This is a genomic window from Nocardia sp. JW2, from assembly GCF_051843015.1.
GTDB lineage: Bacteria > Actinomycetota > Actinomycetes > Mycobacteriales > Mycobacteriaceae > Nocardia > Nocardia coubleae.
In genome coordinates this window covers 337,204-450,095 of the sequence record NZ_JBPXLK010000003.1, presented here as the reverse complement: position 1 = coordinate 450,095, position 112,892 = coordinate 337,204, and the positions used below count along the sequence as shown (strand labels likewise).

At 67.7% G+C, this 112,892-nt stretch carries 107 protein-coding genes, 4 tRNA genes and 1 pseudogene (1 of these 112 running past the window's edge); 61 read left to right on the top strand and 51 right to left on the bottom strand.

The annotated features are described in order from the left end of the window. Positions 1-3: 3 nt before the first annotated feature. The gene (locus tag ACSVDM_RS07475; RefSeq protein ID WP_067496952.1) at positions 4-228 is read right to left on the bottom strand and encodes a hypothetical protein; all 225 of its coding nucleotides are present in this window, start codon (positions 226-228) and stop codon (positions 4-6) included. A gap of 199 nt (positions 229-427) precedes the next feature. Next, entirely contained in the window at positions 428-877 is a 450-nt protein-coding gene (locus ACSVDM_RS07470) for a MarR family winged helix-turn-helix transcriptional regulator (RefSeq protein WP_439263725.1), read from the bottom strand. Between the two features lie 69 nt (positions 878-946). Between ACSVDM_RS07470 and ACSVDM_RS07465 the strand changes: the two genes are divergently transcribed. From ACSVDM_RS07465 to ACSVDM_RS07435, 7 genes are all read left to right on the top strand, one after another. Then, positions 947-1,321, top strand: coding sequence for a cupin domain-containing protein (locus ACSVDM_RS07465; protein ID WP_439263724.1), 375 nt, complete (start codon positions 947-949; stop codon positions 1,319-1,321). A 67-nt stretch (positions 1,322-1,388) separates the two neighbouring features. Beyond that, positions 1,389-2,318: a metal ABC transporter substrate-binding protein gene (locus ACSVDM_RS07460; RefSeq protein WP_439263723.1), complete on the top strand. Its 930-nt coding sequence runs from the start codon at positions 1,389-1,391 to the stop codon at positions 2,316-2,318. Next, positions 2,315-3,043 (top strand): metal ABC transporter ATP-binding protein, encoded by a 729-nt coding sequence (locus tag ACSVDM_RS07455; protein WP_067642650.1) that lies wholly within the window; start codon positions 2,315-2,317, stop codon positions 3,041-3,043. The genes ACSVDM_RS07460 and ACSVDM_RS07455 overlap by 4 nt, the downstream gene beginning before the upstream one ends. A gap of 41 nt (positions 3,044-3,084) precedes the next feature. Continuing rightward, entirely contained in the window at positions 3,085-3,912 is an 828-nt protein-coding gene (locus ACSVDM_RS07450; RefSeq protein WP_210740780.1) for a metal ABC transporter permease, read from the top strand. 31 nt (positions 3,913-3,943) lie between these two features. After that, positions 3,944-4,294, top strand: coding sequence for an MmcQ/YjbR family DNA-binding protein (locus tag ACSVDM_RS07445; protein ID WP_067496964.1), 351 nt, complete (start codon positions 3,944-3,946; stop codon positions 4,292-4,294). A 13-nt stretch (positions 4,295-4,307) separates the two neighbouring features. Next, positions 4,308-4,850, top strand: a complete 543-nt coding sequence (locus ACSVDM_RS07440) for a YaeQ family protein (protein WP_067497047.1) — start codon at positions 4,308-4,310, stop codon at positions 4,848-4,850. 40 nt (positions 4,851-4,890) lie between these two features. Beyond that, positions 4,891-5,814 (top strand): alpha/beta hydrolase fold domain-containing protein, encoded by a 924-nt coding sequence (locus tag ACSVDM_RS07435; RefSeq protein WP_439263722.1) that lies wholly within the window; start codon positions 4,891-4,893, stop codon positions 5,812-5,814. On the opposite strand, the gene ACSVDM_RS07430 is transcribed toward ACSVDM_RS07435, so the two are convergent. After that, on the bottom strand, positions 5,805-6,386 hold the full coding sequence (locus ACSVDM_RS07430; protein WP_067642643.1) for a TetR/AcrR family transcriptional regulator: 582 nt from the start codon (positions 6,384-6,386) through the stop codon (positions 5,805-5,807). The genes ACSVDM_RS07435 and ACSVDM_RS07430 overlap by 10 nt on opposite strands. A gap of 93 nt (positions 6,387-6,479) precedes the next feature. Between ACSVDM_RS07430 and ACSVDM_RS07425 the strand changes: the two genes are divergently transcribed. Next, a complete protein-coding gene (locus tag ACSVDM_RS07425; RefSeq protein WP_067497053.1) occupies positions 6,480-7,517 on the top strand; it encodes a beta-ketoacyl-ACP synthase 3 in 1,038 nt (345 codons plus the stop codon). Here ACSVDM_RS07425 and ACSVDM_RS07420 read toward each other — a convergent pair. Continuing rightward, positions 7,514-7,930 (bottom strand): CinA family protein, encoded by a 417-nt coding sequence (locus ACSVDM_RS07420; RefSeq protein ID WP_439263764.1) that lies wholly within the window; start codon positions 7,928-7,930, stop codon positions 7,514-7,516. The genes ACSVDM_RS07425 and ACSVDM_RS07420 overlap by 4 nt on opposite strands. Next, entirely contained in the window at positions 7,927-8,298 is a 372-nt protein-coding gene (locus ACSVDM_RS07415; protein ID WP_157105087.1) for a hypothetical protein, read from the bottom strand. The genes ACSVDM_RS07420 and ACSVDM_RS07415 overlap by 4 nt, the downstream gene beginning before the upstream one ends. A 285-nt stretch (positions 8,299-8,583) precedes the next feature. On the opposite strand from ACSVDM_RS07415, the gene ACSVDM_RS07410 reads away from it, so the two are divergent. Then, a complete protein-coding gene (locus ACSVDM_RS07410) occupies positions 8,584-9,228 on the top strand; it encodes an MspA family porin (RefSeq protein ID WP_439263721.1) in 645 nt (214 codons plus the stop codon). 34 nt (positions 9,229-9,262) lie between these two features. Beyond that, positions 9,263-9,928, top strand: coding sequence for an MspA family porin (locus ACSVDM_RS07405; RefSeq protein ID WP_067496968.1), 666 nt, complete (start codon positions 9,263-9,265; stop codon positions 9,926-9,928). A gap of 196 nt (positions 9,929-10,124) precedes the next feature. Here the strand turns inward: ACSVDM_RS07405 and ACSVDM_RS07400 are convergent, their stop codons facing one another. From ACSVDM_RS07400 to ACSVDM_RS07375, 6 genes are all read right to left on the bottom strand, one after another. Then, positions 10,125-11,507 (bottom strand): ATP-binding protein, encoded by a 1,383-nt coding sequence (locus ACSVDM_RS07400; RefSeq protein ID WP_439263720.1) that lies wholly within the window; start codon positions 11,505-11,507, stop codon positions 10,125-10,127. Further along, positions 11,494-12,195: a response regulator transcription factor gene (locus ACSVDM_RS07395; protein WP_439263719.1), complete on the bottom strand. Its 702-nt coding sequence runs from the start codon at positions 12,193-12,195 to the stop codon at positions 11,494-11,496. Before ACSVDM_RS07395 ends, ACSVDM_RS07400 begins: the two co-directional genes overlap by 14 nt. Next, positions 12,192-12,719: a TerD family protein gene (locus tag ACSVDM_RS07390; RefSeq protein WP_439263718.1), complete on the bottom strand. Its 528-nt coding sequence runs from the start codon at positions 12,717-12,719 to the stop codon at positions 12,192-12,194. The genes ACSVDM_RS07395 and ACSVDM_RS07390 overlap by 4 nt, the downstream gene beginning before the upstream one ends. Before the next feature lie 15 nt (positions 12,720-12,734). Then, positions 12,735-14,024 carry a Na+/H+ antiporter NhaA gene (gene nhaA, locus ACSVDM_RS07385; RefSeq protein WP_439263763.1) on the bottom strand — a complete coding sequence of 430 codons (1,290 nt, stop codon included), beginning with the start codon at positions 14,022-14,024 and terminating at the stop codon, positions 12,735-12,737. A gap of 157 nt (positions 14,025-14,181) precedes the next feature. Further along, a complete protein-coding gene (locus tag ACSVDM_RS07380) occupies positions 14,182-14,763 on the bottom strand; it encodes a TerD family protein (RefSeq protein WP_067496979.1) in 582 nt (193 codons plus the stop codon). Between the two features lie 56 nt (positions 14,764-14,819). Next, on the bottom strand, positions 14,820-16,892 hold the full coding sequence (locus tag ACSVDM_RS07375) for an acyltransferase family protein (protein ID WP_439263717.1): 2,073 nt from the start codon (positions 16,890-16,892) through the stop codon (positions 14,820-14,822). 170 nt (positions 16,893-17,062) lie between these two features. On the opposite strand from ACSVDM_RS07375, the gene ACSVDM_RS07370 reads away from it, so the two are divergent. Continuing rightward, positions 17,063-18,094, top strand: a complete 1,032-nt coding sequence (locus ACSVDM_RS07370; RefSeq protein WP_439263716.1) for a hypothetical protein — start codon at positions 17,063-17,065, stop codon at positions 18,092-18,094. Here the strand turns inward: ACSVDM_RS07370 and ACSVDM_RS07365 are convergent, their stop codons facing one another. Then, complete coding sequence (locus ACSVDM_RS07365; protein WP_439263715.1) at positions 18,095-18,463, bottom strand: MerR family transcriptional regulator; 369 nt, start codon at positions 18,461-18,463, stop codon at positions 18,095-18,097. Position 18,464: 1 nt separating this feature from the next. After that, positions 18,465-19,124: pseudogene (locus ACSVDM_RS07360) on the bottom strand (SulP family inorganic anion transporter); the annotation flags it as partial. 184 nt (positions 19,125-19,308) lie between these two features. Between ACSVDM_RS07360 and ACSVDM_RS07355 the strand changes: the two are divergent. The 4 genes from ACSVDM_RS07355 (at position 19,309) to ACSVDM_RS07340 (ending at position 29,470) form a co-directional block, all read left to right on the top strand. After that, a complete protein-coding gene (locus ACSVDM_RS07355) occupies positions 19,309-20,337 on the top strand; it encodes an Acg family FMN-binding oxidoreductase (RefSeq protein ID WP_439263714.1) in 1,029 nt (342 codons plus the stop codon). Between the two features lie 291 nt (positions 20,338-20,628). After that, positions 20,629-26,085: a carboxyl transferase domain-containing protein gene (locus ACSVDM_RS07350; protein ID WP_439263713.1), complete on the top strand. Its 5,457-nt coding sequence runs from the start codon at positions 20,629-20,631 to the stop codon at positions 26,083-26,085. Between the two features lie 331 nt (positions 26,086-26,416). Then, entirely contained in the window at positions 26,417-27,457 is a 1,041-nt protein-coding gene (locus ACSVDM_RS07345; RefSeq protein WP_225280910.1) for an ATP-grasp domain-containing protein, read from the top strand. 12 nt (positions 27,458-27,469) lie between these two features. Further along, the gene (locus tag ACSVDM_RS07340) at positions 27,470-29,470 is read left to right on the top strand and encodes a hypothetical protein (RefSeq protein WP_439263712.1); all 2,001 of its coding nucleotides are present in this window, start codon (positions 27,470-27,472) and stop codon (positions 29,468-29,470) included. Here ACSVDM_RS07340 and ACSVDM_RS07335 read toward each other — a convergent pair. Continuing rightward, positions 29,467-29,739: a hypothetical protein gene (locus ACSVDM_RS07335; protein WP_181697801.1), complete on the bottom strand. Its 273-nt coding sequence runs from the start codon at positions 29,737-29,739 to the stop codon at positions 29,467-29,469. The genes ACSVDM_RS07340 and ACSVDM_RS07335 overlap by 4 nt on opposite strands. Before the next feature lie 223 nt (positions 29,740-29,962). On the opposite strand from ACSVDM_RS07335, the gene ACSVDM_RS07330 reads away from it, so the two are divergent. Both ACSVDM_RS07330 and ACSVDM_RS07325 read left to right on the top strand, forming a co-directional pair. Continuing rightward, the gene (locus ACSVDM_RS07330; protein ID WP_439263711.1) at positions 29,963-30,352 is read left to right on the top strand and encodes a hypothetical protein; all 390 of its coding nucleotides are present in this window, start codon (positions 29,963-29,965) and stop codon (positions 30,350-30,352) included. Further along, positions 30,349-30,816 carry a hypothetical protein gene (locus ACSVDM_RS07325; RefSeq protein ID WP_439263710.1) on the top strand — a complete coding sequence of 156 codons (468 nt, stop codon included), beginning with the start codon at positions 30,349-30,351 and terminating at the stop codon, positions 30,814-30,816. Before ACSVDM_RS07330 ends, ACSVDM_RS07325 begins: the two co-directional genes overlap by 4 nt. A 3-nt stretch (positions 30,817-30,819) precedes the next feature. On the opposite strand, the gene ACSVDM_RS07320 is transcribed toward ACSVDM_RS07325, so the two are convergent. Continuing rightward, positions 30,820-31,215: a RidA family protein gene (locus ACSVDM_RS07320; protein ID WP_439263709.1), complete on the bottom strand. Its 396-nt coding sequence runs from the start codon at positions 31,213-31,215 to the stop codon at positions 30,820-30,822. A 70-nt stretch (positions 31,216-31,285) separates the two neighbouring features. Continuing rightward, positions 31,286-31,924: a PadR family transcriptional regulator gene (locus tag ACSVDM_RS07315; RefSeq protein WP_067642600.1), complete on the bottom strand. Its 639-nt coding sequence runs from the start codon at positions 31,922-31,924 to the stop codon at positions 31,286-31,288. Between the two features lie 142 nt (positions 31,925-32,066). Between ACSVDM_RS07315 and ACSVDM_RS07310 the strand changes: the two genes are divergently transcribed. Both ACSVDM_RS07310 and ACSVDM_RS07305 read left to right on the top strand, forming a co-directional pair. After that, on the top strand, positions 32,067-32,999 hold the full coding sequence (locus tag ACSVDM_RS07310) for an ATP-binding cassette domain-containing protein (protein WP_439263708.1): 933 nt from the start codon (positions 32,067-32,069) through the stop codon (positions 32,997-32,999). Then, complete coding sequence (locus ACSVDM_RS07305; RefSeq protein WP_439263707.1) at positions 32,996-33,805, top strand: ABC transporter permease; 810 nt, start codon at positions 32,996-32,998, stop codon at positions 33,803-33,805. The genes ACSVDM_RS07310 and ACSVDM_RS07305 overlap by 4 nt, the downstream gene beginning before the upstream one ends. Before the next feature lies 1 nt (position 33,806). On the opposite strand, the gene glmS is transcribed toward ACSVDM_RS07305, so the two are convergent. Together glmS and ACSVDM_RS07295 are read right to left on the bottom strand one after the other, a co-directional pair. Continuing rightward, positions 33,807-35,639, bottom strand: a complete 1,833-nt coding sequence (gene glmS / locus ACSVDM_RS07300) for a glutamine--fructose-6-phosphate transaminase (isomerizing) (protein ID WP_439263706.1) — start codon at positions 35,637-35,639, stop codon at positions 33,807-33,809. Between the two features lie 10 nt (positions 35,640-35,649). Further along, positions 35,650-35,919: a hypothetical protein gene (locus tag ACSVDM_RS07295; RefSeq protein ID WP_225280923.1), complete on the bottom strand. Its 270-nt coding sequence runs from the start codon at positions 35,917-35,919 to the stop codon at positions 35,650-35,652. Positions 35,920-36,025: 106 nt separating this feature from the next. On the opposite strand from ACSVDM_RS07295, the gene ACSVDM_RS07290 reads away from it, so the two are divergent. Both ACSVDM_RS07290 and ACSVDM_RS07285 read left to right on the top strand, forming a co-directional pair. Next, positions 36,026-36,205, top strand: a complete 180-nt coding sequence (locus ACSVDM_RS07290; RefSeq protein WP_067497001.1) for a hypothetical protein — start codon at positions 36,026-36,028, stop codon at positions 36,203-36,205. 101 nt (positions 36,206-36,306) lie between these two features. Continuing rightward, on the top strand, positions 36,307-36,900 hold the full coding sequence (locus ACSVDM_RS07285; RefSeq protein ID WP_439263705.1) for a hypothetical protein: 594 nt from the start codon (positions 36,307-36,309) through the stop codon (positions 36,898-36,900). On the opposite strand, the gene ACSVDM_RS07280 is transcribed toward ACSVDM_RS07285, so the two are convergent. The 8 genes from ACSVDM_RS07280 to ACSVDM_RS07245 form a co-directional block, all read right to left on the bottom strand. After that, positions 36,901-38,499 carry a carboxylesterase/lipase family protein gene (locus ACSVDM_RS07280; RefSeq protein ID WP_439263704.1) on the bottom strand — a complete coding sequence of 533 codons (1,599 nt, stop codon included), beginning with the start codon at positions 38,497-38,499 and terminating at the stop codon, positions 36,901-36,903. A gap of 78 nt (positions 38,500-38,577) precedes the next feature. Further along, positions 38,578-39,009, bottom strand: coding sequence for a MarR family winged helix-turn-helix transcriptional regulator (locus ACSVDM_RS07275; RefSeq protein WP_439263703.1), 432 nt, complete (start codon positions 39,007-39,009; stop codon positions 38,578-38,580). Positions 39,010-39,101: 92 nt separating this feature from the next. Beyond that, positions 39,102-40,151, bottom strand: coding sequence for a Gfo/Idh/MocA family protein (locus ACSVDM_RS07270; RefSeq protein ID WP_439263702.1), 1,050 nt, complete (start codon positions 40,149-40,151; stop codon positions 39,102-39,104). Between the two features lie 71 nt (positions 40,152-40,222). Continuing rightward, the gene (locus tag ACSVDM_RS07265; RefSeq protein WP_439263701.1) at positions 40,223-40,636 is read right to left on the bottom strand and encodes a hypothetical protein; all 414 of its coding nucleotides are present in this window, start codon (positions 40,634-40,636) and stop codon (positions 40,223-40,225) included. A 40-nt stretch (positions 40,637-40,676) separates the two neighbouring features. After that, positions 40,677-41,087, bottom strand: a complete 411-nt coding sequence (locus tag ACSVDM_RS07260; protein WP_439263700.1) for an arsenate reductase ArsC — start codon at positions 41,085-41,087, stop codon at positions 40,677-40,679. After that, positions 41,084-42,181, bottom strand: a complete 1,098-nt coding sequence (gene arsB / locus ACSVDM_RS07255) for an ACR3 family arsenite efflux transporter (RefSeq protein WP_439263699.1) — start codon at positions 42,179-42,181, stop codon at positions 41,084-41,086. The genes ACSVDM_RS07260 and arsB overlap by 4 nt, the downstream gene beginning before the upstream one ends. Beyond that, positions 42,178-42,516 (bottom strand): ArsR/SmtB family transcription factor, encoded by a 339-nt coding sequence (locus tag ACSVDM_RS07250; RefSeq protein ID WP_439263762.1) that lies wholly within the window; start codon positions 42,514-42,516, stop codon positions 42,178-42,180. The genes arsB and ACSVDM_RS07250 overlap by 4 nt, the downstream gene beginning before the upstream one ends. A gap of 93 nt (positions 42,517-42,609) precedes the next feature. Continuing rightward, positions 42,610-43,239, bottom strand: a complete 630-nt coding sequence (locus tag ACSVDM_RS07245; protein ID WP_439263698.1) for a winged helix-turn-helix transcriptional regulator — start codon at positions 43,237-43,239, stop codon at positions 42,610-42,612. A 58-nt stretch (positions 43,240-43,297) separates the two neighbouring features. Here ACSVDM_RS07245 and ACSVDM_RS07240 point away from each other — a divergent pair, with 58 nt between their 5' ends. Next, on the top strand, positions 43,298-44,203 hold the full coding sequence (locus tag ACSVDM_RS07240; protein ID WP_439263697.1) for an alpha/beta fold hydrolase: 906 nt from the start codon (positions 43,298-43,300) through the stop codon (positions 44,201-44,203). A 58-nt stretch (positions 44,204-44,261) separates the two neighbouring features. Here ACSVDM_RS07240 and ACSVDM_RS07235 read toward each other — a convergent pair whose 3' ends face one another. Together ACSVDM_RS07235 and ACSVDM_RS07230 are read right to left on the bottom strand one after the other, a co-directional pair. Continuing rightward, the gene (locus ACSVDM_RS07235) at positions 44,262-45,578 is read right to left on the bottom strand and encodes an FtsX-like permease family protein (RefSeq protein ID WP_439263761.1); all 1,317 of its coding nucleotides are present in this window, start codon (positions 45,576-45,578) and stop codon (positions 44,262-44,264) included. Further along, positions 45,575-46,348 carry an ABC transporter ATP-binding protein gene (locus ACSVDM_RS07230; RefSeq protein WP_439263696.1) on the bottom strand — a complete coding sequence of 258 codons (774 nt, stop codon included), beginning with the start codon at positions 46,346-46,348 and terminating at the stop codon, positions 45,575-45,577. Before ACSVDM_RS07230 ends, ACSVDM_RS07235 begins: the two co-directional genes overlap by 4 nt. Before the next feature lie 70 nt (positions 46,349-46,418). On the opposite strand from ACSVDM_RS07230, the gene ACSVDM_RS07225 reads away from it, so the two are divergent. After that, the gene (locus ACSVDM_RS07225; RefSeq protein WP_439263695.1) at positions 46,419-46,979 is read left to right on the top strand and encodes a TetR/AcrR family transcriptional regulator; all 561 of its coding nucleotides are present in this window, start codon (positions 46,419-46,421) and stop codon (positions 46,977-46,979) included. Positions 46,980-47,221: 242 nt separating this feature from the next. Here ACSVDM_RS07225 and ACSVDM_RS07220 read toward each other — a convergent pair whose 3' ends face one another. Together ACSVDM_RS07220 and ACSVDM_RS07215 are read right to left on the bottom strand one after the other, a co-directional pair. Next, positions 47,222-47,620: a hypothetical protein gene (locus ACSVDM_RS07220; RefSeq protein ID WP_439263694.1), complete on the bottom strand. Its 399-nt coding sequence runs from the start codon at positions 47,618-47,620 to the stop codon at positions 47,222-47,224. A gap of 347 nt (positions 47,621-47,967) precedes the next feature. Further along, positions 47,968-49,074 (bottom strand): NADAR family protein, encoded by a 1,107-nt coding sequence (locus tag ACSVDM_RS07215; RefSeq protein ID WP_439263693.1) that lies wholly within the window; start codon positions 49,072-49,074, stop codon positions 47,968-47,970. A gap of 145 nt (positions 49,075-49,219) precedes the next feature. Here ACSVDM_RS07215 and ACSVDM_RS07210 point away from each other — a divergent pair, with 145 nt between their 5' ends. From ACSVDM_RS07210 to ACSVDM_RS07195, 4 genes are all read left to right on the top strand, one after another. Then, positions 49,220-50,212 (top strand): hypothetical protein, encoded by a 993-nt coding sequence (locus ACSVDM_RS07210; protein WP_439263692.1) that lies wholly within the window; start codon positions 49,220-49,222, stop codon positions 50,210-50,212. Positions 50,213-50,225: 13 nt separating this feature from the next. Then, a complete protein-coding gene (locus tag ACSVDM_RS07205) occupies positions 50,226-51,665 on the top strand; it encodes a hypothetical protein (RefSeq protein WP_439263691.1) in 1,440 nt (479 codons plus the stop codon). Positions 51,666-52,071: 406 nt separating this feature from the next. Continuing rightward, on the top strand, positions 52,072-52,695 hold the full coding sequence (locus tag ACSVDM_RS07200) for a hypothetical protein (RefSeq protein ID WP_439263690.1): 624 nt from the start codon (positions 52,072-52,074) through the stop codon (positions 52,693-52,695). A 170-nt stretch (positions 52,696-52,865) separates the two neighbouring features. Further along, positions 52,866-53,441 carry a dihydrofolate reductase family protein gene (locus ACSVDM_RS07195; RefSeq protein ID WP_439263689.1) on the top strand — a complete coding sequence of 192 codons (576 nt, stop codon included), beginning with the start codon at positions 52,866-52,868 and terminating at the stop codon, positions 53,439-53,441. Here ACSVDM_RS07195 and ACSVDM_RS07190 read toward each other — a convergent pair. Continuing rightward, positions 53,423-54,127, bottom strand: coding sequence for a helix-turn-helix domain-containing protein (locus ACSVDM_RS07190; RefSeq protein WP_439263688.1), 705 nt, complete (start codon positions 54,125-54,127; stop codon positions 53,423-53,425). The genes ACSVDM_RS07195 and ACSVDM_RS07190 overlap by 19 nt on opposite strands. 87 nt (positions 54,128-54,214) lie before the next feature. On the opposite strand from ACSVDM_RS07190, the gene ACSVDM_RS07185 reads away from it, so the two are divergent. The 3 genes from ACSVDM_RS07185 (at position 54,215) to ACSVDM_RS07175 (ending at position 56,941) form a co-directional block, all read left to right on the top strand. After that, complete coding sequence (locus ACSVDM_RS07185; RefSeq protein WP_439263687.1) at positions 54,215-54,724, top strand: DUF1990 family protein; 510 nt, start codon at positions 54,215-54,217, stop codon at positions 54,722-54,724. A gap of 385 nt (positions 54,725-55,109) precedes the next feature. After that, on the top strand, positions 55,110-55,694 hold the full coding sequence (locus ACSVDM_RS07180) for a hypothetical protein (protein ID WP_439263686.1): 585 nt from the start codon (positions 55,110-55,112) through the stop codon (positions 55,692-55,694). Between the two features lie 227 nt (positions 55,695-55,921). Continuing rightward, the gene (locus ACSVDM_RS07175; RefSeq protein ID WP_439263685.1) at positions 55,922-56,941 is read left to right on the top strand and encodes a hypothetical protein; all 1,020 of its coding nucleotides are present in this window, start codon (positions 55,922-55,924) and stop codon (positions 56,939-56,941) included. A 59-nt stretch (positions 56,942-57,000) separates the two neighbouring features. Here the strand turns inward: ACSVDM_RS07175 and ACSVDM_RS07170 are convergent. Further along, positions 57,001-57,082: transfer RNA gene (locus ACSVDM_RS07170), tRNA-Leu, on the bottom strand. A gap of 372 nt (positions 57,083-57,454) precedes the next feature. Between ACSVDM_RS07170 and ACSVDM_RS07165 the strand changes: the two genes are divergently transcribed. Both ACSVDM_RS07165 and acpS read left to right on the top strand, forming a co-directional pair. After that, positions 57,455-66,784: a fatty acid synthase subunit beta domain-containing protein gene (locus tag ACSVDM_RS07165; RefSeq protein ID WP_439263684.1), complete on the top strand. Its 9,330-nt coding sequence runs from the start codon at positions 57,455-57,457 to the stop codon at positions 66,782-66,784. Positions 66,785-66,795: 11 nt separating this feature from the next. Then, the gene (gene acpS / locus ACSVDM_RS07160) at positions 66,796-67,233 is read left to right on the top strand and encodes a holo-ACP synthase AcpS (protein ID WP_067486057.1); all 438 of its coding nucleotides are present in this window, start codon (positions 66,796-66,798) and stop codon (positions 67,231-67,233) included. A gap of 30 nt (positions 67,234-67,263) precedes the next feature. Here acpS and ACSVDM_RS07155 read toward each other — a convergent pair whose 3' ends face one another. After that, positions 67,264-67,896 carry a TetR/AcrR family transcriptional regulator gene (locus ACSVDM_RS07155; RefSeq protein ID WP_084457458.1) on the bottom strand — a complete coding sequence of 211 codons (633 nt, stop codon included), beginning with the start codon at positions 67,894-67,896 and terminating at the stop codon, positions 67,264-67,266. Positions 67,897-68,179: 283 nt separating this feature from the next. On the opposite strand from ACSVDM_RS07155, the gene ACSVDM_RS07150 reads away from it, so the two are divergent. Further along, complete coding sequence (locus ACSVDM_RS07150) at positions 68,180-69,385, top strand: hypothetical protein (RefSeq protein ID WP_439263683.1); 1,206 nt, start codon at positions 68,180-68,182, stop codon at positions 69,383-69,385. Between the two features lie 49 nt (positions 69,386-69,434). On the opposite strand, the gene ACSVDM_RS07145 is transcribed toward ACSVDM_RS07150, so the two are convergent. Together ACSVDM_RS07145 and ACSVDM_RS07140 are read right to left on the bottom strand one after the other, a co-directional pair. Next, positions 69,435-70,199 carry an ABC transporter permease gene (locus tag ACSVDM_RS07145; RefSeq protein ID WP_225280950.1) on the bottom strand — a complete coding sequence of 255 codons (765 nt, stop codon included), beginning with the start codon at positions 70,197-70,199 and terminating at the stop codon, positions 69,435-69,437. Further along, the gene (locus ACSVDM_RS07140) at positions 70,196-71,137 is read right to left on the bottom strand and encodes an ATP-binding cassette domain-containing protein (protein ID WP_439263682.1); all 942 of its coding nucleotides are present in this window, start codon (positions 71,135-71,137) and stop codon (positions 70,196-70,198) included. Before ACSVDM_RS07140 ends, ACSVDM_RS07145 begins: the two co-directional genes overlap by 4 nt. Positions 71,138-71,256: 119 nt before the next feature. Here ACSVDM_RS07140 and ACSVDM_RS07135 point away from each other — a divergent pair, with 119 nt between their 5' ends. After that, the gene (locus ACSVDM_RS07135) at positions 71,257-71,988 is read left to right on the top strand and encodes a TetR/AcrR family transcriptional regulator (protein ID WP_439263681.1); all 732 of its coding nucleotides are present in this window, start codon (positions 71,257-71,259) and stop codon (positions 71,986-71,988) included. Here ACSVDM_RS07135 and bcp read toward each other — a convergent pair whose 3' ends face one another. Beyond that, positions 71,989-72,462 carry a thioredoxin-dependent thiol peroxidase gene (gene bcp / locus ACSVDM_RS07130; protein ID WP_439263680.1) on the bottom strand — a complete coding sequence of 158 codons (474 nt, stop codon included), beginning with the start codon at positions 72,460-72,462 and terminating at the stop codon, positions 71,989-71,991. 72 nt (positions 72,463-72,534) lie between these two features. Between bcp and ACSVDM_RS07125 the strand changes: the two genes are divergently transcribed. Next, complete coding sequence (locus ACSVDM_RS07125) at positions 72,535-72,768, top strand: DUF3618 domain-containing protein (protein WP_084458565.1); 234 nt, start codon at positions 72,535-72,537, stop codon at positions 72,766-72,768. A 229-nt stretch (positions 72,769-72,997) separates the two neighbouring features. Here the strand turns inward: ACSVDM_RS07125 and ACSVDM_RS07120 are convergent, their stop codons facing one another. Beyond that, positions 72,998-73,297 (bottom strand): excalibur calcium-binding domain-containing protein, encoded by a 300-nt coding sequence (locus ACSVDM_RS07120; RefSeq protein ID WP_067486070.1) that lies wholly within the window; start codon positions 73,295-73,297, stop codon positions 72,998-73,000. 117 nt (positions 73,298-73,414) lie between these two features. Next, complete coding sequence (locus ACSVDM_RS07115) at positions 73,415-74,386, bottom strand: pirin family protein (protein ID WP_439263760.1); 972 nt, start codon at positions 74,384-74,386, stop codon at positions 73,415-73,417. A gap of 69 nt (positions 74,387-74,455) precedes the next feature. Here ACSVDM_RS07115 and ACSVDM_RS07110 point away from each other — a divergent pair, with 69 nt between their 5' ends. Further along, complete coding sequence (locus ACSVDM_RS07110) at positions 74,456-74,905, top strand: MarR family winged helix-turn-helix transcriptional regulator (protein WP_439263679.1); 450 nt, start codon at positions 74,456-74,458, stop codon at positions 74,903-74,905. On the opposite strand, the gene ACSVDM_RS07105 is transcribed toward ACSVDM_RS07110, so the two are convergent. Next, positions 74,906-76,567 (bottom strand): helicase HerA-like domain-containing protein, encoded by a 1,662-nt coding sequence (locus ACSVDM_RS07105; RefSeq protein ID WP_439263678.1) that lies wholly within the window; start codon positions 76,565-76,567, stop codon positions 74,906-74,908. 172 nt (positions 76,568-76,739) lie between these two features. On the opposite strand from ACSVDM_RS07105, the gene orn reads away from it, so the two are divergent. From orn to ACSVDM_RS07090, 3 genes are all read left to right on the top strand, one after another. Further along, positions 76,740-77,378 carry an oligoribonuclease gene (gene orn, locus ACSVDM_RS07100; RefSeq protein ID WP_439263677.1) on the top strand — a complete coding sequence of 213 codons (639 nt, stop codon included), beginning with the start codon at positions 76,740-76,742 and terminating at the stop codon, positions 77,376-77,378. A 54-nt stretch (positions 77,379-77,432) separates the two neighbouring features. Next, positions 77,433-77,505, top strand: a tRNA-His gene (locus ACSVDM_RS07095). A gap of 155 nt (positions 77,506-77,660) precedes the next feature. Continuing rightward, positions 77,661-78,002 carry a hypothetical protein gene (locus ACSVDM_RS07090; protein ID WP_067486076.1) on the top strand — a complete coding sequence of 114 codons (342 nt, stop codon included), beginning with the start codon at positions 77,661-77,663 and terminating at the stop codon, positions 78,000-78,002. Positions 78,003-78,058: 56 nt separating this feature from the next. On the opposite strand, the gene ACSVDM_RS07085 is transcribed toward ACSVDM_RS07090, so the two are convergent. Then, positions 78,059-79,267 (bottom strand): L,D-transpeptidase, encoded by a 1,209-nt coding sequence (locus tag ACSVDM_RS07085; protein WP_439263676.1) that lies wholly within the window; start codon positions 79,265-79,267, stop codon positions 78,059-78,061. A gap of 252 nt (positions 79,268-79,519) precedes the next feature. Between ACSVDM_RS07085 and ACSVDM_RS07080 the strand changes: the two genes are divergently transcribed. The 3 genes from ACSVDM_RS07080 (at position 79,520) to ACSVDM_RS07070 (ending at position 81,208) form a co-directional block, all read left to right on the top strand. Next, positions 79,520-79,592, top strand: a tRNA-Lys gene (locus tag ACSVDM_RS07080). Positions 79,593-80,154: 562 nt separating this feature from the next. Beyond that, on the top strand, positions 80,155-80,784 hold the full coding sequence (locus tag ACSVDM_RS07075; protein ID WP_067642507.1) for a transglycosylase SLT domain-containing protein: 630 nt from the start codon (positions 80,155-80,157) through the stop codon (positions 80,782-80,784). 79 nt (positions 80,785-80,863) lie between these two features. Beyond that, complete coding sequence (locus tag ACSVDM_RS07070; RefSeq protein ID WP_439263675.1) at positions 80,864-81,208, top strand: hypothetical protein; 345 nt, start codon at positions 80,864-80,866, stop codon at positions 81,206-81,208. A gap of 1 nt (position 81,209) precedes the next feature. On the opposite strand, the gene ACSVDM_RS07065 is transcribed toward ACSVDM_RS07070, so the two are convergent. Then, complete coding sequence (locus ACSVDM_RS07065) at positions 81,210-81,830, bottom strand: LysE/ArgO family amino acid transporter (protein WP_067486088.1); 621 nt, start codon at positions 81,828-81,830, stop codon at positions 81,210-81,212. A gap of 71 nt (positions 81,831-81,901) precedes the next feature. Here ACSVDM_RS07065 and ACSVDM_RS07060 point away from each other — a divergent pair, with 71 nt between their 5' ends. Continuing rightward, complete coding sequence (locus ACSVDM_RS07060; RefSeq protein ID WP_439263674.1) at positions 81,902-82,798, top strand: LysR family transcriptional regulator ArgP; 897 nt, start codon at positions 81,902-81,904, stop codon at positions 82,796-82,798. Between the two features lie 4 nt (positions 82,799-82,802). Here the strand turns inward: ACSVDM_RS07060 and cmrA are convergent, their stop codons facing one another. Next, a complete protein-coding gene (cmrA, locus tag ACSVDM_RS07055; RefSeq protein ID WP_067486092.1) occupies positions 82,803-83,606 on the bottom strand; it encodes a mycolate reductase in 804 nt (267 codons plus the stop codon). Between the two features lie 49 nt (positions 83,607-83,655). Here cmrA and ACSVDM_RS07050 point away from each other — a divergent pair, with 49 nt between their 5' ends. Then, the gene (locus tag ACSVDM_RS07050) at positions 83,656-84,984 is read left to right on the top strand and encodes a purine-cytosine permease family protein (RefSeq protein WP_439263673.1); all 1,329 of its coding nucleotides are present in this window, start codon (positions 83,656-83,658) and stop codon (positions 84,982-84,984) included. A 48-nt stretch (positions 84,985-85,032) separates the two neighbouring features. Next, complete coding sequence (locus tag ACSVDM_RS07045) at positions 85,033-86,199, top strand: phosphotransferase enzyme family protein (RefSeq protein ID WP_439263672.1); 1,167 nt, start codon at positions 85,033-85,035, stop codon at positions 86,197-86,199. A 158-nt stretch (positions 86,200-86,357) separates the two neighbouring features. Here ACSVDM_RS07045 and ACSVDM_RS07040 read toward each other — a convergent pair whose 3' ends face one another. Together ACSVDM_RS07040 and ACSVDM_RS07035 are read right to left on the bottom strand one after the other, a co-directional pair. Then, positions 86,358-88,388 carry an FAD-dependent oxidoreductase gene (locus ACSVDM_RS07040; protein WP_439263671.1) on the bottom strand — a complete coding sequence of 677 codons (2,031 nt, stop codon included), beginning with the start codon at positions 88,386-88,388 and terminating at the stop codon, positions 86,358-86,360. Next, positions 88,385-88,939, bottom strand: a complete 555-nt coding sequence (locus tag ACSVDM_RS07035) for a PadR family transcriptional regulator (RefSeq protein WP_067642467.1) — start codon at positions 88,937-88,939, stop codon at positions 88,385-88,387. Before ACSVDM_RS07035 ends, ACSVDM_RS07040 begins: the two co-directional genes overlap by 4 nt. 113 nt (positions 88,940-89,052) lie before the next feature. Here ACSVDM_RS07035 and ACSVDM_RS07030 point away from each other — a divergent pair, with 113 nt between their 5' ends. Then, positions 89,053-90,393, top strand: a complete 1,341-nt coding sequence (locus ACSVDM_RS07030) for an MFS transporter (RefSeq protein WP_439263670.1) — start codon at positions 89,053-89,055, stop codon at positions 90,391-90,393. A 185-nt stretch (positions 90,394-90,578) separates the two neighbouring features. On the opposite strand, the gene ACSVDM_RS07025 is transcribed toward ACSVDM_RS07030, so the two are convergent. Then, the gene (locus tag ACSVDM_RS07025; RefSeq protein WP_067486103.1) at positions 90,579-91,229 is read right to left on the bottom strand and encodes a TetR family transcriptional regulator; all 651 of its coding nucleotides are present in this window, start codon (positions 91,227-91,229) and stop codon (positions 90,579-90,581) included. 145 nt (positions 91,230-91,374) lie between these two features. Here ACSVDM_RS07025 and ACSVDM_RS07020 point away from each other — a divergent pair, with 145 nt between their 5' ends. The 3 genes from ACSVDM_RS07020 to ACSVDM_RS07010 are packed head-to-tail and all read left to right on the top strand — an operon-like array spanning position 91,375 to position 93,969. Continuing rightward, the gene (locus tag ACSVDM_RS07020; protein WP_439263669.1) at positions 91,375-92,466 is read left to right on the top strand and encodes a ferredoxin reductase; all 1,092 of its coding nucleotides are present in this window, start codon (positions 91,375-91,377) and stop codon (positions 92,464-92,466) included. A gap of 40 nt (positions 92,467-92,506) precedes the next feature. Next, positions 92,507-93,655 (top strand): fatty acid desaturase family protein, encoded by a 1,149-nt coding sequence (locus ACSVDM_RS07015; RefSeq protein ID WP_067642458.1) that lies wholly within the window; start codon positions 92,507-92,509, stop codon positions 93,653-93,655. Next, complete coding sequence (locus ACSVDM_RS07010; RefSeq protein WP_067486107.1) at positions 93,655-93,969, top strand: hypothetical protein; 315 nt, start codon at positions 93,655-93,657, stop codon at positions 93,967-93,969. The genes ACSVDM_RS07015 and ACSVDM_RS07010 overlap by 1 nt, the downstream gene beginning before the upstream one ends. On the opposite strand, the gene ACSVDM_RS07005 is transcribed toward ACSVDM_RS07010, so the two are convergent. Next, the gene (locus tag ACSVDM_RS07005) at positions 93,970-94,455 is read right to left on the bottom strand and encodes a DUF4254 domain-containing protein (protein WP_439263668.1); all 486 of its coding nucleotides are present in this window, start codon (positions 94,453-94,455) and stop codon (positions 93,970-93,972) included. A gap of 334 nt (positions 94,456-94,789) precedes the next feature. Here ACSVDM_RS07005 and ACSVDM_RS07000 point away from each other — a divergent pair, with 334 nt between their 5' ends. Beyond that, the gene (locus ACSVDM_RS07000; RefSeq protein WP_067642455.1) at positions 94,790-95,104 is read left to right on the top strand and encodes a hypothetical protein; all 315 of its coding nucleotides are present in this window, start codon (positions 94,790-94,792) and stop codon (positions 95,102-95,104) included. Between the two features lie 2 nt (positions 95,105-95,106). Here the strand turns inward: ACSVDM_RS07000 and ACSVDM_RS06995 are convergent, their stop codons facing one another. The 4 genes from ACSVDM_RS06995 to ACSVDM_RS06980 all read right to left on the bottom strand — a co-directional run bounded on the left by ACSVDM_RS06995 (position 95,107) and on the right by ACSVDM_RS06980 (position 99,102). Further along, complete coding sequence (locus tag ACSVDM_RS06995) at positions 95,107-96,099, bottom strand: ABC transporter ATP-binding protein (protein ID WP_439263667.1); 993 nt, start codon at positions 96,097-96,099, stop codon at positions 95,107-95,109. 2 nt (positions 96,100-96,101) lie between these two features. Beyond that, on the bottom strand, positions 96,102-96,935 hold the full coding sequence (locus ACSVDM_RS06990) for an ABC transporter permease (protein WP_067486112.1): 834 nt from the start codon (positions 96,933-96,935) through the stop codon (positions 96,102-96,104). After that, positions 96,928-97,716: an ABC transporter permease gene (locus tag ACSVDM_RS06985; protein WP_084457440.1), complete on the bottom strand. Its 789-nt coding sequence runs from the start codon at positions 97,714-97,716 to the stop codon at positions 96,928-96,930. Before ACSVDM_RS06985 ends, ACSVDM_RS06990 begins: the two co-directional genes overlap by 8 nt. Before the next feature lie 309 nt (positions 97,717-98,025). After that, positions 98,026-99,102, bottom strand: a complete 1,077-nt coding sequence (locus ACSVDM_RS06980) for an alpha/beta hydrolase (RefSeq protein ID WP_439263666.1) — start codon at positions 99,100-99,102, stop codon at positions 98,026-98,028. A gap of 205 nt (positions 99,103-99,307) precedes the next feature. Here ACSVDM_RS06980 and ACSVDM_RS06975 point away from each other — a divergent pair, with 205 nt between their 5' ends. From ACSVDM_RS06975 to ACSVDM_RS06950, 6 genes are all read left to right on the top strand, one after another. Further along, a complete protein-coding gene (locus ACSVDM_RS06975) occupies positions 99,308-100,498 on the top strand; it encodes a lipid-transfer protein (protein WP_439263665.1) in 1,191 nt (396 codons plus the stop codon). Positions 100,499-100,528: 30 nt separating this feature from the next. Then, positions 100,529-100,969 carry a type II toxin-antitoxin system Rv0910 family toxin gene (locus tag ACSVDM_RS06970; protein ID WP_067486118.1) on the top strand — a complete coding sequence of 147 codons (441 nt, stop codon included), beginning with the start codon at positions 100,529-100,531 and terminating at the stop codon, positions 100,967-100,969. Then, positions 100,966-101,844 carry a MaoC/PaaZ C-terminal domain-containing protein gene (locus tag ACSVDM_RS06965; protein WP_439263664.1) on the top strand — a complete coding sequence of 293 codons (879 nt, stop codon included), beginning with the start codon at positions 100,966-100,968 and terminating at the stop codon, positions 101,842-101,844. The genes ACSVDM_RS06970 and ACSVDM_RS06965 overlap by 4 nt, the downstream gene beginning before the upstream one ends. A 12-nt stretch (positions 101,845-101,856) precedes the next feature. Beyond that, complete coding sequence (locus ACSVDM_RS06960; RefSeq protein WP_067642445.1) at positions 101,857-102,735, top strand: SDR family oxidoreductase; 879 nt, start codon at positions 101,857-101,859, stop codon at positions 102,733-102,735. Between the two features lie 2 nt (positions 102,736-102,737). Continuing rightward, positions 102,738-104,948 carry an acyl-CoA dehydrogenase gene (locus ACSVDM_RS06955; RefSeq protein WP_439263663.1) on the top strand — a complete coding sequence of 737 codons (2,211 nt, stop codon included), beginning with the start codon at positions 102,738-102,740 and terminating at the stop codon, positions 104,946-104,948. 119 nt (positions 104,949-105,067) lie between these two features. Then, the gene (locus ACSVDM_RS06950; protein ID WP_243749884.1) at positions 105,068-105,778 is read left to right on the top strand and encodes a TetR/AcrR family transcriptional regulator; all 711 of its coding nucleotides are present in this window, start codon (positions 105,068-105,070) and stop codon (positions 105,776-105,778) included. Positions 105,779-106,022: 244 nt separating this feature from the next. On the opposite strand, the gene ACSVDM_RS06945 is transcribed toward ACSVDM_RS06950, so the two are convergent. Then, positions 106,023-106,096: transfer RNA gene (locus tag ACSVDM_RS06945), tRNA-Arg, on the bottom strand. A 134-nt stretch (positions 106,097-106,230) separates the two neighbouring features. Between ACSVDM_RS06945 and ACSVDM_RS06940 the strand changes: the two genes are divergently transcribed. From ACSVDM_RS06940 to ACSVDM_RS06920, 5 genes are all read left to right on the top strand, one after another. Beyond that, entirely contained in the window at positions 106,231-108,312 is a 2,082-nt protein-coding gene (locus ACSVDM_RS06940; protein ID WP_439263662.1) for a cytochrome c oxidase assembly protein, read from the top strand. After that, complete coding sequence (locus ACSVDM_RS06935) at positions 108,309-109,283, top strand: serine/threonine dehydratase (RefSeq protein ID WP_281201990.1); 975 nt, start codon at positions 108,309-108,311, stop codon at positions 109,281-109,283. The genes ACSVDM_RS06940 and ACSVDM_RS06935 overlap by 4 nt, the downstream gene beginning before the upstream one ends. 128 nt (positions 109,284-109,411) lie before the next feature. After that, positions 109,412-109,981 carry a single-stranded DNA-binding protein gene (locus ACSVDM_RS06930; protein WP_439263661.1) on the top strand — a complete coding sequence of 190 codons (570 nt, stop codon included), beginning with the start codon at positions 109,412-109,414 and terminating at the stop codon, positions 109,979-109,981. A gap of 70 nt (positions 109,982-110,051) precedes the next feature. After that, complete coding sequence (gene ettA / locus ACSVDM_RS06925) at positions 110,052-111,728, top strand: energy-dependent translational throttle protein EttA (protein WP_067486138.1); 1,677 nt, start codon at positions 110,052-110,054, stop codon at positions 111,726-111,728. Positions 111,729-111,926: 198 nt separating this feature from the next. Further along, a protein-coding gene (locus ACSVDM_RS06920; RefSeq protein ID WP_439263660.1) for an NAD-glutamate dehydrogenase crosses the window boundary here: on the top strand, positions 111,927-112,892 show its start. The gene runs 3,921 nt beyond the window's last position; the window shows 966 of its 4,887 coding nt (coding positions 1-966); its start codon is at positions 111,927-111,929; its stop codon lies beyond the right edge, outside the window.

The window sequence follows — 112,892 nt, the reverse complement described above, 5'->3', positions numbered from 1 at the left end:
GGCTCAGTTGTGGCGGGTCGCCACGTTGATCGGGCGGAGGCTGCCGGTGGTGCCCGCCTCGAACGCCCAGTGCTCGCCCCGCCAGGTGGGGTGTTCGGTGCGCCAGCGGTCCACCAGCCGCGGGTCTTCGAGGGAGGCGACGACACCGGCGGAACCGGTGTACTGCAGCCGTTCGTACTTGTGGCGGGTGATGGTGTCGACCGAGGTGGCGGTCGCTAGAGCAGACATTCGAACTCCGGGATAGCGGGAACGGTGCGTGACGAGGCACGGCCCGGACCGGCGGCCCGGGGTGCTGCGGTGGCGCGTCACCGCTCGCAGCCGAGTATGCCGCTCGTCGCGATGCCGCGCGCGGGTTTCGAAAATCCTGTTGTTCGGATTAACGGATACCTGACAACAGATCGTTCGTCCGCCGCGAAGGGTTACGCCCTCACCAGCTCGGGCGGACCCGACCAAGGGCGACGACCCGCGCCAATACGTCCCTGACCTGGTCGAGATCACCCGCACCAAGGGTTTCGGACCAGTTTTCGGTGAGTTCGCCCAAGGCCGCGTCGGCGGCGCGAGTGCACGCCCAGCCGCGGTCGGTGAGTGTGACGAGCCGGGCGCGTGCGTCGCGTGGGTGCGGATTGCGTTCGACGTAGCCCTTGGTGACCAGCTCGTCGACCAGTTGACTCGCCGCCTGCTTGGTGACGCCGAGATGCTCGGCGATCTCACCGACGGTCGCCCCGTCGGGTGCCATTCGCACGAAGGCGAAGCCGTGTGTGGGCCGTACATCGGGGAAGCCGGCAGCGGCGACCCCGGCCTGGACCGCGTCGGTCACCTGGGCGGCGGCCGCGAGCAGCAGTAGGGGGAGGTCACCGGCAGGGGGCACGTTCGTCATTCTGGCACTTGACGAGATGGAAAAGCTACTTGACTATATAGACAAGTAACTTGACTAATAGGAGACGCAATGCCGGTAGTCCGTTCCGCCGACGCCCAGGTGCACGACGTGCACAACGCCCGCTTCACCTCGTTGATCCGCCCCGGCACCGGCAGTGCCGACCTGTGCGTCTGGCAGACCGAGGTCGCGCCCGGCACGGCCGGAGTCGCCCACCGGATCCTCGGCGAGGAGGCATTCGTGCTGCTCACGGGTGAAATCGTTCTCACCATCGACGGTGAGTCGGCCACCCTGCGACCCGGTGATGCCGCCGTGGCGCCCGTCGGTTCGCTCATCGCACTCACCGACGAAGCCGGGGCGGGCGCGCGGCTGCTGGTCGCCGTCCGGACCGGCTTCGCCGCGGAGTTGCCGGACGGGTCGACCTTCGTCCCGCCCTGGGCATCATGACCGGTCACCACCGCTGTTTCGGTGGCAGAACTTGAAAGTTCGGTCACCCGAACAATATAATTCCGGGATGAAGGTTGGGTTCCACCGTTCGTCGCGAGTACTCGCGGCGTGCGTGCTGAGTGTCATGGTGTTCGCGCTCACCGCTTGCGGTGGCGTCGGCGCGTCCGACGACGACCGGAAGGTGGTCCTCACCACCTTCACCGTGCTCGCCGATATGGCGCGCAATGTGGCCGGTGAGCATCTACGGGTCGAGTCGATCACCAAGGTGGGCGCTGAGATCCACGGGTACGAGCCGACGCCGGGGGATATCAAGAAGGCCGCCGAGGCCGATCTCGTCCTCGACAACGGCCTCAATCTCGAGGCCTGGTTCGCCCAGTTCGTCGCCGACCTCGAGGTGCCGCATGCCGTGGTGAGCGAGGGCGTGACACCGATGAACATCAGCGAGGACGCCTACGCGGGCAAGCCGAATCCGCACGCGTGGATGTCGCCGGTGAACGCGCAGATCTACGTGGACAACATGGTTCGCGCCTTCACCGACCTCGACCCCGACCACGCCGAGGCCTACCGCGCCAACGGCGAGGCGTACAAGACCCAGCTCGGTGCGGTCCGTGACGAGCTGGTGGCCGCCGTCAGCACGCTGCCCGCCGACCAGAAGGCCCTGGTCACCTGTGAGGGGGCGTTCTCCTACCTGGCCCGCGACGCGGGGCTGACCGAGAAGTACATCTGGCCGGTCAACGCCGAACAGCAGGCCACACCGCAGCAGATCGGGTCGGTGATCGACTTCGTCCGCCAGCGCGGGGTGCCCGCCGTGTTCTGCGAGTCGACGGTGTCGGACGCGCCGATGCAGCGCGTGGTCGAGGCGACCGGTTCGCGCTTCGGCGGCACGCTGTATGTCGACTCGCTGTCGGAGGCGGACGGCCCCGTGCCGACCTACCTCGACCTGATCCGGCACGACGCCGACACCATCGCGGCGGCACTGGCAGGAGCACCGAAATGACCGAGCCTGTTGTCGAAATCCAGGACGTGACAGTTCATTACGGTGATGTGCTCGCCCTCGACAACGTGGAACTCACCTTGAAATCGGGTCGAGTGTGCGGGCTGATCGGGATGAACGGGTCGGGGAAGTCGACACTGTTCAAGACCGTCATGGGGCTGGTGACGCCCGACCGCGGCCGGGTGCTGGTCAACGGTGGCGCACCCGCCGCCGCGCGCAAGGCGGGCGCCCTCGGGTACGTACCCCAATCCGAGGACGTGGATTGGACTTTCCCGCTGTCGGTGCGTGATGTGGTGATGACCGGGCGCTACGGGAAAATGGGTTTCACCCGGCGCGCGAGCAAGGCCGACAAGGCTGCCGTAGAGGAGGCGTTGGCCCGGGTCGAACTCACCGACTTCGCCGACCGGCAGATCGGGCAGCTCTCCGGTGGTCAGAAGAAGCGGACTTTCGTGGCGCGCGGTATCGCGCAGGAGGCGACCATCCTGCTGCTGGACGAACCGTTCGCCGGTGTCGACAAGCGCTCCGAGGCCACCATCACCGCGTTGCTGCGTGAGCTTGCCGCCGGTGGCGCGACGATCCTCGTGTCCACCCACGACCTGCACGCGCTGCCCCGATTGGCCGACGAGGCAGTGCTTTTGAACCGCCGGGTGCTCGAACACGGCGACCCCGACGTGGTGTTGCGGCCCGAGAACCTGGCCAAGGCGTTCGGATTGGACACAGACCAGTGACCCTCGAAGAATTCTTCCTCGACCCGTTGCGCTACGAATTCATGGTCCGGGCGCTGGCGACCACCGTCACCGCGGCCGTGGTGTGCGCGGTGCTGTCGTGCTGGCTGGTGCTGATCGGCTGGTCGTTGATGGGTGACGCGGTGTCGCACGCGGTGCTGCCCGGGGTGGTGCTGGCCTACATCGTCGGCTGGCCGTTCGCGGTGGGTGCGGTGATCTTCGGGTTCCTCGCGGTCGCGTTGATCGGGGTGGTGCGCGATACCAGCCGGGTGAAGGAGGACGCGGCCATCGGGATCGTCTTCACGACGCTGTTCGCGTTCGGGTTGGTGCTGGTGTCGGTGACACCGAGCCAAACCGACCTGAATCACATCGTTTTCGGCAATCTGCTCGGGGTGAGCCGCGAGGAGATGATCCAGATCATGATCCTCGCGGCGATCGTGCTCGTGGCGTTGGTGCTCAAGCGGCGCGACTTCACCCTGTATGCCTTCGACGCCACCCATGCGCACGCCATCGGTCTCAACCCCCGCGTGCTCGGCACCGCGCTGCTCGCGCTGCTCGCGCTCACCTCGGTGGTGGCGTTGCAGGCGGTGGGCGTGGTGCTGGTGGTGGCCATGCTCATCATTCCGGGTGCCACGGCCTACCTGCTCACCGACCGTTTCTCGCGGATGCTGCTGATCGCGCCGACCGTGTCGGTGCTGTGCGCGGTCACCGGTCTGTACATCAGCTACCACCTCGACACCGCCGCGGGCGGGATGGTGGTGGTCACCCAGGGCGTCGCCTTCACCCTGGTCTACCTGTTCGCGCCGCGTCACGGCATCATCGGCCGCCGCATCACCGCGAGCCGGGCCCGTTCGGCCAAGCTCGCCGTCTGAACCTGTCGGTGCGTTTTGAGATGATCGGGTCATGACAGTCACCGGGGACGACGTCCGCACCATCGCCGGGTCCCTGCCCGGCACGGCGGAGGAATTCGCCTGGGGCATGCCGATTTTCAAGGTCTCGGGCCGCCTGTTCCTCACCCTTCCCGAGAACGAGACCTCGATGGCCGTCCGCTGCCCGATCATCGACCGCGACGAACTGGTCCAGGCCGAACCCGCCAAGTTCTGGATCGCCTCCCACGAGGCGAACAACGCCTGGGTCCGCGTCCGCCTCTCAGCCCTCGACGACCACGACGAACTCACCGCCATCATCACCGACTCCTGGACCCAGGCCGCCCCCCGAGCCCTCCTGGAGTCTCATGAGTCCGCTACCAACTAGGGTGGCGGGTCTTATGGGAATCAGCGCTACTGTGCACACTTTTGCTATTCAGCTCGCCGATGTGGACCGGGGGGTTTATGAGGAGTTGGAGTTGCGGGTGGCTCGGCATCCGTCCGAGACGCTCGAGTACATGGTGACGCGGATTCTGGCGTACTGCCTGCAGTACGAGGAGGGGATCGTGTTCAGTGAGGGTGGGATCTCGGCTACCGACGAGCCCGCGGTGCAGGTGCGGGATCTGACGGGGCGGACGACGGCCTGGATCGAGGTGGGGGCGCCCGATTCGGAGCGGATTCATCGGGGGAGCAAGCTGGCGGGGCGGGCGGCGGTGTACACGCATCGGGATCCGGTGAAGGTGCTCGCGCAGTACGCGGGCAAGAAGATTCACAACGCGGCCGCGATTCCGCTCTACAGTTTCGACCGGGCGTTCATCGACGAGGCGGCGCGGCTGGTGGATCGGCGCAATACCGCGAGCCTGTCGATCACCGAGGGCGTGGTGTACCTCGATCTCAACGGCTCCAGCCTGCGGACCGACATCATCGAACAACCGTTGGCCTGAACGGGTAATTTGGCGGGCACCTGTACGAGTGGAGGTTGCGGTGCCCACAGTGATGAGCCGGTTCGTGATTCCGGGGTTCCTGCGAGTAGCGCGCCGCAACCGGAACTACATCGACGCCGAACGCGCCGAGGCCCATATCCGCGAGTTGGCGCTTCGCCCACTGCCCTACGGCCCGCCACGCACCCTGCGGGGAGTCGACATCGCCGTGGTGCGCGATCGTGGCTGGCCCGTCTACACCCTCACCCCGCGCACCGGAAAACCACGCGGCGGCCTGGTGTACGCGCACGGTGGCGGCTGGGTCGGTGAGATCGCGGTGCAGCACTGGCGGCTGGCGGCCATGCTCGCCATCCGCGCACGGCTCACGGTGACGGTGCCGATCTACCCCCTCATTCCGTTCGGCACCGCCGCGGATGTGATTCCCCGCGTAGCCGACCTCGTCCGCACCAGCGCCGACGAACACGGCCCCACCTTCCTCGGCGGTGATTCGGCCGGCGGCCAGATCGCCCTGTCCACCGCTCTGCACCTCCGCGACCTCGGCACCACACTGCCGCGCACCGTCCTCATCTCCCCGGCTCTCGACCTCACCCTCGAGAACCCGGAGATCGACGTCGTGCAGCAGCGCGACCCGTGGCTCGGTCGTGACGGCGGCCTCGTCTACGGCCGCCGGTGGAGCGGCGAGCTGCCGATGAAGGACCCCATGGTGAGCCCCTTGTTCGGCGATCTCACCGGCCTCGGCCCGATCACCCTGTTCACCGGCACCGACGACATCCTCAATCCCGACGCCCGCCTGCTGCGGGACAAGGCCCGCGCGGCCGGTGTCGACCTGGACTACATCGAGAAACCGGGTCTGGTGCACGTGTATCCGCTGACCCCGAGTCCCGAAGGCGCAACGGCCCGCCGCCACATCGTCACCACGCTGTGCGCGGATCTCGATGGCGTACAGGATGTTTCACCTCAACGCTGAGACAGGTGATAGTTGAACAGGATGGTCAGCTGGGTGACCGCCTGATCGAACGGATGCGCCGACTTGAGCGCCCGGCTGTGCACGATGGTGCCCTCGATGGTGGTGAGCAGGAACCCGGCCAGTGACACCGCGGTCGCCCGTTCGATCCCGGCCGCGACGATGCCGTCGGCCAGGCGCGCGGTCCATTCGGCGAAGGCCTGCCCGGCGATCGACTGCACCACCGGATCGCTTTCGTCCAGCGCGGCGGCCATCATGAACGATCCGGCCCGGAACTCGCTCTGTTCGAGCGGCACCCGCCAGAAGGCGAACAGGTCGGTCAGCCACTGCTGCGCCGACGGCGCGGTCTGCAGGGCGTCGGCCACGGCGCTGACGTGCGAGTACACCAGCCGCGACACGATGCGGGCCGCGGTCTGCACCAGTTCGCTCTTGCCGGAGGGAAAATGCTGGTAGAGCGAGTTGCGTGAGGTATTGCTCCGCTTGAGCAGTTCGCTCAACGCCGCCGCGTGCACACCGTGCTCCTGCACGGTCGCGATGGTGTGCTCGATCAGTCGGGCGCGTGGTCCGGCCGGCATCCGACTCTCCTCCCCGAAACGCTTGATTGAACCGATCGGTTCATGTTAGACCTTATGACGGATGAACCGATCGGTTCACATGGAGAGGATGTCATGCCAACCCCCATCGCCACCTCGATTCCGATCACCCACACGGGAATTCTCGGCCTCGGCGTGTACCGGCCGCGCCGCGTCGTGCCCAACTCGGAGATCGTCGAGGCCATCGACTCCTCCGACGAATGGATCAAGACCCGATCCGGCATCGCCGCCAGGCACTGGGCCGAAGACGACGAGACCATCGTGTCGATGAGCACCGCCGCCGCCCGCGACGCCCTCACCGCCGCGGGCATCACCGCCGACCAGGTCGACGCCGTGCTGCTGGCGACCTCGTCGCAGATGGTCCTCGGCCCGTCGGCGGGCGCGGTGGTCGCCACCGAACTCGGCATGCACGACACCGCCGCCTACGACATCTCCGCCGGGTGCGCGGGCTTCTGCTACGCGCTGGCCGATGCCGCCAACCTGGTCCGCTCCGGTCAGGCGCGCCACGTGCTGGTGATCGGTGTGGAACGGCTCTCGGACCTGCTCGACCGCACCGACCGCGGCACGGCGTTCATCTTCGCCGACGGCGCGGGCGCGGTGGTCGTCGGCGCCGCCGAGCAGGAGGGGATCGGCCCGGTGGCGTGGGGCTCGGACGGGTCACGCACCTCGGCGATCAAGCAGGACAAGGACTTCCAGGAGTACTTCGCCGAGGTGGCGGCCGCCGAGGCCAGTGGCGGCACGACGGTGCGGCCCTACATCCGGATGAACGGCACCGAGGTATTCCGCTGGGCCGTCACGTTCCTGGAGCAGGCGTGCCGGGAGGCCTTGAAGCTGGCCGGCGTCACCGCCGCCGACCTGGACGCCTTCGTGCCGCATCAGGCCAATATCCGCATCACCGACGCGCTGGTCCGCACCCTCGACCTGCCCGACACCGTCGCCGTGGCGCGCGACATCGTCGACACCGGTAACACCAGTGCCGCCTCGATTCCGATGGCCATGGAACAGTTGCTGCGCAGCGGCGCCGCCGAACCCGGCCAGACCGCGTTGCTGCTCGGCTTCGGTGCTGGTCTGGCGTACGCGGGCCAGGTGGTGCACCTGCCACCGATCGTCTAGCCGGTGAAGCGCTTCTCGCTCTCGCCCAACATCTCCAGCGCGCACCGCACCGACTGCTCGAGCACCTGCTCGGGTTCGCCGTCGAAATCGCGGTGCACGGCCCAGGAGGTGTCGCGGGTGGCGACAGCGCACCACACCGATCCCGCCGGTTCGCCGTCCTGATCGCCCGGCCCACCGACGCCGGTGGTCGCGGCGGCGATATCGGCGTCGGTCAGTGCCCGCACGCCTTCGGCCATGGCCAGTGCGGCCGTCTCCGACACCACCGGCACGTCGGGCACACCGAGAACGGACTGTTTCACCGTCACGGAGTACGCGACGACCCCGCCGCGGAACCACTGCGCGGAGTCGGGTGCCGCCGCGAGGGCGGCGGCGAGGTTACCGCCGGTGAGGGATTCGGCTACGGCGACTGTCAGCCCGTGACGCTTGGCGAAGTCGCCGACATCTGCTGCGGTGGTGATGATGGCCTCCTCTGACGCGCCTGATCGCTGACTGGAACAGCGTAGGCCGCCCCGTCGCGGATGCCGAACTCGAACCGGCACGGGAACAGCGACGGCAGGCCGGTGGCGCGCAGGTCGTAGTTCGCGGCGAGGGTCTGCATGGCCCAGTTCTGCAAAGAATCCGGCAGTCGCAGGGTGGTGCCGTCGACGCAGGAAACATAGGCGTGGGTCTGTTCACCGTCGACCGGAAGCGGGTTGCGCAATCCGACCGCGCCGATGTCGAGAATTCGTCCGGAGTTGTGGGGAGAAGCGACGCTCGGCAAATCCAACTCGATGTCGTCCATGTGGGAAACCGTAACGCAGCAACTATCCAGGGAACATCGAAATCACGCCCCCTATACCGAACTTCGCAACATTGGCTGAACGCCGCGTTTGTGACGATCGGTCTGCGCCCATCGCAACACCATCGCAAAGAACCGGAAATCTTCTCGTTCCGTGAGCTTCATCGCCGGGTCCTCGACTGGTTCTCACCCCGCCATGGGGCGCGTGAATGCTTCGATCCGGCCCTCGACGCGCCCTGCCAGGTGCCGACGTCGAGGCGATACCGCTCGAACCTGATGAGGGGAAGAATGACAATCAAACGCTTCTACGTGGCCGCGGCCGCCGCGGTCGCACTCGGTGGTTTCGCCGCCGGTTCCGCCGGCGCCGACGCTTTCGTCCCGCTGCCCGACGGCCAGAAGGCAGGCCCGGGCGTGACGATCACCCGCACCGCCGAGCGCGCCACCGTTTCGCCGTCGCTGGCGGCCAACGGCGCGGGCCGCGTCGCCTGGGTCTCGGGCACCGTCACCGCCGATGTCACCGCGACGCCGGAGGGCGAGGTCGGCCCGTTCAACGGTCCGTCGGGCAAAGACGGCTCCAACAACTCCTCCACCCACGGTGCCTCGCAGTTGAACACCGGCTACATCGTCGGTTGCCAGGTGGCCATCGGTGACGACGCCATCTCCGCGGGCGTCTCCGGCGGCATCGACCTGTCCGGTGGCAGCATCGGCGGTTCGGTCGGCCTCGACCTGGGCCCCGGCGAGGTGAAGTTCGTCCAGATCGAGAAGAAGGACATCCTGAAGGCGGGCGTCTACTCGGTCGAGTACCAGGACGTCGAGATCGAGATCCAGGGCTGCGCCGGTTACGCCCAGGCCCGCGCCTACTCGGTCGTGGAGATCATCGGCGACCACTACTCCAAGACCACCCTCTACGGTGCCCCGTTCAGCATCGGCTGAGCGCATCCGACTTCGATCGCAAGGAATGACACACATGATCGACCGTAAGAATTCGGCCCGCATGGCCGGTCTGGTCGGCGCGGCCGCCGTGACCTTCGGCCTGCTGTCCGCCGGTGCCGCCAACGCCGACACCTTCGTTCCGCTGCCCGGCGGCGAGATCGTCAAGACCCTGTCCGACGGCTCGACCGTCACCGTTCGCCTGGTCGGCGAGTCGGCCCTCATCAGCCCGTCGATGGGCTCGACCCCGGTGCACCGCAACGCGTGGGTGTCCGGCTCCGCGCAGGTCGAGGTCTCCGGTAACGCCAAGGGCGGCAAGATCTACCCCGGTTACGTGGTGGGTTGCCAGGTCAACATCGACGGCGGCGGCGTCGAGGGTGGCGTCGAAGGCGAGAGCAGCTGGGACGGCGAGGACGTGAGCGTCGGCGCCGAGTCCGGTGCCGAACTGAGCCTCGGCCCCGGCCAGGCCAAGTCGTTCTACATTCTCGACATCGAGAAGGCCGACGACTACGGCAACGAGGACCACGGCACCAACAACAAGTTCAAGGGCAAGAGCGGCTCGGTGACCTGGGCCGACTCGACCATCGGCCTGAGCGGCTGCGCCGGGTACGCCCAGGCGCGTGCCTTCGTGAAGGTCAAGGTGGAGACCGAGAACGTGAGCTCGGTCGTCACCCTGTGGGGCCAGCCCTTCAGCATCGGCTGATCCTGACAACCCCAGCGGGGCCCGGCGTCCGAGTGGCGCCGGGCCCCGCCGCGTGATGACGAGAAAGTCACCGGTGTCGGTGTCGCGCGACGACTTCGGGAATCGGCCGCGTGCCGTGGCAGCGCGACTTGTCCTCCTCCAGCCCGAGGCCGTGGCGATCACCCGACCCGGTGACCGTGACGAGAATGGATCACTTTCATTGCGGCGGCTCGGACGTTTTCTTTGCGATCACGTGACGATCCAGCGCGGGCAGCGTCAACTCGAAGCGCGCACCACCGCCCGGCCGCTCCGAGCAGCGGATCCGGCCCTGGTGTCCCGCAACGGTTTCGGCGACCAGAGCCAGGCCGATGCCGGTGCCGCCCGTGCGACGCGAGGCGGTGACGAAGCGTTCGAAGATGCGCTCGCGGTCGGCCGCCTCGACACCGGGTCCTTCGTCGTCGACGGTGACGCGCACGTCGTCGCCGTCGCGCTCGACGCGCACAGCGGCCACACCGCCACCGTGGCGTTCGGCGTTGACGAGCAGGTTCAGCAGGGCGCGTTCGAGTTCCATCCGCCGCCCGCGCACCAATCCTCGGTCGGTGGCCGTGAGCACCTCGGCCGCGACGCGACGGCTCGCGAGCAGGTGGGCAAGCAGTTCGGCCAGCGACAGCGGCGCCGGGTCGGAGCGGTGGATGCCCGCCTCGGCACGTGCGAGGGCGAGCATGTCGTCGAGCAGACCGCGCAGGTAGGTGGTCTCCTCCACGAGCAGTCCCAGTGCGGCACGCGGTCTTTCGGACAGTTCGTCGCGATGCCCGGCCAGCACGGTCGCCGTGGTGGTCAGGGTGGTGAGCGGGGTGCGCAACTCGTGACTGAGGTCGGAGACGAGCCTGCGTTCGCGTTCGATGCGCCGCTGCAGGGAGTCGACCATGGCGTTGAAGGCCTCGACGGTCGGCGACAGGTCGACGTCTTCGGGCCGCGACAAGCGCAGGTCGAGGTCGCCCGCGGCGATGCGCGACGCGGTGCCCGCCACCTGGCGCAGGGGGCGCAGCGCGAGGTGCGCGGCCCAGGCGCCGAGCGCGGCGGCCACCGCGACGGCGAGCACCGCGCAGGCGAAGAGGATGGTGCGCAGCATCTTCAGGGTGTCCTCCAGCTCGCGCAGCGGCGCGAATTCCTGGAGGACGGCACCGTTTTCGACGTAGGTCGCGGTGCGCAGATAGGGCTCGCCCGCGATGCGCACACGGGTGGCGGGGGAGGGCACCTCGGCAGCCCGTTCGAGCGTGGCGACGGTGGCCTGGTCGGCGCCGAGCACGCCGGTGCCCGTGGTGGTGTCGAGGAGGGCGATGGTTCCGGCGGGCAGCCGCAACGATTCGAGGGCCTCCTGCCCCGTGGCCAGCGATTCCATCCGCAACCGGAGGATCTCGGCGTGCACTCCTACCGCGCGTTCGACCGTCCGAACCCGTTGGGACTCCATGTAATTGGTGCTGATGGCATACACCGAGCCCGACAGCAGCACCGCGACGAGGCTGGCGCTGAGGACGAACGCCGCTGTTACGCGACCACGCAGGCCGCGTAACCGGGTGGGCAACTCAGGACCCGGCATCGAGGCGATAGCCGAGCCCGCGCACGGTGACGATCAGGCGCGGTTCGGCGGGATCGCGTTCGATCTTGGTGCGCAGGCGGCGGATGTGCACGTCGACGATGCGGTCGTCGCCGAAGAAGCCGCGGTCCCAGATCTTGTCGAGCAGCACCTGCCTGCTCAGCACGAGCCCGTCGTTCTGTGCCAGTTCGCACAGCAACCGGAACTCGGTGAGCGTCAGGTGCACGTCTTCGCCCGCCAGCCGCACCGAACCGCGCTCCGGGCAGAGGATGAGCTGCCGGTCGGCGTCGAGGACGAGTTCGACCACCTCGCGTTCGGTGTTGTTGCGGGTGCGCCTGCCCACGGCCCTGATCCGCGCGGTCAGTTCCTTGACCTCGAAGGGTTTGGTGACGAAGTCGTCGGCGCCCGCTTCCAGGGCGGCGACCACGTCGTGGGTGTCGTCACGGGCGCTGACCACGATGATCGGCACGTCGTGTTCGCGGCGCACCTCGCGGATGCAGGTGAAACCGTCCATGCCGCCGAGCATGAGGTCGACGATCAGGACGTCCGGCACGCCGACGTTGTGTACGTGTTCCAGCGCGTGTTCGGCGCTTTCGGCCTCGGCGACGACATACCCCTCGTCCTCCATCGCCAGCCGCAACGACTCCCGTACCCGGGTGTCGTCCTCCACGATCATCAACTGCGCGCTCATACCGGGCCCAGATATACGGTCAGCTGGGGCAGAGCGACGGTGGGGTGATCGGCGAAGATCGGGTCACCGATCATCGCGAAATCCCAGCCCGCGCCGCTGCGATGCAGTTTGCCGAGGACGAAGCCGGTGTGCGAGGTGGCGCTCGACAGGTCGACGCGCACGAGCTCCGCTCCGGTGACGCTGTCGGCGACGCGGCAGAAGCCGTTGACGACCTGCTCGAAGGTCTGTCCGGTGTAGCAGGTGACGAGGAAGACGATGGCGCTGGTCGCGGCGTCGACGCGGGTGAGGTCGACGGTGATGATCTCGTTGTCGCCGTCACCGTCGCCGGTGACGCTGTCACCGAGATGGCGCAGGGCGCCGTCCCGGGAGGTGAGCTGCTCGTGGAACGCCGCGTCGACGAAGTCGTTGCCCGCGAACGCCAGGGCCGTCACATTGAGGTCGATGTCCTTGCGGGTATTGCCGAAGGGGCCGCTCGGTGGCGCGGGGTCCCAGCCGAGGCCGACGGTCACGTGGGTGAGAGACATGGTGGAGCTCCTGGATCAGGGTGGGGTCTGCTGATAGACGTCCGGGATGCCGTCGCCGTCGGCGTCGACGTGTTCGGCCTCGTCGAGGCGGCGGTAGACGCGGTTGCGGGCGCGCAGCACGATGGTCGCCAGCAGGGCCGCGGCCAGCGTGCCGCACAGCACGCCGATGCGGACGTGGTCGGCGCGGGTGTGGTCGCCCGCGAAGGCCAGTTCGCCGACCAGCAGCGACACCGTGAAACCGATGCCGCCGAGCAGCGCGACACCCGCGACGTCCACCCAGGCCAGGTCGGCGTCGAGTTCGGCGCGGGTGAGTTTGGCGGTGAGGTAGGTGGTCGCGGTGATGCCGACGAGCTTGCCGACGACCAGGCCCGCGATGATGCCGAGCGTCACCCGGTCGGCGAGGGAATCGGTGAACCCGCTGAGACCGCCGATGGTGACACCGGCCGCGAAGAACGCGAACACCGGCACCGCCACCCCGGCCGAGAGCGGGCGGATGGTGTGTTCGAACCGTTCGGCCAGGCCGTGTTCGGTGTCGGTCTCGCCGCGCCCGGCCAGTACCGGAACGGTGAAACCGAGCAGCACGCCCGCCACCGTGGCGTGCACGCCGGAGGAGTGCACCAGCCACCACGTGACCAGGGCCAGCGGCACCAGCAGGAACGGCGAACTGATCCGGCGCTGCACGGCGAGGGCGAACAGGGCGATCGGGATCAGGGCCAGCGCCAGGTAGGGCAGGTGCAGTTCGCTGGTGTAGAAGACGGCGATCACGGTGACGGCGAGCAGGTCGTCGACCACGGCGAGGGTGAGCAGGAAGGTGCGCAGCGCGGTGGGCAGGTGGGTGTTGATCACCGCGAGCACGGCGAGCGCGAACGCGATGTCGGTGGCGGTGGGGATCGCCCAGCCGTCGACCGCGCCGCCCCGGTTGATCGTGAAGTAGATGAGCGCGGGCACGGCCATCCCGCCGACGGCCGCCACCACCGGCAGCGCGGCGCGGCGCGGATCCCGCAGGTCGCCCGCCACGAACTCGCGTTTGAGTTCGAGGCCGACGACGAAGAAGAAGACGGCGAGCAGCCCGTCGGCGGCCCACTGACTCAGCGTCAGGTTCAGGTGCAGCGATTCGGGGCCGATGCGGTAGTCGCGCAGTGCCACATAGGCATCCGCCCATGGCGTGTTGGCCCAGACGAGCGCGACGATCGCCGCGAGGATCAGCAGGACACCGCCGACTGTTTCGCGGCGCAGCACTTCGCTGACGCGACGGGCTTCGGGCCAGCTGCCCCGGGTGAGAACGGTGCGGCGTGCTGCGCGGATCATCCGTGCCGGGAAGAGGTAGGTGCGGACATAGGGGTTCCCGTCTTCGCTCGAACCCCGCTCGACGGAATTCGAGCCGGGCTGCCGACCAGACTTCCCGGCGCACCGAGCCTAACTTTGCCGCACCGACCACACCCCGTGCAAACCGTGCGCGTCGCTAGCCGAGGGCGAAACGCAGCAGCGCCTGCTTGTCGCCCTGCTTGATCTTGCCCTTGCGATCGAGCACCTCGAGCTGCCATACCGGGCCGTTGCGGAAGGCCCGCGCGATGGCGTTGGCGTTCTCGGCGCCGAGCAGCGACGGCCAGATATCGGCCACCGGCTGGCTGTCGGCGCCGGTGGCGTCGTAGATCTTGAACGAGACGTTGTTGGCCTTGTCGAACGAGGAACCCTTCTTGAACGCGGCCGCGACGAACACGATGGCGTCGATCGCGGTCGGCACATTCGCGAAGGTGACGTGCACGGTCTCGTCGTCGCCCGCGGCCGCGCCGGTCTGCTCGTCACCGGTGTGCAGCACCGCGCCGTTGCCGAGCGGGTCGAGCGAATCGAGACCGGCGAAACGCACCGGCTCGCCACCCTGCATCAGGACGGCGACGAGGTCGAGGTCGACGCCGCGCTTGCGGCGCGCGATGCCGAGCAGTCCACCGCTGGAACCGGCCGACGGGTCCCAGCTCACCCCCACGCTCATCTTGGTGATACCGGCGAGATCGGCCGCGCCGTCTTCCTTCTTCAGAGTAATCACAGCTCCGAGGCTACGGACTTCCCGAGTTGGCCGCATGCCCAAGCGATTTCGCTGCCTCACCACCATCCGAGCACGGGGCCGATGGCGCGGCCGAGCGCGTCGGCGAGGGTGCGCGAGTAGGTGGCGGTGAGGTGGTGCTCGTCGTGGTATATCAGCACATTGCCCTCGGCGACGGCGCAGACGGTCGGGCCGCACACGGCGTCGGTGAGGTCGACGGGGAAGACGTGCGGGAAGGGTGCGGCCGCTTCGCGCTGCGGGTCGATCGGGTCGAGTGCGTCGCTGCGGCGCATGCCGCAGCTGATTCGGTCGCCGCCCGAGGCAAGGCAGTCGGTGGCGCGGTAGCGCACGCCGTCGCGGCGCAGCCACGGTGTGTCGCGCAGGGTGAGCACCGCCAGGCCGCGCTCGGACAGGGCCGTCCACACATCGAGGAATTCCCGCGGGGTCTCGTCGCCGCCCGCGTCGCGGGGCCGGGTGCCGACGGTGAACACCCAGTCGGGGCGGTCGGTGCCGAGCCGGTCGATCACCTCGCGTGACCAGTCCCGGCAGTCGGGGATGGGTTCGCCGTTGTAGGTGGCGTCTTCGGCGAGGGTGAGCGGGCACCCCATCTTCAGATACACCTGGATGCGGAAGGAATGCTCCTCGGCCAGTACCTGCAGTGCGGGCAACCAGTGTTCGACGTGGGAGCTGCCCGCCATGGCAATGGTGCGTTCGGCGTCGGGGTCGCCGTAGGTGCAGGTGACGACGGAGCGGGTGTTCCAGTCGGCGATGCAGCCGTCGAGCGTCGGTGGTGGCTGGTCGTTGCGGGCCTCGAAGAGATTGGGCCGCAACGGTTCGGGCGCGACGGGAGTGTTCGCGGTGAGTGCTCGCGCACCGGGGTACCTGGTTGCCTCGACGTCGGTGGTCGCGGCCGGTGGCGCCGCCCGCACGACGGCGAACTCCCAGGCCGACGCGGTCGCCACCACGGCCGCGAGCAGTGCGGCGACGCCCGCGGTGACCAGGCGCCTGCCGGGCCGGCGCGTCTTGGCGCGCAGTGGCTTCTCGATCAGCTGGTTGGTGAGCCAGGCCAGTGCCAGCGACACCGCGATCACGCCGGTGCCACCGAGCAGGTCGACGTCGGTGCTGTCGCGTTCGGTGAGGAAGAAGATGAGAATCGGCCAGTGCCACAGGTACAGCGGGTAGGCGAGTTCGCCGAGCAACCGCATGTGCCGGTGCGCGAGCAGCCGGTTGGGGCCGTCCCATTCGTGGCGTGGCACGTTCGCGACCGACACGATCACCGCCGCGGCGGCGAGCACCGGAAGCAGGGCGGCCGGGCCGGGGAAGCGGTTGGCGGCGTCGCCGATCAGCCAGCCGCACAGCACGACTCCCGCGATGCCGAGGGCGGCCAGCGGCGCCCGGCACCAGCGTGGCAGCACCAGGTACGGTGCGGCGACAGCGAGTGCCGCGCCGATCAGCAGTTCCCAGCCGCGCGCGAAGGTGTCGTAGTAGTTCCAGCCCTGATGGGTCGCGGTGCCCCTGGTCGCGTACACGAATGATGCGGCGGCAGCGGCGATCACGATCACTCCGACAACGGCTCGCGCCTGGCGCAACCGTGCGCACACCGCGACGAGGATCAGCGCGACCAGATAGAACTGGCCCTGCACCGACATCGACCAGAGGTGTTGCAGTGGGCTCACCGACGGGTCGGCGGCCAGGTAGTCGGCCCAGGTGAGCGCCAATTCCCAGTTCTGCGCGAACAGCAGCGAGGCGAGCGTCTGCGCCGCGACCGCCGACCACTGGGTGTAGGGCAGCAGCAGCGTCGAGGCCACCAGAACCCCGGCCAGCACCACCGCCATGGCAGGCAGCAGCCGCCGCGCGGTACGCCGCACCACCGGCCACACCCACCCGCGTGGACCGTGTTCGGCGCGGCGCAGCAGCATCCCGGTGAAGAAGTAACCGGACAGCACCAAAAAGACGTCTACGCCACCCGACACCCGGCCGAACCAGATGTGGAAAACCACGACCAGGCCGATCGCGAGGCCACGCAGACCGTCGAGGTCGGAGCGGTATTGCACTGTGCCGCTGCGTTGTTCGGCCGTCGAGCCCGAACCTGCCGAGGTCTCCGGCGAGAGAACCGAGGGTGACCACGCCATGTCATGTGACTATCACGGCGCCCGCGTGGATGTCACATCGAGGCATCGAAAACCGTGCGCCGCAGCGAAGATGGCGCGACGGGTTTGCCTTCCACCCGAACAGACGCCAAAATTTCGGGAAGGGACGCGGACATCACCGAATCGATGCCGCGCGGGGCTGGGAGAGACCTGTGACACGCGAAGATCCGCCCGCCGGGGGTGCCGACGATCAGGGTTCGTGGTGGATGACACCGCGTGCCGACGGGCAACAGGCCGATGCCGCCCCGCCGACGGTGCGCGCGGATACGCCCGGTTTCGGGCAGCAGCCCCCGATGAGTCAGCCGCAGTGGCCGGTCGGTCAGCAGAGTCAGCCGTGGCAGCAGCCGCCGGTGAGCCAGCCGTGGCAGCAGCCGATGCCGGGTCAGCCCATGCAGGGTCAGCCGATGATGGGGCAGCCGCAGTGGCAGCAGCCGCGGCCGCCGTACGCGCGGTCGGGGTCGTCGTCGACGCCGTGGTTGATCGGCGGTGCGGTGGTCTGCGCGTTCCTCGTGCTCATCGTGGTCGCGGTGGTGATCGGCGGCAACTCCGATTCCGATTCACCCGTCGTCGCCGCGCCGACCACCACGTCCTCGACGGTGCCCTCCACCTACTCCACCACCTCGGCCGCACCGACCTCCAAGCCGTTCGACTGGAACTCCCTCGACAGCGCGTCCACCGACGACACCCCGCTCACCGTGAAAGCCCTGCTGCCGCAAAGCTTCACCGACTCCAAGGGCGTGCTCTACACCCTGCGCGCCAGCGGCGAACACGGGTGCGATCAGCCGGGCAACTCCGACAACGTGTCGTCCGCGATCACGTCCAACGGGTGCACAACCAATATCACCGGCTCCTACATCGACAAGGACGACCACATCCTGGTGTCGGTGAACGTGCTGGTGTTCCCCACGAACTCCGCCGCCCGCTCCGCCTACGACACCCTCGACGGCCAGACGCAGGACTGGGGAATCTGGTGTCCCACAACGGGTCTGGCCAGTGATACCTGCCACGGTGACATCATGTCCGCCACCCGGGTGCAGTGGTCGGCCTACAGCCACCGCTACTTCACCCAGGCCACCGGCATCTACATCGACCTGTCCGACAACAGCAGCCTCGAGGAATGGTGCAAGGCGGGCGCCAACGCGGCGGCCACCACCGTCGGCCCGAAGAACTACTGGCAGAAGTGATCAGCGCGCTCGTCGCTCGGCGAGCAAGGCGGTGAACTCCTCGGCGTAAGCGAGCTGGCGGCGCAGTTTCGCGACGCTGTCCTCGGCTTTGGCGTGCAACGCGGCGAGCAGTTCGCGGGCCGACGGGTCGCTGAGATCGTCGAGGGCGGACAGCAATTCGCCCATCTCGGCCAGGGTGAAGCCGAGCGGCTTCATCCGGCGGATCACCAGCAGCCGGTCGATATCGTCCTCGGTGTAGAGGCGGAACCCGCCCGCGCTGCGTGCCGAGGGCCGCACCAGACCGACCTCGTCGTAGTGCCGGATCGTCTTGACCGACAACTCGGTTCGCTCGGCGACCTGACCGATCTGCAAATGCGCGCGGGCGGGCATCTCAGTGCCCTGCCAGGTGTCCGGAGAGCCTGCCGTGGCGCTGTTCGGAGGCCGCGTCGAGCCCGACGATCTCGACCTTCTTGCCCTTGGACTCGTACTTGGTGGTGATCGCGTCCAAGGTGGCGACCGTCGAGGCGTCCCAGATGTGCGCGTCGGACATGTCGATCACGATATTGCGTGGGTCGTCGACGTAGTCGAATTGGTACACCAGGTCGTTGCTCGAGGCGAAGAACAGTTCGCCGCGCACCTTGTAGACCCGGGTGTCGATGTCGCCGTCGTGGTCGACATCGGCCTCGCCGATCTTCTCGACCTCGGTGAAGTGGGCGACGCGGTGGGCGAAGGCGACCATCGCGGTGAGCACGCCGGCGATCACGCCGTAGGCGAGGTTGTGTGTCGCCACCGTGACGGCGACGGTGATCGGATACACCAGCCACGGCACCCCGAGCAGGTGCGGGATCTGCGCGGTGAAGATGAGGATCGCCAGCGCGTTGACGAACCCGACCATCACACTGCGCGGGATGAACCGCATCAACCGCGCGACCCCGATCACGCTGAGCACGATCTGCAGCACACCGGCGAGGATGACCGTGGCGATCAGGTAGTCCAGTCCGTACTGCCGCATGACGGGCGCGATCACCAGGGCGACCGCGCCGGTCACGGCGAGATAACCGCAGGTGCGAGCTTCGCCACTGCCGCCCGTCCTCGTGATGGGGGAGTAGGCGCAGGATTCGGCGATCGACGGGGGTTCTGGCCGATCCCTGCTCAGGTCACGAACTGGTCAACGGCCCAGATCACATGGAAAGTGCCAGGTCGCGCGCCTAGGGTCGGTTACCGAGCTCGACGAGATGGAGTATTCGCCAAGAGGAAGTCGGGGGCGGACATTGCTTCGCAAGAGACCCAGTACACAGACGTGCCGTGACGCGGTGGAGTTGGCCGTGCGAGCACCGTCGGTGCACAACACCCAACCGTGGCGGTGGCGCATCGGGCACGGCCGCGTCGACCTGTTCGCCGATTTCGGCCGACAGGTCACCGCGACCGATCCCCGCGCCCGTGCGCTCACGGTGAGCTGCGGTGCCGCGCTGCACCATCTGACCGTCGCGTTCGCGATGCTCGGCTGGCACGCGGTCGTCGAACGGCTGCCCGATCCCGCGCGGCCCGATCACCTCGCGCGGGTCGAACTCACCCCGCGCTCGCCGAGCGACCACGACATCCGGTTGGCCGCCGCCATCCATGTGCGCCGCTCCGACCGGCGCCGCTTCCCCGACCTGCCCATCCCGGCGCGCGACCTGCGGACGGTGTCGCGCTGTGCCTCACGGTTCGGCGCCGCGGCCCGCCACGTTCCGGACATGCTGCTGCCCGAGCTGGCCGAACCCATGCGCTCGGCCGCCGCCCGGCACGCCGTCGACGGTGACTACCTCGCGGAACTGAGCGAGTGGAGCGGTTGCCACGGTGAGCTCACGGGAGTGCCCGCCCACAACGCCCCCGCACCCCGCCGCCCCGACGAACTACCGGTGCGGGTCTTCGCCGACGCGCAGCTGTCGGAGTACACCGACGAACCCGACGCCGCGCACTGGCTGGTGGTGTGCACCCCGCGCGACACCCGGCTCTCCCAGCTGCGCGCTGGGGAGGCGACGAGCGCCATCCTGCTCGAAGCCACCCGGCTCGGTCTCGCCACCAGCCTGCAGTCCGAACCCCTCGGCATGCTCGACCTGCGCGACCAGATCCGCACCACGGTCCTGCAGGAATGCGCCTTCCCGCATGTGATGGTCCGCCTCGGCGTCATGCCCCACGCCGCCGCACCCCTGGAATCCACTCCTCGCCGCCTCGTCGACGACGTCATCGAGTACGACGAGACCGTGTTCGCCATGGCCTAGTTCTCCGCCCGGCAGTCCCCGTCAGCGCCGCCGCCCGATCCGGGTGCGCGGCGCTGACGCGCGTTCGGGCTCGAACGAAATCGGCTCGCCATCCGTAATCATCTCTGTCACGCGGCGATATAGGACTGTATCGCCAGACGCGTACTGCCGCTTCGGACAACGATACGTGCGGGTAACCCTGCCTCGCGGTACACATACGTGGCAGAAGAAGGCAGACTGCCAGCAATCGCGAGTTTCGCAACCTCACCCGTCCGGGCCAGGTCCTTGGAGAATTGTGGAAGGAGTCGGCGAGTGTTCAGCCGTATCGCCATCGTGAATAGGGGAGAGGCCGCTATGCGCCTCATCCATGCCGTGCGTGATCTGGCGGCGGCGACAGGACTACCGATCGAAACGGTGGCCCTGCACACCGACGTCGACCGCACCGCGACCTTCGTGCGCGAGGCCGACATCGCCTACGACCTCGGGCCCGCCTCAGCTCGCCCGTACCTCGACCTCAAGGCGCTCGAGAAGGCACTGGTCGCCACCAAGGCCGACGCCGCCTGGGTCGGCTGGGGCTTCGTCGCCGAGGACCCCGCCTTCGCCGAGCTGTGCGAGCACATCGGTGTCACCTTCATCGGCCCGAGCGCCGACGCCATGCGCAAGCTGGGCGACAAGATCGGCGCCAAGCTGATCGCCGAGGAAGTCGGCGTCCCGGTGGCGCCGTGGAGCCGCGGCCCGGTCGACACCATCGATGACGCCATCGAGGCCGCGGGCCGCATCGGCTACCCGCTGATGCTGAAGGCCACGGCCGGTGGTGGTGGGCGCGGTATCCGCGTCATCACCAACGAAGCCGAACTCGTCGACGCCTACGAGCGCACCAAGCAGGAAGCCGCCCGCGCCTTCGGCAGCGGTGTCGTGTTCCTCGAGCGCCTGGTCACCGGTGCCCGCCACGTCGAGGTCCAGGTGATCGCCGACGGTCAGGGCAGCGCGTGGGCGCTCGGTGTGCGCGACTGCTCGGTGCAGCGACGCAACCAGAAGGTCATCGAGGAGTCGGCGTCGCCGGTGCTGAGCGCCGAGCAGACCGCCGACCTGAAGGCCTCGGCCGAGCGGCTCGCGATCGCCGTCGGTTACTGCGGCGCGGCCACCGTCGAATTCCTCTACCACCCCGGCGATCAGCTGTTCGCCTTCCTCGAAGTCAACACCCGACTCCAGGTCGAGCACCCGATCACCGAGATCACCACCGGTTTCGACCTCGTGCACGCCCAAATTCGGGTCGCCTCGGGCATCAAGCTCGAGGGCACCGCACCTGCCGAGCGCGGCCACGCCATCGAGGCCCGCCTCAATGCCGAGGACCCGGACCGTGACTTCGCGCCCGCCCCCGGCCGCATCGTCCGCCTCGACCTGCCCGCGGGCCCCGGCATCCGCGTCGACACCGGTGTGAGCGAAGGCGACACCATCCCCGCCGACTTCGACTCGATGATCGCCAAGATCATCGCCTACGGCCGCGACCGCGACGAGGCACTCGGCCGGTTGCGCCGGGCCATGGCCGAGACCCGCGTCGTCATCGAGGGCGGTGCCACCAACAAGAGCTTCGTACTCGACCTGCTCGACCAGCCCGAGGTGATCGACGCCAGCGCCGACACCGGCTGGATCGACCGCGTGCGCGGCGAGGGCCGCCTGGTCACCCACCGCCACTCCACCGTCGCACTGGCCGTCGCCGCGATCGACGCCTACGAGGAAGACGAACGCGCCGAACAGCACCGGCTGCTGTCCACCGCGTCGGGTGGCCGTCCGCAGGTGCAGCACCAGAGCGGTCGCCCGCTCGACCTGAAACTGCGCGGCGCGAGCTACCGCGTGCGCGTGGCCCGCATCGGTGCGCACCGCTTCCGCGTCGGCATCGAGGCCGGTGCCGACCTGCGCACCGCCGACGTGGACCTCGACCGTTTCGATCGCCACACCGGCCAGATCGTCGTCAACGGCACCCGTTACCGCCTGATCACCGGCACCCACGGCCCCACCCACGTGGTCGATGTCGACGGCATCACCCACCGGATCAGCCGCGACGAGGGCGGCGTGGTCCGTTCGCCCGCGCCCGCGCTGGTCGTCGGCACCCCGCTGGAAGTCGGCGCCGAGGTCGAGGCCGGTGCGCCGGTGCTCGTGCTCGAGTCGATGAAGATGGAAACCGTGCTGCGCGCGCCGTTCCGCGCCCGCCTCAAGGAATGCGCGGTCTCGGTCGGCACCCAGGTGGAGACGGGCGCGCCGCTGCTGCGCCTGGAACCGCTCGCCGACGACGACGCCGAGGAGACCGCCGCCACCGGCACGGTCGTTCTCGACCTGCCCGCCGAGCCGACCCCGCGCAGCCCGCACGAGCGGATGTCGCGTGGCCTGCAGGACCTGCGCAGCCTGCTGCTCGGCTTCGACGTCGACCCGCACGACAACAGTCGCGTACTCGACGACTACGTCATCGCCCGCAAGGAAACCGTCGCCGACAACATCCGCCCGCTCGGCGAGGAACTCGAACTGGTGCAGGTCTTCGCCGACCTCGCCGAACTGAGCCACAACCGCCCGGCCGACGACGACGGCGCCCACAGCCACGTGCACAGCGCCCGCGAGTACTTCCACACCTACCTGCAGAGCCTCGACGTGGAGCGGGCCGGGCTGCCCGAGTCCTACCAGGCCAAGCTGTCGGCCGCGCTCGGCCACTACGGCATCACCGAACTGGACCGCACGCCCGATCTCGAGGCCGCCGTCTTCCGGATCTTCCTGGCCCAGCAGCGGCCCGCCGAGACCGGCGCGGTGATCACCACCCTGCTGCGCGAATGGCTCACCGAGCCCATGCCCGACCAGGTGCTGCGCGAGCCGGTGGGTCTTGCCCTCGAACGGCTCGTCGCCGCCACCCAGGTCCGTTTCCCCGTGGTCGCCGACCTCGCCCGCGGCCTGGTGTACGCCTGGTACGGCCAGCCGCTGCTGCGCCGCAACCGCGCCCGCGTCTACACCAATGTCCGCAGACACCTGAGCTACCTCGACGCCAACCCGCAGGCCTCCGACCGCACCGAGCGGATCGCGGAGATGGTGCGCAGCACCGAACCGCTCGTCCGCCTGCTCGGCCAGCGGCTGCAGCGCGGCAAGCCCGACCACACCGCCATGCTCGAGGTGCTCACCCGCCGCTACTACGGCAACAAGGGCATCACCGGGGTTCGCACCGAGCAGGTCGGTTCGACCACCTTCGTCGTCGCCGAACGCGCCGGGTCGAGCCTCGTCTCGACCGCGGTGAGCTTCGCCGCGCTCGGTACCGCCCTGGACGGGCTGGCCGAGCTGGCCCGCGGCGCGGTATCCATCGACGCCGACATCTACCTCAGCTGGGAGGACCAGCCCGAGGACTTCGACGCCATGGCGGTGGCCCTGCAGGAAGTGCTCGGCACGCACCCGCAGCCGAACCAGGTGCACCGCATCACCGCGACGGTCGCGGGCAGCGGCGGCTCGGTCATGCACCACCACTTCACTTTCCGTCCCTCGGTCACCGGCATGGCCGAGGAGCGGCTGATCCGTGGCCTGCACCCCTACATCGCGCAGCGCATGCAGATGGAGCGGTTGCGCAAGTTCGACCTCACCCGCCTGTCGTCCTCGGACGAAGAGGTGTACCTGTTCCGTGCCGTGGCCAAGGAGAACCCCTCCGACGATCGCCTGATCGCCTTCGCCCAGGTGCGTGACCTGGCGGCGCTGCGTGAGCAGGACGGCAGGCTGGTCGCGCTGCCGACGGCCGAGAGCGCCATCGCCACCTGTGTCGATTCGATCCGCCGGGCCCAGTCGCGGCGCCCGTCGGCCAAGCGGCTCAACACCAACCGCATCGTGATGTACATCTGGCCCCCGATGGATGTCACCCGGGCGGAACTCGAGACCATCGGTGGTCACGTGCTGCCGTCGGCGGCGGGTGTCGGTCTCGAGGAGATCCTGCTGATCGCCCGTCAGCGCGATCCGCAGACCGGCGAGCTGAACAAGATCGTTGTGCGGATCTCCTTCGACGCCACCGGCGGCACCGAGGTGACGGTCGGCGAGCGGACCGACGAAGCCGTCGAACCGCTCGACGAGTACCGCCAGAAGGTGCTGCGCGCGGCGGCCCGCAACACGGTCTACCCCTACGAATTGACCGGGCTGCTCGGCGAATTCACCGAGTACGACCTCGACGAGAACCACGCGCTCGTCCCCGTCGACCGGCCGAAGGGCCACAACAAGGCGGCGCTTGTGGCCGGTGTGGTCACCACGCCGACCCCGCGTCACCCCGAGGGCGTCACCCGGGTGCTGCTGCTCGGTGACCCGACCAAGTCCCTCGGCGCCCTGTCGGAGCCGGAGTGCCGCCGGGTGATCGCCGCGCTGGATCTGGCCGAGCAGATGCGTGTTCCGCTCGAGTGGTACGCGCTGTCCTCGGGCGCGCGGATCTCGATGTCCTCGGGCACCGAGAACATGGACTGGGTCGCGGCCGCACTCAAGCGGATCGTCGAATTCACCCAGGACGGCGGCGAGATCAACATCGTCGTCGCCGGCATCAATGTCGGCGCCCAGCCGTACTGGAACGCCGAGGCCACCATGCTCATGCACACCAAGGGTGTGCTGGTGATGACCCCGGATTCGGCGATGGTGCTCACCGGCAAGCAGTCGCTGGACTTCTCCGGTGGTGTGTCGGCCGAGGACAACTTCGGCATCGGCGGCTACGACCGGGTGATGGGCCCCAACGGTCAGGCGCAGTACTGGGCGCCGAACCTCGGTGCGGCGCGCGATGTCCTGATGTCGCACTACGAGCACACCTACGTCGTCCCCGGTGAGTCGGCACCGCGCCGGGCCACCAGCACCGACCCCGTCGACCGGGACATCTCGAGCTTCCCGCACACGCTGGCCGACAGCACCTTCGCCACCGTCGGCGAGATCTTCTCGGCGGCCGCGAACCCGGATCGCAAGAAGCCCTTCGACATTCGCACGGTGATGCGCGCGCTGGCCGACCAGGACCACCCGGTGCTGGAACGCTGGGCGGGCATGGCCGACGCCGAGACCGCCGTGGTGCAGGACGCGCACCTCGGCGGAATCCCGGTGTGCCTGCTGGGTATCGAGTCGCGCAATGTGCCGCGTCGCGGCCTGGTGCCGACCGACGGTCCCGACACCTACACCGCGGGCACCCTGTTCCCGCGCTCGTCGAAGAAGGCCGCCCGCGCCATCAACGCGGCCAGCGGTAACCGTCCGTTGGTCGTGCTGGCGAACCTGTCGGGCTTCGACGGTTCGCCGGAATCGATGCGCAAGCTGCAACTCGAGTACGGTGCCGAAATCGGCCGCGCCATCGTCAATTTCGACGGCCCCATCGTGTTCTGCGTGATCTCGCGCTACCACGGCGGTGCGTTCGTCGTCTTCTCGAAGGCGCTGAACCCGAACATGACCGTGCTCGCCCTGGAAGGCTCGTTCGCCTCGGTACTCGGTGGCGCACCCGCCGCCGCCGTGGTGTTCGCCGGCGAGGTCAACGCCCGTACCGCCGCCGATCCCCGCATCGGCGAACTGGAGGCGCGCGTGGCCAACGCCTCGGGCACCGACCGGGCGACGCTGGCCGCCGAACTCGACGAACTGCGGTCGTCGGTGCGCGCGGAGAAGCTGGGCGACGTGGCCGCCGAATTCGACCGCGTGCACAACATCCAGCGCGCGGTGGAGGTCGGCTCGGTCGACGCGATCGTCAGCGTCGCCGACCTGCGTCCGCGCATCATCGAAGCGATCGAAACCCGCCTGGGCTAGGCGATTTCGGGGACCGGCCGCCCTGCTCGGGCGGCCGGTCACAGCTTCGTCATGATTCCGCTCGCCCGAACTGGGTAATTCTCGGTTGGCAGCCTGTCGGCTGTCGATCGAGAAGGGATAAGGTTTGTCGATTTCCGCTGACGAATCCCAGAGTCGAAATCCGAACAAAGGTTACATTGCCCTTTTGGGCTGGAGTTTGAACGCCGTAGCGGCTGTCGATCGTTTCGATCGGCGCTACATCGTGGTGGCCCCCGCATGGGCGCAAGATTATTGCACTGAACACAACATTCCCTATATTCCATGGGATTTCGAACGTCTCAACGATCGTTCGATGGAGATCGCGGAAACGCTGAAGGATCTGGGCGTCGACGTCGCCATCCCGATCTTCGAGGAGACCGTCGAATGGGCGGGCGCGATCAATTCCGTGTTGCTCGACAACCCGCGCCTGCTCGGGCAGGCCATGCTGCTGCGCGACAAGTCGCTGATGAAGCGGCGCGCCCAGCTCGGCGGCATCCGGGTCGGCATCTTCGAGGAGGCGCACGACCGCGACGACGTGGCCCGTTTCCTCAAGCGGGTCAACCAGACCCTGCTCAAGCTCGACGGTGACCCCAACGACCCGATCCACCTCAAGGCCTTCGACAAGGCCGGCTGCCTCGGTCACCGCGTGATCCGCACGCCCGACGAGATCGACACCATCCCCGACGACGAGTTCCCGATGCTGATGGAATCGCATCTCGACGGCTGGGAGTTCGCGGTGGAGGCCTGGGTACACAAGGGTCGCATCTGCTTTCTCAACATCTCCGAATACGTCACCCTTGGCTATTCGGTGTTCGTTCCGGCCACTCCTGAACTGGAGAAGTATCGGCCGGAGATCACCCGTCAGGTCGAAAAGCTCATCAAGACCTTCGACATCGAGTTCGGCTTCATCCATCCCGAGTACTTCGTCACCAGCGACGGCGAGATGTATTTCGGCGAGGTCGCCTATCGGCCACCGGGTTTCAAGGTGTTCGAACTGCTCGAACGCACCTACGGTTTCAACGCCTATCACGCGCTGGTGCTGGCCTTCGACCCGAAGACCACCGACGAGGAGATCGACGCCTTCTTCCCGAAGGAAGTCGTCGACGCCACCGGGCACGCCGGATGCTTCGGGGTGTACCCGCGCAGGCGGGTGGTCAGCCAGCTGTCGATTCCACCGGAGACCGAGGATCACGACTATTTCGAGTCCCACGAGCTCACCGAGCCGCTGGCCGAGAAAGTCACCAAGCGAACGGCTTTCGGCAACCATTGGGGCCTGCTCTATTTCTTCGGCGACGACCCGTACACTCTGCGGGATCTGCTGAAGCGACAAGAAGAGCTCGACTTCTACATCTGATCGGATCGGCGATTGAGTCCAAGCGACCAGGCGACGCTCGACAAGCGTCTCGCCACCCTCGACCACGCCACCGGGGCCCTGCACGACACCGGCGAATTCGGCAAGCAGGTGAAGCTGCCCAGAGTGCTCGACGCGCTGCGCCGGGTACTGCTGGTGCCGGGCGGGTGTGCGGCGGTGCGCGAACGAGCGCAGCAACTCGAGGCGGCGGGCCTGTTCCTCGGCACCGATTGGGCGCAGCCGCAGATTCTCATTCCGGCGCTGAGCACCGGTTCGCTGCGCAGTGCCAATGCCGACACCGTTGTGGTGGAGGCGGTGAGCGATCTGCGGTTGCTCGCCGTGGCCAAGGGTGATTACGAGCATCCGCTGATCTCGGCCGCGGCGGCCGGTGAGCATCTGTCGCAGGTGCTCGCGGTGAATCTGTCGCTGCTGTTCTCGCCGCCCACCGAGGCCGAGCGGGAGCAGCAGGGGCGGATGGCCCAGGTGTCGCGCGAACTGCTGCACTACCTGGTGGCCGAGGTCGGGTACGAGAAGGTGCTCGAGAATCTCGTGGACGAGATCTGGCGCATTCTGCGACAGCGGCCCATCCAGGTGGACGCGGTGAAGCGGATGATCACCCAGATCGCGGTGGCCAGAGCCAATCCCGATGTCGATCTCGGCGCAAGTGGACTCGGCGCCGACCGGCTCATCAGCAGCCTCTACGGCACCACCGAGGGGTGCCGGGAGGACCCCGGCGTCGAGATCTACCGCGCCCGCCTCGAATCCATGGACGACAGCGCCCTGCAGTACGAGGCGACGGGTTTCGCGCGTTCCATGCACGACACCGGCCTGGTATCGCCGTATCACGCTGTGCTGCTGCGCTTTCTGCTCGGCAAGGGTGAATATCTGCTCGGCGAGGCGATGGGCTTGTCGAGCACCGGTCGCGACAGCCTGCTCTGCTACCACGAACTCGTCCGCACCCTGATCGAGCAAGCCGTGTTCGTCGAAACAGCGCAGTGTGTCTACGGTTTGGCGTTGCTGCTCGAACGCGGCATCCTCTATCAGCCGCCGGTGGCGCCCGCGCTGTGGCGGCAACTGTCGCTGCGCCTGTCACCGCATTCGCAGCAGCGGTTGACGCAGGTGTTCGGCGTCGTGCCCGACCCGCGCGCGCGGTTGCTCGCCGGGGTGCTGTCGGTGCTCGGTCAGCCGCTCGGCATCGGCCAGGGCGACAACCCCACCTGCCAGTCGGCGCGGGCCCTGTCGATGTGGGCTTACAACGATCCCGACTACCTGCTGCAATCGGTGGTGTGGGCCGCGCGTGACGACGAGATCGTCATGCACTTCGAAGGTCAGCCGCTGTCCTCACGCGAGCACGGCGACGAGGCGAACGCCCTGCTGCACCACGACCTCGACCCGGTATCACTGCTGGTCGTGCCCCATCTGGACCGCATCTACGCCGAGATGGGCCGCCGGTGCGCCGGTCGTGAGGGCGACCCGCATCGCTGGATCAATCCCGAATTCCACGGATGGTGGTCCGGACGGGGTTTCCGCATCAATGTCGATGTCGCCACCGGAAATCTCGTCGACCTCGACGATTTCCAGCGCCACTTCTACGCGAGCTATCACCCCTTCTACAACGGCAATCAGCCCGTGATCCACCCGCAGCCCGCCGGTATCGCGGTCACCGACAGCGCCGCCCGCTTCGTCGGCTGGCACGCGATCACCATCCTGCGCGTGAGCCTCGACCCGCAGGGCAAGATGCGCGTCTACTTCTACAACCCCAACAACGACAGCGGCCAGGACTGGGGTGACGGAGTAGTCGTCGGTACCGCGGGCCACGGCGAACGCTTCGGCGAAGCGTCACTGCCCTTCGAGCAGTTCGCCTCACGGCTCTACATCTTCCATTTCGACCCGCTCGAGCCCGGGGAATCGGCAGCCGTGGACCGCGCGGAATTGGATCGGGTCACCGGCTACATCCGGCGCAGTTGGGGCGCCGACCGGCTACCACCGGAAGACGTTGTGGCCGAACAGGATTAACTGTGCGTCGCGAGGTAGACCAGCGTGGCCACGCCGAGCGCGAGCGCGCCGAGAATACCGCCGGCGATGGTGTCGGCGCGATTGGTCGCGATCCCGCGTTCGATCCGGTCCCACCCGACGAACGCCGCGCCGACCGCGATCACGGCGGCGGGCACCGCGAGAAACTCACTCGCGAACGGGATCACGGAGAATCCGCACGCGAAGATGCCGAGTACCAGCGAGAGCAGTCCCGCACCGTTGCGCGGCGGCGGCACCTGGGGTCCTGGCATTCCCCGAGCGTAGCGGGAGGGGCGTCGGCGGGCACCGCGTTGTCGGCGGTGACGACGTGCATGAGCGCGCGCTCCTCGTCGGCACCGGTGCGTCGCTGACCGGTTGCTGGTGACGGCCTCGGCATCTGTTCTATTTCATTTTCGTCCGGAAGTTACTCGGCGTTATATCGTGCAATTCCCTGTTCGAATGCGCTGATGCTCAGGATGAAATGGGGTTGTCGACATGGTGGTCGGGGCAGAGAAGGATTCGCTGAGGGGAAGCCATCGCGCGGTTCGGGTGCGTGCGCGGCGGCCGTTGCGGGTGACGGAACTGGTCACCGGGGCGATGGTGTTGCTCGCCGCGGGTGGCGCCATGGCAGGACCGGTCGTCGCGGCCGTCCTGGTGTATCGGGCCGGTGGGCCGCAGGTCGGCACCGCCGTCACAGCCTCGGTGGTCGTGGCGGTCCTGGCGGTGGCCGCGACCCTGGTCACCGGAGTGTGGCTGCTCGCCACGGCGTGGAGTCGTCGCACCCCGCGTCTGGCGCCCGAGACGTCGACCGTGCGAATCCCGATGCCCACCGGCCTGCGTCCCCGGCTGGGAATGACCGGTGTCGCCGTGCGAGGTGCGCCATGACGGCGGCCGCGCGGGTCGGCGTCGCAGAGTGCCACCGGTGCCGGTTGTTCGTCGAGGTTCTCGACCACGACCGGTGCGGGACACGGCTCGCCCAGCTTCTCGCTCGGGCCAGGCAGCACTGGACCAGCCACAGCGATCGTGCCGTGTTCGGTCCACGAAACCACTGGGACGGCATCACCCTCGACGATGCCGTCCGGTGTCCGGGCGACCTGGTCGAGGCGGCCGCGGCCGGTTGCGGTTGCGGTGACCAGGCCGAGGACCTGGCCACCGTCCTCATGCTGCTCTCGGGCTGTCCCGTCGTGGTCGAGCCGGTCGCGGGGCAGCCGTGTTTCCTTCTGTCCCTGTACGGCCTGGCCGACGACGATCTCGGTCTCGCCGAAACCCTCGTCCAGGTCTTCGAGCTCGACCATTCCCTGCGCGTCGTCGACCGGACCAGCTGGACCGTTCCGGTCGCCGCCCGCTGACCCTCAGCCGCGCACCGCGAGCGCGTCCACCTCGAACAGCATTCCGGGCAGGGCGAGCGCGGCGACGCCGAGCAGCGTCTGGGTGGGCGGTCGCTCACCCCAGATCTGCGCGATCTTCTCGCCGAGCACGGTCAGCTTGTCGAGGTCGTGCTCGACGATGAACGTGCGCAGCTGAGCGACGTCGCCGTAGTCGAGACCCGCTGAGCGCAGCGCGGTTCCGAGGTTGGCGAAGGCCCGCTCGACCTGTCCGGCGAAGTCGTCGGTGGTGGTGTGGCCCTGTGCGTCCGAGTCGTACTGACCCGCGATCAGCACGAGCTCACCGCTCACCTTCGCGACATGGCTGTAGCCGAATCCGGTGGGATCGTGCAGCTCGGCGGGGTTGCTGATATCCAAAGGCATGGCGTCTCTCCTGGGTGCGCGAATGGTCGGCACAGGGGAGACGACGCACCGCCGGAGAGTGTGACAACCGCTAGCGCGCGTCCGAGGGGTGTGGTCCGGTACCGAACGGGTTGGGCTCGTCGTCGGCGAGAACGCCCACGAAGGGCTCGCCCTCACCGGCGAACACGTACGCGCCGTCGGCGATGCGCTCGATGAGGCCGCGCGTCCACCTCGCTTCGCTGTCGGCCGAGTCGACCCACATGTGCATGATCTCGCCGATGTGCCCGAGCTGCCCCGGTCCCTGCTCCGGGGTGTAGTACTCGGTGACCGAGGTGCGCCACTGCTCGAGCTTGCCGATGCGCTGTTCCAGCAGGGTCACCACCTCGTCACGGGGGAGGTCGACCATGAACCCGATGCCCGCCGAGAGCATGTCCACCTTCTGGTCGTAGGAGGTGAGGGCCTCGCGCAGCAGGGTGAAGTACTCCTCGGTGCCCGCCTCGGTCAGCTCGTACTCGACGCGCGGAGGTCCGCCGACGGTGCTCGGCGCGACTTCGTGGGCGAGCAGGAGTCCCTGCTTGGCCGACTGCTTGAGCGCGTGGTAGATCGACCCGGGTTTGGCGTTGGACCATTCGTGGGCGCCCCAGAACTCCAGGTCGTTGCGCACCTGGTAGCCGTGTGCGCGCCCGTGCTGACGGACCGCGCCGAGAACCAGCAGCCGGATCGCTGACATGGCCGTCTCCCTTCCGTGTGATGGCAACCAAAGGTAGCAGCGGATCAAGTTTGACTACTCGGGCCAGTAATCAAGTTTGACTAATGGAGCACACGCGCGTACGTTGGCCGTTCTAGTCAAGTTTGATTAATGGGAGGGTGAAGTGAGCGACCACGAGATAGTCGTCGAAGGTCTGCGCAAGAAATACGGCGCGAAACAGGCACTCGACGGACTCGACCTGGCTGTGCGCACCGGAACCGTGCACGCCGTGCTCGGCCCGAACGGCGCGGGCAAGACCACCGCCGTACGCATCCTCGCCACGCTGCTTCGTCCCGACGAGGGCCGGGTGGAGGTGGCCGGTCTCGACGTGCGCACCAGGGCCGACGAGGTCCGCGCCCGCATCGGATTGCTCGGCCAGCATGCCGCCGTCGACGAGGAACTCAGCGGCCGCCAGAACCTCGAGATGTTCGGTCGGCTCTACCGGTTGGGGGCACGCGGTGCGAGCGCACGCGCGCAGGAACTGCTGGCCCGTTTCGGGCTGGCCGACACCGGCAAGAAGGCGGTCAAGCAGTACAGCGGCGGTATGCGACGCCGGCTCGACCTGGCCGCCTCGCTCATCTCCGCGCCGCGGGTGCTGTTCCTGGACGAGCCGACGACCGGCCTCGACCCGCGCGGGCGCACCGAGGTGTGGAACTCGGTGCGCTCCCTGGTCGACGGTGGCACCACCGTCCTGCTCACCACCCAGTATCTCGAAGAAGCCGATCAGCTGGCCGACCACATCTCGGTGATCGACCACGGCAGGGTCATCGCCGACGGCACGGCCGACGAATTGAAGGCCGACACCGGCGGCGACCGCATCGACGTGGTGCTGCGCGACCCGGCCAACCTGGCCCGCGCGGCCGCGCTCATCCCCGGCGATCCGGTGATCGATGAGGACCGCCGGATGGTCAGCGCCACCGTCGGCGACCGGATCGTCGCCCTCACCGAAACCGTCCGGGCATTGAGCGACAACGGCATCGAGGCCGAAGACATCGCGATCCGCCGCCCCACCCTCGACGAAGTGTTCCTGCATCTGACCAAGGAGAACGCGGCATGAGCGTCACCCATCCCCACCCGGCCTCGACACTGAGCGCGGCGCTGGCCGACTCCTGGACCATGACCCGGCGCGAACTCGCGCACTGGGCGCGCCAACCCGTCCAGGTGGGCGTCGGCCTGGTGTTCCCGGTGATGATGCTGCTGATGTTCGGCTACCTGATCGGCGGCGGACGCGGCATCGACGGCGACTTCACCGACTACCTGGTCCCCGGAATGCTCACCATGACAATGGTTTTCGGCCTCGACGCCACTATGGTCGCGGTGACCCAGGACCTCGGCAAGGGCGTGATCGACCGCTTCCGGTCGATGCCGATGAACTCGGCGGCGGTGCTGGTCGGGCGCAGCGTCGCCGACATGCTGTCGTCGGTGCTCGGCCTGGCCGTGATGATCGCGGCCGGGTACGCCATCGGCTGGCGCTGGCACGACGGACCCGCCGCGTTCCTGGCCGGCGTCGCGCTGTTGCTGCTGTTGCGTTTCGCGATGCTGTGGATCGGGATCTATCTGGCGATGGTCGCGGGCAAACCGGAGCTGGTGCAGACCGTGCAGCTGCTGATCTGGCCGCTGAGCTTCCTGTCCAACGCAATCGCCTCGCCCGAGTCGATGCCGTCCTGGCTGGGCGCGGTCATCGAATGGAATCCGATGTCGGCCACGGCCACCGCCGTGCGTGGCCTGTTCGGCAACCCGGTCGCCGCGGGCGACTCCTGGGCCGCCGACCATGCGGAACTGCTGGCGGTGGCGTGGCCGGTGGCGTTGATCGCGGTGTTCTTCCCGCTCGCGGTGCGGCGGTTCCGCGACCTGAGCCGCTGATCTATTCGACGGTGACGCTCTTGGCCAGGTTGCGTGGCTTGTCCACGTCGCGGCCGAGGGCGAGGGCGCAGTGATAGGCCAGCAGTTGCAGCGGGATGGTGAGCAACATCGGGTCGAGTTCCGGGGCGACCTTCGGCACCCGGATCACGTCGTCGGCGATGCTCGCGGGCAGGTCCGCGTTGGTGACGGCGATGACCGGGCCACCGCGGGCCTTGATCTGCTCGATCGTGTTGATGTTCTTGGCCAGCAGTTCGTCGTCGGGGACGATCACCACACTCGGCATCTCCGGGTCGATCAGCGCGAGCGGGCCGTGCTTGAGTTCGGAGGCCTGATACGCCTCGGCGTGCACATAGCTGACTTCCTTCAGCTTCTGTGCGCCCTCGCGGGCCACCGGCCAGGCACGCACGCGGCCGATGAAGAACATGCTGCGCGCCTTGGCATAGCGCTGGGCGATCTCGGCGATGGCCGCTTCGTCACCGATCAGCTGGTCGATGGCGTCGGGCACGGCGCGAAGACCGTCGACGATGCGCTGCCCGTCGGCGGCCGAGAGGTCACGTACGCGCCCGAGCAGCAGAGCGAGCATCGTGAACGACACGGTCATGTTCGTGAGCGCCTTGGTCGAGGCGACCGAGATCTCGGGGCCCGCGTGCAGGAACACACCGGCACCGCACTGGCGGGCGATCGCGCTGCCAACCGCGTTCACCGCACCGATCACCCGGCCACCCTTGCGCTGCAGTTCCTGCACCGCGGCCAGGGTGTCAAGGGTTTCCCCGGATTGGCTGATCGCCACGTACAGCGCGTCGGGGTCGACCACCGGATTGCGGTAGCGGAACTCCGAGGCCGGTTCCGCCGTGGCGGGGATGCGGGCGAGCTCCTCCACCAGTTGCGCACCGAGCTGACCTGCGTAATAGGCCGACCCGCAGCCGAGGAACACCACCTTGCTGATGCCGCGCAGTTCGCGGGCGTCCATGTTGAGGCCGCCAAGGCGCGCGGTGGCGAAGCGGTCGTCGAGGCGTCCGCGTAGGGCCCGGCGCACGGCCTCGCTCTGCTCGGCGATCTCCTTGCGCATGAAGTCGGGGTAGCCGCCGAGCGCGTAGTCCTCGGCGGCCATGTCGATGGTGGTCGGCACCTTGTCGGTCTGCTCGGGTTCGGCGCCGAGGGTGCTGGTGCGGAATCCGTCGGCGCGCAGAGTGGCGATCTCGCCGTCGTCGAGGAACACCACCCGCTGGGTGTGGTGCACCAGGGCGGCGACATCGGAGGCGATGAACATCTCGCCGTCGCCGACACCGAGCACGATCGGGCTGCCGTTGCGGGCAACGACCAGCTCGTCGGGCCGGCGCGCGTCGAGCACCAGCAGCCCGTAGGTGCCCTGCACGCGGTGCAGCGCGGTGCGCACGGCGGCCTCGAGCGAGTCGGTGACGTCGAGCTCGGCCGCGATCAGGTGCGCGATGGCCTCGGTGTCGGTATCGGAGACCAGCTCCACACCGAGCGCGGTGAGCTCGGACCGCAGCTGTTCGGCGTTCTCGACGATGCCGTTGTGTACCACCGCGATTCGGCCGCTGGTGTCGGTGTGCGGGTGGGCGTTGGCGTCACTCGGCTCGCCGTGGGTGGCCCATCTGGTGTGCGCGATGCCGACATTGCCGGGCAACGTGGCGGTATCGCCCTTGTCCCGCAGATCCTGCACCCGGCCCTGTGTCTTGCGAACCCGCAATTTGCCCCGGTACGGCAGCGCGAGACCCGCCGAGTCGTAGCCCCGGTACTCGAGTCGATGCAACCCTTCCAGCAGCACCGGAACCGCTTGCCGATGCCCGACGTACCCGACGATTCCACACATGCCGGCTCCTTTACCCGTAGACGATGCGCCGCAACTGCCGTTCGGTGAACCGGGGAGCCGCCACCGGCCGCTGCGCGAGTTCGCCCGCGAGCAACCGCCAGATCTCGGCATTGCGCACCTGCCGGGCCTGCAACTCCCCGTGCCTGCGGCGCACGAACTCCTCGGCCGTCTCGTCGAAATATCCGACGATATCGGCGACCACCCGAGCCGCGACCCGCTCCGGAAGCCCCGTGGACATGGCCACATGCCGCACCAGCTCCGCCGAGGATCCGTCGTTCACCGCCGCAATCTTGCCCGCCGCGATCGTTTCCGCCAAGTTCCCTGCCCGATTTCGGGCAGAATCGTTGCCCATGGCACCGCGGGGGTATTCGGCGGACACTGGAAGCATGGTCGACAGAGAACAACGCACCCCCTTCTACGGGGTGGTGCTGATTCTCGCAGCGCTGGGAGCAACCATGGCGGTGACGTTCTACGGCCCGACCTGGCTGCGCGTCGTCGTGTACCTCTTCATGGTCGTAGCCATCATGGTCGGCGGCGTCATGACCTTCCGCGACTACTCCCGCTGAGCTGCGATCTCACCCGCGCCCCTGGCCCCCGCCAGCGGGCGAGCGATCTGCGAGTGCTTTCGGGCGCCGCCATCGTGGCTGAGCCGTGGCACCATGCGTGGGTGGGTGACTATTTCGAACGGATCGTCGATGTCGAGGTTGGTGCGGCCGAAGCGGAGGCGCTCGGTGCGCGGGTGGTGGACTGGATGGTGGCGCGTGGCTTGCTGACGCGAGAGATGTCCAGCGAGTCGATGTACAGCTCGAAGGTCGAGGCGGGATTTGTCCCCGGGCCGCAGTGGGCGGGTATCGCGGACAACTGGGGGGCCGATTGGCTGCCCGGCCCGGTCGCCGTCATCGTCGGCGGCCACGCTCACCACGGCGGCCAGGGCGAAACCGAACCCGAGTACGCCACCTGCCCCCACTGTGCCACTCGCACCGTCATCATCGATTACCCGAATCGATGGGAAGCCGACCCCACTGTCTGGCAACCCTTTTCGGCCGCGATCGAGGAATGGGTCACTACGGGCGTCGGCGACGTCACCTGCCGAACCTGTCGGACATCCGCACCGGTCAACGCTTGGACCTGGTCCGACGACTTCGCCCTCGGCACGCTGGCGGTCGAATTCTGGCACTGGCCACCGTTGCACGACACCTTCGTCAGCGAACTCGTCACCCAGTTCGGCCACCGGACCGTGCACCACACCGGCAAATTCTGACTAACCGATCCGGCTGATCCCCGACCACAGGTCGCAATGATGCTGGGCCGCAAAAGAATCACCGGTGCTGATCCCGGCGCTGCTCATCTCGAGGGTGGCGCCGGGGGTGGTCGGCCAGTCGGCGAAGTCCGCTGTCACCGGGTCGCCGGTGTGGGCGAACCGGGCCCAGCTCTGCTGAATGCGGCGGGAGAGCTGGTCGCCTGCCGGTGGCAACGGGATCGGGATGCCGAACAGATCGGTGAACACGTAGGGCAGTTCGGCCGCGTGAAAGGCGCCGGGCAGCAACGGATTCTGGCCTAGCGGTGCTTCGTTGAAGCGGTATTGCCAGACTTCGGCGCCACCGGCCCGTGCGGCCTCGGTGGTGAAAAGTGCTGGGCAAGCGAAGAATCCGTCGGTGAGTACCTTTTCCTTCGCCTTGACCGGGGAGGGGAAGTCGGCCGGCGGGTATCGGCGCAGAACCTGGCCGGCGTTGTCACCGAACAGTTCCTGCGCCCAGGTCAGGTAGTCGCTTTCATCGGGGATTGTGCCCTTCAGGTAGTCGAGCAGGGCGATGAAAGCGGCGCCCTCATCGGCATTGCTGCCGACCACCAGCGGTATGTCGCGCGCGGCTCCGGCGGCGAGCGCCTCTTCGGGAGTGGAGGTCAACACGACCCCGTCCTGTACGGGGCTCCAGGTGACTGCCATCGAATGCAGTTCGGCACTCGGCGAATCCAGCAGCTTCTCCACCGGAAGCGCGCGCAGGCAGTTCAGTCGCGTGTGCGGATCGTGGCACCCGAGGCTCGCCGCGTAGTCGGCCGACCGCTGGAAGGCGAGTTCCCTGTCCGGCGGTGACAGCGGGCTCCGCGCGCACGACCCACTCTGGATGATCGCCCGATGGAAAAGGCCCTGTGCCAGCGGCGAAGCGAGCTGCGTGCACACACTCATCCCACCGGCCGATTCGCCGAAGATGGTGACATTGCCGGGGTCGCCACCGAACGCGGCCGCATTCTCCTGAACCCAGCGCAGCGCCGCCTGCTGATCGAGCGTGCCGTACGTTCCGGTGATGCCACCCGTGCCCTCGGCCAGTTCCGGCAGCGCGAGGAAACCGAACGGGCCGACCCGGTAATTGGGGATGGCCACGATGACTTTGCCCTCACGCACCAATCGGTCGGGGGAGTCGTACTGAGCGTTGGAGCCGAGTACGAAGGCGCCACCGTAAAGCCAGACCATCACCGGAAGGTTCGCGCGCGCGGGGTTTTCCGGCACATAGATATCGATGCTCAGGCAGTCCTCGCTGGATTCCTGCAGCGCCAGTCCGAACGGCGCCGGAGACGCCTGCGGACACTGCGGTCCATGCGCGACCGCCGCACGCACATCTGTCCACGGAACGGCGGGTCGCGGAGGGGCGAAACGGTTTTCGCCCGCGGTCGCGGCGGCGAACGGAACACCGAGGTATTCGACGATGCCGTTGGTGTGCCGACCGCTGATCGGCCCGCCCGAGACGGTGACCACCGTATCGTCGGGTGCCGCGGCGGCGGGCGAAACCACCACCGCCGCACCGGCACTCGCGAGGACAACGGCCGCCGCCAGCAACTGACGGATGAAGTTCGGGCTCCGCAACGCACGCTCCCACAGTGAAATGCTTTTGAAACAAAACTACTGTAGGTGACCGGCCTCACAAGGGGAAGAGCGTGCGACCTATTCGTCCAGCACGGACAGCAGCCGCTGCAAGGCGGGTACGGCGGATTCCAGCGCCCGTCGATCCGCCGGTGACAGTTTCGCCAGCGAGTCCCGCAGCATGGTCGCACTGGCCCGGTCGTACCTGGCCAGCAGTTCCCGCGCCCGCGCCGACGCCACCAGCACCGCCCCGCGCCCGTCCTCGGCCGATGGCACCCGATCCACCAGATCGGCCATCGTCCGAACCAGATTGCTCACCGTCGACTGCGCCACCTTGAGCTCGTCCGCGGCCCGCCCTGGCGCCAGACCATCATGTGCGACAAGCAATCTCAGTAGTTCGATCTGCGCCTCCGGCAGATCGGGCAAACCCTCCAGCGCCCGTGTCCGCCGCAACACCGCCCGCCGCAGCGGTCCGAGCAACGCACTCAACTGAGCTTCGACGCCACCTGCCATCCCGCCATTCTCCCGGCCTCCGACGAATGGCTGTCCGCGGCTACCTCCGTCAGGTGTCGAGAGCGGCGGGGCCGGCCGTGGTGTGCGGCAGTTCACTCGGACAGTTTCGGCATTTCGATCGGGCGGGAGCCCTCGCGCAGGGACCGCGCACCCACGACGCCGACCAGCGATGCCGCGATCGCCTGTTCTACCGGAACCAACGGTTGCGCGCCGTGCTCGACGCATGCGCGGAACCCCTCGAGGATGCGGACCGTGCCCTCGGCTTTCGGCTCGACCGGTGTGCCGTCGGCGAGACACCTGGGTGTGGGTGCGCGTTCTTCGTCGACGGTGGCGCCGCCCACCCATCCTTCGGTGCGCACCCGCACCGACCAGGCGCGATCGCCGGGCGCCCGCACCGATTCCGCCAGCCCTTCGGTGCCGCGCACCGAAACCCAGCTCCAGTGGCTGTCGGGCTCGCCCTGCAGGAATCCGTGCCTGCTGATCGCCAGCCCGCCCCCGCTGAGCCGGACCACCATGACGACCGCCGCTCGCACATCGGCGGTGTCGACCGGGTATGCCGACACCTCGACCGGCAGCTCACCGGTGAGGGAGAGGATCGGCGAGAGCGTGTGCGTGCAGTAGGCCGTCGGTTCGATGCGTCCGCGCCAGTGGTCGGGATCGCCGATCAGGCCCGTCACCTCGGCGGGTGACATGGCGTGCAGATAGTCGGCCTCGATCAGGGTGGGCCGGCCGATCTCCCCGTCCGCCAGGGCTTTCCGGATGAGATTCACATGCGGATGGAACACGTAGTTCTCAGCGAACGAATACGTCGCCGACGACCGCCGCTCGGCCGCGAGCAACTCCGCCGCCTGCCGCTCGTCCACGCAGGCAGCCGATTCCGACAGGACGTGGATGCCCCGATCGAGGAAGGCGATGGCCAAGGGTGCGTGTTCGTCGAAGTCGTTGGCCAGCACCACGGCATCCATGGGGTGATCGAGAAGCGCGGTCCATTCCTCGAAGAAGGTTGTCCCAGGCAGCATCTCGGCCGCCTCTGCGCACCGCCCTGGATCCCGATCACATGCGGCGATCACCTCCATCCCCAGCCGCCGACACCACGCCGCCAGATGCAACCCCATCCGCAAACCCACAACCCCGACCCGCATTGCCCTGTCCCATCGTTCGTTTCGTCCTGTCGGAGAGTGCGCCTCCGCCGACTGATGGACGGGAATCGGATTCAGACGACGTCCGCACGTTCAGCCAGGAATTGATCGAGCAGGTCGAACAAGACCTCGACGACGCGGAGTTCCTGCTCAGGACTGAGATCTGTTTCGTTGTTGCGCGCGGGCAGCGCAATCTGCGTAACCAAACCCGACCAGCAGAGGCTACTCTCGCGACGAAGGTGGTTGGCGAGAAGCCACTCGCGAAAGCCGTCCAGACCTCGACCTCCGGTCCGGCGAGCAGCGTAGTCGTAGCCGTTCAGGAAGCACGTCACGCCACGAACCGTGGTGAAACCGATGTACATGCCTGGGCGCGCAGCGAACTGGAGTAGGTACTCGCGCTCCGTCAATCCGTCCGGGGCTGTCGGCTTCCACTCACTGGCGCGTGCCCGCCGTGCGAAGTGTGCATCGAGACCTGCAGGTTTCTCCACTTGGATACTTCACCATGTCGACGGTGACCACACTTCCGATTCAGAGGCGGGTCGGCAGCAATTCGGCGATCAAATCCTCGATGCGCTTCTTGATCTCGTCGCGGATCGGGCGCACCGATTCGACGCCCTTGCCTGCCGGATCATCCAACTTCCAGTCCCGGTAATCGATGCCGGGGAAGTAGGGGCAGGCGTCGCCGCAACCCATCGTGATGACGACCGTCGACGTCTCGACGGCCTCGGGGGTGAGGATTTTGGGGGACTGGGCGGTGATGTCGATACCGAGTTCGGCCATGGCTTCGACGGCGGCGGGATTCAGGGTGTCGCCGGGGGCGCTGCCCGCGGAACGGACCTCGATCGCATCGCCCGCTAGGTGGGTGAGGAACCCCTGTGCCATCTGGGATCGTCCGGCGTTGTGGACGCAGACGAAGAGCACCGACGGTTTACCGCTCATTTCATGTCCTCGAAAGTGGAAGCCGGGGTAGCACCGGTGAATCGCTTGCGTAGCGCGAGCGAGACGTACACCAGGGCTACAAGAACCGGGACCTCGATCAACGGCCCGACAACACCGGCAAGAGCCTCGCCGGAAGTGGCGCCGTAGGTGGCGATCGCCACGGCGATGGCGAGTTCGAAGTTGTTGCCCGCGGCGGTGAACGCGAGGGTGGTGGTGCGCGCGTAGCCGAGGCCCATGACGGCCCCGAGCGCGTAACCACCACCCCACATCACGGCGAAGTACACCAGCAGCGGCAGCGCGATACGTGCCACGTCCCACGGGTGGGAGGTGATCTGACTGCCCTGGAGCGCGAACAGGATCACGATCGTGAACAGCAGCCCGTACAGCGCCCACGGCCCGATCTTGGGCAGGAATGCCGACTCGTACCAGTCACGCCCCTCGGTCCGTTCACCGATGCGCCTGCTCAGGTACCCGGCCAGCAGGGGGATGCCGAGGAAGATCAGCACCGATTTCGCGATCTCCCAGGGGGAGGTGTCGATGGTGGTCTGTTCCAGGCCGAGCCAGCCGGGCAGCACCGACAGGTAGAACCAGCCGAGTACGGCGAACATGAACACCTGGAACACCGAGTTCAGGGCGACCAGCACGGCGGCGGCCTCGCGATCACCGCAGGCCAGGTCGTTCCAGATGATGACCATGGCGATGCAGCGGGCCAGGCCGACGATGATCAGGCCGGTGCGGTACGCGGGCAGGTCAGGCAGGAAGATCCAGGCCAGGGCGAACATGAGGGCGGGGCCGAGCACCCAGTTCAGCACCAGGGAGCCGATGAGGAGTCTGCGGTCGCCGGTGACGGTGTCGAGCCGGTCGTAGCGCACCTTGGCCAGCACCGGGTACATCATGATCAGCAGACCGATGGCGATCGGCAGCGAAACACCGTCGATCTCGACCGCGCCGAGGGTGTCGCCGAGTCCGGGCACCATGCGTCCCACCAGGATTCCGGCCAGCATCGCCGCACCGATCCACAACGGAAGGAACCGGTCGAGGGTCGACAGCTTGCCGACGACGGGCGGCTGTTCAGCGGTGGTCGCCGTGCTCACGCGGGCACATCCGCGGTGCTCAGCGCGCTGGAAATGCGGGCGAACGCTTCGGGCACCACGCGGTAGTACACCCACGAAGCGCGCCGCTCACTGGTGAGCAGCCCCGCCTCGCGCAGCACCTTGAGGTGATGGGAGATGGTCGGCTGGCTCACCTCGACACCGTCGGAGATGTCGCACACGCACGCCTCACCACCGGCGCGGCTCGCGACCAGCGACAGCAGCCGAAGCCGCACCGGATCCGACAACGCCTTGAACACCGCGGCGAGCTCGGCCGCCTCGGTGTGGGTCAGGGGATCGCGAACGACCGGTTCCGCGCAGCACGCGGCATCGACCATCAGGTTCAGCTCCGACTTCGACATGCATCGATATTGACGTATGTCGAATCAATGCGCAAACGCTAGCGGTAGCCGCCGACCGGGGCACACCCGTCAGCCGCCGAAAACAATGTCGACGACGGACTCGTCGCCGTCGATTTCGATCAACCGGAGGGCGCGTGCCTCGTCCAGCGTCAGCGCGCCGGCGGCGAGGCCGAGCAGGCATCCGGGATCGGCGCGGACGCCTGCGTCGAGTGCGCGGCCGTCATGCCGGCCGACCTCGAAGCCCGATCGGGTACCGCGCAGCTGGAAGAACTCCGCCTCGATCTCCAGGCCGATCGTCACCGCACGGCGAAGCTCGACCCGCGCGTTGAGCAAGGCGGGGAGCGCGAGCGCGAGCCACCCGGGACGGAACGCGTCACCCTCGGCAGGACCACGGCTCATCAGTGGCGTCGACCAGCGGATCAAGCCTTCGATCGGTTCACGCAGTTCGGCACCCCACGGTGTGAGGGCGTACTCGACGACGCTGCCCTCGCCGGTCAGCCGCCGCTCGATCACACCCGACGCCTCGAGGTCGCGAAGCCGGTCCGCCAGCAGGTTCGTCGCGATACCGGGAAGGCCTTCCAGAAGGTCGCGGTAGCGGGCCGGGGCGAGGAGGAGTTCCCGGACTATGAGCAGATTCCACCGGTCGCCGACGACTTCGACGGCTCGGGCGAGCCCGCAGTACTGACCGTAGCTGCGCATCATCACCTACTGTCGCTTGATATTCTAAAGTGCGCGTGAGATCCTCAAGCATACTCTGATGCCGAGTTCTGAGGAGACCGCCGTGGCCGACACCACCAAGAGCGTGCGGCCCGGTTGGGTCGACGACGAACTGTTCCCGTTCGAGAGCCGATTCGTCGAGATCGACGGGCACACCGTGCATTACGTCGACGAGGGATCCGGCCCCACACTGCTGTTCCTGCACGGCAATCCGACCTGGTCGTTCCTCTGGCGCGACGTGATCCGTGCGCTGCGCGACGACTATCGATGCATCGCCCTGGACTACCCCGGGTTCGGGTTGTCGACGGCGAAACCCGGCTACGGCTACCTGCCGGAAGAACACGCCGACGTGGTCACCGCCTTCGTCGACCAGCTCGGCCTCGACGGTGTCATCCTGGTCGGGCAGGACTGGGGTGGCACGATCGGCCTGGCCGTCGTGCAGCGTCGGCCTGCCGTCTTCGATCGGCTGGTGCTCGCCAATACGTGGGCCTGGCCGGTCAACGGAGTCCTCCACTTCGAGGCTTTCGGCCGCCTCGCCGGCGGGCCCCTGAGCCGCTTCCTGATCCGCCGGTTCAATCTGCTGGTCAACACCTTCATTCCCACCGGCCACCGCAGGCGCAAGCCGACAGCGGCCGAAATGTCGCACTACAGCAAGGCATTGGATACGCCGGAGCGCCGTCAGGCCTGCGCCGTGCTGCCCGGCCGTGTCCTGGCCAGCCGGGCATTCTTCGCCGAAGTCGAGGCCGGACTCGCCGCCATCGCCCACCTGCCGACGCTGATCGTGTGGGGTGACGCCGACATCGCCTTCCGCGCTCAGGAGCGTGAGCGTCTCGAAGCGACATTCGTCGATCACAAGACCGTGATCGTCGAGGGCGCGGGAACTTACGTGGAGTCGGACGCGCCCGAGGAGTTCGTCGCCGCTTTCCGCGAATGGGCCGCGACGTAGCGAAAGCGTCGAGCCGACCGGTTGACGCCGATCCGGTCGGCCGACGGGTTTGTCGCTATTACGCCGCAGCTGCTCGAACCGCTCGACGGCCTGCCGCCGCGGTCACCCCGACCGTCGTGCCCGCACCGAGCGCGACGGCGAGCGCATAGGGCCATGGTGCGAACGCGGCGAGCGGATCACCGGTCTTCACTACCGCGAACGGGACGGTGGTGACGAACGCGCCGAACGCACCGGTGACAGCGCTGATGATGACGGCTGCGGCGGCCTCGCCGATGAGCATCCGTTGTGACTGGCTCGCCGTCGCGCCGATGAGGTGCATGGTGGCGAACTCCGGGTGGCGGCGGGCGATAGAGGCAATCAAGTTGTTGGACAAGGCGATTGCTATGAACGCGGCGATGAGGAATACCACCAGGTAGTTGATGGTGGCCATCAGTTCCCCGTCGCTGCCTCCAGCGCCGTAACCGCTCTCGATGCTCTGCATGGACAGGGTGCCCGCGGCGACCCCGATGAACAGGGTCAGGAAGGTGACCGCGGGACGTATCCGTTCCGGTGCGGTGGCGAGGTTGCGTGAGATGAGGTGCCCGGCGGGGCCCGACCGCAGGACCGGGGCCTTGGCGATCACGCGGTGCGCCGCACGAATCAGCTCCGGTGCGAGCAGGCCGGACCCGACTGCTGCGAGGACACACGCCGGACCGGTGAGCGCGGTGGTCAGGATGTCGTCCGCATCGACCGCGAGCACGGCCGTCGCCGATCCCAGACCGGCCGCGAGCGCCGCACCTGCCGCGATCCGGCGGATGCGCGTCGCACCACCGCGCATTCGTGCAGGAGTGGGATCTTCGATGGGGCTGCGGGCGGCGATGGTGCGGCTGCCGAGCCAGGCGGCGGCGACGGCCGCACCCAGCATCAGCACGGTCGCGATCGAGGGCAGCGCCGCGCCTGGTGAATAGCCGGTGGCATCGTCGACCAGGTCCGCGCTGCGGATTCCCGCGAGCAGGCCCGCGCCGAGCAGTTGTCCGCCGAGCAGGCCCGGCACGGCGGCGATACTCGCCACGATGGCGGTCTCACCGGCGACCATCCGGCGTATCTGCGACGGCGTGGCGCCGATGAGACGGATGCCCGCGATCTCGTTCGTCCTGCCGTGCAGAGCCACCGCGATCGTGGAGATCATGGCGAACAGGACGATCGCCAGTACCCAGCCACCGAGGATGAGCGGGAACTGCACGAGAAAATCGCGGTCACCCTCGGCGGCGGAAAGTCCGGTGCCCAACAGCCCTGCCATGGCGGTGACCAGCGCGGTTCCGGCGGCCGCGACGAGCCCGGTGGCGACGGCGGAGGTTCGGTGGTGCGCGAACGAGCGCGCGGCCAGGCGCATCATCGCGACCACGCGTTCGAGCCGCGTTCGGCGGATTCGACCAGCACGGCCATCCGATTCGCGACATCGCCTGCCGTCGGTCGCGCGAGGCGGTCGACGAGGGCGCCGTCGGCGAGGAACAAGACCTCGTCGGAGTACGACGCGGCAACCGGGTCGTGGGTGACCATGATGATGGTCTGCCCCTGGTCGGCCAGGCGGCGCAGCAGGGTGAGAACGTCACGGGCGCTACGGATGTCGAGTGCGCCGGTCGGCTCGTCGGCGAACACCACCTCCGGGTCGGTGATCAGCGCACGGGCGATCGCGACGCGCTGGCGTTGGCCCCCGGAGAGCTGGTCGGGCCGGTGATCGGCGCGCTCGCCGAGACCGACGTGGGCCAGGAGCGCGCGGGTGCGGTCGCGATCGGGGCGTCGTCCGTCCAGGCGCAGCGGAAGTTCCACATTGTCGATGGTCGACAGTGCGGGCAGCAGGTTGAACGACTGGAAGACGAAACCGATCCGGCGGCGACGCAGTTTCGCCAGCTCGGTCTGGTCGAGGGCGTCCAGCGCCTGGCCGCCGAAGGTGATGCGGCCCGAGGTGGGTGGCTGTAGTCCGGCCGCGCAGTGCAGGAGCGTGGTTTTGCCCGAGCCCGAGGGGCCCATGACGGCCGTGAACGAACCGGGCGCGAGGTCGAGGTCGACACCGCGCAGCGCGTGGACCGACCCGCTCTCACCCGGGTATTCGCGGCGCAGTCCGCGCAGTGACAGCACTGGCGGGGCCGAAGTTGTGGCGTGCATGGGATTCCTCCATGTGAACAGCTGTTCTAAACGACCGTTGTAAACGAACGTTTATATATACTATCGGGACATGAGCAATCGAGACAAGCTCCGGCAGGCGGCACGTGACTGTCTGCTCTCGCTGGGCTACGCGAACACGACCGTGCGCGAGCTGGTCAAGGCGTCGGGAGCCAACCAGGCGTCGATCAACTACCACTTCGGCTCCAAGGAGCGCCTGCTCACCGAGACGTTGCACGACCTCAACCGGGAATGGGGTGACGTACTTTTCGCGGCTCTCGACGGTGTGGATCCACCCGGTCCGGCGGGCAACGCGGCCAGATGGGAACGGATCATCGCGTCGATCGACGAGCACCGGGCGCTGTGGTACGTGAACTTCGAGTCGGTGTCGGCTTCCCGTCACGACGAGGAGATCAGGGCGATGATCGCCACCGGACAGCGCGCGGCCCGCCGCATCCTCGCCCGCGCCTTCGGCGGGCTCGACCTCGACGCCGCTGATGCCGAAGCCATCGATGCGATCGGGTCTCACTACTTCGCGCTGCTCGTGGGTGTGGCCAGTCAGTGGCTCGCCGACCCCGATCACGCTCCCACCGCAGAGCGCATTGTTGCGGTCGACACATTGCGAAACTCATAGTTCCGTAACGAGGGTGCGCTACACCTACTCCGAAACCGGCTGGGGTGCAGAGTTTTCCGATGAGTGCGAATTTCCTGGGAGCGGCACTCGACCGTGATGGACCTTCGTGTTTGTCGGGTGCATAGGCGGCACAGGGGCGCCCCGGACTGTGAGATCAGGGGCGCCGCAATTGCATTCAGTGTTCGGTTGGGTTTCCGGTCCGCGACCGCCGATGGTGTCGGCGGTCGCGGACCGCTCGATGCTCAGACCTCGAGCGCGCCCGCGATCTTGGCGGCCATCGCGGTCACCGCCGGGAGCGGAGCACCCTTGGCGGCGTGAGTAGCCGGCTCGATCGCGATCAGCACGGTGTCGCGGAAGTTGGCTGCCTCGCCGGGGTAAGCGGCGAGCGCGGCCACCGCCGCCGTGAGGCTGGGCAACACGGTGTCGGCGAGTTCGGCCACAGTCTTGCCCGGCAAGCGGATATCACGGGACTTCGCCGACAGGACATGACCGACAAGTCCTGTCGCGGAAGTGAGAGCGATGGTGCCGTGCGAAACAGCCTTGTGCGGAGCGCCCGCGGCAGCGATCAACGCGACGGCCCCGTACGCGGCGGTGCGCAGGGTGGCCTTGTCCTGGTCGGTCAGGGTGATGGTGGCGTTCATGGTGTGCTCCTCGTAATCCGTTGTGGTCCCTTTCCTTCGGAGTAGGACCGCTCTGTTCGATGAACACACTTTGTCCGGCCTCGCTGACACGGACCTGACGCTCAGCTGACGCCAGTGCTGACATGGGAGTGCACAGTCCGTAGGTTGATTGCGGTGATCGCTAAATGGATCATCTCCGGCTACTGCGCGTCATGATCGCTATTTCGATCAGAGATGGCGGCGTACGCAGTCGAGATGGGCTAGCTGTAGGCCGGGCGAGCATTATGGTGCTGCGCTGGAGCAAGGTGGTGGGCTGACGAACAGTGAACGGATCTCGGGCTTGTTGGAGATCATGTTGGACAAGGTACTCAGCTGCGGTCATAGGCCAATTCAGCGCGCACCAGTTCCAGGAGTCGACCAATCCAGTTGGCTCCATCCGAACCCTCCGTCCCCCAGTACGGGGCGTCCAATTCTTGATAGTAGATGGGGCTGTCACCGGTGGCGATGAGCTGCTCAGCCAGTTCGGGGTATCGAGCGAACTTCGCGCGAAGAAGCGCGGCCATGACGGCGGCCCGCCTCACCGACCATCCGGAGTGTCGCGTGCCTGACCCGGCAACCTTTTTGGCATCGAAGGGGCGCTCGGCCTGCCGAATCTGTTCAGCGATGTTCGGTTCTCGCGTGGACAGAGCCCAATATGCGTGCACGACTGTGGGATAGAGCTGGTCGGCGTAATTGATCGGCGCGGGAAACTCGTTGCGCAGCACCGAAAGCCCGGCGTCTTCCGGCCAACCTTGCGGGTACACGACATGGCTCAACGTGATCGGGCCGGATCGGCCACCTTCCGGCTCGTCCGTCACTCGCTGTTTCGCCCACCTTGCCCCGGACTGTTCGCGTTCCATGAAATAGGCGAACGCTGCCTCCCGCATCTTCGCGGTGACCATCTCGCCGCCGCCGATCATCGGCTCATCGACGGGGGTACAGATCACCCGTAGGGGCCGATCCTTATAGTCCATGTCGCCGAGTGCGTAACGCCGGTCCGACTCCGGGATCTTCAGGTACGCCTCGGCCAGCGCACGGCGGTCGGCCTCCTCGCGGCTGCTCACGTAATCCGCGATCAGCCGGCGGCAGCGACCGGTCGAATCAGGTCGATCGTTGAGCCGGTCGATCGCGTCGGCGACCTGAACAACGAAGTCGTCCGGGTTGATCCACATCTGCGGTTCGAGAAACTGCCAACCGGCGAGGTCGTGGGCCGAAGCACGGGCACCCGGCTCGATGGTGGTCGCGATCCACCCGCTCGCGAGTTTGTCGCGCAGCCCGTCGAGATCGACCATGCCCCAGCAGTCGATCGCGCCGTCGGCGTAAATCTTCAGGTCGGTGAGGTAATAGCTGCCACCGTTGCGGATGAAGATCGGCCGCCAAGTGCCCTCGATCCGCTGCCCGTCGACAACCCGATATGTCCGATTACCCCGACCCATGCGGCTCAGCGTAGGCCGTCCGCACCGGGCCCTCGGCCCACCGATGGACGCCCCCTCGCGTTGGGGCATGGGTTTCTGTGCAACTTGTCACACCATGTCTATATCCTCCCAAAGTGGGTAAGGCACACTGATTTCGGAGGACGCGATGGTCGACCAGCTCAACGTCGGCAACACCAAGGAGGGCATCGGCAGGACCGTCGACGGCCTCGGCAAGGTCGCGCGGACCGCGTCGACACAGTTCGTCGGGCAGGTCGGCAGCGTCAAGGAAGCTGCCAGGGGACGCGTCGAAAAGCTGACCGTCAAGAAGGCAGACCCCTACGAAATTGCTGTGGCCGAATACAACGACATCTTCACCTCCATGGCCGACAGGGGTCTGTCGCTACTGCGTCAGCGCGAACGTTCGACGGATCTGATCGAGCTGGTCGAGCAGTTGGTGAACAGCATTGCCAACACCCCGAAGTCGTTCGGCACCGACTTCGAGGAGATCGAAGTGCACCGGACGAGGTTCCTCGACGCGGAGGAGTTCGCGCAGAAGGAGCTGGAAGCGGCGCGGCTGTCGGCGGCAGGCGCCGGTGCGGGGTTCGCTGCGGGAACCGCGGTGGCGGGACTCGCGCCGTCCGTGGCGATCTGGGTTGCCACCACGTTCGGGACAGCGTCGACCGGCACCGCGATCTCGACGCTTTCCGGTGCGGCCGCCAGTCAGGCAGCGCTGGCGTGGCTCGGTGGCGGCGCACTGGCCGCCGGTGGGGGAGGCACGGCCGCGGGCACCACACTGCTCGCGCTCGCCGGTCCGATCGGCTGGACTATCGCGGGCGCTACCCTGCTCGCGTCGATCGCCCTGTTCGCGAAGAAGAAGTTCGAGAACAGAGAGGCGAAACAGGAAGCGCTGACCGCGATCAAGCGAAACACCGTCCTCGTCAAAGGCATGGATGCTCAGATCGACGACCTCCTCCAACGGACGATCTTGCTTCGTGAAGGGCTGGTGAAAGGCTACGGAGAATCGCTGGCGCACTTCCGCGCCGATTTCCGCGCGCTCTCGTCCGCCGAACGGATGGAACTCGCGGCCTTGGTGAACAACACGAAGTCGTGCGCGGCCATGCTGAGCCGACGCGTCGAACAGGACGCCGACAGTGAGTGAAACAGTCGAGCTCGTGACGAGTGTCCAGGAGCAGGCGGTCGCTTCCTGGGTGAGCTATCTCAATCAGCTCCGCATCGACAACTTTCTCGGAGCGCTGAGCCGGCAGGACGTACACCTTCGGGACGCGCTCACCAGCATCGATGAGGCCATCAGGAAAGTCGACCTCGAGGTGGTCGCCGCCAATCGGGGTGGCCTACACGGCATGCACGGCTTCATCGCCGAGGTCGCGGAGGTCGGCATCGGCAACGCGCGGCAGCAGATCATGGGCCAGGAGCCCATTTATCGGTGGGTGAACGACAACGGACCCGTTGACCTGATGCGCGGCACCGTGGAGATTCAGCAGAAATTCGTCGCGGCAGGCGGTCGCTTCGCACTGGGTGCGATCGCCGAACACCTTCAGAAGTATCCCGACTACGTGCGCAACGGCGGGAAATATCAAATCCCCCGCGACTTCTTCGAGGTGGTCCAGCGGCTGCATTCGTTGTCGCCCGAGGAGGCGAGCCGAGAGCTGTCACGCAGTGGCGACGGACCGTCGTTCAGAGACTGGCAGCGGGTTCAATCGTTCTTCCAGGGCAGATCGGTCGGCCTCGATTCGCTCGAACCCTCGACGCTCGAATACGGCGACGTACAGCGCGATGCCTACACCTCGACGATGGCGGCAGAGAAGGAATCGCTTCTCGCCACAGATCAGTCCGCGCGCGACGTTGCCTACCAGCAGAGCCTGCCCAACATGCGAGAAGGCGCGACGGCGGGCCTGACTGCCGCCACGCTCGCGGGCGGGACCGCCTTCGTGCTGGCCGTGGTCGCCAGACGCCGGGAAGGTAAGCGGCTCAATGATTTCAGTGGGCAGGACTGGGCCGATATCGCAGGCGAAGCCGGCGGGGGCTTCGGCAAGGGCGGTGTCCGAGGACTGAGTATCTACGCGCTCACGAATTTCACCGCTACCTCCGCCGCTGTCGCGAGTTCGATCGTCACCGCTTCCTTCGGTATCGCAGAGCAAGCGAACAAGCTGCGCCGGAACGAGATCGACGAACTGGAGTTCATCGAGAACGCCGAGTTGGTGGCGTTGGAGGCCGCTGTGCGCGCGCTGTCGTCGTTCGTCGGCCAGGCGACCATCCCGATTCCTGTTCTCGGTGCTGTCATCGGCACCACGGTCGGCACCGTGATGTACAAGGCTGTGGCGTCGTCGCTGTCGAAGCGTGAGGCGGCGCTGGTCGAGCGCTACCTCGACGAGCAGCGCGTCCTCGACGAGCAGCTCGCCGCCGAGTACCGGGAGGTACTGGCGAAGCTGGACCAGGGCATGTCGGACTATCTCGGGTTGCTCGAACGAGCCTTCTCGCCCGACATCCAGGTTGCGCTGACCGGATCGATCCAGCTGGCGATAGAACTCGGCGTGGCAGCGGACGAGATCCTGGATTCCGATGAGAAGGCTCTCGCCTACTTCCTCGACTGATGTGGAGGGCGGCGGATCGATCGATCAGTGGTACTCACCAGAGAGATACCCCCATACAGAACAGTCCCCGGTAGTCTCCATCGAACCGTGGGTTATCAGTCGTCGCTGACAGCTCCGGAATTCGACTGGCTTGCCGGGGGCTTAGCCGGATCCTGAAAAACAACTCACCGCTGTCGACGGACGTCTCTGTCTGCAGCGTAGCCATTTTCCGGTGCTCCGGTATGTCTCCAGTCTGCTCCGATTTCCCCTGCTGTCAATACTTGTTGCCCGACTATTTCGTCGAAATTTCGAGGTCGGGTGGGGTGTTGGTGTGCGGCATTGTGCGGACGGCCGTCGCGGAGGACAGTGGGTATGTCCGGTGGTGTCCACCGGGGGCGCCACTCTTCGGAGAAGCAGGAGGTTGCCTGTGTACGCACGTTCGAGCACTATCGCGGCTCAGCCGTCGTCGATCGACAGCGGGATCGCGTACCTGCGTAACAAGGTGATGCCGCAGTTGCCCGAGTTCGACGGATGGGTCGGCCTGTCGCTGATGGTGAACAGGGCGACGGGACGTTGCATCGCCACGACCGCGTGGGATTCGGCGGATGCGCTGCGGTCGAGCCAGTCGCGTGCCCAGCCGTTGCGTGACGGTCTGGCGCAGGCGATGAGTGGGCGACTCGAGAAGATCGACGAATGGGATGTTGCCGTCATGCACCGCGAACATCTGGCAGGCCCGCGCGCATGCACCCGATGCACCTGGTTGCAGATGGATCCGGCCGAAATGGACCTGCTGATCGACACCTTCAAGACCAGACTGCTGCCCGCGTTCGAGGAGCTCGAGGGGTTCCGCAGCGCCAGCTTGTTCGTCGACCGGGAGACCGGGCGTGCGGTCGGCTCCACGGTGTGGTCGAGTGTCGAGGAGTTGGACAGCAGTCGCGCACATACGGACCGGATGAGGGATGCGGCCTCGCGCAGTCTGAGTGCCGAGGTCCTCGATGTAGCGGAGTTCCGGCTCGGCTTCGCGCATCTGCGCGTACCCGAATTGGTTTGATCGGCTGGGTGAGCCGGCCGGGAGAGTGCTTCCGGCCGGGTTCGCCCTGCCCGGCAGACACCGCGTCGACTTGGCCCGCGCGGTGATGGTGTCGGTTTCGTCCAAGACGGGTGTTGGTGCCTCGACCTAGGGTGAGTGCAGTCCGACGCACGATCTTCAGGAGGAATCGCATGGCACGCGAGCTGGTTTACACGGGATTCATGTCGCTCGACGGGGTGGTCGATTCGCCCGGTGGCACCGTTGAGGGGCATCGCAGTGGCGGTTGGGTGATGCAGACGGAGTTCGTGCCGGAGGCGTATTCGCTGAAGGGGGAGGAGCTCGCGGAGACCTCGGCGCTGATGTTCGGGCGTCGCAGTTATGAGGCGTTCGCGCCGATCTGGCGGGATTCCGAAGACCACGCCGCGTACAAGGACCTGCCCAAGTATGTGGTGTCCTCGACACTGTCCGAGGACGACCTGATCGACGGCTGGGGTGAGATCACGATCCTGCGTACCCTCGCGGACGTGGAGAAGCTGAAGCAGTCCGACGGTGGGGCCGTCTTCGTCCACGGCAGTGCCGAACTGGCACGGAGTCTCGGCGACGCCGACCTGATCGACCGCTACAACCTGTTGGTCTTCCCGGTCCTACTCGGCGCGGGCAAGAACCTCTTCAGTCACTCGGACCGGCCGAAACAGCAACTGCGGCTGCGTGATTCGGACACCTACCGCAACGGTGTGGCCAAACTCGTCTATGACGTGGTGCGCTGACCGAGCGCGAGCGCCCCGCCCGCACCTTCGCGTAGTTGCCGCGCTGTGCGCCCGACATAGCGTCGCAGCGCGCGGGCGAGGTGGGGTTCGTCGTAGTAGTCGAGCTTGGCCACGACATCGGCCGCGGTCTCACCCGCACTCAGCAGCAGCGCCGCGGTGCGGACGCGTTCGATCTGGCGGACCGCCCCCTGCGTGAGGCCGGTCGAGGTGCGGAACCGGCGTTCGAGAGTCCGCTCACCGACCGCGGGCCGTGCACCACGCAGTGCCTCGACGACCAGCGGGTCGCGACCGACCACCTCCGCCGCGATCAGTCGTTCGACGAGCGCCTCCGCGTCGTCCGGATGTGGTGTCTCCCAGCGCGTTCCGTCGAGCCAGAAGCCGCGCTCGGTGCTGTCCGGCAGTATGATTCCGCCGTCTACCAGCGACGATGTCGCGACGGTACGCAACGAGGTGCCGACAGCGAACTGGACGCCGAGGAAACTGGCCCCCTCGGGTACCGGCGCCGTCCCCGCCCGGCTCTCCGGCCCTGTCACCGCGGCTCCGCGCACACCGTCCTGGTCCCAGAAGACCAATCCCCACGTCTCGGTCGCCACGGAGGTCATCTCCGCCACGTGCTCGCTGCGGCAGGTCCACACCGTGGAAATCCACGGGGAATCGGACCCGCGCCCCTCGAACACCAAACCCACACGTCGATGCTAAACGGCCGTGCGACGATCTGGTCCTCGTCCCCGGAGCTGACCGCCGCCGTTGTCGGGAAAAGTACCGTCTTGGGCATGCACGATCTGACCTACGCACCCGCAGGCGCGACCTGCCCCGCCGAGCGCATGTGGGCCGAAGGTCCCGACGGGTTCCGGCGGTTCGAGACCTGCGTGGCGATCGGGGACGGTGAGCAGGTGTGGGAAGCGGCGAGGCAGGCGGTGTTGTGCTGGGGTGTGAAGCGGCGCAGCGGGTTTCGGGTCGTACCGGACGGCACCGTCGCTGTCGGCGCGGAGTATCGGGTGAGCGTGGGGTGGGGGCCGCTGTCGGTCCATGAACCCGTACGGGTGGTGGCGGTGGTCGATACCGAGGACAGGTGTGGGTTCGCTTATGGCACCCTGCCGGGGCATCCGGTGTGTGGTGAGGAGGCGTTCGTGGTGCATCGACGACCTGACGCGACCGTGGAATTCACACTGAGGTCGCTCACCCGACCCGCGCCGACCGGATTCTGGCGGACGATCTTTCCGATCCTGCTCGTCGCCCAGCACCACTATCGCCGCCGCTATTTGCGTGCACTGCTGCGCTGACCTAACTCGTTCTTTACCGAGCTGGCGGACAGCGCTTTTACTCGGCGCGAACTCGGTTCGAACCTTCTTGGCCGCCGAGAATCATCGATGACTTTCGGACGGCCATCTCTATGGGCTCGTTCATCCCGGTGAGGTCACCGCGCGGCCGACCGTGAGCTGGGCACTCATGCTGAATTCCGAACGCAGCGTGCGTGTCTCAAGTCTGTGCGCGAAAGGTGATTCGCATATCGATCGCGAATCCGAACTGCAGAATGGATTGGTCAACAGACGTAACTGTGAAATAGATCACAAAGATTGATTTAATGCCTTTCGGCTATTACTAATAGCCCGGTCGACATTCGATTGGTCCGGCTTTGGGGGGCAAAAGGTCGAGAGGGAGTAGTCAATGTTCATGCGCTCAACCCGCAACATTCTCCTCGGTGCACTGCCTGTGGCTATGGCGGTCGCCTTCGCCGGTAGCGGCGTTGCGTCGGCGGATGCCTTCGCTGACCAGCAGGCTCAGCCGGCCACCGTGGTGGCCGTCCAGGGGGACAGCTATGCGACCCCGATCGCCGAGTTTTCGTTCGGATCCGCCGCCCCGGCGGGCGCAGTGATTTCGCAGGATGCCGAGCCTTCGATTCCGCAGGCCGCCGAGCTTTCGAACGAAGACTTGGTTTCGGAAGTGGCCGCTCCCGTCATTTCGGAGGCAACTGCTCCCGTGGTTTCGGACGTGATCGACACCCAGTTGCATGAGGTCGCGACCAATCCGAAGGCCGAGAACTCCGACCCGGTGGTCAACGGTGCCCTCGCTGGTTCCGGTCTCGGTGCGCTGGCCACGCTGGTCAACTGCATCCCGTCCGCGATCATATTGGGCGTGGGCTACCCGATCTGCCTCCTCCTCGGTGTACTTCCCCACGCGGCCGTCGGTGCCATCATCGGTGGCGTTGTGGGCCATGTGAATCCGGAGGTCGTTCCGCAGGTTCTGCCCTGAGAAGGTAAGTCGGCACGCAACTGCCCTGATTCGGGACTCCCGGCGCCGCTGCGATGAAAAGCGCAGTGGCACCGGGGGTTTTGCTACGGGGATACTGATGTGTCGACCTTGCGAGCGCCACTGCGCCGGGAGGCACTCTTTCCGGCTGGGCCGCGGACAACGGGCATGCCGAGACGGTGAGGCTCCGAGCGTGCGAGCTGTTCCCCCAAGCGCTTAGGGTCCATTGCATGACACGGGTGGGGCGATCGCGTTCTGGTGCGGTGAAGTTGTTGCTCGGTGTGGCGGCGATCGCGTTCTTGGTCGGCGGTGCGGCGACCTTGGTCGGGCTCGGGGGAATGACCTCGGATCCCGACGCGGTTCCGACCTGCGACGGGAAGATCATGTCCGTCGGTGATCGGTGCGAGATCACTCGCCGTGGTTCCACGGTCGACTCCTATACCTATCAGGAGAAGATCGAGCGGCAACAAGCGAACAAAGACAGTGCCGGTACCACGCTGACCATCGGGCTGACGGTGATCGGGGCGAGTCTGCTCACGGGGGTGCTCGTCGAAATCAGGTTCCGGCGCTCTGGTCCTCGCCGAACATCTTTCGCGCCGGCCGGATCGGCGACGCCGTCGCCCGAGGTCCCCTCGCAACGCACCGAGGCTGCCGCACCAACGCGAGCAGGGACGGTGCACGTAACGCGGGCGGTGGTGATCACCGGTGTCGCCGCGGGGCTGTGTGTAGCCACCGCGGTAGTCGTGGGCGTGGTCGTGGTCCTCGCCGACCGGCCTGACTCGTCCGAGCCGTCGCCGTCGCAGGCGGCGGCCGCGTCCTCCTCGGCGGCTTACTCTCGTCATATCGAGGCATTGATGGCTGGGATGCCCGCAACCCTGCGTGCGGGGATCGAACACTGCGAACCGAGCCCGGTCAGACAACGTCACGTTCTCCGCGCAGGCACCTGCCATTTGACGAAGAACAGCCCACTGGTCGCGGGATTGGCCGCCCACGATGGGTTGGCGGGCATCTTCCAGGTCGCGAACGTGAACGCCACTTCCTACTACAAGACGATGCGCTACCAGGGCATCGCCTTCCGCGATGACGCAACCGGTTTCGCGGTCTTCAACCAGGATCAGACCCCCTCCGAGCCGCCCGGTCTCGGAAACCTCATGGAGTACCTCGACCGCCGCACCGGCCTGTGGTTGAACGTGAGCCACTTGGTCACCGTTCAGGACGCCGAGACGTTTCTCGCACGCGCCGGGTTCTAGACACCCGCGGAGCCCAGCCGTCCGCTCAGCCGCGACCTGACCCGAAGGCCAGGAATGTGTGCGCGAGAGGGGACTTGAACCCCTACGTCCGTGGACACCAGAACCTAAATCTGGCGCGTCTGCCAATTTCGCCACTCGCGCTGGATGTGTACGACCGTCCAAACTCTACCGGGCGAATCGGGCTCTCCCAAGCGTTGGGGCGGCGTGGCGTACTGGTGGGTAACACGACCTGGGGTTATAACGATTCGATAAAGGTCAATATGAGGGGCACTCATGTTTTGCAAACGGACAGTGGGGCCTCACCTGCGCGTTCAAACATGAGGCGGGGTCATGTTTCAGAATAAAGTGGTACGGGCGTGCGGAAATACTGGGTGGTAGCTGCCGTGGGGGCGGCAAACGTGAGGCTTTCCTCATGATTTTGTGCGATCGTGGCTTCTAACAGGCCCGAGGGGCTGCCGGATACGTGTGCGTGCCGTCGGTGGGCGGAGCGCCAGGAGAAGGAAGTCGAGCGACTTGACGATCAACGAGAGCACCGAGATGGGCACGGGGTCGACCGCGAAAGCCGAAGGTCGTGGCCGGGCAACGGGTGTCCGGGTGTCGCTGCTCGAGCAGTTGCGCGGTGGCGCGGGGTACGCGTTGGCCTTCGGTGGGCAGGGCGCGCAGTGGTTGCGTGAGCTCGAGGAGATCGGGCGCGACAGCGCGCTGGAATCGGAGCTGACGGCGCTGGTGGGCGAGGCCGCGGCGCTGGTCGAGCCGGTTGCCACCCAGTTGCTGATGGTTCGTCCCGGTGGGTTCGACCCCATGGGCTGGGTACTCGAGAGCGAACTCGACGAGCCGGAGGAGCCGTCCTCGGCGCCGGCCGACGCGGTACTGCGGTCGGCGGCCGTTTCGATGCCGGGCGTGCTGCTCACCCAGCTCGCGGCGATTCGCGCACTGCGGTTGCAGGGGCTCGACCCGGCCGAGCACGCGCCGGTCGCCGTCATCGGGCACTCCCAAGGGCTGTTCGCCGCCGAGGCCGTGCGGGCCGGTGGCGCCCGCGACGCGGAGCTGCTGGCGATTGCCCAGCTCGTCGGTGCGGCCGCCGGTCTGATCGCGCGCAGGCGCGGGCTGATGCCGGTAGGGGAGCGCTCGCCGATGGTCGCGGTGTCGAATGTCGATCCGGAGCAGTTGCGCGCGATCGTCGCCGAGGTGAGCGAAGGGGTCGACCCGGCGCAGGCCGCGGTGGTGTCGATCCGCAACGGCCGCAGGCGGGTCGTGCTGTCGGGTGCGCCCGCGCAGATCGACCGGGTGCGGGCGCGCTGCGCGCAACTGCACGAGGAACAGAACCGTGAGCGCGAGGCGAAGATCCGTGGTGGCGCGGTGTTCTCGCCCGTCTTCGAAGACGTGACCGTCGATGTCGCCTTCCATCATCCGGCACTGGCCGAGACCGTCGACGTGGTCGCGGGCTGGGCCCGTCAGTGCGAGCTCGACGTAGACCTCGCCGCCTCCCTCGCCCAGCAGATCCTGGTCGACCCGATCGACTGGGTCGCCATCGTCGACTCCGCCGTCGAGGCGGGCACCCAGTGGATCCTCGACCTCGGCCCCGGCGACCTGCTCTCGCGCCTGACCGGTGGTTCGCTCAAGGGCACCGGTGTCGGTGTCGTCGCGGCGGCCACGCGCGCGGGTCAGCGCAGCCTGCTCACCCCGGGCGCGGCACCCGAACCGTCGGTGCCGTGGTCGGCGTTCGCGCCCAAGCCGGTGCGCCTGCCCAACGGCCGCATCGTCGTGGAGACCGCGTTCACCCGCCTCACCGGCCGTTCGCCGATCCTGCTCGCCGGCATGACGCCGACCACGGTCGACGCGAAAATCGTCGCGGCGGCGGCCAATGCGGGGCACTGGGCGGAGCTGGCCGGTGGTGGACAGGTCACCGAACAGATCTTCGCCGACCGGATGACCGAGCTGCGTCAGCTGCTGCAGCCGGGCCGCGCGGTGCAGTTCAACTCGCTGTTCCTCGACCCGTACCTGTGGAAGCTGCAGCTCGGTGGCAAGCGGCTGGTGCAGAAGGCGCGTGCGGCCGGTGCACCGCTGGACGGCGTGATCGTCACCGCGGGTATCCCCGAACTCGACGAAGCCGTCGCGCTCATCGCCGAGCTCACCGAGGTCGGTATCAGCCACGTGGCCTTCAAGCCGGGCACCGTCGCGCAGATCCGGGCCGTGCTGCGGATCGCCGACGAGGTGCCGGACTACCCGGTGATCATGCACATCGAAGGTGGGAAGGCGGGCGGGCACCACTCCTGGGAAGACCTGGACGACCTGCTGCTGGCCACCTACGCCGAGCTGCGCGCCCGCGCCAACGTTGTCGTCTGCGTCGGCGGCGGCATCGGCACCCCCGAGCGCGCCACCGACTACCTCACGGGCACCTGGGCCACCAACCACGGCTACCCGGTGATGCCGCTCGACGGCGTGCTGGTCGGCACCGCGGCGATGGCCACCCTCGAGGCGACCACCGCACCCGAGGTGAAGCAGCTCCTCGTCGACACCCCCGGCACCCCCGACTGGGTGGGTGCGGGCACCGCGAGCGGCGGCATGGCCTCGGGCCGCAGCCAGCTCGGCGCCGACATCCACGAGATCGACAACGCCGCCTCGCGCACCGGCCGCCTGCTCGACGAGGTCGCCGGTGACGCCGACGCCGTGGCCGCGCGCCGCGACGAGATCATCGCCGCGCTCGATGCCACCGCCAAGCCGTACTTCGGTGACGTGGCGACCATGACCTACCAGCAGTGGCTGGAACGCTATGTCTCCCTGGCCGTTTCCAGCGATGTCCCGATCTCCTTCGATTGCGGCAGCGATATCGGTGACGCCATTCGCGACGCCACCCGCTCGGACTGGCTCGACATCAGCTGGCGCGACCGGTTCGCGGAGATGATGCGCCGCACCGAGGCCCGGCTGCACCCGGCCGACCGCGGCGAGATCGAGACCCTCTTCGCTGACGACGCCGACTTCGAACACCCCGTGCAGGCACTGTGCGCGCTGAAGAAGCAGTACCCGGCCGTTGCCGAGACCGTGCTGCACCCAGCCGACGTGCCGTTCTTCGTGTCGCTGTGCAAGACGCCGGGCAAGCCGGTGAACTTCGTGCCCGTCATCGACGCCGATGTGCGCCGCTGGTGGCGCTCGGATTCGCTGTGGCAGGCCCATGATCCGCGCTACTCGGCCGACCAGGTGTGCGTGATCCCCGGCACCGTCGCCGTCGCGGGCATCACCCGGGTCGACGAGCCGGTGGGCGAACTGCTCGACCGCTTCGAGCAGGACGCCGCGTTCAGCCTGGTCCGTTCGGGTGTCACCCCGGCGCCGGTCGACGCGCGTCGCGTGGCCGGTGTGGTCGCGGGGCCGATCGACACGGTGCTGGCGGCCCCCGATGTGCAGTGGGCCGGGCGCACCACCGTCAACCCGGTGCATCGCCTCGGCGCGGTGTCGGAGTGGGTGGTCGAGCAGGGCAGCGCGGTGCACACCGGTACCGGTGCCACCCTGACCGAAACGACCGGCCCGGAAGCCGAATTCAGCTACGTCGAGCTGGTTGTTCCGTTGCTCGGCAAGGACGCGGTGCGCATCCGGATCACCGTTCCGACGAGCGTGTACTCCGGTGGTGCGCCGGTCATCACCGAAGCCGATGCCGAAGCCGCCATGTCCGCACTGCTCGGCGTGGCCGCCGGTGCGTCGCTGCCCGAGGTGAAATCCGGGGTGGCGCACCTGAACCTGGCCTGGCGGCCGGATCTCATCGCCGACCACGCGGGCGTCACCGGATCGGGACTGCCCGAGACGCTCAGCACCCTCGGCCGGACCGCACCCGACGTGCTCGTCGGCGCCTGCTGGCCCGCCGTCTTCGCGGTGCTCGGCGCGGCCCGCACGCCCGCCGGTGGTTCGGTGATCGAGGGCATGCTGGATCTGGTCCACCTGGACCACCAGATCGAACTGCTCGCCGAACTTCCCTCGGAGACAGCGATTCTCGTCGTCCGCGCCGACGGCGGCGAGGTGGTCGACACCGATATGGGCCGCGTGGTCGAGGTGGCCGTGAGCATCGGCGTCATCCTCGATCAGGGCCTCGACGCGACTCCGCTGGCCCGATTGGTCGAACGGTTCGCCATCCGTGGCCGCAACGGCGCCGGTGAGCTCACCGACCCGCCGCGGGCCGCCGGGTCCGTGTCCGGCGCGGCCACCGACACCCCGCGTCGCCGCCGTCGCGATGTGAGCATGGCCGCGCCGCGCGCCATGCACGCCTTCGCCGCCGTCTCGGGCGACCACAACCCGATCCACACCAGTGAGGCCGCCGCCAAGCTGGCCGGCCTGGGCAGCCCGATCGTGCACGGTATGTGGCTCTCGGCCGCCGCCCAGCACGCCGTGGTGGCGGTGGATCCCGAAAGCTCCGTTCCCGCACGCACTCTCACGGCATGGACCACCCGGTTCCTCGGCATGGTGCGCCCCGGCGCGACCGTGGACGTGCGGGTGGAGCGGATCGCGGTGGACGCGGGCGCCGAGATCGTCGAGGTCTCCTGCCGCGTCGAGGGTGACCTGGTCATGACCGCGACCGGGCGCACCGCCGCCCCGAAGACCGTGTACGCCTTCCCCGGGCAGGGCATCCAGCGCAAGGGGATGGGCCTGGACGCACTGACCCGCTCGAAGGCGGCCAAGCAGGTGTGGGAGCGTGCCGACGCGCACACCCGCGAAGCACTCGGTTTCTCGATCCTGGCGGTGGTGCGCGACAACCCCACCTACCTCAAGGCGCGCGGTGTCGAACACCGCCACCCCGACGGCGTGCTGCACCTGACCCAGTTCACCCAGGTCGCCATGGCGACCCTCGGTGTGGCCCAGGTCGCCGAACTGCGCGAGGCCGGTGCCTTCGTCGAAGGCGCCATGCTGGCCGGGCACTCGGTCGGTGAGTACAACGCGCTGGCCGCCGTCGCCGGTGTGCTGCCGCTGGAAGCCGTGCTCGAGGTGGTGTTCCAGCGTGGTTCGGCCATGCACGAGCTGGTCCCGCGTGACGCGCAGGGCCGCAGCGACTACCGGATGGCCGCCATCCGCCCGTCGCAGATCGGCCTGCCCGACGACGAGGTCATCGACTTCGTCACCGGCATCGGCGAAGCGACCGGCGAGTTCCTCGAGGTCGTGAACCTGAACCTGCGCGGCTCGCAGTACGCCATCGCGGGCACCGTCGCCGGGCTCGAGGCCCTGGAGACCGAGATCGACCGTCGCCGCGCCGAGTTCGGTGGGAAGCGGGCGTTCATCCTGGTCCCCGGTATCGACGTGCCGTTCCACTCCTCGGTGCTGCGCGACGGCGTGCCGGAGTTCCGGCACAAGCTCGAACAGCTGCTGCCCACCGAGGTGCACCCGGAGGTGCTGGTCGGGCGCTACATCCCGAACCTCGTGCCGCGGCCGTTCTCGCTGGACCGTGAATTCCTCACCGAGATCGCCGAACTCGTCCCGTCGGAGCCGCTGCAAGCGGTGCTCGCCGACTTCGACAGCTGGGCCGAGCGTGATGCCGAACTGTGCCGCGTGGTGCTGATCGAGCTGCTGGCCTGGCAGTTCGCCAGCCCGGTCCGCTGGATCGAGACCCAGGACCTGCTGTTCACCGACACCGCCCACGGTGGTCTCGGCGTGGAGCGTTTCGTCGAGATCGGTCTCGGTGCCACTCCGACCGTGGCGAACCTGGCGAGCCAGACGCTGAAGCTGCCCGCGTTCGGTGGGGCGACCGTCGAGGTGGTCAATGTCGAGCGCGATGCCGCGGTCGTCTACTCCACCGACACCGATCCCGCGCCGGTCGAGGACGACATCGAGGAGATCCCGGCCGCCGAAACCCCCGCTGCCGCAGCCGCTCCCGTGGCCGCCGCACCGGTGGCGACCGGCGGACCGCGCCCCGACGACATCGCCTTCACCGCCGCCGACGCCACCCGCGTGCTCATCGCGCTGTGGACCAAGCTGCGCCTGGATCAGATCGGTCCGGTCGACACCATCGAGGGCCTCTGCGACGGTGTGTCCTCGCGCCGCAACCAGCTGCTGGTCGACCTCGGCGCGGAGCTCTCGCTCGGTGCCATCGACGGTGCCGCCGACGCCGACATGGGCGCGCTCGCGGCCACCGTCGAACGCCTGGCCCGCACCTACAAGCCGTTCGGCACCGTGCTCACCGACGCCATCGGTGACCACCTGCGCAAGGTCTTCGGGCCGTCGGGCAAGCGGCCCGCCGCCATCGCGGACCGGGTCAAGAAGGTCTGGGAACTGGGTGACGGCTGGGCCAGCCACGTCACCGCCGAGGTCTCGCTCGGCACCCGCGAGGGTGCCAGCGTGCGCGGCGGGGACCTCGGCGGACTCGTCGGTGGCGCTCTCACCGACGCCGCCTCCGTCGATGCCGCCATCGACGCGGCGGTGCAGGCCGTCGCCGCCCGGCGTGGGGTCGCGGTCTCGCTGCCCTCGGCCGGTGGCGCGTCCGGCGGTACCGTCGACGCGGCCGCGCTCGGTGAGTTCACCGAGCAGATCACCGGTCGCGACGGCGTGCTCGCCACGGCGGCCCGGGTGGTGCTCGAGCAGCTCGGCCTCAGCGAGCAGGTGAGCGCGCCCGAAGCCACCCCCGACACCCTCGTGGACCTCGTGTCGGCCGAACTGGGTTCGGACTGGCCGCGTCTGGTGGCTCCCGCGTTCGACGCCCGCAAGGCCGTCCTCATCGACGACCGCTGGGCCACCGCCCGCGAGGACCTCGCCAAGATGTGGCTCGGCAACGACGCCGAGACCGCCCAACTGTCGATCGACGGTTACTACGGTGCCGGGGAAGCGGTTGCCGCACAGGCGAACTGGTGGCGTCAGCGGGCCATGCACGAGGCCCGTTCGGTGCTGGCCGGGGTGTACGCGCAGATCGCGCAGGTCGCCCTCGACACCAGCGAACCGGGGCTGTGGTCCGACGATGTCGCCGTGATCACCGGTGCCAGCAAGGGTTCCATCGCCGCCGCCGTCACCGGCAAGCTGCTCGCCGGCGGTGCGACCGTGGTGGTGACCACCTCGAGCCTGAACGACGAACGGCTGCGGTTCTACCGTTCGCTGTACCGCGACAACGCCCGCCACGGCGCGGCGCTGTGGGTGGTGCCCGCGAACATGGCCTCCTACCAGGACCTGGACGCGCTCATCGAGTGGGTCGGATCCGAGCAGGTCGACAACGCCGGTGGCGCCAAGATCAAGGTCAAGGACGCCATGACCCCGACGCTGCTGCTGCCGTTCGCGGCGCCGCGCGTCGCGGGCGATCTCGCCGACGCCGGTGCGCGCGCCGAGATGGAGATGCGGGTGCTGCTGTGGTCGGTGGAGCGGCTGATCGGCGGCCTGTCCGCCCTCGGCGCCGACCACGACGTCGACGCGAAACTGCATGTGGTGCTTCCGGGTTCGCCCAACCGTGGCCTCTTCGGTGGTGACGGTGCCTACGGCGAGTCCAAGGCCGCGCTCGACGCGGTGGTCGCCAAGTGGCGGGCCGAGAAGTCGTGGGCAGCACGGGTGACTCTGGTGCACGCGCTGATCGGCTGGGTGCGGGGCACCGGGCTGATGGGGCACAACGACCCGATGGTCGAGGCCGTCGAGGCGGCGGGCGTGCACACCTGGTCGACCGCCGAGATGGCCGACGAACTGCTGAAGTGGTGCACCTCGCGTGCCCGTCAGGTGACGGTCACCGGCCCGCAGCAGATCGACCTCACCGGCGGCCTGGCCCGCGCCAAGCTCGACCTGCCCGCGCTGGCCAAGCAGGCACAGGAAGCGGCCGCAGCGGCCGAGGAGGAAGCGGCCACCGCCGCGACCATCGCCGCGCTGCCCGCACCGCCGACCATGAGCTCGGCGCTGCCGGTGCCCGAATGGGGCGAGGTGACCGCCGATCTCAGCGAGATGGTCGTCATCGTCGGCGCGGGCGAGCTCGGCCCGTACGGCTCCGCGCGCACTCGTTTCGAGATGGAGGTCGAGGACGAGCTGTCGGCCGCCGGCGTGCTCGAGCTGGCCTGGACCACCGGCCTGATCCGCTGGGAGAACGAGCCCAAGCCGGGCTGGTACGACACCGAATCCGGTGATTTCGTGCCCGAGGAAGAGGTGGCCGAGCGCTACCACGACACCGTCGTCGAACGCTGCGGTGTGCGCCGCTACGAAGACGACGGCGCCATGCTCGACAATGCCGCGCCGCTGCTCACCTCGGTGTTCCTCGACCAGGACCTGTCGTTCACGGTGGCGAGCGAGGCCGAGGCCCGCGCGTTCCACACCGCCGATCCCGAGCACACGGTGATCACGCCGGTCGCCGATTCCGGCGACTGGACCGTGACTCGCAAGGCGGGCACCGAGATCCGGGTGCCGCGCAAGGCGAAGCTGTCGCGCGTGGTCGGCGGTCAGATCCCCACCGGCTGGGACCCGACCATCTGGGGCATCTCCGCCGACATGGCGGCCTCGATCGACCGGGTGGCGCTGTGGAACATCGTCTGCACCGTCGACGCGTTCGTCTCGGCGGGCTTCAGCCCCGACGAGCTGATGAGCTGGGTGCACCCGAGCCTGGTGGCCAACACCCAGGGCACCGGCATGGGCGGCATGTCCTCGATGCGCTCGCTCTACGTCGACAACCTGCTCGGCGAGCCGCGCCCGAACGACATCCTGCAGGAGGCGCTGCCCAACGTCGCACTGGCACACGTGGTGCAGTCCTACGTCGGCAGCTACGGCGCCATGGTGCACCCGGTCGCGGCGTGCGCCACGGCGGCGGTGTCGGTGGAGGAAGGCGTCGACAAGATCCGGCTCGGCAAGGCCGAGGTCGTGGTCGCCGGTGGTTACGACGATCTCGGTATCGAGGGCATCGTCGGCTTCGGTGACATGTCGGCCACCGCCGACTCGGCGGCCATGCGCGCCAAGGGCATCAGCGACCGGTACTTCTCCCGCGCCAACGACCGCCGTCGCGGCGGCTTCGTGGAATCCCAGGGTGGCGGCACCGTGCTGCTGGCCCGCGGTGACGTGGCCGTGGAGATGGGTCTGCCGGTGCTGGGCGTACTCGCCTTCGCGCAGTCCTTCGCCGACGGTGTGCACACCTCCATCCCGGCACCGGGTCTCGGTGCGCTGGGTGCGGGGCGTGGCGGCAGCGGCTCGCGGCTGGCCGCCGAGTTGCGCAAGCTCGGTGTCACCCCGGACGACATCGCGGTGATCTCCAAGCACGACACCTCCACCGCGGCCAACGATCCCAACGAGTCCGAGCTGCACGAGCGGCTCGCGGGCGCACTGGGCCGCAGCGAGGGCGCACCGCTGTTCGTGGTGTCGCAGAAGAGCCTCACCGGCCACGCCAAGGGCGGCGCGGCGGCCTTCCAGCTCATCGGCCTGTGCCAGGTGCTGGAAAACGGTGTGGTGCCGCCGAACCGGAGCCTGGACTGCGTCGACGAGAAGATGCAGGCCTACCCGCACCTGGTGTGGGCCCGCGAACCGCTGCGCTTCGGCGAGAAGTTCGCGCTCAAGGCCGGTCTGGTGACCTCGCTCGGCTTCGGGCACGTGTCGGGTCTGCTCGCGGTGGTGCATCAGCAGGCGTTCCTCGCCGCGATCGAACCGGGTGCGCGCGCGGAGTACCAGGAGCGGGCGCAGGCGCGTCAGCTGGCGGGCAGGCAGCGTTTCGCCGAGGCAATGTGCGGCGGCGCGGCACTGTACGAGAAGCCGGCCGATCGTCGCCTCGGCGCCGACGGCACCCCGGCCAAGCAGGTGCGGCAGCTCGAGGCCGACATGCTGCTCTCGCCGACGGCCCGCCTCGACCAGGGGCTGTACCGGGCCAACGGAATCGGTTGCGAGACCGGGCTGCTCGGTTCCGCCCCGCAACCCAGCGAAGCGTCGTAGGCTGCCGCTTCGTGACGATTCTCGGTATCGGCTTGGACCTGGTCACCATTTCCGAGTTCGCCGAACAGCTGCAGCGGCCCGGGTCGGCCATGCTCAGGGAGACGTTCACCGCCGGTGAACGCCGCTACTGCCAGAGCAAACAGACCGACCCGGCCCGCAGCTTCGCCGCCCGCTGGGCCGCGAAGGAGGCGGTGCTCAAAGCCTGGGCGTCGTCGCGTTTCGCGCGCAGCCCGCAGATCGGGGACAACCCGTATCCGCTGATCGAAGTGGTCAACGACGCGTGGGGCAGGCCGAGTATCAAACTGCACGGCCTGGCCGCGGAGTTCCTGCCGCGCGTGCGCGTGCACCTGTCGCTGACCCACGACGGCGACACCGCGGCGGCCATGGTCGTCCTCGAGGATCCGGGCGAACTCGCCGACCTCATCGAGGGGCGGGTAGGAAACTCCTAGCGCCGCAGACGTTCCGGGCCCGGGTCGAGGTCACTCCTCCGACCCGGGTCCTTTCGCGTGCCTGGACTCTTTTTCGGCGACGAGCAGGTACGCCACCATCAGCCGCTTGAGTTCGGCGACGGCGTCGGCGTTGGACTGCTCGTCCTGCACCGAGAAGTTGAGCATCGAATAGACGACGTGCACCAGCACCTCGGCCATCATCGTGCGCCGGGCGCGCGGCGTGCGCGGGGTGAGCGGTCGCAGCATCTGCGACACGACCTCGGCGAACTCCTTCTCGTGCAACGCTCCCGTCGCCCGGGTGGACGGGGTGGACTGCATCGCCAGCCACACCTCGCGCCGCGACGGGTCGGTGGTCCACAGATTCGCCAGGTGATCGACGAACTGGTTCATGTGCCGCAACCAGTCCAGCGACGGCACCTCGCCGTGGAAATCGGCGAGCTCGCGCGAAACCGCGACGAGGTCTTGCCGATTCAGCTCACAGACGATCACGTACTTGTTGGCGAAGAACTGATAGAGCGTGCCGATCGGCACCTCGGCGCGCTGGGCGACCTCTTCACAGGTGAACGATTCGAAACCCACCTCGACCAGCAGTTCTCGTGAGGCCTGCAGCAATGCGTCGAACTTGCGCTTGCTGCGCTCCTGGGTGGGCCGCTTGCGCGGCATCAATTCCTGTGGATCGTCCTGCAATTCCAGCGCGGGGTCCGGGCGGTGCTGCTTGGACCGGGCCTGCGCATGTACTTCCACCCATCCAGGCTAGCGCTAGAGGGACCTATACGACATCCGCATACCCGAAGCGTGTCAGGAACCGGTGTGATTCCCACCCATCCGCCCCGTGACCGGTGACGAATCATCAGATGAGCGTGCGTGCATCCGCACGCTGATTCGCGGTTGGTACCGCACCGCGTCGCACAGGGGCATCGTTTCGCTACAGGGGAAGGCAAGACTGGTGGCAGCAGGATCAGTGGTAACCCTCGGCGTGAGCACCGAGCGTGGAGCCGTGCACGCGGTCGCGCTCGCCGAGACGGGCAGTACCCTCACCGACCGGATGGTGCTGCGGCGCACCGTCCGTACCGCCGGTGACAGCAGACCGGAGACGGCCGAAGCGGTGCGTGTGGCGCTCGACGCCCTCGCCTCCGAACTCGGCGACGACTACGAGATCGCCGGTGCGGCTGTCGGATACCGCGACGCCGCCGATCGCCGCGCCATCGTCACCCATCTGGCGTCCACGTCGTGGAGCACGGCCTCGCTGGTGTCGGCCAAGTCGGCGCACCTGTTCGTCGGCGGCGTGATGACCTGGCTCGACGAATTCGACACCCTGCTCGTCTACGAGGCGGTGCCGGGTTACCAGGCGATGACCCTGCTCGATCCGGGCAGGCACCGCGTGCTCGCCGCGTGCTCACACACCGGTCCGTCCACACCCGAGGCGCTGCGTGCCGGGGTGGCGGCGGCAGGCGACCAGCTGGATGCGGCGTCGGTGCGCCCGGGCGCGGTGGTGCTCATCGGCTCGTCGGCCGACGCGCCCGCCGTGCGCGAAGCCGCAGCGGGCTTCGGGGTGCCGGTGCTGCCGTGCCGGCTGGCCGGCTACGCGCCCGCCGCCGGTGCCGCACTGGTCGCGCTCGGTGACACGAAGGTGGTGCCGATCACCGGGCCCGCGCGATCCCGTCGCGGCGCGGCGGTGGCCGCCGCGGCGGCGAGTGTGCTGGCGGGTGGGCTCGTGGTCGGTGGTTCCTACGCGCTGATGGACGGTGGCACGCCTGCGGTCGACAACACCGCAGCGTCCTCGGAACCCGGTGCGGCCCCCGCACATCCGGCACCCGCTGTCCAGGAAGCCGCCGACACCGGATCCGCCGGTGGGCTCGGAGGTGGCAGCGGCCTCGCGGTCGACCCGACACCGCCCACCGACATCTGGCCCTACGAGAAGGTGTCACCGAACCCGCAACTGGTGAATCCCGGGGTATTCCCGCTGGACTACCCGACTCAGCTCTACGGCGACGCGGCCGAGGACGAGCCGCTTCCGCTGGAACCGGTCCAGCCGGTCGTCCCGGAGATCCCGGTCGCCGTGCAGACCGTGCCGGGCACCGGCATCCCGCTCAGCATGCAACCCGCCCAGGCGATGACGCCGCCGGGCGGGATGTCGCAGTCGGCCGACTGAGCCGCACACGGGCCGCGCGAGATGATCGCGCGGCCCGTGTCGTTTCCGCTCAGGAACTGGTGCGGCGCTGGAACATCCACCGCGCGGCCAGATACCCGGCCACCGCGATGCCGCCGCACCACAGCACCGCGAGCAGCCCGCTGTCGCCGATGGGCGTGCCCATCAGCAGCCCGCGCATCGTCTCGATCACCGGCGTCACCGGCTGGTTCTCGGCGAACGTGTGCAGCCAGGTCGGCATGGTCGAGGTCGGCACGAACGCGCTGCTCACATACGGCAGGAACATGAAGAAGAACGTGAATCCGTTGGCCGCCTCCGGATTACGGGCCACCATTCCCAGTGCCGCCGACAACCACGACAACGCGAACACGAACATCGCCAGCACGCCTGCCACGCCGAGCCAGCGCACCGGATCTGTCGTCGGCCGGAAGCCGAGCACCACGGCCACGCCGATCACGACGGCCGAGGTGACCAGATTGCGCAACACGCTCTCCACGACATGCCCGGTGAGGACCGCCGAGCGGGCGATCGCCATCGCCCGGAACCGGTCGACGATGCCCTCGGCCAGATCCGTCGACAGCGCAACCGCCGTGGTCGAGGCGCCGAAACCCGCACACAGCAGGATGATTCCGGGCACCACGTAGTCGATGTAGGCGCCGTCGACCCGCATCGCGCCGCCGAAGACGTAGACGAACATCAGCAGGATCATCACCGGCAGGGCGATGGTCATGATCATGGTGTCCGGGCTGCGCAGGGTGTGACGGATATTGCGGTCGAGCATGGTGACCGAATCCTGCACGGTGGTCAGGGCGCTCATGCCGCCACCGCCGTCCGGCCGGTCAACGCGAAGAACACATCGTCGAGGTCGGGGGTGTGCACGGTGAGCTGTTCGATGGCGATGCCGAGTTCGGCGAACCGGTCGAGCAGCAGTTTGATCTCCACCGCGCTGCCTGTCGAGGACACCTGCATGCTCAGTTGTTCGGCGTCGACCTGTGCGCTCGGCACCGCCTTCGCCGCCGCGGTGAGCAGGAGGTGATCGGCGAACCGGAACCGGAGGTGGCCGCCGGGGACGAGCCGCTTGAGTTCCTCCGGGGTGCCGTCGGCGACGATGCGCCCGCCGTCGAGGACGGCGATGCGATCGGCGAGTTGGTCGGCCTCCTCCAGGTATTGCGTGGTGAGGAAGACGGTGGTGCCCTCGGCGGCGAGTTCGCGGATGGCGGTCCACAGATCACGGCGGCTGCGTGGGTCGAGGCCGGTGGTCGGCTCGTCGAGGAAGACCAGCCGGGGGCGGCCCATCAGGCTCATGGCCAGGTCGAGTCGGCGCCGCATGCCGCCCGAGTAGGTGTCGACCGGTTTGGCCGCGGCGTCGACGAGATCGAACCGGTCGAGCAATGCGGCACTGCGGCGGGCGATTTCAGGCTTGTCCAGATGCAGCAGCTTGCCGGTGAGGCGCAGGTTCTCGTGGCCGGTGAGCACACCGTCGACGGCCGCGAACTGGCCGGTGACGCCGATCAGCGCGCGCACGTCGTCGGCCTCGGTGACCGGGTCGTGGCCGAGGACGCGCAGTTCGCCGCGATCCGGGCGGGTAAGGGTGGCGAGGATGCGGACCAGGGTGGTCTTGCCCGCGCCGTTGGGGCCGAGCAGGGCGAAGACGGTGCCCGCGCGGACCTCGAGGTCGAGGTCGGCGAGGACGACGTGGGTGCCGAATGACTTGTGTAGCTGCCGCACCGAGAGTGCGGGTGGTTCGGGTGCCATGGATTTTCTCCGATCGATGCCACTGTTTATGGCCTATATTGTTTATAGGCTAAACAGTTGTTCGGCACAAGAGGGCCGCCGGTTAGAGTCGTGGCAGAGCGAAGGAGGCGGACGAGTCGATGACGACCGGCGAAGCGGCGTTACCCAGAGCGGTGGAACTGATGTGGGGGCTGGCCCAGCCGGCCGGTCGCGGACCGAAGCGGGCGCTCACCATCGACCAGATCATCGATGCCGCGATCGAGGTCGCCGACGCGGAAGGCGTCGCCGCGCTGTCGATGAGCAGGGTGGCCAAGCAGCTCGGCTTCACCGCCATGTCGCTGTACCGCTACGTCGACAGCAAGGACACCTTGCTCGACCTGCTGATGGACCGCGTGGTCGGCGCGCCACCGGATATCCCCGCCGGAACCTCCTGGCGCGCAGGTCTCGAGCAATGGGCTTTCGCCGAGTTCGACCGGATCGGCAGGCATCCGTGGTGGATCGACATCCCGCTGGCCCGCCCGCCGATGGGCCCGAACAATATGGCCTGGCTCGAGGTGGCGCTGGGCGCGCTCGCCGGGACCGGCGTGCCGGAGCCGGCGAAGCTCGAGCTGGTGATGAACGTGTCGGTCTACGTCATCGGCAAATGCCGCATGCTGCGTGATCTGCAGACCGTCGAAGGTGCCGATTTCGCGTCGGTGATGGCGCGGGTACTCGACCCGCAGCGGTTCCCCGCGGTCACGGCCGCCATGTCGGGTGCGGCGTTCGACGGCGAGAGCGACGTCCATTTCGATTGGGCCAGAGCGGATTTCGAATTCGGTCTGGCGCGGATGCTCGACGGTTTCGAGGTGTTCATCCGCACCTTCGCCGAGTAGCTACACCGACAGGTCGCGGCGCAGTTTCGCCACGTGGCCGGTGGCGCGCACGTTGTACTGGGCCACCTCGATCGCACCCTGTTCGTCGACGAGGAAGGTCGAGCGGATCACGCCGGTGACGGTCTTGCCGTACATCTTCTTCTCGCCGAACGCGCCCCACTGCTGCAGCACGGTGCGTTCCGGGTCGGACAGCAGCGGGAAGGTGAGGCCCTCGGCGTCGCGGAACTTGGCCAGTTTGGCCGGCTTGTCCGGGGAGATGCCGAGGACGGTGATCCCGGCCTCGTTCAGTTCGGCGAGGTTGTCGCGGAAATCGCAGGCCTGCTTGGTGCAGCCGGGGGTCGAGGCGGCCGGGTAGAAGTAGACGATCACCTTGCGGCCACGGTAGTCCGACAGTGACACGTCCTTGCCGTCGGCGTCGGGCAGCGTGAAATCGGGAGCGGTGTCTCCGGGGGAGAGGCGATGGTTGTCGGTCACCACCGCACGGTAACCGACCGGGTCCGCTGACGGCATGGATAGACTCGGGCGAGCACAGACACATACCTGGAGGTGACGGTGGCCAAGGACGACACCGACCGGATCGAACGCGAGATCGAGATCGCGCGCGCCCGGTTGGCGACCACGCTCGACGAACTGGCGGTGCGCGCCGATCCGCAGCGGATCGCCGACGACACGAAGGCGATCGTGGTCGCCAAGTTCAACGAGCCCAAGGTCAAATACACGCTGATCGGCGCGGGTGCCCTCGTAGCGGGCCTGGTCCTGGTCAAACTCTTCCGCCGCTGACAAACGGCCCGAAACACAGAAACACCCGATGCGGCCCAAGCCACATCGGGTGTTCTGCATTAAAACGCACCCACAACTCCCCGACCCTTAGGGAGGGGCCGCCGCGAAGCGGCGGTTGGCGGCCGTCCCGACGATCAGGCGCCGTTGCGTAGGCGACGAAGGAGCAAGCAACGGTGCCTGATCGTCGGGACCTCAGGGGCCGCCAACTCGAGCGCGCCAGCGCTCCAAATTACTGCGTGGGGCAGGCCAGGCCGTCACCGTCGGGGTCGAGGTGGGGGGAGTAGCCCGCCTCGCCGCGGAACAGCGGGGCGCGACCGGCGGCCATCGCCTCGTCGCAGCTGCGGAACGCACCGCCGGCCGAACCGGACTGGACCAGGTTGGCCGAGCCGGTGGCGCCGAGCAGGGAGTCGAAGCTGGACGAGCCGGTGCCCGCGGAGCCCGTCACCAACGGATTCGCCTGAGCGGCGGGGGCGACGAGCAGGCCGAGGCCTACGGCGGCGAGGCTGACAGTGAGCCGACGAACGTTCATGAATTCCTCTATGTCTGCTGCGGTTCGGATGTTGGCCCGGACACACGCCTCGGGCGGCGAAGTCAACCTTCATGACGGGGCCCCCGCTTGTCAACCGCACCGCGTGTGCCTCGGCTGTTACTCGCCGAGCCTGCGCCCGGTGAGGTGCTCGGCGGGCACGGTGCCCATCCGTCCGGCCTGGAAGTCCTCGAGTGCCTCGATGATCTCGGCGCGGGTGTTCATGACGAACGGTCCGTACTGGATCACGGGTTCGCGCAACGGTTTTCCGCCGAGCAGCAGCACTTCGAGGTCGCCGTATTCCTGTGTGGTGTCGGCGGTGAGCGTGATGGCCTCGCCCTTGCCGAACATCACCAGCTGTCCGGTGTGGATCGGCCGACGGTCGGTGCCCGCCGTGCCGCTGCCCGACAGCACGTAGGCCATGGCCGTGAAGTCCTGCGGCCACGGTGTTTCCAGCTGCGCGCCGGGGCTGATCGAGGCGTGTGCGTAGGCGATCGGGGTGTAGGTGGAACCCGGCCCGGCGAAGCCGCCGACCTCGCCCGCGATGAGCCGAACCAGGGCGCCGCCGTCGTGCGAGCTGACCAGGGTGAGCTCGCTGCCGCGCAGGTCCTGGTAGCGCGGGGTGGCGAACTTCTGGGCGCGTGGCAGGTTCACCCACAGCTGGATGCCGTGGAACCGGCCGCCCGAGATCACCAGTTTCTCCTCGGGCAGTTCGTCGTGCAGCATGCCCGAGCCCGCTGTCATCCACTGGGTGTCACCCTCGCCGATCACGCCGCCGCCACCCTGGGAGTCGTGGTGGACCATGGTGCCGTCGAGCATGTAGGTGACGGTTTCGAAGCCGCGATGCGGATGCCACGGCGCGCCCTTGGCCTCGTAGGGCTCATAGGCCACCGGGCCCATCTGGTCGAGCAGGATGAAGGGGTCGGCCGCGCGCAGGTCGACGCTGGGGAACGGGCGCGTCACCTCGAAGCCCGCCCCCTCGCGCTGACGGTGGGCGGTGACGATCTGACGTACCGGCCGCTGGGTTTCGGTGACGTCCGGGCGGGGGAGCCGGGGCAGCACCATGATGTCGTCGACGGTGATCGCGGGCATGGGAAGCGCCTCCTGGAGTGGAACCTGTTTGGTTTCCATGTCAACCAATGTGGTTCTAGGATCATTCCCGTGACCCGATGGTTGTCCGAGCAAGAGCAGCAGACCTGGCAGGCCTTCATCCGGATGCGGCAGCGGCTGGACGCGGCGTTGTCGGCCGGGCTGGCCGGGCACGGGCTGTCGATGGCCGACTACGAGCTGATGGTTCCGCTCTCGGCCGCACCGCAGGGCTGTCTGCGTGCCAGGGATCTGGCCGCCGAGGTGTGCTGGGACAAGTCGCGGCTGTCCAAGCAACTGGCCAGGATGGCGGCGCGGGGGCTGGTCGACCGGGCCCCGGCCGCCGACGACGCACGCGGCATCGTCGTCACGCTGACCGACCACGGGCGCGAGGTCTTGCGCGCCGCCGCGCCCGAACATGTCGAGCTGGTGCGAAAGCTCTTCGTGGACAACATGACCCGTCAGGAAGCAGCGGCATTGCGGTCGCTCTCGGACAAGGTGGCCTCGGCGGTCGAGCAGAGCTGACTACCGGCGTCGCCGGGTGCCGAACAGGCTGCGGCTGATCTCGCGCCCCGCCGCACTGGCCGCCGAGCGCAGGAAGCTCTTCACGGCCGGGTTCTTCATGATCCGTTCGGCCGCCGAATCCGCGTCCGGTCCGGCGGGCGGCGGGGCTGTTTCCGGTGCGGGTGCGGCAGCCACGCTGGCCAGCAGCATCTCGTAGGCCGATTCGCGGTCGATGCTCTGCCCGTACTTGCCCTGCAACGAGCTCGACCGGGCGGCGGAGCGGATGGCGTCGTCACCGATGGTGTCCATCAGCGACCGCGGCGGCACGATCTTGGTCCAGGCGACCGGGGTCGGCGCCCCCTTCTCCGACAACACTGTGACGATCGCCTCACCGGTACCGAGGCTGGTGAGCGCCTCCTCGAGGTCGTAGACCTCCGACTTCGGATATGTGCGAACCGTTTTCGCCAGCGCCTTCTGATCATCGGGGGTGAAGGCGCGCAGCGCGTGCTGGACGCGGGCACCGAGCTGCGACAGCACCGCGTTCGGGATGTCGGTGGGCAGCTGGGTGCAGAAGAACACGCCGACACCCTTGGAGCGGATCAGCTTCACGGTCTGCTCGATCTGCTGCAGGAACGCCTTGGAGGCGTCGGCGAAGAGCAGATGCGCCTCGTCGAAGACGAACACGAGCCTGGGTTTGTCGACGTCACCCACTTCGGGCAGCGTCTGGAACAGCTCGGCGAGCACCCACATCAGGAACGTCGAGAACAGCGCCGGCCGCGCCGCCTGCTGACCCAGTTCGACCAGCGTGATGACGCCCTGCCCGTCGACGACCCGGGCCAGATCGGCGGGATCGAGTTCGGGCTCGCCGAAGAACGTGTCGCCGCCCTCGGCCTCGAGATTCACCAGCGAACGCAGGATCACCCCGGCGGTCTGGCTGGACACCCCGCCGATGCCCTTGAGGTCTTCCTTGCCCTCGGGGCTGGTCAGGTGGGTGATGACCGCGCGCAGGTCCTTCAGGTCGAGCAGGGCGAGGCCCCGCTGATCGGCCCAGTGGAAGATCAGCCCGAGGGTCGATTCCTGGGTGTCGTTGAGACCGAGGACCTTGCTGAGCAGGATCGGGCCGAAGGAGGTGATCGTGGCGCGGATCGGCACGCCGATGCCCTCGGTGCCGAGCGAGACGAACTCGGTGGGGAAACCGCTCGGCGCCCAGTCGCTCGCACCGGTCTCGGCGGCGCGAGCGCGGATCTTGTCGTTGTCGGCACCGGGGTCGCGCAGACCCGACAGATCGCCCTTCACATCGGCGAGCACCACGGGAACGCCCGCCCGCGAGAGCTGTTCGGCGATGCCCTGCAGGGTTTTGGTCTTGCCCGTGCCGGTCGCTCCCGCGACGAGCCCGTGGCGGTTCATCATGCGCAACGGAATACGCACGCGCGCAGCGGGATCGGTGGTTCCGTCGACGACAACGGTGCCCAGCTCCAGAGCCTGACCGTCGAAGGCGTAACCGGCCGCGATCTGTGCTGCGTCACCCGACCCGGCCGAGGCGTCGGGTGACGTTGCCGCCGAAGCCGATTGCGCCGCCTCCCGCTCGGCGGCCTCCGCCGCGGCGGCTGCCTCGGCGGCGACGCGCGCGGCCTCTTCGGCTGCCAGGCGAGCCGCTGCCGCCTTCTCCTGAGGGGTGGTCATCGCGTCCTCCGTCTCGATCGCAAGAACATGAACGGACAATCTCAGGCAAACTGTATCCGTGCCGGTCACCCCTGTGGTGGCCTTCGGCGGGTGTCGTCGGCAAACACCTCCGCCGCGCCCGCGCGACACACCTGTCGGCGAGGCGCGCCGATACCCCATTAGGGTGGCTCGGGTGTCCGACAAACTCTTGGTCTGGATGGATTGCGAGATGACGGGGCTCCGTCTCGACAGCGACAAGCTGATCGAGATCGCCGCGCTCGTAACCGACAGCGACCTGAACATTCTCGGTGACGGTGTCGACATCGTCATCCACGCCGATGACGCCGCCCTGGCCTGTATGCCACCCGTCGTCGCCGACATGCACGCGAAATCCGGTCTCACCGAGGAGGTCCGGCGCTCGACCGTGACCCTCGAGCAGGCCCAGGAGCAGGTGCTCGAGTACGTGCGCCAGTACGCGCCCGCAGCGCGCACGGTTCCGCTGTGCGGCAACTCCATCGCCACCGATCGCGGCTTCATCGCGCGCGATATGCCCGAGCTGGACGCGCACCTGCACTACCGGATGGTCGACGTGAGCTCGATCAAGGAACTGTGCCGCCGCTGGTACCCGCGCATCTACTTCGGTCAGCCGGAGAAGGGGCTCGCGCACCGCGCGCTGGCCGACATCAAGGAGTCCATCCGCGAGCTGGAGTACTACCGGCGCACCGCCTTCGTGGCGCCGCCCGGCCCGTCCTCGGCCGACATCGCGAGCATCGCGGCGGCGGTCACCGAGGCCGTCGACGTCACCGGAACAGGGTCCCGACCAGCGGATTAGGGCATCGGGGCCGGTACAAGCTAGTATTTACCGCGCCGGTGCAAGCCGGTGATGGTGACCGTAGTTCAGTTGGTAGAGCACCAGGTTGTGATCCTGGCTGTCGCGGGTTCGAGTCCCGTCGGTCACCCCGAAGAGAAGGCCCCGATCCTGTGGATCGGGGCCTTCTTCGTTGTAGGAGCCCACATCCGCTTCATGACGCAGGTCACGTTTGAACCGCTACACTCTGGACGGCTGCCCAAATGTGTGGGTCGCCATATCCTCGTTCGACCGGAAAGACCCTTGATGAAGCGTTCCACCGTCGTCGTGGCCCTCGCGGCCGCCACCGTGCTCGGCCCCGTTGCAGGCACCTCGGCGGCGCAGACCCCCGGCCTGCCCCTCACCGACTTCACGGCCACCCCCTCGGGCGGCATGGAACTGCCTGGACCGCCCGAAACGGGATCGGCGCAGAGCGGATCGACCGGCGGCCTCGAGACCACCGGGTCCTCCGGCACCGGCTCGGCAGGCCTGCCCAACCTCGACCGCCTGCTGTTCGGTGGACGGATCCTCTGCGGGGCCCTCGGCAGCGCCATGGCCGTGGCGGGCGAGGCCATGATGGACTGCGCCGATCTGCCCACCCCGGTCTGATCAGGACACGAAAAAGGCCGCCGGAGACATCCGGCGGCCTTTTTCGGCTGTACGGGTCAGGAGACGTCGGCGTTGCCCGCCTTCCACTCCGCCCACGGAATGTTCCAGTCACCGAGCCCGTCGACGCCCGACAGCGTCCCGCCGACCGTGTTCTTGATAATCGTGATGTCACCGCGCTTGGCGTTCTCGTACACCCAGCGCGCATTGGCGGGGCTCAGGTTCAGGCAGCCGTGGCTGGCGTTCGAGTAACCCTGCTGACCCACCGACCACGGCGCCGAGTGGAAGAAGATGCCGCTGTAGGAGATCCGCGTGGCGTAGTCCACCGGCGTGCGGTAGCCGTCGGCGGAGTTCACCGCGACACCGTAGGTGGACGAGTCCATGATGATCTTCTCGTGCTTGTCGGCGACGATGTAGATGCCGTTGTCGGTGGGCGTGGAATCCTTGCCCATCGAGGTCGGCATGGTCATGATCACCTCGCCGTTGCGCTCGACGGTCACCTGCTTGGTGTTGTCGTCGGCGGTGAAGATCACCGCGTCACCGATGGTGAAGTGCGAGGTGAGGTTGTCCTGGCCGTACAGGCCCTTGCCGAGGTCCTTGCCGTAGACGTTCACCTCCACGTTCACCCGGGTGCCCGGCTTCCAGAAATGCTCTGGGCGCCAACGGACTTCGCGATTGTTCACCCAGTAGAACGCGCCCTCCACCGGCGGATCGGTGGTGACCTTGATGGCGTCCTGCGCGGCGCGGCGGTCCGGGATGTTCTCGTCGAACTGGATCGCCACCGGCTGGCCGATACCGACCACCTCGCCCTCGCCGGGCATCAGGTACGGCTTGGTCTGATTGTTCGGTGAGCTCGTGGTGAAGCTCAGGGTGGAGGAGTTCGTGCCGCCGAGGCCGATCGCGGCGGCCGAGAGCTGATAGGTCTTGCCGTAACCGAGCACCTCGGTGGTGGCCCACGAACGCCCGTCGGGCGCGAGCTGACCCGACACCTGCGTGCCCTGCTGGTTGGTCAGCTTCACCTCGGTGAACTTGCCGTCCTGCACCTGGAACTTCAGCGGCATCCCCGGCGAGACGCCGACCTGGCCGTCTTTGATCTCGGAGACCAGCTTCGGCTTGATGAGTTCGGTGATCGGGTTACGGTCGATCGCCACCTCGACCCCGGCACCCTCGGCCGACGAGCACGCGGAAGCACCGAGGGCGAAAACCGCCAACAGTGCCACCGGAACGATCATCCGCAATGACCGAGGTTTCCCCCGCTTCTTACCCATGTCCAACCCCGTTTCCATACCGACGCCCCGCCATTCTGCCAGTCCGCCCGGTCGCCACCAACGTCGAAAGCGCGGCGACACGACCCGAGTGGGCAATCGTTAGATACGTGCCGGGGCCCGATCTGTTAACACTGCGAACCGTCCGGTATCGGTGCTGGTCAGAGCCCGATTTCACTTTTCGCCCTCAGGCCTGTTAATGTTTCTTCCGCACCGCAGAGCGGAGCAAACGCCCCGCGGAGCGGAGCGAAACAAGCGCCATTAGCTCAATTGGCAGAGCAGCTGACTCTTAATCAGCGGGTTCGGGGTTCGAGTCCCTGATGGCGCACAGCAGACCGCATCCCGGCAGTTACCACTGCCGGGATGCGGTCTTTTTGCGGTCTGCCAGCCTCGTTATCGATCGTTATCTTCGGGGCCTCGCGCGCCCGTTTTGCCACCGCGAACAGCCAGGAAACCTGATTCGGGCAAACTTTTTCTGTGACCCATACCACGGTCGTCGCGGTTCTAAACCCCCTGCATACATAACGATTCTGCAACCACCGGTAGAAGCGACCAAGATCGCCAGCACCTGCCGTTCAGATTTCGTTCATCTCGCGTTAACCTACCGTGACCATTCTGTCATCAGGTCACAAACAGACCTGCGGTTTGGTTAGCCACCGGGAACCCGGATACCGAACAGCGCGTGGTCTCCCCGCAGCCAGCTGTGGAGCACCGTGCGACGAGCGGGACAGCCATCGAGCGTCTCCGTCACCACAGCGTCGCACATTCCCATACCGACAGAAACAACACATCGCCTGACCGGCGTGCGCCGCTGCGCGCGCTGCGCGGTCCACCGCGCCCCCACCGGGGCCTCGCGGTCGCCAGACAGAGATGAAGGAACAGAGAAGAACATGATCGTCAAAGACAAGCTCAACTCCATGATCGGCCACCGCCGCGAGGCGTTCACCGTGGCGGTCGCCGCGGTCGGCCTGGTGGCCGTTGCCGCGTCCTCGGCGGTGTCCTTCGCCGACGACAGCGTCCCGCAGCGTGCCGCCATGGTCGTCGAGCAGGCCGAGGCCATCCCGGCCGTCGGTGCCGCCCCCGCCCCCGCCGTGGAGGCCGTGCCCGCCCCCGCTCCCGAGGTGCTGCCCGCCCCGGCCCCGGCTCCCGAGCCGGCGCCCGCCCCCATGCCCGCGCCCGCCCCCGCGGCGCCGGTGTACCCGAACAACCTCGACGGCTGGATCCGTGAGGCCCTCGACATCATGGCCGCCAAGGGCATCCCCGGCAGCTACGAGGGCATCATGCGCAACATCATGCGCGAGTCGACCGGTAACCCCCAGGCCATCAACCTGTGGGACTCCAACGCCGCCGCGGGCATCCCCTCCAAGGGCCTGCTCCAGGTGATCGACCCGACCTTCGCCGCCTACCACGTGGAGGGCACCCCCTTCGACGTGTGGCACCCCGTGGCCAACATCGTCGCGGCCTGCAACTACGCCGCCGACCGCTACGGCTCGATGGACAACGTCAACAGCGCGTACTGATACGCACTGCGAACACAGCAACGCCCGCGCACCGGTTGGGGAAGACCGGGGCGCGGGCGTTCGCCGTTAGAATGCCCTCGTGCCAGACAGCGCCGATCAGGCACCCGATCACGCGCATTCCGACGCGGCGACAGCCAGCCGCGTCGCCAAGGCCCGCCGCTTGGCGGCCTACCTGTGGGCTCGCGACATCAGCGGCGCCGAATTGCTCGCCTTGCCCGCGCCGACGCTGCGCAAGCTCGCCCGGGCGGCCGAGACCAATCCGCCCAGCACCGACGAGACGTGGCGGGTGGTCGCCGATCTGCTCGATCAGAAGGACGCCTGGGCCGCCCGCAACCCCGATCACGAGGCCGCACGCCGCGCCCATGCCGACGAGAAGCTGCTGTGGGTCAAGCCACCGGTGGCACCGTGGTCCGCGCAGTCCTGAGTCAGCCGAGGACGAGACCGATCGCGAGTGCGAGCATCACCACCGCGATCAGTGAGTCGAGGATGCGCCAGGCGAGGGGTTTCGCGAACAGCGGGCCGAGTCGACTGGCGCCGTAACCGAGGCCGAAGAACCACAGCACGCTGGCCAGCATGGCCCCGGCCGCGAGGAACCACCGCTCCGAGGGCGCCCAGGTGCTGGCGAACGAGCCGAACAGGACGAGCGTGTCCAGGTAGACGTGCGGGTTGAGCCAGGTGAGCGCGAGACAGGTGAGCACCGAGGCGCCCAGTGCCGCCGAGGTGCCCGTGAGGTCGGCCTGCAGTGCCGACGACCCGAACGCCCGCCGGGCGGCGAACAGGGCGTAGCAGACAAGGAACGCCGCCCCGGCCCACCGCGCGATGGTCACCACCGCCGGAAACGACTCGACGACGGTGCCGAACCCGGCCACTCCGGCCGCGATCAGCACCACATCCGAGAGCGCGCACACCGCGACCACCGGGAGGATGTGTCGGCCGCGCACGCCCTGTCGCAGGACGAACGCGTTCTGCGCGCCGATCGCGACGATGAGCGAGAGCCCGAAACCCAACCCGGAGAGTGCGGCCACCGCGGCCGACGATGTCGTCATATCCATGACGCTAGGAACCTCGCTACATTCAGTCCAGCTAATAATTCTGCAGAACCATTAGAATCGCTGATGTGGATCTGCAGCTCGACCAGCTACGCGCGCTCGACGCCGTGCTCACCGAAGGCACCTTCGACGCGGCGGCCCGCCGATTGAACCTCACGCCGTCGGCCGTCAGCCAGCGGATAAAGGCACTGGAGGACGCGGCGGGCCGCATCCTCGTGCAGCGGTCGAAACCGGTGCGGGCCACCGAATCGGGACTCGCCGTGCTGCGACTGGCCAGGCAGGTGCATGTGCTCGCCGCCGATACCGCGCGCGAACTCGGCGAGCCGGACCGGCCGGCCGGGCGACCCGCCCGCATTCCGATCGCGGTGAACGCCGACTCGCTCGAGACGTGGGTGCTGCCCGCCGTGTCACGGATCGCCGGCATCGCGTGTCTGGAACTGCACCGCGAGGACGAAGAACACACCACCCGGCTGCTGCGCGACGGCACGGTGATGGCGGCGATCACCTCCACCGCCACCCCGGTGCAGGGCTGCCGGGTGCGACCGCTCGGGGCCATGCGCTATCAGGCGCTCGCCACGCCGGACTTCGCGCAGTACTGGTTCCCCGACGGCGCGCGACCCGGCTCCTACACCCACGTGCCGATGATCCAGTTCGACCGCAACGACGACCTGCAGGCCCGCCACCTGCGCGGCGCCAATCAGCAGCCCGCCGATCCGCCGACACATTTCGTGCCGTCCTCCACCGCGTTCCGTGAGGCGGTCCGGCTCGGCATGGGCTGGGGCATGCTGCCCGATCTGCAGACCGAAACCGACCGGGCCGCAGGCAGTTTGGTGAACATCAACGGCCGGGCGCGGATCGACGTGCCGCTCTACTGGCAGCAGTGGAAGCTGGATTCGCCCGCGCTGAACGCGGTCGCCGACGCCATCATCACGGCCGCCGCGAAAGCCCTGCTGCCCGTCGAGTGAGCTGTCAGCCGCCGAGCTTCTTGTAGAACGCGCCCGCGATCGGGGCCGTCATCGCGCGCGGACCGTAGTTGCCCGCGACGCTCATGCCCTTGCTGATCAGGCCGGGGACGATACGCATCTTGTTGCGGGCCAGGGCGTCGATCGACACCTTCGCGGTGTATTCGCTCGACACCCACAGGAAGTCGGGGACCATCTTGTCGACGATCGACTCCTCTTCCGGCGCAGGCGTTTCCGTGCGCACGGGACCAGGCGCCAGCAGGGTGACATTGACCCCGCTGCCCTTGAGTTCGCCGCGCAGCGACTCGGAGAACGTGTTGGCGAACGCCTTCGACGCCGCGTAGGTGGCGTTGTTCGGGATGGGCATATTGCCCGCCGCCGAGCCGCTGATCAGGATGCCGCCCGCCTTGCGCTCGATCATGCCGGGCAGCACGGCCAGGGTCAGGTCGTGCACGGCGGTGGCGTTGAGTTCCATCTGCGCGCGTTCGTAGGCGAAGTCGAGTTCGGCGACAGGGCCGAAGGTGGCGATGCCCGCGTTGTTGCACAGGATGGCGATATCGCGCACCGACAGCTCGTCGACCAGGCTCGCGCGCTGGGTGCGGTCGGCGAGGTCGACGGCACGGACCTCGGCGGTGATGCCGTGCGCCAGCGTCAGCCGCTGCGCCAGTTCGGTCAGGATCTCTCCGCGCCGGGCCACCAGGATCAGCGAATAGCCGCGCCCGGCCAGTTCGGCGGCCAGTGCGGTGCCGATACCGGAGGACGCGCCGGTGACGACAGCACGATTGTCAGCAGTGGGGGAGGGCAGGCTCACACGGCGAAGCTTAGGGGATCGCCCGCCCGGCCATAGCATGGCTCTTGCTATGACTACTGACTCCTCGCCCCGCGCCCAGGAGGCGCCGCTGCTGCTCTCCACCGAGCCGCCGCGCACGTTCGGGTTCGCCGACCAGGCTGCCTTCTGGACAAATCTCGGGGTGAGCCTGATCGGGTTCACCGGGGCCATCTATGTGCTGCAGCCGCCCGGGTACGACCGGTTGCCGCTGCTCGGGGCGGTGCTGGCGACCGTGGTCGGCACGATCGTCGGCACGTCGATGGTGGCCGCCGCCGGTGCGGTCGGCGCCGGAACCGGTGCGCCCGCGATGGCCAATTTCCGTGGGCTGTTCGGCACCAAACTGTCCGGGCTGCCGACGGTGGCCAATGTGGTGCAGTGCATCGGCTGGGGTGTGTACGAGCTCACCGTGATCGCGGCGGGTATCGCGGCGCTCACCAGCGACCGGGTGCCGCACGCGGTGGCGGTGATCGCGGCCGGTGTACTGAGCACGGTGATGGCGATCTGGCCGATGCACGTGGTGGGGATCCTGCGGCGCTACGTCACCGTGGCGGTCGGTATCGCGATGCTGTATTTCACCGTGCAGATGTTGCGTCAGCCGCTGCCGGATATGGGTCAGACCTCCTGGTCCGGGTTCTTTCCCGCTGTGGACACCGCGCTCGCCGTCGCCGTGTCGTTCGTGCCGTTGGCCGCCGACTACACCCGGCATTCGCGGTCGGTGAAGGTGGCGGGCGGTGCCACCGTGATCGGGTACTCGGTGGCCCAGATCTGGTGCTACCTGCTGGGTATCGTCGCGCTGCTGCACGTGGGCGGCGACCCGAACCAGCTGTTCGACTCGTTCCTCGGGATCACCGCAGGCTGGGTGTTCTTCGCGGTGCTCGTGCTGCGCGAGACCGACCAGTCCTTCGCCAACGTGTACTCCACGGCCATGTCGTTGCAGAACCTGCTGCCGCGCGTGGATCGCCGCATCCTGGCCGCCGTCGTCGGCGTGCTCGCCACCGTCTTCGCCCTGAATGTGCGCGATTTCAGTTCTTACGCGAACTTCCTGCTGCTCATCGGTTCGGTGTTCGTTCCCCTCACCGCCGTGCTCGTGGTCGACTACTTCTTCGGGCGCGGCCGAACCGGCTGGGACCTGTCCGACAATTCGCCCGCCCGCCCGATCATGCTGCTGCCCTGGGCGATCGGCTTTGTGGTGTACCAGCTGTGCAACCCCGGCTCGGTGTCGTGGTGGGCCGACCGGTGGACCGGGATCCAGGACGCGCTCGGCGTGCATCCGACCTGGTGGACGTCGGCATCGCTCTTCTCGTTCCTCGCGGCCGGTGCCGCGACCGGTGTCGTCGTGGTCGTCGGTCGGCGACGGTGATTCGGCGGCGCGGCGGGGTGCTCCGGGCGGCCGGACGGAGTCCGAGCGATGGATGAGGAGCGCGTTTTCGGAATGGGCGACGAGCCGCTGGCCGCACCGACATGGCCCGCGCTCACCGAAGCCGAAGCCGCCTCGGCCGTCGCGGCTACATGGAGCTTCGATGGGGCGACGATCGAATGGCGAAGTGCACGACCACTTTCCGCGACGGTCGGAGTGCGTACCGGTAGTGAGCGATTGGTCGTCAAACGGTTGCCGAGTGCGCTGCGTGACCTGGGTGCCCTGGCGGAGGAGCACCGGTTCATGGCACACCTGCGCGCACGCGGGATTCCGGTGCCGGAGGTACGCACCGTCACCGGGTCCGAGTTGCGAGCGGCTGCCTACTGCAACCAGCTTGGACAGCACGGGTTCGGCGTCGTGCCCGACAGCGCAGGTGACGGCCACGCCGATCCTCGTCGTGCCTTCGTCTATGAGGTGCATCGGTTGGGGGAAGGGGACGATCGGTATCGCGCGGACTTCTCCTGGACACCGTTCCGCGATGTCGAGGACGCCGCCGGAGCAGGCACGATGCTGGCCCGATTGCATTCGGCAGCCGAGGGTTTCGACGCACCCGCACGTCCCGCCCGCCCGTTGCTCGCCAGCATGCACAGCGACGTCATCGGCGCCTTCGAATGGCATATCGCGCGCCGGCCCGCTCTCGCGGCTTTCCTCGCCGACCGCGATTGGCGCAGAGAAGCCCCCGACCTCCGCGCCGACCTCACCACCGTCGAACCCTTGTGGACGCACGGTGATTGGCACCCGACCAATCTCCTCTGGCGCGACCACGAGGCGACCTCGGTGATCGATTTCGGCCTGTCCGACCGCACCACCGCCGTCTTCGACCTCGTCACCGCCGTGGAACGTACCGCCGTGGACTGGATCTCGCTCCGCGACGGTGGCCCCGCCAACGTTCGCACCGACCAGATCACCGCCCTGTTCGATGGCTACCAGTCCATCCGTCCGCTGAACCACGCGGAAAGCCAACTGTTTCCGGATCTGCTCCCACTGGCACACATCGGCTACGAACTCTCCGAAATCGACTACTTCCTCACGGTCCCACGGAAACCCCGCAACGCCGAAATCGCCTACCACGACTGGCTTCTGGGCCACCTGCGCTGGTACGAAACGCCCGAAGGCCACGACCTCAGAGCACTGCTCCAAGACCTGTCCGCCCGCTGAGGGACTCACCGCCGACCTGCACATCCTCAGCTGTGCGGTACTACTCGGAGCGGCCACCCACCGCACCTCCCCACCAAAGACAACACCCCCACCCACCGGATGCGAGTTCGGTGGATGGGGGCGTCGCAACGGCCGTCCGTCGCGTCGGACGACCGGGTCTAGAGGCGAGCAGCCAATCGCGTCCCCTGGTCGATGGCCCGCTTCGCATCGAGCTCAGCAGCCAGCTCGGCCCCACCGATGAGATGCAACTCGACCCCGGCCGCCCGCAACGGTTCCTCGAGCTCACGCACCGATTCCTGTCCGGCACAAACGATCACGTTGTCCACCTCGATGACCCGGGGATTCTCCCGCTTCTCCCCGAAGCTGATGTGCAGACCCGAATCGTCGATGCGCTCGTAATTCACCCCACCGATCTGCTCGACCCCCTTGGCCTTGAGCGCAGCACGGTGGACCCACCCGGACGTCTTGCCGAGATCCTTGCCGAACGGAGTCGACTTACGCTGCAGCAGAACGACATCGCGGGCGGCGGGGGAGGGGTTGGGCTTCTTGAGCTGGCCGGGGACCTGCTCGTTGTCGGAGTCGACGCCCCACTCTTCCTTCCACTCGTCGAGCTTGAGCGTGGGATGCCCTTCGACGGTGAGATATTCGCTCACGTCGTAACCGATACCGCCCGCACCGATCACCGCGACCTTCTTGCCGACCGGCTTCTCCTGCTTCACCAGCTCCGCGTACGACAGCACCATCGGATGGTCGATGCCGGGAATGTTGGGGATGCGGGGACGTACGCCGGTGGCCAGCACCACCGAGTCGTAGCCGCCGTCGATGAGTTCGGTTGCGCTGACACGTTTTTCGAGATGCAGCCGGACACCGGTGAGCTCGATCTTGCGGCGGAAGTAGCGGATCGACTCGTCGAATTCCTCCTTGCCGGGGATGCGGCGGGCGATGTCGAACTGGCCGCCGATCTTGTCGTCGGCCTCGAACAGGTCGACGTGATGGCCGCGCTCGGCCAGGCTCACCGCGGCCGACAGGCCGGCGGGGCCCGCGCCGACCACCGCGATGCGTTTGGTGCGTCGGGTGGGCAGCAGGTTGAGGGTGGTCTCGCTGCCCGCGCGCGGGTTCACCAGGCACGACACCTTCTTGTTGCCGAAGGCGTGGTCGAGGCAGGCCTGGTTGCAGGCGATGCAGGTGTTGATCTCGTCGGCGCGGTCGCCGCGCGCCTTGTTCGCCCATTCGGAATCGGCGAGCAGGGGGCGTGCGAGCGAGATCAGGTCCGCGTCGCCTCGGGTGAGGATCTCCTCGGCGATCTCGGGCATGTTGATCCGGTTCGACGCGCACACCGGGATGTTCACCTTGCGGGCGATCTTGGCGGTGAACTCCACGAACGCCGCACGCGGCACCGAGGTGACGATGGTCGGCACCCGAGCCTCGTGCCAGCCGATGTCGGTGTTGAGAATGTCGACGCCGACGGCCTCCAATTCCTCTGCGAGCGCGACGATCTCGTCGAAGGTCTGGCCCTTCTCCACGAGCTCGGCCATCGACAACCGGAACACGATGATGAAATCGGGGCCCACCTCGGCGCGGATGCGGCGGGCGATCTCCACGGGCAGCCGCCGCCGGTTCTCCGGGGTCCCGCCCCACTTGTCGGTGCGCTTGTTCACCCGTGGCGCGAGGAACTGGTTGATGAAATACCCTTCACCGCCCATGATCTCGCAACCGTCGTACCCGGCGAACTTCGCCAGTCCGGCGCAGCGGGCGTAGTCGTCGATGGTGCGTTCGATGCCCTTGGCCGAGAGGGCACGCGGCTTGAACGGGTTGATCGCCGACTTCACGGCCGAGGCCGAAACACTGGTCGGCATATAGGAATAGCGGCCCGCGTGCAGGATCTGGATGGCGATCTTGCCGCCCTCGTCGTGCACCGCCTTGGTGATGCGCCGGTGCCGGTAGGCCTCGGTCTTGGTGGTGAGCTTGCCGCCGAACGGCAGCAGCCAGCCGGTGCGGTTGGGTGCGTACCCGCCGGTGATGATGAGCCCCACACCGCCGCGTGCGCGCTCGGCGAAGTAGGCGGCGAGCTTGTTGGTGTCCCAGGCGCGGTCTTCCAAGCCGGTGTGCATGGAACCCATGACCACCCGGTTACGCAGGGTGGTGTGGCCGAGGTCGAGGGGCTCGAACAGATGGGGATAGGCAGTCATGGGCGATGGTCACCTTTTCGCGGTCGCAGGGCCTGCAGTACTTCGTCGCACCATTCGACGTAACCGGTCTCCGCGCGGATACCCGCGCGCAGCACCAGGTACTGGTGCAGAGCGGTGCCGGAGAGCTGGTCCGGCGCCGGAAAGAATTTCTTCTCGCTGAGCTGGTACTCCTCGAGGCGTTGCGCGTGTTCGGCGCGATGGCGGGCGACCTCGGCGCAGACGGCGTCGATATCGCCGTGCGCGGCGCCACGCACCTTGACGCCGAGTTCGTCGCGGGTGGGCACCGATTCGGCGGGCTCGGCGATCCAGCGGGCCAATTCCTCGGCTCCGGCGGGGGCGACCGAGTACACCTTCTTGTCGGGTTTGCCCTGCTGGGCGACCGATTCCACGGTGACCCAGCCGGCTTCCTCCATCCGCTTGAGCACGCGGTAGATCTGCTGGTGGGTGGCGCTCCAGAAGTAGCCGATCGACTTGTCGAATCGACGGGCGAGTTCATACCCGGAGCCTGCTCGCTCGCTCAGCGAGACCAGGAGCGCGTGCTCGAGTGCCATGCGACGAGGATATGCGCAACCAACGGTTCTATGCAACCAGGTTCATATGAATTGACGGCGCGGCGGATCGTCGATGCCCTGCCGGGCGCCGAACGCGCCGTTACGCTCGGTGCATGACCGAGGTGAGCGCGTCCGCGACCATCGGCGAGGCGGCCGGACGCGGACAGGTGATGGCGTGGGGGCTGTGGGATTGGGGGTCCTCGGCGTTCCAGGCCGTGACGCTCACCTTCGTGTTCTCGGTGTATCTCACCGACAAGGTCGGCAAGGACCTGCCGGGAGCGATCTCCGCGAGCGCGTGGCTCGGTTGGGCGCTGGCGGGCGCGGGTCTGGTGGTCGCGCTGACGGCACCGGTGTGCGGGCAGTACTTCGACGCGGTCGGCTCCCGCAAGCGCGCGCTGGCCACGTTGACCGCGCTCACCGTCGGTGCGATGGCGTTGATGTTCTTCGTCCAGGCCGACTACCGAGACCTGTGGCTCGGACTCGTCCTGCTCGGTTTCGCCTCGGCCACCTTCGAATTGGCGACGGTGCCCTACAACGCGATGATGCGCCAGGTGTCGACGCCTGCGACGGTCGGCCGGGTGTCCGGATTCGGTTGGGCGATGGGCTATTTCGGTGGCATCGTGCTGCTGCTCGCCTGCTACGCGGGCTTCCTCGCCGGTGACGGCGACCGCCGCGGCCTGCTCGACATGCCGACCGATCAGGGCCTCAATGTGCGACTGGTGATCGTGCTCGCCGCCGTCTGGTTCACGGTGTTCGCGCTGCCGGTGCTGTTCACCGTGCCCGAACTGCCACGCACCGGTGCCGATCCCGGCGCCGACCGCGTCGGATTCCTCGGCTCCTACCGGGTGCTGTGGCGTGACGTGCGCGACCTGTGGCGCACCGACCGGCACACCGTGTGGTTCCTGCTGGCCAGCGCGATCTTCCGGGACGGGCTGGCCGGGGTGTTCACCTTCGGTGCCGTGCTCGCGGTCGGCGTGTACGGCTTCGCCGACGCCGATGTGCTGCTGTTCGGTGTAGCCGCGAACGTGGTGGCCGGCGCGGCGGCCATCGCGGCGGGCCGCTTCGACGACCGGCTCGGACCCAAGCGGGTGATCGTCGGCTCGCTGATCGGGATGATCGTCTGCGGCGCGGTGTTGCTGGTGGTGACCGGTTCGCTGATGTTCTGGATCTTCGGTCTGGCCCTGACCGTCTTCGTCGGCCCCGCGCAGGCCTCGGCCCGATCGTTCCTGGCCCGTCTCGCCCCACCTGGTCGCGAGGGTCAGCTGTTCGGCCTGTACACCACCACCGGCCGCGCAGTCTCGTTCCTGGCACCAGCCCTGTTCGGCCTGTTCGCCTGGGCCTTCCACAACGACCGCGCCGGAATCATCGGCCTACTCGTCGTGCTCACCGTCGGTCTACTTGTCCTGCTCCCGGTGCGTGCACCGAGAGCCGTGCAGGACGCCAAACCTGTGTAGTGTCACCGATTTCACCCGCTCCGATTTGTGAACACCTGTACTCCCAACCGGTTCAACCGCAAATCCGCAAGAACATGGGTAACTCACCGGGTACGAACAACCGCAACCACGAACTTTGTCTGGCCGCCGACGCAAGTCCACCCGCACCTGAGTCTGGCCTTAATTTTCGGGGAGGCGGACCGGCCTTAATTTTCGGGGAGGCGGGTGCGCCATGCGGCGATACCCAAGGCGATCAAGCGCATCTGCATCACCGTGCGCTCCACGACCGCCGCCTCTTCGCGCGGGGTCGCCGACACGAATGATCCGATGCCGTCGGTGACGGTGCTGACCAGCAGATCCGCGGCGATCTCGAGTTCCGTTGTGCTCCACGAGTCGAGCGCACGCAACCGCGACAGGTCGGCGACGATCTCGCGCACGATCAGCTGCATCTCCATCGCGATGGCCTGACGCAGTGGTGCCGAGCCGCCGTGCCGTTCGCGCAGGAGGAATCCGAACAGCGCGCGCTTGGCGGCGACCTGGTCGAAGACGAACCGCACGGTGTCGGCGAGGTGGGCGTCGGGCTTGCGCCTGACCTCGCGCAATGCCAGCCGTAGCGCGGTGACACCCTCGTCGACGAGGGTGGCGCCCAGATCGTCCAGCGACGCGAAGTGGCGGTAGAACGCAGTCGGCACGATCCCGGCCGAGCGTGCGACCTCGCGCAGGCTCAGTGCGGCGAACCCGCGTTCCGCGGCCAGGGCCAGCGTGCCGTCGAGGAGAGCCGCCCGAGTGTGCGCTTTGCGCTCATTCCGGGTTCCTGCCTGCTCAGTCACATCGGTGAGCATACATCCGTTCACCATAGTCGCTTCCTTGGAAATGTAGTCCGGCTCACATCGCTGCCGGTTGACAGTGGGCCGGGTTCATCCGGCACACTGGTGAGTGTACAGGCGTGCACTGAAATTTTCGCCAGCACGTCCACGGAACATCCGCAGAGGGGCAACACACATGGTGGGACTGATCGACCTGGTGCAGACGTTGACGACGCCGCATCCGCTGGACCGGTACCTCGAACTCGTCAGCCCGGCGCTGACCGCGCGGGAACTGCGTGCCGAGGTCACCCATGTATCCCGCGCGGTGCCCGGCTCGGTGACGCTGACCCTGCGTACTTCGCGCCGCTGGCGTGGACACAAGGCCGGGCAGTACATCCAGATCGGGGTGCTGATCGACGGCGTGCGCCACGTCCGCTGCTACTCGCCCATCGACCCGGAGGGCGGCAGCGACCGTTTCCTGCAGATCACCGTCAAGGCGCACCCCGGCGGGCTGGTCTCGAACTACCTGCACGATCACGCCGAACCGGGCATGGTCGTCAACCTCGAGCCGGCGAGCGGCGTGTTCGCGCTGCCCGAGCAGCGGCCCGCGAAGGTGCTGCTCATCAGCGGCGGCAGCGGCATCACTCCGGTGCTGTCGATGCTGCGCACCCTCGACGACGAGGCCTACACCGGTGAGGTCACCTTCCTGCACTACGCGCGTCAGCCGGAGATGATTCCGCACCGCGCGGAACTGGCCGCGATCGCCAACCGGCGCCCCAACTTCCGGGTGGAATACCGCTTCCCGGTGGAGCCGGGCACGGTCGTCAACGGTGAGACCTCCACCGGCAGCGGCTTTTTCGACTACGACGAGCTCGAGCGCGTGGCGCCCTGGTTCGCCGACGCGCAGACCTTCGTGTGTGGACCGCCGCCGCTGATGAACGCCGTGAAGAACATCTTCGAGGCCGAGGGTCTCGCGGATCGGGTGCACAGCGAGGAGTTCACCCTCACCACCGTTCCGGTCGACCCGTCCGAGGCCACCGGCACCGTCACCTTCTCCGGCAGCGACGTCGCCGCCGAGAACAACGGTTCCTCGCTGCTCGAACAGGCCGAATCGGCCGGGCTCACCCCGGAATACGGCTGCCGCATGGGGATCTGCTTCTCCTGCACCGCGACCAAGGTGTCCGGCTGCACCCGCAACCTGCGCACCGGCGAACTCGACGCCGACCCCGACAAGCAGATCCAGATCTGCGTGAACGCACCCGTCGGCGACGTCGACATCGCCCTCTAGTCAACCGATCACCGCGAAACAACCCAGGGGAGATACTGCTATGACGATCCTCACCGAAACCGCAGACGGCCCGGTCATCCTGACCCCCGACCAGGTCGAAGAGCTCGGCAAGGCGCTCGACGACCTGCGTGCCCGCGTCGTCGCCGACCTCGGCGAACGCGACCGCGAATACATCTACAAGATCATCAAGACCCAGCGTGGTCTCGAGGTGGCCGGCCGCGGTCTGATGTACCTCGGCTTCCTTCCGCCGTTCTGGCTGGCCGGTGTCGCCGCGCTCGGCGCGTCGAAGATTCTCGACAACATGGAAATCGGCCACAACGTGATGCACGGCCAGTACGACTGGATGCGTGAGCGCGGCGTGAACTCCCGCGAATTCGACTGGGACACCGTGTGCCCGGCCGATCAGTGGAAGCACTCGCACAACTACATGCACCACACCTACACCAACATCCACGACATGGACCGCGACATCGGTTACGGCATCCTCCGTATCGACGAGGGCCAGAAGTGGAACCCCTACTACCTGGGCAACCCCGTCTACGCCTTCCTGCTGATGGTGCTGTTCGAGTGGGGCGTGATGGTGCACGACCTCGAGGCCGACAACATCATCAAGGGCAAGCGCAAGTGGTCCGACCTCAAGCCGCTGCTCAAGGGGCAGTTCAAGAAGGCGGGCAGGCAGGTCCTCAAGGACTACGTGGTGTTCCCGGCGCTGACCGGCCCGCTGTTCCTGCACACCCTGGCGGGCAACGCGGCCGCGAACCTGGTGCGCAACCTGTGGACCTTCTCCATCATCTTCTGCGGTCACTTCCCGGCGGGCGTGCAGACGTTCACCAAGGAGGAGACCGCGGAGGAGACCCGTGGTGAGTGGTACGTGCGCCAGATGCTCGGCTCGGCCAACATCAACGGCTCGCGACTGTTCCACATCATGTCGGGCAACCTCTCGCACCAGATCGAGCACCACCTGTTCCCGGATATCCCGGCCAACCGGTACCCGGAAATGGCGCCCGAGGTGAAGGCGCTGTGCGAGAAGTACGGTCTGCCCTACAACACCGGCCGTTTCTCCAAGCAGATCGGTTCGGTGTGGGTCAAGATCTTCCAGCTCGCGCTGCCCGACAACATCATCAAGAGGGCGCCCAAGCCCGGTGTTATCGTTATGCGTAATCGGAAGGCAACCGAAGTGGGCGTGTAATGGTCGGCAAATTCGAAACCAACAAGGATCTCGTCCAGGAATTGACGACCTCCGGCGCGCAGCGGGTGGGCAATATCGCCGCGCTGATCACCGGAACCGTCGCGGGAGTGGCTCGGGAGATCGGTGAGTTCATCACCGACGCGATCGAGATGAAGGAAGCGGCCGCCGCGGCTCGCCGTGACGCGGCCGCGGCCGAACCGGCCTACGACGCCACCGACGACGAGGTGCGGGCGCCCGAGCAGCCCGTCACCGAGGCCGAGATCGTCGACGAGACCGAGGTGGTCTCGCCGAAGCCGGTTCCCGAACAGCACTGATCACCACACCGGCAACCGGCGCCGGCGCTCGATCACATCGGTGATGAGATCGCGGTAGCCGTCGGCCAGTTCGGCCAGCCGGGACCAGTGCAGATGAGTTCGACCCTCCGGATCGCCGTCCAGCGCATGCTGGGCGGCGATCCATTTTCGTGCCATGCGATCGATCACCGCGCCGAGGGTCTCGGTGTGCAGCGAGGCGCCCGCGCGATGGGCCAGGTTGGTGGCCACCCAGTTGTCGATGAGCGCCATCTGGGTGGTGCGTTCGCGGTCTATCTCGTCGATCAGGCGCAGGATCCGCGCGCTCGAGACGGCCGGGTCGCGGGCCTCCTCGATTACCGCGCGCCTGCGTGCGTGGCATTCGGCGAGGGCGGCGGCCGCGTCGAGTACCCGGTGATGGGGACGGTTCCGATCGATCGGCCGGACGAATGCCCGTAACAAGGCCGACGGTGACGGTGGTTGTGTCAGGTGGCCGGAGTCGATCGGCATGGTGCACGCCCCTGAAAAAGCTCGCGAGGGTGGATACGCCGGGGCCGGGGAATCGCCGGGACGCGCCCCGGCACCGGCGTAGCCCCGCCCAGGCGCCGACGTATTCCGCGACGCTGCGGTGAGGATGACGGCCCGGGAAATATCGGGACCCTTTCAGGAAAGCGCGATCCGGGATCGACGCGCAATAGTATGGTGTACAAAACTCCGGGTCGGCAGAAATTGTTATGTGCCGATGACGGGCGAGTCACCGGGCGGTGACCGGGAAAACCGCTGCGGCACATTCACGGCAATCTCACCGACGAGAAAACCCGCGTATGCACTAGCCTCGGTAGATGTGCCGGCTTACGTGTCCTCGCCCGAGCTGACCTTCGGCTTTCTCTTCGCGCTGGAAGACCCGCAGCGAATCGCCGATGTGGTCCGCGACCTGATGGAACGCCGTGCGGTGTCGGTGTTCCGGCTCGCCCGGCTGTCCGACGACGAAGGGCCACCGCAGCGCTACGTGGTGAACTGGGCCGCCATCCCGCAGATCGCCATCACCACCAGCGCCCCCGATGCCGACGAGTTGCGCGCGCAGCGGATCATGCTGGTCAACGCCTTCATCGGCGAGGGCGGCGAGGTGAGTATGTACTCCGGTAACCCGAACGCTTGAATTCAGCGCGCGGACTCGTAGATTCGGCGCACCACGTCTTCGATGCCCGGTTCCTCGATGGACAGATCGCGCACCTTCGCCCGATCCGAGACCGCCGCCAGCAACGCCGCGGCGGTGGTGTGTTCGGCGTCGAAGGCCAGGCGCTGACGCATGCCGCCCGCCGCGCTCGACAGCAGTTGCGCGCCGCACGGCAGATCGTCGAGATCCGGTGTCGGCTCGGCCAGGTCGACGACGAGCACCCGGCGCGCGCCGACGGTGGCACCGAGGCCGGTGAGCGAACCGTCGTAGACGAGCGTGCCGTGATCCACTACGAGCACCCGTTCGCAGAGTCGTTCGATATCGCCCATGTCGTGGGTGGTGAGGAGCAACGTGGTTCCGCGTTCCATGCGCTCGGCGCGCAGGAACTCGCGTAATCGCTGCTTGGACAACACGTCGAGACCGATCGTCGGCTCGTCGAGAATCACCAGCTCCGGCGAATGCAGCAGGGCGGCGGCCACCTCGGCGCGCATCCGCTGACCGAGCGAGAGCTGACGCACCGGCGTGTCGAGGGTGTCGGCCATCTCCAGCTGCTCGACGAGCTCGTGTGTCCGTTTGCCCGCGACCTCCGGATCGAGCCGGTGGATCGCGGCAAGGATCGAAAACGACTCGTGCAGCGGCAGATCCCACCACAGCTGCGACCGCTGCCCGAACACCACACCGATGCGCGAGGCCAGTTCCCGCCGCTGGCGCACGGGTTCGAGACCGCACGTGCGGACCGTGCCCTCGGTGGGGACGAGGATGCCGGTGAGCATCTTGATCGTGGTCGACTTGCCCGCGCCGTTGGCGCCGATATAGCCCACGGCCGAGCCACGTTCGACCCGGAAACTCATCCGGTCCACGGCGGTGATGATGTCGCGATGTCTGCGCCAGCGGCTGCCGTTCTTGCGGTACACGCTGAATTGCCGGGTGAGGTCGTCGATGTCGATGATCGGATCCGATGTGGCGTTGTCGTCCATCGTTATCCGCCTCCTCCCTGATAGTGCCTCGTCCCGACCCGCCACGCCGCCGCCGCGAGCAACCACACCCAGGCGGCGGCCAGCGGGGTCAGCCACGCCGACCACGCGGGCAGCAGCGGCGGACCCTGCAGTCCGAGCAGCGCGATGGTCGGCACGTACGCCGTGAACGCGACCGGAATCGCGAACCCGAACAACAGTTTCAGCGGTGTCGGGAACACCGAGGCCGGCTGCATCGCGGCGAACGAGCCGCCGTAGGTGAAGCTGTTGGTGAGCTCGGCACCGTCTATCAAGAAGAACTGTAGCCCCGCCGCGCATACGAAAAGGCCACAGAACAGCGCGATTCCACTCAGCAGGGTGATCACGATCAAGGTAACCGGGACGATGCCCCAGTCGATTTCGTTGCGCCACAGCCCGATGCCGAGCACGACAACCGCGACGGCGGCACGCGCGATCCGGCGCAGCGAGATGTCGCTGGTGATCAACTGGAGCAGCAGTGGTTGCGGGCGAAGGTGATACGCGTCGAGGGTGCCCATGCGAATCATCGCCGGGAGCGAGTCGAGATGGCCGACCAGCACCTGGGCGAGTGCGAAAGCGGTGTTGGACAGGCCGAACAGCAACAGTGCCGCGTCGACGTCGAGCCCACCGAGTGTGCCGACGTTGTGGAAGATGACCCACACCTCGGCGAACTCCACCAGGCCGATCAGGAACGCGCTGAACACCTCGATGGCGAAGGAAACCCGGTAGACCCGCTGTGCTTTGACACGCGAACGCAATACTGCGAGGTAGGGGGTGAACCAGGTCCCGGACACAATGCGTGCGGTCTCCGGTTCAGCCACCCTGTACCTCCAACCTGCGTTGTCCCGCTCGCAACAACACCCTGCCGAGCAGTCCGATCGCCAGTACCCAGAAACCTTGTCCCGCAACGACTGACAAGGCTTCCATTCCGACGACCCGCCCTGACAGCGTATCGATCGGGGACTGGAGGATGGAGGGAAACGGGGTAGCGTGTGCCACCACGCGCAACCACTCGGGAAACATGTGGACCGGGACGAAAAGGCCCGCAAGGAACGTGCCGACGATCTGGTACAGCATGCGGATGCCGCGGATCTCCACCACCCAGAAACCGCACAGCGCGACCGCGAACAGGCACAGGAACGACAACGCGACCGCGAGCACCACGCTCAGCAGGCCGAGTAGATAGGCCGGTAGCGAGTCCGGCATCGACAGCCCGAACAGCGTCGCACCGATCACGATGCTCGGCACGCCGCGCGGAATGAAGGTGCACGCCGCGCGGCCCATGTCGGCGGCGAGGTAGCCGAGTTGCACGTCGACCGGACGCAGGAAATCGATTGCGACGTCACCGGTCTTGATGCGCTCGACCAGATCGATCGGCGGACCCATGAACTGCGTCGCCCCGAGCAGGGCCTGCGACAACCACACGTACGCGGCGATGGTCGCCTCGTCGTACCCGCCGAAATCCCCGGCCGATCGCACGGCCGCGACCATCACCGCGGCACGGACGAACCCGAAGACGCAGTTGGTGAACAGCCCGGCGAACATCGCCAGCTTGTACTGCGCTTGTCTCTTGAAACCCGCCCGCACCAGGGTCCAATACACCCCGGCGGTACCTGGTGCGCGCCGTCGGCACCTGCGTCGGCGCACCGCGAGAACAATCCCCGCGTCCCCCTCCGCATTGCCCCGCACAATCAGTCAACTCTAGGCGGCCGACCCTGGATCAGGACGAAAACGGCGTTGTTCGCCGATCGTTGTCAGTCCTTGGGGAATCCCGTCGCGAACAGGATCGCGATGGCGACCGAGCTGACCACAGAGATGGCGAGAATGATCCACATGAGGGGCAAGATTACCTGTCGCCCACTCTTGACACGGCATCGGTCCGGCTCATCGCGGGCACTCGTGGCCGGACCGTCAGTGCGCGGTGGCACTCCGTGTCAGGAGTTCATCGGTGTCGACAGTGGTGTCGGCGAGGAAGCCGGCGATCGCGGCCCAGCTGGTGGTGCGGGCGTCGGGGCCGGCGATGATGCCGAGGTGGCTGCCGTCGACTTCGACGAAGGTGACGGGGGCTCCGGTGAGGACGTCGATTCCGGCGGCTACCGACGCGGCGGAGGCGAGGGTGTCGCGGTTTCCGCCGATCAGCAGTACCGGAACGGTGATCGCCGTCAGGTCGACGGCGTGTTGGGCGTTGAGATGTACTGTGCCGGTCCACATTTCGTTGCGGATGATCAGCTGGCGGTACACCTGTGAGTAGAAGCGGGCCGGGTAGCCCGGCATCGTGTCCATGAATCGGTCGACGGCCTGCATTCTGGCCAGGGATTCGGGGTCGTTGGCGTGGCGCGCGATGTAGAGCGGTTTGGTCAGCTCGCGGTCGAGCGATTGGGCGCGGAAACCGATCCGCACGGCCTGTTTCGGGATGCCGCCGAGTAGGCGTACCGGCGTGGTGACGATCTCGGTCGGTGCGAGGCGGCCCAGCGACCTGGCCAGCGACATCGGTCCGTTGCGTCGTTGGTCGAACGGGGTTCCGACCGCAGTCACCGACGCGACGGGGAGTTCGGGGTCGGAAGCGGTGGTCAACAGGCCGATGGTGCCGCCGAACGACCAGCCGATCACCTCGACCGGGGCGTAGGCGTGCTCGGCGCTGACCCGGCGGATCGCGTCGGGCACGATGTCGTCGACCCACTCCTCGAAGCCGAGACCACGGTCGGCGTAGGTGATCTCGCCGTAATCGATGACGTACACCGCACGGCCGAGACCGAGGAGGAACTCGACCAGGCTCTGGTCGGGCCGCAGGTCGTAGCACGAGATCGTGACCGCCAGCGGTGGGACAAGCAGGATCGGATTGCCGACGGCCGGTGTGGTGCGGCGATAGCACCGCAGTCGCCGATGGGGGTGGTCGTACACGTCGACCGACGGTGTCGGGGTGTAGGGCTCTATCCCCTCCCGGAACAAGGCGCCGATGTTGCGCACCGCGGTGCCCCATCCGACCATCGTCTTTCCTCCGTCACTGTGCCTGCGCTGACCTGGACATCGTGTCTCACTTACACGAGGGGTCGCAACTTCCCCAGATTCGAACATCTGCGTGACCGGCGATTTTCCGCATGTCAAGGTATTGACTGGGACACGATGTCCAATATACCTTCCTGGTACACGTAGTCCCACGTACTTGGGATACGCGACACACAGGAGTGCGTACATGACACAGAAGGTGTTCGTCGTCGGCGTCGGCATGACGAAGTTCGAGAAGCCGGGCGCGCTGGAGTGGGATTACCCGGACATGGCCCGCGAGGCGGGCACCAAGGCGCTCACCGATGCCGGAATCGACTACAACCAGGTCCAGCAGGCCTATGTCGGTTACGTCTACGGCGAGTCGACCGCCGGACAGCGCGCTGTCTACGAGCTCGGCATGACCGGCATCCCGGTGGTCAACGTCAACAACAACTGTTCCACGGGCTCGACCGCGCTCTACCTCGCCGCCCAGGCGATTCGCGGCGGCCTGGCCGACTGCACCCTGGCGCTGGGCTTCGAGAAGATGCAGAAGGGCTCGCTCGGCTCCACCTACGACGACCGCGAGCAGCCGATGATGCGGCACCTGCTGGCGCTGGCCGAACTGCAGGAGTTCGCCATGCCGCCCGCGCCGTACATGTTCGGCGCCGCGGGCAAGGAGCACATGGAGCGCTACGGCACCACCGCCGAGCAGTTCGCCCAGATCGGCGTGAAGAACCACCGCCACTCGGTGAACAACCCGTACGCGCAGTTCCAGAAGGAATACAGCCTGGAAGAAGTGCTGGCCGCCAAGCAGATCTACGGCCCGCTCACCAAGCTGCAGTGCTCGCCGACCTCCGACGGTTCGGGTGCGGTGATCCTGGCGAGCGAGTCGTTCGTCGACAAGCACAACCTCGCCGACCAGGCGATCGAGATGGTCGGGCAGTCGATGGTCACCGACCTCGAGACCACCTTCTCCACCAAGAGCGCGATCAACCTGGTCGGCGCCGACATGTCGCGCACCGCCGCCGAAGCGGTCTACGCCCAGGCCGGGATCGGGCCCGAGGACGTCGACGTGATCGAGCTGCACGACTGCTTCTCCACCAACGAACTGCTCACCTACGAGGCGCTCGGCCTCTGCGCGGCCGGTGAGGGTGGACGCCTCGTCGACGACAACGCCACCACCTACGGCGGCAAGTGGGTCGTCAACCCCTCCGGTGGCCTCATCTCGAAGGGACACCCGCTCGGTGCGACCGGTCTCGCCCAGTGCAGCGAGCTCACCTGGCAGCTACGCGGCACCGCCGACGCCCGTCAGGTCGACGGCGCGCGTATCGCCCTGCAACACAACATCGGACTCGGTGGCGCGGTCGTGGTGACCGCCTACCGCCCGGCCAACCGCTGACTTCCACCAATCTCACCGAGGAGTATCCCCATGGCATCTGTGTCCGTCTCCACCGAACTGCCCATCACCCCCGAAGCCGCCTGGGCGAAGCTGAGTGATCTGGCGACGTGGGAGGAGTGGCTGACCATCCACCAGGGCTGGCGTTCGGACCTGCCCGCCGAGCTGACCGTCGGATCGCGGTTCATCGAGGTCGTCTCGGTGATGAACATGGCCAACAAGATCGAGTGGACCGTGGCCGAGGTCGACCCGCAGAAGTATCTGAAGATCACCGGCACCGGCATGGCGGGTGTCTCCGTGGAATTCGTGCTGAAGGTCGAGCCGACCGCCACCGGTTCCTCGGCCGCCTTCGACGCCTCCTTCAAGGGCACCATGATCGTCGGCCCGATCGGCAAGGCCGTCGCCAAGAACGCCGAGGCGGATCTGAAGGAGTCGATGGCCAAGTTCACCGAGCTCGTCGGGTCCGCGGCGTGAGCAGCGCCGACGCGACCACGGCCGGAGTCGTCTTCGACGGCTCCGGCCTGGGGGAATGGACCGACGAGGAGCGTTTCTCGGTCACCGCCGAGCGGATCGCCGAATACGCTGCCGCCACCAATGACCCGATCACGGCCCACCGCAACGGTGAAGTCGCACCGCCGGTGTTCGCGGTGGTTCCGGTGTTCACCTCGATGGCGCCCGCCGCGCTGTCCGTGGCCCCGGTGGAATTGCTGATGAAGCTGGTGCACGGGGAGCAGGACTTCCTGTTCCACCGTCCGATCCGGCCGGGCGACGAACTGGTCGTGCGTGCCAAGCCGATCGGGTACGTCGGCAAGCCCAACGGGTCTACCGTCGTCGTCTACGCCGAAACCCGCGACGCGGCGGGCGAACTCGTCAACGAGCAGTGGATGACCGCGTTCTTCCGCAAGGTCGACGCGGGCCCCGGCGAAGGCGAGGCCGCGCCCGAGCACCGCATCACCGACGCCGATCGCGCGGGCGAGCCGGCCGCACAGGTCACCGCGCAGATCGACAAGGATCAGACCTTCCGGTACTCGCCGGCCTCCGGCGATCCGATGCCGATCCACCTCGACGACGAGATCGCCCAGATGGCCGGGCTTCCCGGCATCATCAACCACGGCCTGTGCACCATGGCCTTCACCTCCTGGGCGGCGCTGACCGAACTCGCCGACAGCGAGACCGCCCGCCTGCGCCGACTGGCCGTGCGTTTCGCCAAGCCCGTCCTGCCGGGCCAGCAGATCACCACCACCTTCTGGCCGACCGGGTCCGCCGACTCCGGCGTGCGTGCCTATGCCTTCGAGACCGAAGCCGCGGGCCAGATCGCCATCACCGACGGCCGCGTCGAATTCAATTAGGAGACAAGACTTATGGGAAAGCTTGACGGTCGCGTCGCGGTGATCACCGGTGCCGGTCGCGGTATCGGTCGCGAACACGCGCTGCTGTTCGCCCGCGAGGGCGCCAAGGTCGTGGTCAACGATCTCGGCGGCGCCAACGACGGCACCGGCACCGATGCCGGGCCCGCTCAGCAGGTGGTCGACGAGATCGTCGCCGCGGGCGGGCAGGCCGTGGCCAACACCGACAACATCGCCACCTGGGAGGGCGCGAAAGCGCTTGTCGACCAGGCGATCAGCGAATACGGCTCGCTCGACGTGCTGGTAAACAACGCGGGCATCCTGCGCGACGCGTTCATCGCGAGCATGGAGGAATCCCAGTGGGACGCGGTCATCGCCGTGCACCTCAAGGGCCACGCCGCCACCCTGCACCACGCCGCCGCGTACTGGAAGGCGCAGACCAAGGCCGGTAACCCGGTCTCGGCGTCGGTGATCAACACCGCCTCGGCCTCGGGCACCTTCATGCCCAACGCGGGCCAGGGCAACTACGGCGCCGCCAAGGCGGGCATCGCCGCGCTGACGCTGGTCGCCGCCGACGAGCTCGAGCGCTACGGCGTGCGGGTGAACGCGATCGCCCCGATCGCCCGCACCCGGCTCACCCTGGCCACCCCCGGCATGGGCGCGCTGTTCGCCGCCGAGGTGCCCGAGGGCGAGTTCGACCCGTTCTCTCCGGCCAACATCTCCCCGCTGGTCGCGCACCTGGCCGAGGCCGACTGCCCGCTCACCGGCAAGGTGTTCGCGGTGCAGGGCGGCGCCATCATCGAACTCGGCGGCTGGCACGACGTGCGAACGGTCGAGACGGACGGCCCGTGGACCATCGACGGGGTCGCCGCGCAGCTGAAGGAGACCAGCTAGTCATGGCGCGCAACAGCTATGAGCTCGGCGTCGGCGTCAGCGAGGACCACCTGGCCCTCGCCGACGCGGTGAGCGGATTCGTCGAGCGCACCATCACCAGCGAAACCGTCCGTGCGGCAGTCGAATCCACCGACGCGGGCAAGCTGCCCTACTGGGACGCCCTCGTCGCGCAGGACCTGCTGAGCCTGCACATCGCCGAAGACCTCGGTGGACAGGGCGCGGGCCTGCTGACACTGGCCGTCGCCCTCGAGCCGCTCGGGCGCGGCCTGCACACCGGACCGTTCGTGCCGACGGCACTGGCGAGCGCGGTGCTCGCGCAGGACGGGGGAGCGTGGGCGCGTGCCCAGCTGCCCGGTCTCGCCGACGGCTCGCGGACCGGTGCGGTGGCGCTGTCGTCGGCGCTGACCGGTGAGCTGCGCGACGGTGTGCTGGTCGTCGACGGCACGGCCGACGGTGTCGTCGGGGCGTTGTCGGCGGATGTGCTCATCGCGCCGGTCACCGTCGACGGTGACCGGCAGTGGGTCGCGTTCGACAACATCGAGCTGAGCGTGAGCACGCAGGACAACGTCGACGTGCTGCGCGGTGCCGGGCGGTTGCAGGCGGACGCTGTCGAGGTGCCCGCCGAGCGGGTGCTCACGGTGACCTCGACCCGGGTGCGCTCGGTGGCGGCGGTCGTGCTCGGCGCCGAGGCCGTCGGCGTGATGTCGTGGTGTGTCTCGACCGCGGCGGAGTACGCCAAGACCCGCGTGCAGTTCGGTCGTCCGATCGGGCAGTTCCAAGGTGTGAAGCACAAGTGCGCGCACATGGGCATCGCGCTCGAGAAGGCGCGCGCCGTGCTGTGGGACGCCGCCTACGCCCTCGATCGCGACGACGACACCGCCGACTACGCGGCCGCGATCGCCGCGCTGATCATTCCCGACGCCGCCGTCGAGGTGGCCCAGGACTGCATCCAGGTGCACGGCGGCATCGGCTTCACCTGGGAACACGACGCGCACCTGTACTACCGGCGCGCGCTCGCGTTGCGTGGTCAGCTCAGCGGGCGCGACGAACGGGCCGAGGCTGTCGCCGGGTACGCGCTGTCGGGGGTCACGCTGTCCAACGAGCTCGAATTGCCCGAGGAAGCCGAGCAGATCCGGGCGGGTATCCGGGCCGAGCTGGCCGAGATCGCGGCGATCGACGACGAGGACGACCAGCTCGTCGCCCTCGGCGACGGCGGCTGGAACCTGCCACACCTGCCCCGCCCGTACGGCCGTTCGGCCTCGCCGCTCGAACAGGTGGTGATCTCGCAGGAGATCAAGGCCTCCGGTATCGCGATGCCGCAGTTGCTGATGGGCACCTGGGCGGTCGGCGCCATCGTCCCGCACGGTGACGAACGGCAGAAGCGCGAACTGGTCGTGCCGACGCTGCGCGGCGAGCTCGTGTGGTGCCAGTTGTTCAGCGAACCGGGCGCCGGGTCCGACCTGGCGAGCCTGACCACCAAGGCCGTCAAGGTCGACGGTGGCTGGCGCGTCACCGGCCAGAAGATCTGGACCACGGTCGCGCAGTTCGCGCAGTGGGCGATGCTGATCGCCCGCACCAGCCCCGACAAGCCGAAGCACGAGGGCATCACCTATTTCGTGCTCGACATGTCGAGCCCGGGCATCACGGTGCGTCCGCTGCGGGAGATGACCGGGTCGGCGCTGTTCAACGAGGTGTTCCTCGACGACGTGTTCATCCCCGACGAGAACGTGGTCGGCGCGGTCGACGACGGCTGGCACGTGGCCCGCACGACCCTGGCGGGTGAGCGGGTGGCGCTGAGCCAGAAGATGGAGGCCTACGCCACCGACACCGACCTGCTGCGGTTCGCGATCGGCCGCGACCTGTCGCCGGTGGCCCGCTACCGGGTCGGCGAGCTGATGGCCGAGAGCCGGGCGGTGGACGTGATCGGTTCCCGGGTGGTGCTCAAGCAGCTGTCCGGCATCGATGTCTCCACCACCTCGAGCGTCGGCAAGCTGCTCGGTATGGGTCTGGGACAGGCGATCTCGGAGTTCATCGTCGCCGAACTCGGTGTCGCCGGTGTGGTCTCGGTGCCGGGCGAGCGTAGCGATCACGCGATGGAACAGCTCATCGCCGGTCGCGCCACCACCATCTACGGTGGGACGACCGAGGTGCAGCTCAATGTCATCGGCGAGCGCATGCTCGGGCTGCCGCGCGACGCGGCGCCGAGCGCGTAACCATGCCGATCGGTCTGCTGTCCGGCTGTCATCACGTGACGGCCGGGCAGCACCCGCGCTGCGTCGATGTCCTTTTCGCGGGCAAATCCACGTCCGACCTCGCGGTGTAGGGTCCGACTGTGCCGAATCTGGAATCCGCCGCGCCAGCTACCTCGTCCGATGGTCGATCGCAGCGGTGGGACGGGCACAAGGCCGAACGGCGCGACCAGATCCTGGCCGCCGCCGTCGTCGCCATCCGCGAGGACGGCGCGCGGGTCGGCGTCAAAGACATCGCCGCCCGGGCCGGCGTCCCACGCTCGGTGGTCTATCGGCTCTTCGGCGACCGCGACGACCTCGACGAACAGGTCCGCACCCGGATCATCTCCGAGCTGATGACCCGGCTGACCCCCGTGCTCAGCCCGGAGGGCACCGTCGGCGACGCGGTCACTAGAGCGGTCGAAACCTATATCGGCTGGATCGTCACCAATCCACACCTGCATCGATTCCTGGCGGCCGGCTCGAAACGGGTCGTCGGCAGCTCCCCGTCGGTCTCCGACGCCCGCACGGCCGTCGCGGTGCAGACCGCACGCCTCTTCGCGATCAGCATCGCCCGCCACGGCGGCACAACCGAAGTCGCCGAGCCCTTGGCCTTCGGTCTCGTCGGCATGGTCGACAACTCGGTCAACCGCTGGCTCAGCCGAGGCATGCAACCACTCACCGCCGACGAACTGTCACGAGTCCTGCAACGCTGGATCGTCAACACGATCGCCGTCACCATGGCCGACATCGGCGTAGCCGTAGACGCCCAAACCCCGGTCGCCGACCTCTTCGGCCCGGACCAGGACAACTGAGAAGCCGACAACGGGCCTGGCGAGAATGGCGGTACGCCGATTCCGAGAACGAGAATCGAGCCCGCGAGGCGGTCCGGTATTGCACGCCGGGCCAGCTCGTCCGCGAAGCCTTCGAGACGTTGTCTGAGTAGCCCAGGTCTGGCCCACGTCAGGGACTGTTTGCAGGTTCCTACCTACTGGCACATCGAGCTCGAAGGTCAAGAAAGCCCCTGACCCGCGAATGTGCAGGTCAGGGGCTATTTTGCGCCCCCGGCAGGAATCGAACCTGCGACCTAGGGATTAGAAGGCCCTTGCTCTATCCAACTGAGCTACGGAGGCAGACGCATTCACCTTTGTCGATGTCGGCGTCGGTGTCCAGCGCGAAAAGTATAGCGACCGACCGGGTGGTGGGCGGGGTTGGGAGCGACGCCCCATGGGCGCGTGGGGGAGCAGGTCGAACTACCCTCGTTGACATGTCGTTATCGCAAGACCGCTCCGCAGGAACCGTCGGCGACGGCGCTGGACCGGCGGAGACGGATCGGGCGGCCGCGACGGGCAGCGGTTCCTCGGCGGGTGGGCGGGCGTTCGGCGCGCTCGGTGCGATCGCCGGGGCGATGGCCGCGGCGGTCGCGGCGATCGTCGTCGCGTTGTCGGCGGCGCAGGCGCTGAGTCTGCTGGGGATCCCCGATCCCGGCGCGCTCACCACGTACGGGCTGCCCGCGTTGCGGGCCCTGGCCGACCTGTCCGCCGCCGTGACGGTCGGCTCCCTGCTGTTCGCGGCGTTCCTGCTGCCGCCGAAAGACAGCGGGTTGCTCGAGGCGGGCGGGTACCGGGCGGTGCGACGGGCCTCGGACGCGGCGATCGTCTGGGCGGTGTGCGCGGCGTTGCTCGTGCCGCTGACGGTGTCGGATACGACGGGTCAGCCGGTGGGTTCGATCTGGCGGCCCGAGGTGCTGTGGCCGGTGATCGCCCAGGTCGAGGTGGCGGGTGCGTGGCGAACGACGACCGTGCTCGCCCTCGTTCTCGCGATCGGGTGCCGGCTGGCCTTGCGCTGGAGCTGGACGCCGATCCTGCTCGTTCTCGCGATCGGCACCATGATGCCGTTGGCTTTGACCGGGCACTCGTCCTCGGGCGGTTCGCACGACGTGGCGACCAACTCGCTCATCCTGCACATGATCTCGGCCGCGGTGTGGGTCGGTGGGCTGGTCGCGGTGCTCGCCCACGCGATGCGCGGCGGTGCCGATACCGATGTCGCCGCCCGGCGTTTCTCGCTGGCCGCGACCGTCGCGATCGTCGTCATCGCGCTCAGTGGTGTGATCAACGCCTGGGTCCGGGTGCCTGCCGCCGAGCTGTTCACCACCACGTACGGCAGGCTCGTGCTCGCCAAAACGGCGGCACTCGTGCTGCTCGCCGGCCTCGGCTTCCTGCAGCGACGGGCCGCGCTGCCCGCGCTGGCCGCGGACGCGCGCGACCGCGCGGCGCTGATCCGGTTCGCCGGCGTGGAGATGCTGATCTTCGCCGCCACGATCGGCCTCGCCGTGGGCCTCGGGCGCACGCCACCTCCGCCACCGACGTCCATCCCCACGCCGACGGAAGTGGAGCTGGGCTACACCGTCGACGGCCCGCCGACCGTCGGCAGGCTGCTGTTCGACTGGCGGTTCGACCTGATCTTCGGCACCCTCGCCATCGTGCTCGCCGCCCTGTATCTGCTCGGCGTGCACCGGCTACGCGCCCGCGGCGACGCCTGGCCGCTCGGCCGGACCATCGCCTGGGTCAGCGGTTGCCTCGTGCTGCTGCTCGCCACCTCCTCGGGCGTCGGCCGGTACGCACCTGCCATGTTCAGCGTCCACATGGGCGCGCACATGGCGTTGTCGATGCTCGCGCCGATCCTGCTCGCCCTCGGCGGTGCGGTGACTCTCGCCCTGCGCGCGCTCACACCCGCCGGTCGCGGCGGGATTCCCGGTCCGCGTGAATGGATCCTCGCGGCCGTGCACAACCCGGTCTCGCGGTTCCTCACCCAGCCGGTGGTCGCGTCGGTGATCTTCGTGGCCGGGTTCTACGCGCTCTACCTCGGTGGGATCTTCGACGCCACAGTCGATTCGCACGCGGCGCACCTGATGATGAACGCGCACTTCCTCATCAGCGGTTATCTGTTCTACTGGGTGGTGATCGGCATCGATCCCAAACCGCGTGAGGTGGCGCCGTTGACCAAGCTGGCCATGGTGTTCGGCACCCTGCCGTTCCACGCCTTCTTCGGTATCGCTCTGATGAGCATGACGACCGTCCTCGGTGGCTGGTTCTACCGCACCCTCGACCTGGGCTGGAATATCGACCTGCTCGCCGATCAGCGCAACGGTGGCAGCTTCGCCTGGGCGAGCGGTGAGGTGCCGCTGGTCGTGGTGATGCTTGCGCTGCTGATCCAGTGGTCACGCAGCGATCAGCGGCTCGCCAAGCGCACCGACCGCGCGGCCGACCGCGACAACGACGCCGAACTCAACGCCTACAACGCGATGTACGCCGAACTGGCGCGTCGCGACCGCGAGGTGCGTCCGTGACCGAATGCGGTATACCGGCGAGCCAGACGAGCCGACCGGTCGGGACCCCGCGTGTGCTGCGGACCGATGTGCGGACGGCTCGGCGCCGATTATCGGGGCGGGTGCGTAAGACACCGGTGTTCCACACCAGCGTCGACGGGCCCGACGGACCGGTTCCGGTGTCGTTGAAGATGGAGTTCCTGCAGCACGGCGGCACCTTCAAGGTGCGCGGCGCGTTCAACGCGCTGCTGGCCGAGGAGTCGGCCGGGCATGTCGTCGTCGCTTCGGGTGGCAACGCCGGGATCGCGTTCGCGCTGGCAGCGGCGCAGCTCGGTAAGGAATGCACGGTCGTCGTGCCCGAATCCGCACCGCACACGAAGGTCGCGGCCATGTGGGCGCACGGTGCCGAGGTGCTCTGGCACGGTGCGACCTTCGCCGAGGCCGAGCGCCACGCGGTGACCTTGGCGGCCGAACGCGGCGCCGGGCACCTGCGCGCCGACGACATCCCCGCGGTGGTGGCGGGTGCGGGCATCATCGGTCTGGAGCTGGAGGAACAGGTGCGTGGGCGGCCGCCGGTGCTGGCAGCCGTGGGATGTGGCGGGCTGATCGCCGGGCTCGGGGCAGCGCTCGGCAGGCGACGTCAGATCGTCGGGGTGGAATCCGAGCACACGCCCGCGTTGTCGGCCGCGCTCGCGGCGGGCAGGCCGGTCGACGTCGCCGCGCCGTCCCCGGGCGACGAACCGATGTGCGCGACCCGGGTCGGCGATATCGCCTACGACATCGCCAGCAGACAGCAGATGCGGGCGCTCGGCGTGGCCGATGACGCGGTGACCCGTGCGCGCGAATACCTGTGGCGCGAATTCCGGGTGGTCGTCGAGCTCGAGGGCGCGTCCGCGCTGGCTGCGGTGCAGAGCGGCGCCTACAAACCGGAGCCGGGCGTGCGGCCGATCGTGGTGCTGTGCGGGGCGAACACCGAACTCCCCATGCTCTGACACGGCGGATATCCACAACCCGAGAAGTTGTCCCCAGATGTCTGCGGTGCCTGCTCAGCGGTGCTCGCCTGCGCCATTCTTGGATGGTCAGAGCAACAACACCGAATGTCTGAGCGGGGGCGGTTTCGATGTACGAGGCGAATGCGACGGTGATCGGCACGGTGGTCAACCATCCCGTGCGGCGGGATCTGGCCAATGGGGAGCAGGTGGTGTCGTTCCGGATGGCGAGCACGGCACGCCGGTTCGATCCGAGCGCGGGTGAATGGGTGGATGCGGGCACGCTCTATCTCACCGTCAGCTGCTGGCGCCGATTGGTGGCCGGAGTCGATCGGTCACTGCGCCGGGGCGACCCGGTGATCGCCTACGGTCAGCTGCGCTCGCACGAATACCGGGGCAAGGACGGCGGCGAACGTCGTGATCTGGAGATGCGCGCCGTCGCGGTGGGACCCGACCTCGGCCGGTGCAGCGCCACCATCCAGCGACGATCGGAGGCGGCGCGGTTCACCCCGCACGTGGTACGGAATATTCCGGGCGATCAGGGCGCTGTATTGTCGGCTGCCGCACCGCCGGGGGCGGAGGGTGAGTATGCGCCCGACGACCGTTCTGCCGTAGCCTCTACGTCCGCGGCGGATTCCCTCCCGGCGCGATCGCCGGACGAGATGCCGATCGAAGGCATTCCCGCGCAGGTCGACGCCTGAGGGCAGGTCCGCGGCACCGGCCCCCGCTCCGCATCGCACCCCCGTTACCCGCACCGATAGGCTTCCATATATGGCTGAGTTCATTTATTCGATGATCAAAGTTCGCAAGGCGCACGGCGACAAGGTCATTCTCGACGACGTTTCGTTGAACTTCCTGCCCGGCGCCAAGATCGGCGTGGTCGGCCCGAACGGCGCGGGTAAGTCCAGCGTGCTGAAGATCATGGCGGGGGTGGACCGGCCGAACAACGGTGAAGCGTTCCTCGCGCCCGGCGCTTCGGTCGGCATCCTCATGCAGGAACCCGACCTCAACGAGGAGAAGACGGTCCGCGGCAACGTGGAGGAGGGCCTCGGCGAGGTCAAGGTGAAGCTGGATCGCTTCAACGAGATCGCCGAGCTGATGGCCACCGAGTACTCCGACGAGCTCATGGACGAGATGGGCAAGCTGCAGGAGTTCCTCGACCACGCCGACGCGTGGGATGTCGACTCCCAGCTCGAGCAGGCCATGGACGCGCTGCGCTGCCCGCCGCCGGACGAGCCGGTCACCAACCTCTCCGGTGGTGAGCGTCGCCGCGTCGCGCTGTGCAAGCTGCTGCTGAGCAAACCCGACCTGCTGCTGCTCGACGAACCGACCAACCACCTGGACGCCGAGAGCGTGCTGTGGCTCGAACAGCACCTCGCCTCCTACCCGGGCGCCGTGCTCGCCGTCACCCACGACCGGTACTTCCTCGACAACGTCGCGCAGTGGATCCTCGAACTCGACCGCGGTCGGGCCATCGGCTACGAGGGCAACTACTCCACCTACCTGGAGAAGAAGGCCCAGCGTCTCGAGGTGCAGGGCAAGAAGGACCAGAAGCTGCAGAAGCGCCTCAAGGAGGAGCTTGCCTGGGTTCGTTCCGGCGCCAAGGCCCGTCAGGCCAAGAACAAGGCCCGTCTCGGTCGCTACGAAGAGATGGCGGCCGAGGCCGAGCGGCACCGCAAGTTGGACTTCGAGGAGATCCAGATCCCCGCGGGTCCGCGCCTCGGCGACATCGTGGTCAACGTGTCGCACCTGGACAAGGGCTTCGGCGATCGTCAGCTGATCAAGGACCTGTCGTTCACCTTGCCGCGCAACGGCATCGTCGGTGTGATCGGCCCCAACGGTGTCGGTAAGACCACGCTGTTCAAGACCATCGTCGGCCTCGAGGAGCCCGACAGCGGTGAGGTGAAGGTCGGCGAGACCGTCAAGCTCAGCTACGTCGACCAGAACCGTGCGGGCATCGACCCCAACAAGAACGTCTGGCAGGTCGTCTCCGACGGGCTCGACTTCATCGAGGTCGGTAACCAGGAGATGCCCTCGCGTGCCTACGTCAGCGCGTTCGGTTTCAAGGGCCCGGACCAGCAGAAGCCGGCCGGGGTGCTCTCCGGTGGTGAGCGCAACCGCCTGAACCTGGCGCTCACTCTCAAGCAGGGTGGCAACCTGATCCTGCTCGACGAGCCGACCAACGACCTCGACGTGGAGACCCTGAGCTCGCTCGAGAACGCACTCGAGCAGTTCCCGGGCTGCGCCGTCGTGATCTCCCACGACCGGTGGTTCCTCGACCGCACCTGCACCCACATCCTGGCGTGGGAAGGCGACAACGACAACGAAGCCAAGTGGTTCTGGTTCGAGGGCAACTTCGAGGCCTACGAGGCGAACAAGGTGGAGCGTATGGGGGCGGAAGCCGCTCGCCCACACCGGGTTACGCACCGCAAGCTCACTCGCGACTGATATACGCGCGGACCGCATCGACGGCCCGGCCTGACGATCGACTTGTCGATCGAACGGCCGGGCCGTCGGCGTTTCACAAGTTACCGGCGGGGAAGCCGGATTTCCGACGGCACGGCTCGCGCGGCGGCGTTAGTCTCGGAATCGCGTCACCGGACTTTACGGAATCGAAGCCAACCGAAACATGGGAGCAGGCGAAAGATGACGGTCTCGTCGGAAATGTCGAGTGCGGGCTGGGCGGCGGGAATGCCACCGAGTTTGCGCGACGATCTCGCGACACTCGAGGAGGCGTATTTCCGACACGTCGACGCGGGGGACGTGGATTTTCCGATCACCGGGATCACCCAGATCTTCCGCCACCACATGGAACTCGCCGCCCGCCGTCAACCGGGTAAGGCCCTGGTCGAGGTGCACCATCCCGACGACGGGTCGGGCATGGGAGCCGCCGTGCAGGTGGTGACCGACGACATGCCGCTGCTGGTCGAGTCGATCACGGCGGCGCTGGGCCGGATGCAGGTGAGCGTGAGCGAACTGATCCACCCGATCTTCGAGGTCACTCGCGACGCCGACGGCACGCTCGTCGGCGCGGCACCGCACGAGGTGGACGGCAACGGCGCCGAGGGGCTGGCCGAGTCGTGGATGCATCTGCAGTTGCACCCGTCGACCGAGCAGGCCCAGCTCGACGAGATCGAACGCACCCTGCCCGAGGTGCTCGCCGACGTGCGTCAGGTGATCGACGACACCGAGGCGATGGTCGCGGCGCAGAGTTCGCTCGCCGATCATCTCGACCGGACCGCCGCGGCGGGCACCGCGCCCTTCCCGTCGGTCGATCTCGCCGACTGCGCCCAGCTGCTGCGCTGGCTGGCGGCCGGCAACTTCACGCTGCTCGGCTACACGCGCTACCAGCGCGCCACCGAGAACGGCCACACCGTCTCCACGCGAGTTCCGGGCACCAGCCTCGGTGTGCTCCGCCCCGATATCGGTACCGACTTCCAGGTGCCGATCAATGGTGGTGACCGCCCGCTGCTGATGCTCACACAGGGCTTGGTCCGTGCGACCGTGCACCGCTCGGTGTACCCGTACTTCATCGGGGTCGCCGATGTCGACGACGCGGGTGCGGTGGTCGGGGTGCATCTGTTCATCGGTGTGTTCACCGTGAGCGCCGTG

Bases quoted from the DNA above. Each gene is read 5' to 3' on its own strand.
- ACSVDM_RS07230 (WP_439263696.1), bottom strand. From the start codon at position 46,348: ATGCACGCCACAACTTCGGCCCCGCCAGTGCTGTCACTGCGCGGACTG.
- ACSVDM_RS07105 (WP_439263678.1), bottom strand. From the start codon at position 76,567: ATGACCACCCCTCAGGAGAAGGCGGCAGCGGCTCGCCTGGCAGCCGAA.
- ACSVDM_RS07025 (WP_067486103.1), bottom strand. From the start codon at position 91,229: ATGGTGAACGGATGTATGCTCACCGATGTGACTGAGCAGGCAGGAACC.
- ACSVDM_RS06970 (WP_067486118.1), top strand. From the start codon at position 100,529: ATGGCATCTGTGTCCGTCTCCACCGAACTGCCCATCACCCCCGAAGCC.
- ACSVDM_RS07235 (WP_439263761.1), bottom strand. From the start codon at position 45,578: ATGATGCGCCTGGCCGCGCGCTCGTTCGCGCACCACCGAACCTCCGCC.
- ACSVDM_RS07305 (WP_439263707.1), top strand. From the start codon at position 32,996: ATGAGCGTCACCCATCCCCACCCGGCCTCGACACTGAGCGCGGCGCTG.
- ACSVDM_RS07145 (WP_225280950.1), bottom strand. From the start codon at position 70,199: ATGAGCGCCCTGACCACCGTGCAGGATTCGGTCACCATGCTCGACCGC.
- ACSVDM_RS07430 (WP_067642643.1), bottom strand. From the start codon at position 6,386: ATGCCGGCCGGACCACGCGCCCGACTGATCGAGCACACCATCGCGACC.
- ACSVDM_RS07225 (WP_439263695.1), top strand. From the start codon at position 46,419: ATGAGCAATCGAGACAAGCTCCGGCAGGCGGCACGTGACTGTCTGCTC.
- ACSVDM_RS07345 (WP_225280910.1), top strand. From the start codon at position 26,417: ATGGAGATCGCGGAAACGCTGAAGGATCTGGGCGTCGACGTCGCCATC.
- ACSVDM_RS07365 (WP_439263715.1), bottom strand. From the start codon at position 18,463: ATGCCCGCCCGCGCGCATTTGCAGATCGGTCAGGTCGCCGAGCGAACC.
- ACSVDM_RS07015 (WP_067642458.1), top strand. From the start codon at position 92,507: ATGACGATCCTCACCGAAACCGCAGACGGCCCGGTCATCCTGACCCCC.
- ACSVDM_RS07395 (WP_439263719.1), bottom strand. From the start codon at position 12,195: ATGAGCGCGCAGTTGATGATCGTGGAGGACGACACCCGGGTACGGGAG.
- ACSVDM_RS07320 (WP_439263709.1), bottom strand. From the start codon at position 31,215: ATGCCTTTGGATATCAGCAACCCCGCCGAGCTGCACGATCCCACCGGA.
- ACSVDM_RS07390 (WP_439263718.1), bottom strand. From the start codon at position 12,719: ATGTCTCTCACCCACGTGACCGTCGGCCTCGGCTGGGACCCCGCGCCA.
- ACSVDM_RS07195 (WP_439263689.1), top strand. From the start codon at position 52,866: ATGGCACGCGAGCTGGTTTACACGGGATTCATGTCGCTCGACGGGGTG.
- ACSVDM_RS06980 (WP_439263666.1), bottom strand. From the start codon at position 99,102: ATGGTCGGATGGGGCACCGCGGTGCGCAACATCGGCGCCTTGTTCCGG.
- ACSVDM_RS07475 (WP_067496952.1), bottom strand. From the start codon at position 228: ATGTCTGCTCTAGCGACCGCCACCTCGGTCGACACCATCACCCGCCAC.
- ACSVDM_RS07020 (WP_439263669.1), top strand. From the start codon at position 91,375: ATGGTGGGACTGATCGACCTGGTGCAGACGTTGACGACGCCGCATCCG.
- ACSVDM_RS07175 (WP_439263685.1), top strand. From the start codon at position 55,922: ATGACACGGGTGGGGCGATCGCGTTCTGGTGCGGTGAAGTTGTTGCTC.
- ACSVDM_RS07270 (WP_439263702.1), bottom strand. From the start codon at position 40,151: ATGCGGGTCGGGGTTGTGGGTTTGCGGATGGGGTTGCATCTGGCGGCG.
- ACSVDM_RS07245 (WP_439263698.1), bottom strand. From the start codon at position 43,239: ATGCGCAGCTACGGTCAGTACTGCGGGCTCGCCCGAGCCGTCGAAGTC.
- ACSVDM_RS07240 (WP_439263697.1), top strand. From the start codon at position 43,298: ATGCCGAGTTCTGAGGAGACCGCCGTGGCCGACACCACCAAGAGCGTG.
- ettA (WP_067486138.1), top strand. From the start codon at position 110,052: ATGGCTGAGTTCATTTATTCGATGATCAAAGTTCGCAAGGCGCACGGC.
- ACSVDM_RS07210 (WP_439263692.1), top strand. From the start codon at position 49,220: ATGGTCGACCAGCTCAACGTCGGCAACACCAAGGAGGGCATCGGCAGG.
- ACSVDM_RS07030 (WP_439263670.1), top strand. From the start codon at position 89,053: ATGACCGAGGTGAGCGCGTCCGCGACCATCGGCGAGGCGGCCGGACGC.
- ACSVDM_RS07155 (WP_084457458.1), bottom strand. From the start codon at position 67,896: ATGCCGCGCAAGCGGCCCACCCAGGAGCGCAGCAAGCGCAAGTTCGAC.
- ACSVDM_RS07005 (WP_439263668.1), bottom strand. From the start codon at position 94,455: ATGCCGATCGACTCCGGCCACCTGACACAACCACCGTCACCGTCGGCC.
- ACSVDM_RS06940 (WP_439263662.1), top strand. From the start codon at position 106,231: ATGTCGTTATCGCAAGACCGCTCCGCAGGAACCGTCGGCGACGGCGCT.
- ACSVDM_RS07465 (WP_439263724.1), top strand. From the start codon at position 947: ATGCCGGTAGTCCGTTCCGCCGACGCCCAGGTGCACGACGTGCACAAC.
- ACSVDM_RS07445 (WP_067496964.1), top strand. From the start codon at position 3,944: ATGACAGTCACCGGGGACGACGTCCGCACCATCGCCGGGTCCCTGCCC.
- ACSVDM_RS07275 (WP_439263703.1), bottom strand. From the start codon at position 39,009: ATGGCAGGTGGCGTCGAAGCTCAGTTGAGTGCGTTGCTCGGACCGCTG.
- ACSVDM_RS07425 (WP_067497053.1), top strand. From the start codon at position 6,480: ATGCCAACCCCCATCGCCACCTCGATTCCGATCACCCACACGGGAATT.
- ACSVDM_RS06955 (WP_439263663.1), top strand. From the start codon at position 102,738: ATGGCGCGCAACAGCTATGAGCTCGGCGTCGGCGTCAGCGAGGACCAC.
- ACSVDM_RS07410 (WP_439263721.1), top strand. From the start codon at position 8,584: ATGACAATCAAACGCTTCTACGTGGCCGCGGCCGCCGCGGTCGCACTC.
- ACSVDM_RS06930 (WP_439263661.1), top strand. From the start codon at position 109,412: ATGTACGAGGCGAATGCGACGGTGATCGGCACGGTGGTCAACCATCCC.
- ACSVDM_RS07400 (WP_439263720.1), bottom strand. From the start codon at position 11,507: ATGCCGGGTCCTGAGTTGCCCACCCGGTTACGCGGCCTGCGTGGTCGC.
- ACSVDM_RS07085 (WP_439263676.1), bottom strand. From the start codon at position 79,267: ATGGGTAAGAAGCGGGGGAAACCTCGGTCATTGCGGATGATCGTTCCG.
- ACSVDM_RS07290 (WP_067497001.1), top strand. From the start codon at position 36,026: ATGGTCGACAGAGAACAACGCACCCCCTTCTACGGGGTGGTGCTGATT.
- ACSVDM_RS07035 (WP_067642467.1), bottom strand. From the start codon at position 88,939: ATGGCACTCGAGCACGCGCTCCTGGTCTCGCTGAGCGAGCGAGCAGGC.
- ACSVDM_RS06995 (WP_439263667.1), bottom strand. From the start codon at position 96,099: ATGGACGACAACGCCACATCGGATCCGATCATCGACATCGACGACCTC.
- ACSVDM_RS07120 (WP_067486070.1), bottom strand. From the start codon at position 73,297: ATGAACGTTCGTCGGCTCACTGTCAGCCTCGCCGCCGTAGGCCTCGGC.
- ACSVDM_RS07075 (WP_067642507.1), top strand. From the start codon at position 80,155: ATGATCGTCAAAGACAAGCTCAACTCCATGATCGGCCACCGCCGCGAG.
- ACSVDM_RS07335 (WP_181697801.1), bottom strand. From the start codon at position 29,739: ATGCCAGGACCCCAGGTGCCGCCGCCGCGCAACGGTGCGGGACTGCTC.
- ACSVDM_RS07215 (WP_439263693.1), bottom strand. From the start codon at position 49,074: ATGGGTCGGGGTAATCGGACATATCGGGTTGTCGACGGGCAGCGGATC.
- ACSVDM_RS07185 (WP_439263687.1), top strand. From the start codon at position 54,215: ATGCACGATCTGACCTACGCACCCGCAGGCGCGACCTGCCCCGCCGAG.
- ACSVDM_RS07065 (WP_067486088.1), bottom strand. From the start codon at position 81,830: ATGACGACATCGTCGGCCGCGGTGGCCGCACTCTCCGGGTTGGGTTTC.
- ACSVDM_RS07375 (WP_439263717.1), bottom strand. From the start codon at position 16,892: ATGGCGTGGTCACCCTCGGTTCTCTCGCCGGAGACCTCGGCAGGTTCG.
- ACSVDM_RS07315 (WP_067642600.1), bottom strand. From the start codon at position 31,924: ATGTCAGCGATCCGGCTGCTGGTTCTCGGCGCGGTCCGTCAGCACGGG.
- ACSVDM_RS07050 (WP_439263673.1), top strand. From the start codon at position 83,656: ATGACTACTGACTCCTCGCCCCGCGCCCAGGAGGCGCCGCTGCTGCTC.
- ACSVDM_RS07355 (WP_439263714.1), top strand. From the start codon at position 19,309: ATGGAGTATTCGCCAAGAGGAAGTCGGGGGCGGACATTGCTTCGCAAG.
- ACSVDM_RS07115 (WP_439263760.1), bottom strand. From the start codon at position 74,386: ATGCCCGCGATCACCGTCGACGACATCATGGTGCTGCCCCGGCTCCCC.
- ACSVDM_RS07460 (WP_439263723.1), top strand. From the start codon at position 1,389: ATGAAGGTTGGGTTCCACCGTTCGTCGCGAGTACTCGCGGCGTGCGTG.
- ACSVDM_RS07010 (WP_067486107.1), top strand. From the start codon at position 93,655: ATGGTCGGCAAATTCGAAACCAACAAGGATCTCGTCCAGGAATTGACG.
- glmS (WP_439263706.1), bottom strand. From the start codon at position 35,639: ATGTGTGGAATCGTCGGGTACGTCGGGCATCGGCAAGCGGTTCCGGTG.
- ACSVDM_RS07045 (WP_439263672.1), top strand. From the start codon at position 85,033: ATGGATGAGGAGCGCGTTTTCGGAATGGGCGACGAGCCGCTGGCCGCA.
- ACSVDM_RS06975 (WP_439263665.1), top strand. From the start codon at position 99,308: ATGACACAGAAGGTGTTCGTCGTCGGCGTCGGCATGACGAAGTTCGAG.
- ACSVDM_RS07220 (WP_439263694.1), bottom strand. From the start codon at position 47,620: ATGAACGCCACCATCACCCTGACCGACCAGGACAAGGCCACCCTGCGC.
- ACSVDM_RS07450 (WP_210740780.1), top strand. From the start codon at position 3,085: ATGGTCCGGGCGCTGGCGACCACCGTCACCGCGGCCGTGGTGTGCGCG.
- ACSVDM_RS07405 (WP_067496968.1), top strand. From the start codon at position 9,263: ATGATCGACCGTAAGAATTCGGCCCGCATGGCCGGTCTGGTCGGCGCG.
- ACSVDM_RS07325 (WP_439263710.1), top strand. From the start codon at position 30,349: ATGACGGCGGCCGCGCGGGTCGGCGTCGCAGAGTGCCACCGGTGCCGG.
- ACSVDM_RS07135 (WP_439263681.1), top strand. From the start codon at position 71,257: ATGACGACCGGCGAAGCGGCGTTACCCAGAGCGGTGGAACTGATGTGG.
- ACSVDM_RS07180 (WP_439263686.1), top strand. From the start codon at position 55,110: ATGTTCATGCGCTCAACCCGCAACATTCTCCTCGGTGCACTGCCTGTG.
- ACSVDM_RS07440 (WP_067497047.1), top strand. From the start codon at position 4,308: ATGGGAATCAGCGCTACTGTGCACACTTTTGCTATTCAGCTCGCCGAT.
- ACSVDM_RS07140 (WP_439263682.1), bottom strand. From the start codon at position 71,137: ATGGCACCCGAACCACCCGCACTCTCGGTGCGGCAGCTACACAAGTCA.
- ACSVDM_RS07250 (WP_439263762.1), bottom strand. From the start codon at position 42,516: ATGGTCGATGCCGCGTGCTGCGCGGAACCGGTCGTTCGCGATCCCCTG.
- ACSVDM_RS06960 (WP_067642445.1), top strand. From the start codon at position 101,857: ATGGGAAAGCTTGACGGTCGCGTCGCGGTGATCACCGGTGCCGGTCGC.
- ACSVDM_RS07455 (WP_067642650.1), top strand. From the start codon at position 2,315: ATGACCGAGCCTGTTGTCGAAATCCAGGACGTGACAGTTCATTACGGT.
- ACSVDM_RS07260 (WP_439263700.1), bottom strand. From the start codon at position 41,087: ATGAGCGGTAAACCGTCGGTGCTCTTCGTCTGCGTCCACAACGCCGGA.
- ACSVDM_RS07090 (WP_067486076.1), top strand. From the start codon at position 77,661: ATGAAGCGTTCCACCGTCGTCGTGGCCCTCGCGGCCGCCACCGTGCTC.
- ACSVDM_RS07330 (WP_439263711.1), top strand. From the start codon at position 29,963: ATGGTGGTCGGGGCAGAGAAGGATTCGCTGAGGGGAAGCCATCGCGCG.
- ACSVDM_RS07470 (WP_439263725.1), bottom strand. From the start codon at position 877: ATGACGAACGTGCCCCCTGCCGGTGACCTCCCCCTACTGCTGCTCGCG.
- ACSVDM_RS07040 (WP_439263671.1), bottom strand. From the start codon at position 88,388: ATGACTGCCTATCCCCATCTGTTCGAGCCCCTCGACCTCGGCCACACC.
- ACSVDM_RS07415 (WP_157105087.1), bottom strand. From the start codon at position 8,298: ATGGACGACATCGAGTTGGATTTGCCGAGCGTCGCTTCTCCCCACAAC.